Below are 94,728 nucleotides of genomic sequence, written 5' to 3' on the forward strand. Positions count from 1 at the left end.
GGGCCGAGGCCCGCCGGGAGGCGCAGCGTCGCTTGGCGGCCCAACGCGAGGTCGTACGCCGGGCGGCGATGGGCCTGGACGGGGCCAACGACCTCCCGTCCGCCGCCTCGGGTGGCGGGCGGCGGGCGGGAGGCTCGGTGTCGTACCGCCGCTCCGGGGGACTGCGCGGGCGGGCGTACGAGGCTGGCCGAGGCTCCCACTCCGCCTGACCACCCTCCGCCCTTTCTCGTTGATCATGAAGTTATTGCGCGGAATCGGCGGTATTTTGGGCGATAACTCCATGATCAACAGGGAGGGGTGGGGCGGGTGGGTGCGGGGGTGGATTCGCGATGGCGGGGACAGACCTGTTAGCCTTGTCGCCGGCTCACAACGAAGTTCCAGTGGTGGGCCAAGGGGCTGTGGCGCAGACCGGTAGCGCACCTCGTTCGCATCGAGGGGGTCAGGGGTTCAAATCCCCTCAGCTCCACCATCACCACCGTTGACCAGCGGAAACGCTGGAAGAAGATCCACAAGTACAGGCTCAGTACAAATCAGTTCGGATCTTGGTTCGTTGCGGCCTGTTGCCGTCTGACCGTCGCGGCTTGAAGTGCCGCTGACGGTGCTTCGGCGACGGTTCTTCTTTCAGCCACCAATGCACGTACGTCTCCAGCGTGATCCGCAGGCTGGAGTGACGTAGGGCGTTCTGTACGTCGGTGGGGTCGGCCCTCATCGGTGGGCACCCGCTTCGGAGCCCACGAGAAGCCCCGCAGGATCGCGGACAGCCGTACCGCCTTACACGGGTCATCGGAAATGACCTTGTCGGCTACAGCAGCGTTCTGCCGCTCGCCGACGTGCGGATACAGGTGATGCCGTGACCAACGTCGTGGCGGGCACTACGGGGCGGCGGGTCTCTCGACAGTTCGATGGGCCCAGCTCCTAACTGGGCTGGTTCCGTAGCTGCCTGTGGAGCTGGCCAGCGGTATTGACCACCGCAACGAAGCCGAACACCTTGATCTGATCAACGTCGAAACTGCCCGTGACGATCGGCGGTGGCGCGTAGGCATAGATCTGGCTGGCGTCCAACTGAAGCCCGCGCCGGTGGTGTGCGGCCATGGCGAGGGTGGCCAGGAGGTACCTGTCCTGGCCACCCTCGGTGTCCAGTTCGGCAGTCAGGTCGGCGCGGGAGTTCCATCCCCGTACGAGGTGCCCTTCGAAGGTGTCGAGGAACCACCACGCCCCGTCCGCAGACTCAAGGAACACATTGCCAAACAGCGAGGTAAACCGCGGAGCCTTGCCAGCGAGATCCAGCCAGGCCCATGACTCCAGTGCCCGAGCGTACTGCTGCTCACTGAACTGCTTGGTGAGTTCCACCGCACCATTGGATCATGTACCCGCTCAGGCTTCCCCGGCCGTCGGATGTGGTGCCGTCCTGCTCTGCGGTTCCGCTCGGTTGCAGCGCCGTGAGCGGATGTAGGCGCCGGTGACGGCTGTCAGGCCGGTGCGGACTGGAGGGTGTCTGCGACTGGGTGGCGTGCGGCGGCCATCGCGGGGAGGGCGGTGAGCGCGGCGATGGCGAGTAGGACTCCGAGTGCCATGGCGAGCAGCCAGGAGGCGGGTGCGTACTGCTGATCGCCATTGCTGAATAAAAGATATAGCCCGATGCCGATAGGGATTCCGGCGGCAACGCCGGGTACGGCGGGTAGCAGCTGTGCTACCGCCAGGCCCGTGGCGGCCTGTCCGGGCGTCGCGCCGAGCGCGCGGGCGACGGCCAGCGGTTGCCGGGTGTCGAGGACCGCGGCCCAGGTGCTCACGATGGTGTTGAGAAGCGCGACGACGCACGCCACGACGGCGACGAGGAGGATGGCCTGGATGGTTCGCTCATCGCGGCGGTCGGGAAGCGTCGAGTGGCCGAGCGGTACCGGGGTGTGATCCTGCGCCTGTGCCATGAGTACGGCGGCGAGTGTGGCTGTGCTGACCAGGGTATTTGCCGTGACGAGTCGGGCGCGGTGCGGCCGGCGTGCGTTGATGCGTATCCCGATCAGTAGGGCGGTGGGTAGTCGGCGGGACAGCCAGATGGCCCACCGTCGGCGGCGCGGTGGCGTGGCGGCGTCGGCCAGCGTGTGGATGGTGCTGGTGGCGGCGGCGCGTACCACCGGTACCAGGGTTGCCGCGACGGCGATACCGAGGGCGAGAGCGGTGGCGGCGGCCACCACGCGCAGCGGTGGGTGGGCGCCGACGGATCCGATGAGTCCGGCGGTCGGGCCGAACAGCAGCGGTGCGGCAAGCCAGCCGGCGGCCAGACCGATACCGGCGGCAGCGAGCCCGACCACCAGGTACTCGGCGAGGTGGACGGCGGCGATCATGGCGGGCCCGGCGCCGACGGCCTTGAGTAGCCCCACCCGGCGTCGCTGGCCGATGATCCGGCCCGCGACGATACCGGCGACGCCGGTCAGCGCGAGGATCGTCAGTAGCCAGCTGCCGACCAGCAGGGCCTCCTGTGCCTTCTTGTTCAGCCGGCCGTTGACGTCTGCGATCTGCTGCCAGGTTCTGATGTGCCAGCCCCGGAACTTGGGGTTCCTGCGCTCCGGGCCGAAGACCGAGATGTCGGCCTGCGGGTCGGCCAGTTTCAGGTTCAGGGTGTACGTCAGCGGCTGAGTGCCGGCGAGCGTGGCGATGTCGCTGCGGTCGACCCAGACCAGGCCGCCCGCCTCGTGCAGGATGCTGCTTGGTATGTGCCACGCGACGTACGGGTACGCGGGCCTGGCGGCGGTTACCGCGGTCCCGGCCACCTGCATCGGATGGCCGTCGATGCTGACCGTGTCGCCGGTGTGCACACCGAGGGCGTCGGCGAAGGCGCGCTCGATGACCACGCCGCCGGGGCGTACCCAGGTGCCGTCGGTCACCGCCGGACGGTCGAGCGCGGCCGGGGTGGCATCCCGGCCCTCGACGACGACCCGGACGGTCAGGTCGCGGACGGTCAGCATCTTGAAAAGGAGGGGGTAGGGTCCGCTGTGGCCGGTGACGCCGGGTGCGGCCGTCAGCGGTGAGAGCGCGGCCAGCGCCTCCGGGCCGGTGCTGCCCGGCTCTATCACCAGGTCCGGGCCTGCGGTGGCGGCCCGGGTCTGCTGGTACGGACGGGTGACGAGCTCGTTGAGGGCGAGGCTGAGGGTCAGCGTCGCGGTCGCGGTGGTGATGGCGACCAGCAGCAGTACGGTTTCGGTCCGGCGTCGGCGCAGGTCCCGGACCAGCAGCCGGCAGACGAGCAGCAGACGGCCGTTCATGTCAGCACCGCCCGTCGTAGACGGTGCCAGTGCCAGTGCCAGTGCCGGTGCTAGTGGCGGCGGTGGCGGCGGTGGCGAGCAGGCTGTCGTCGGCGAACGCCCCGTCGCGCATGGCGATCACCCGGTCGGCGACCGCCGCGATGCGGGCGTCGTGGGTTACCACCACCAGCGTCTGTTCCCTGGTGCGCAACTCCTCGAACAGCCGCAGCACGTCCAGGGTGGCGGCGCTGTCCAGGTTGCCGGTGGGTTCGTCGGCCAGTACGACCAGCGGCTCGTTGCTCAGTGCGCGGGCGATGGCGACACGTTGGCGCTGGCCGCCGGAGAGCGCCGAAGGCAGGTGCGCGGCGCGGTCGGCCAGCCCGACCTGCTCCAGCAGGTGCAGGGCGCGTCGGCGGGCCCGGCCGGGCGACTGACCGGCCAGCAGCGCGGCCATCTCGACGTTCTCCACGGCGGTGAGTTCGTCCATGAGGTGGAAGGACTGGAACACGAGGCCGATATGGTGGCGCCGCAGCCGGGCCAGGGCCCGTTCGCTCATCGTGTCGATCCGCTGGTCGGCCAGCCACACCTGTCCGTCGGTCGGGCGTTGCAGTCCGCCGAGCAGGTGCAGCAGGGTGGACTTGCCACAGCCGCTGGGGCCCATGATCGCTAGCGTCTGCCCGTGGGGTACGTCCAGATCGACCTCGTCGACCGCGCGCACCAGCGTGTTGTTCCAGCCGTACCGCTTGGTCAGCCCGCGCGCCCGCAGCGCCATCGAGGTCATGCCTCCGCCTTCTGTCCAGTCCGATCACGCCCGGTCCACATGCGCTCGCATGCCTCCAGCCACTCCAGGTCGGCCCGCAGCCGCAGCACCACGCCCTCCAGCAGCACCCCGGCAATCGGATCCACCGACCGGTCCAGCGCCGCGCGCTGGTTGTCGCGTAGCCGGCGCAGCACCTCGCGCCGCTGCGCGTCGATCAGCGCGACGGGATCAGCAAGCCGGCCGGCTGCGGCAGCCACCAGCTTCAGGTGAAACTCCGTAAGGTCCGGCTTCGGCCAGCTCACCTCGGTCAGCCAGCCGGCGACCCGGTGCTGTCCGGCCGGGGTCAGTGCGTAGATCCGGCGGTCGGGCCGGTCCGGCAGGCCCTCGGCCCGCTCCGAGGTCACCAGCCCAGCCTTCGCCAGTCGGGCCAAAACCACGTAGATCTGCCCGGCGTTCATCGCGTCGCCGACCGGGCCCAGCGCGTCACGCATCCGGCTGCGCAGTTCGTACCCATGCGCAGGCTCCTTCGCCAGCATGGCCAGCACCACATCCTGCACCCGGGCACACCCCTTTGGACAGACGGACCGCTATTAGATAACCGTTAGCCATGGTGCTGTCAAATCCGCCGGCGGGCGCGGAGGGTACGGCCAGTTGCCTATCCGATGCATCAGTCGCGGGCCGCCGACGTCGCGGACAGGATCACGTCTCCGCTGCTGATTCGCGCCGTGGGGCAGGACGTCACGCCAATCGCCGATGTCGAATAGTTCGCGGAGCGGGTTCGCGAGCATGGCGGGGATGCGCCGATGGCCACCTATCCGGACGCGCCGCACAGCTTCTGCGACCGTACTTTCGGTTAGCGCCGCGCCGACATCGACGACTCTGGCGCGCCAGATGCTCGATTTTGTCGAAAACCATCCTGACGCAAATTGCTGTCCCACGCGAAGCCGTGGGTCGCGGGTTCGGACAGAATCAAATATACACTTATCGATTCCCAAGTTTCGGCGCCACTCCGCTGTGCAACCAGTTTCCCTGGGAGGCGGTACGCGTCCGACGGATGTGCTGGTCGCGCCCCTGCGAGGGGCGATCGTCGTCACTTTGCGCAACGGGTTCGCTCCGCGCATCCGATTATGTAGCGTCGCGGTGGCCGATAGTCACATGGCAATAGACGATATTTCCGAATTGGACAAGAGCAAGTCCAGATTGAAGCGTCGAGCGATTCGCGACAACCCGGTCGGAGGGTTGACGGAACTCGTTTGTATACGCAATATCGACAGCAAGATTATCAGGCGGGTGTCGCATCGCGGTGCCCTCAGCCAGTACGAATCCCACCTTCGGAGGTAATCCTTGCTCACCCGTAAAAGGGTGTGGGGGGTTGGTGGAGCCGTCAGCGGTCTTCTGCTCGCCCTCTCCCTGGTAGTAGTGACACCCGCCGCGCAGGCGGCGGTGGCGAACCCGATCGGTCCGCCTGACCGCATCATGATTCCGGTGTCCGATGTGACCGCCGCCGTGGCCGAGTACGCCGCCGCGACCGGCAACCAGTTCGGCACCGTCAAGATGACCAAGACGTCGATAAAGCTAGAGGACGGCCGTACCCGTCATGTCGTCCTACGGCACGCGGTCTCGCTGCGGGGCGGCCCGCACGTGGAGTTGGTCCAGGCGAGCCCGCCCATCGGGCCGTGGGCCGTCGCGCCGACCTCGTCGGTGCTCTCCTACACCGTGCCCGACCTCGCGCGGACCCCGAAGTCGACCAAGCTTGCCCGGGCTGGCTTCCGGAAGATCGCCAGCAACGAGGATGTCTCGTTCTGGCGTGGCATCGGCGGCCTCACCATTCGGCTCATCGAGTCCGACGCGGTGGCGCGTCCAGGTGCCGCAGGCCCGGCACCGGCGGCATCGGACCTTGGGCCGATCATGTCGCTGACCCTGTCACCGTGCGCTCCGGACGCGTTCGTCGCCACACTTTCGACGTTGCTCGGCGTCGCCTGGGACATGCGGGTGTTCCCCATGCCGTACGTGTTCGCGGACGGAACCTCGCAGGTCCTTGACATCATCGCCTACACCTCGGTGAGCGGCCCGCTGTACCTGGCGGTGGAGACGCCGCACCACGCTCCGCTGCTGCCCCGCTACGCCTGCTCCGACAGGGTGACGCCGATCCACTACGGGTACCCTACGCTTGATGTTGCTAGCGTGGAGCGGCAGTTCGTCGCTGGCGGGATGTCGCTGGTCGGCCGTGTTCCCGGCATGGTCGGCTACTACGAGACCCCGTCCGGAATCCTTATCGAGGCCTTCAACGCCAGCCTGGCCGGCTGAGCTGAGTAACTGCTCAGGCCCCCTCTGGTAACTGCTCAGGCCCCCTCTGTAGAGAGGGCCTGAGCAGTGTCGGGGTAGGGGATCCGTCAGTGGACACCTATCGCCCGGCGTACGTCTTGAACCGGCGTAGCCGCAGCGAGTTGCTGACCACGAACACCGAGGAGAAGGCCATGGCGGCGCCAGCGATCATCGGGTTGAGCAGGCCGGTCGCGGCCAGCGGCAGGGCGGCCACGTTGTAGGCGAACGCCCAGAACAGGTTGCCCTTGATGGTGCGCAGGGTGGCCCGGGACAACCGGATGGCGTCGACGGCGGCGTTGAGGTCACCCCGGACCAGGGTGAGGTCGCTGGCCTCGATGGCGACGTCGGTGCCGGTGCCCATCGCCAGACCGAGGTCGGCCTGGGCGAGTGCGGCGGCGTCGTTGACCCCGTCACCGATCATCGCCACGACCTTGCCCTCGCCCTGGAGCCGCTTGACCACGTCGACCTTGTCGGCCGGCATGACCTCGGCGATCACCTCGTCGATACCGACCTCGGCCGCGACGGTCCGGGCGACGGTGGTGTTGTCACCGGTGAGCAGTACCGGGGTCAGGCCGAGGGCCCGCAGGCCCGCGATGGCCTGTCGGCTGGTCGGCTTGACCACGTCGGCCACCACGAACGCCCCCCGGGCCGTACCGTCCCAGCCGGCGTAGACCACCGTACGACCGGTGACCTCGGCGGCTGCGGCGGCGCGTTCCACCTCGACGGGCAGGGTGAGCCCACTTTCGTGGAGGAGCCGGGCCCGACCGACGGTGACGGTGTGGCCGTCCACGGTGCCGGTGACGCCGAGTCCTTCGACGTTGGCGAACCCGGTCACGGCGGGCAGCGTCCCGGTACGGTCGGCGGCGCCGGCCGCGATGGCCTGGGCGATGGGGTGCTCGGACGCGGCCTCCAGCGCCCCGGCGAGGCGGAGCAGCTCGTCGGTGTCCTGCCCATCGGCGGTGATGGTGTCGACCAGCGTCATCTTGCCGGTGGTGACGGTGCCGGTCTTGTCCAGCACCACGGTGTCGATCTTCTTGGTCGACTCCAGGGTCTCCGGACCCTTGATCAGGATGCCGAGCTGGGCGCCCCGACCGGTGCCGACGAGCAGTGCGGTCGGCGTGGCCAGGCCGAGGGCGCAGGGGCAGGCGATGATCAGTACGGCCACCGCTGCGGTGAACGCCGCGGTGATGCCGTTGCCGGTGCCGATCCAGTAGCCGAGGGTCGCCACGGCGAGGGCGATGACGATGGGTACGAACACCCCGGAGATCCGGTCGGCCAGCCGCTGCACCTGCGCCTTGCCGGTCTGCGCCTGCTCGACCAGGGTTGCCATCTGGGCGAGCTGGGTGTCGGCACCGATACGGGTGGCGCGGACGATGAGCCGGCCGCCGGCGTTCACGGTCGCGCCGACCACCTGGTCGCCGGGGCCGACCTCGACCGGCACCGACTCGCCGGTGAGCATGCTGGTGTCGACGGCGGAGGTGCCCTCCTCGATGATGCCGTCGGTGGCGACCTTCTCGCCCGGACGTACGACGAACCGGTCACCGACGGTGAGGTCGCCCACGGGGATGCGGGTCTCGACACCGTTGCGCAGGACCGCGACGTCCTTCGCGCCGAGTTCCAGCAGGGCACGCAGGGCCGCGCCGGCCCGGCGCTTGGAGCGGGCCTCGAAGTAGCGGCCGGCGAGGATGAACAGGGTGACCCCGGCGGCGGCTTCGAGGTAGATGTTGCCGGCACCGTCGGTGCGGGTGATGTCCAGGGTGAACGGGTGGGTCATGCCGGGGGTGCCGGCGGTGCCGAAGAACAGCGCCCACAGCGACCAGCCGAACGCGGCGATGGTGCCGACCGACACCAGGGTGTCCATGGTGGCCGCGCCGTGCCGGAGGTTGGTCCAGGCGGCCTTGTGGAACGGCAGTCCGCCGTAGACGACGACCGGGGCGGCCAGGGTCAGTGACAGCCACTGCCAGTATTCGAACTGCCACGCGGGCACCATGGCCAGGGCGATCACCGGTACGGTGAGCACCAGCGACACCCACAGCCGGGTACGCAGTCCGCGCAGCTCGTCGGCGGGCTCGCCGGCCTCGGCCTCGGAGCCCTGACCGGGAGCGGCGCCCGCTGGTTTGGGCGGTGGGGGCAGCTTCGCGGTGTAACCGGTCTTCTCCACCGTGGCGATCAGTTCCTCGGCGGTGACGGTGTCGTCGAAGGTGACCTTCGCCTTCTCGGTGGCGTAGTTGACCGTGGCGGTCACCCCGTCGAGCCGGTTGAGCTTCTTTTCGATCCGGGAGGCGCAGGAGGCGCAGGTCATGCCACCGATCGCCAACTCGATCTGGTTCGGAGCCGTCTGCAACGGCCTGGTGACTGATGACATGGGACTCTCCTGCTCAGTTGTGCGAGTGTCCGGACGAGGCCGGAGTCGGGGCCGGTGTGGTGGCCGTTTCGGTGGGGCTGGCCGGGGTCCCGGTCGGCCCGGCGGTGAGGGTGAATTCGGCGGTGCGTACGACGCCGCCGTGCTGGAAGTCCAGGAACAGCCGGTAGGTGCCGGTCGAGGGCACCTCGGCGTAGAAGGTCACCGACGGACCGGGCTGGGTCTTTCCGTCCCCCGGCTCCCCGTCGGGGTGGACGTGCAGGTACGCCAGGTCACCGTCGCGCAGGGCGACCAGGTGTCCGTACGCGCCGAGGTAGGGCTGTAGGTCGGTGACCGGTGCCCCGCCCCGGTTGACGTTCAAGGTCAACTTGCTGGTCCGGCCGGGGGTCAGCACTCCGTCGAGCGTGACGGTGTAGTCGTCCACGGTTGCCGTGGCCGACGTGGCGGGAAGCGCCCGGGGAGCGAAGACGCCCGGTACGGCGACGTCGACGCCGAGCGTGAGTGCCTCCCCGCCGGTGGGCTTGAAGTCGGCGAACGCCCGCCAACTCCCCGGTTCACCCAACGGTGAGGTGACCCGCCATGTTCCGTCAGCGGCCAGGTCGGGGTGCACGTGCCGGAAGCCGGAGAGGTCCCGACGGGCCACGATCAGATGCATCCGCTTCTCGTGTTCGACGTCGAAGGCGGTGACGGGCTGCCCGTCCGGACCGATGATCCGGAAGGCGAACTCCCCGTCCGCTCCGGTGACCGGGGTGAAGGTGTAGCCGCGGTCGGACACCAGGAGCCCGCCAGGCGTGAGCCCGCCATTGGCGGTGGTGTCGGATTTCGTCTGCTCGTCGTGGCCGCCGCTGTGTCCACCGGTGCTGGTGTTGTGACCCGGTTCGGCGGGGGTGCCGGGGCCGACCACGCGGCCGGCCCCGAACGCTCCACCGAACACCACCACGAGCCCGAGCCCGAATGCGCCCAGTTTCGTCGCCGTGTTCATCGCGTTTACCTCATTTGTGGTTGTTGCGAAATTTCTGTCAGGGGGTGACGAGTTCGTAGCCGGCCTCGTCGACTGCTGCGGCGACCGCCGCCCGGTCGAGAGTCTCGGCGCTGGTGACGGTGACCTCGCCCGAGCTCAGATCGACCTTTACGTCGCTGACGCCGGGGATGGCGCCAACCTCCGTGCTGACCGAGTTCACGCAGTGCCCACAGGTCATTCCCTTGACCAGATACTTCTCGGTGACCATGACCGACTCCTTTCCTCGGCTCTCACTATATACCCCTGGGGGGTACCGGTACGGCGGGGTGTGCGGTATTTCTCGTGCCGTCGGGTGTTCGGGCCGGGGTCGTGACCCGAACACCCACCCGGCCCGGTTCACACCTTGACGGTTCTTTCCGGCTGCTCCACCGGGGCGGGCTTCGGCGTACGCAGGGTGAACGTCGCCAGGATCGCGCCGCCCAGGGCGACGACCGCCGCGCCGATGAACGCCGCCGAGAAACCGTCGGTCAGCGCGGGCAGGTCACCGATCCGGTCCGCGCCCTGTGACGTGGCGATCGCGGTCATCGCGGCCAGACCGAGCGCGGAGCCCACCTGGTAGGTGGTGTTGACGATGCCGGAGGCCAGTCCGCCCTGCTCCGGCTTGACCCCGCCGATCGCCGCCATGGTGGCCGGGATGAACACCAGGGACATGCCGACCGCCGACACCAACGAGCCGGGGAGGACGTCGACCAGGAACGTCCCGTCCTGATCGACGGTGGCCAGCATGCCCAGCCCCAGGGCGAGTACGGCCAGGCCGGAGACGATCAGCGGCTTGGTGCCGTACCGGTTGATCAGACGTCCGGTGACGCCCACCATCAGGATCATCATGAACGCGGTCATCGGCACCAACGCGGCACCGCTGGCGAACGCCCCGAAGCCAAGTACCTGCTGGACATAGAGGTTGAGGAAGTACCACATCGGGATCCACGCCGCGCCCAGCAGGGTCATGGCGAGGTTGGCTCCCGCCAGATTGGGCGTACGCCACACCCGCAACGGCATCAGCGGGTTACCGGCGAGCCGTTGCACGACCACGAACCCGGCCAGCAGGACCAGCGCTCCAGCCAACTGGAGTAGCGTGCCGGCCGAGCCCCAACCCCGCTCGGGGGCCTGCACGATCGCGTACACCGCCAACGCCAGACCACCGGTCACCGAGATCGCACCGATCACGTCCAGGCCGCCGCGACGCCCCGGTACCGCCGGCAGCACCGCAGGCACCATCGCCAACGTCAGCAGGCCGATCGGTACGTAGATCACGAACACCCAGGGCCAGCTCAGCCACTCGGTGATCACGCCGCCCAGGAACACGCCGGCCGTACCGCCGGCCGGGGCTGCCGCACCGTAGATGGCTAGCGCCTTCGGCAGTTCCTTGGGCTGTCCGGCGAACAGCACCATCAACAGCGTCATCGCGGCGGGTGCGATCAGTGCGGCACCGACGCCCTGCACCGCCCGGCCGGCAACCTCCGTGCCGGCGTTGCGGGCCACCGCCGCCAGCACCGAACCGGCGATCAGGATCGCCCAACCGATGGTGAACACCCGACGGGCGCCCCACAGGTCGGACAGTCGGCCGCCCAGCAGCAACAAACCGCCGAACGCCACCGCATAGGCGTTGAACACCCACTGCAACGACTCGGGGCTGAACCCGAGTGCGTCCTGCATATCCGGTAACGCGACCGCGATGATCGACGTGTCCATGATGACCATGAACTGGGCGGTAGCGAGCACCAGCAGTGCCCACCAGCGCCGAGGATCCGCAGACATGACAAGCCATCCCGTTCCGGTCCCGGCGCGCCCTGGCGCCGGGACCTAGTCAGCAACCACTGATGTGGTCAGGAATTCGTGATCTGGTAACCGGCGCCCACGACGGCGGCGTGGACATCGGCGTCGCTGGCGGTGCCGGCGACCGTGATCCGACCTGCGGTGAGGTCGACGGTGACGTCAGTGACGCCCGACACGGCGCGTACCGCCGTGCTGACGCGGGTCGCGCACGGCTGGCAGGTCATGCCGCTGACGAGGTAGTCGCGTCCCTCGGTGGCGGGGGTCTCGACGGTCTGGGTTTCGTTGCTGGCGCAGCCGCACATGACAGTCTCCTTATACCGGTACCCCGTAGGGGTATTTGACGCAGAGGAACGTACCATACCCCCGGGGGGTTGGGTACCATTGCGGGTATGACAACACCTACGGATAAGCCGACCCGGGGCTACACAGCCAGCAAGGATCAACTGCTCGCGCGGCTGCGGCGCGTCGAGGGGCAGGTCCGGGGGATCGAGCGCATGGTCGAGGACGACCGCTACTGCATCGACGTACTAACGCAGATTTCCGCGATCCAGGCCGCCCTGGACAAGGTGGCGCTCGGGCTGCTCGACGGCCATGCCCGGCACTGCATGCACGAGGCTGCGGCCGGTGGGCGGGCGGACGAGGTGGCGACCGAGATGATGGCCGCCGTCGGGCGGTTGATGAAGCGCGGCTGAGTCGACTCGGCCCGGTGGAACGAAGCGGCCCCGCCCGGGCCGCTTCGTCCATCCGTCCACGTGTTGCGCTGTCGCGTCACTTCTCCATGTCGACAGCCGTCAGATCCCTAGCGGACGCCGACGACCGCGGCGTCGCGTGCGCCGCGCCAGATCAGGCCGGCCTCGGCGTAACCCGCTGCCCGCAGGGTGTCGATGTGCCACGATGCGGGTTTGTCCGTTTCGCTGGAGTGTTCGCCGGAGAAGACCTGACGGCGTTCCGCCATCAGCGGGCCGAGCGTCTCGTCCCTGTCGACGTGCTCCCACCAGGCCTGCCAGGACAGTGCCGCCCCGGCGGCGTACCGCGCCTCGCGGCGGGTCCGCTCCCGGAGACCGAATTTCTCGCTGAGGCCCGGCAGTCCCTCGTCCGGCATGTGGTCGACGTTGACGAACACCCCGCCGGGCCGCAACGCCTCCCGGATCTCCGCGTAGAGGGCGCTGAGTCGGTCGGGCGCCAGCCAGTGCAGGGCCGTCGCGGTCAGTACCGCGTCGTAGCCGTCGCGGGGGAGGGCCTCCACCCACTGCGGCGTACGCAGATCTGCGGTGACCACCGTGGTGCGCTCGTCCAGGGTGGCCCGAGCGATGGTCAGCAGCACCGGGTCGACGTCGACCAGGGTGGTGTTGGCGTGCGGAAAGCGGCGCAGCGTCCGTAGCGAGATGGAGCCGGTCCCGCCGGCCAGGTCGAGAACAGCGGGAGCCGGTGAGTCAGTGGTCGCGGCGACGGTGTCGAGCAATGCGGTGAAACGCTCCTCCCGGTCGGGAAGGTACGCCTCCTGCTGGCGGTCCCAGCTCTCCTGCCAGGCAGCCGCGTCGAGTTCAGTGTAAGGACTCATGGGGATTACGCTAATTACTGTCCGATTGCCTGTCGAGACTTGACAATCCAGCGTGGGGGAACGGCGGCGACGGTCGTCGGGGTCGACGACCGTCATCGGCTGAGCGCGTTGAGCGGTGCTGCCGGCCCGAACCGTGCCGACAGGCCGAGCCGTGCCGCCGGGCCGAGCCGTGCCGCCGGGCCGAGCGATGTCGCCGGGCCGAGCCGGAGGTCGGCTCGGTCACCTTCCCGGGAGGGGTGCCTAGCGTCCCACTCCGGTCGGACCGGGACCCGCCGTACGGGGCGCATCGGCCAGCACCAGGAATCGCAACGCCCGGATCGTGCTCAGCCAGCGGACAAGATGGGTGGCCAGCGGCGTCAGGATGATCACCGTGGCCGCCGTGACGGTGCCGCCGAGCACGATCCCGGCGAGTACGTCGTGCGGATAGTGCACGCCAGCCACGACCCGCAGCGCGCCGGCCACCGCAGCCAGGGGCAGGGTCAGCAGGGCGAAGCGCGGGGCCACCAGGGCCAGGCCGACCGCCAGCCCGGCGGCGATGACCGAATGGTTGCTCGGAAACGACCAGTCCCCGACGCTGGGGCAGGCGACGGCGATCTCGACCCCGGGAAGGGCGCGACAGGGCCGTTCCTCGTTCACCGCCACTTTGATCACTTCGCTGATCAGGTAGGCGGTCGTCATGCCGGCACCCACCAGGACAGTGCCGGCCACGATCTGTGCGCCGCGTCGCCGGCCGGTCCACCAGATGGCGACCAGCATCAGGACGAGCAGCACCACCGTGCCCTCGGTGGCCAGTTCGACGAAGGTGTGCAGCCAGGAGGGCCCTTCCTCGGCCAGGTCCGTGACCAGGCGGTAGGTGGCAGCGGACGTACCCGACGTGACCTCGATCGGATTGGCGCCGCCCGCACCGTCCGGAATGAGGCCGATCACCGACCCGATGCCCGCGACCAGCAGTGCCAGGGACACCAGTACCCGTCCCAGGCTCGGCCACTTCTGGGCAGGTTGTTGGCCCACCAAATCGATGTTCTGCATCGAGTCCGATTTAACACGCTTCGCCATCAGGCGAGAGTACGGGGGGTGGTCGGACGAACAAATGCGCCAAAGGTAGGCCGCCGACCCTGACGAACGTCAGGGTCGGCGGCATCCGTACGGGTGGTCGGTGACCCGGCACGGGCGGATCGTGGCAGGTCCCGACAGGACTCCGTTACTGCTGGGTGGGGGCCAGCCGCACCCGGCGCAGCAGCTGTGCGTTCAGCGCCACCACGATGGTGGAGGCGGACATCAGCACAGCCCCGGCGGCCGGGCTGAGCGCGACACCGGCCCAGGCCAGCACACCGGCAGCCAGCGGGAGCGCAACCACGTTGTAGCCGGCGGCCCACGCCAGGTTCTGGATCATCTTCCGGTACGAGGCCTTGGAGAGCCGGATGATCCCGGTGACGCCACGCGGATCGGAGGAGGCCAGCACCACCCCGGCGGACTCGATGGCCACGTCCGTACCGGCACCGATCGCGATCCCCACGTCGGCGCGGGCCAGGGCGGGGGCGTCGTTGACCCCGTCACCGACCATCGCCACGGTGAGGCCGCGACGTTGCAGTTCGGCGACCGCCTCGTCCTTGTCGGCCGGCAGGACCTCGGCGAAGACCTCGTCGACACCGGGCTGGAAGCCCAGTTCGGCGGCGACCGCCTCGGCCACCGGCCGCGCGTCACCGGTGATCATCACGATCTTCTTGACCCCCTGCTGCCGCAACTGCTCGATGGCCTGCCGGGCTTCGGGGCGTACCTCGTCCTCCAGGGCGAGTGCACCGAGCACCTGGGGCGATGCGGTGCTGTCGAGGCGTACCAGGTGCAGCACCGCAGCCCCCCGGGCCGACCACTGTTCGGTCGTCCGGACCAGTTCGTCCGGCACCTGGACCTTGAACTCGTTCAGCAGGGCCGGGCCGCCGATGGCGTAGCTGGCCCCGTCGATGTCGGCCTGGACGCCGCGGCCGGTCAGCGACCGGAAGTTGGCCGCCGTGGCCGGCTGGCCCCGCTTGACGGCGGCGGCCACGATCGCCCGAGCCAACGGGTGTTCGCTGTCCGCCTCGACACCGCCGGCCAGCCGGAGCACCTCGTCCTCACTCGATCCGGGCACCGCCGCGACCGCCGTCACGGTGTGGGCGCCCTTGGTCAGGGTGCCGGTCTTGTCGAACAGCACCGCGTCGACCGTACGCATCCGCTCCAGCGCCAACCGGTCCTTGACCAGGATGCCGGCCTTGGCCGCCGTCGCCGTCGACAACGAGATCACCAGGGGAATCGCCAGGCCGAGGGCGTGCGGGCACGCGATCACGAGTACGGTCACCGTCCGTACCACGGCTTCGTCGATGTTGCCGAACGCCCACCAGGCAGCGAAGGTGACCACGGCGGTGGCGGTGGCGATGTAGAACAGCATCGCGGCGAACCGGTCGGCCAGGACCTGGGCCCGGCCACTGGACTGTTGGGCCTGCGCCACCAGGCGTTGGATACCGGCCAGCGCGGTGTCCTCGCCGACCGCGTCGATCTGGACCCGGATCGCGGAGTCGGTGGCCACCGTGCCGGCGACCACCCGGTCACCCACGCCTCGACCGACCGGCCGGGACTCTCCGGTGATCATCGATTCGTCGAGTTCGGCCGTACCGTCGACGACCCGGCCGTCGGCGGGCACCCGGGCGCCCGGCCGGACCAGCACCACGTCGTCCACCCGAAGGTCACCGATCGAAACCCGCTGTACGCCCCCATCCGGGGTGACCCGTTCGGCATCGTCGGGCAGCAGGGCGGCCAGGGCAGCGAGCGCGCCCTGGGCCTGACCGATGGCCTTCATCTCCTGCCAGTGGCCGAGGAGCATGATGGTGACCAGTGCAGCCAGTTCCCACCAGAAGTCCAGGTTGAACGCGCCCAGGCTGGTGGCCAGCGAGGCGACGTAGGCGACCGTGATCGCCATCGCGATCAGCAGCATCATGCCCGGGGCCCGGTCCCGGACCTCCCGTACCCCGCCGACCAGGAACGGCCAGCCTCCGTAGAGGAACACCACGGTGCCCAGCACCGGACCGATCAGACCGATCCCGGGAAAGTCGAGCGAGTAGCCGAACCAGTCCATGATCATGTGGCTGGTGACCACGATCGGTACGGTCAGGGCCAGGCTCAGCCAGAACTTGCGTCGGAAGATCTCCGGGTCGTGCCCGGCATGCTTGTCGTGTCCACCGTGTCCACCGTGACCAACATGTCCACCGTGGCCCTGGTGGTTCTCGTGTCCGCCGTGACTCTCGTGCCCACCGTGTCCGTGGTGGTCTTCGTGTCCGGTGTGGGAGCCGTGTCCGCCGTGCTGCTGCATCTCAGATCTCCTCCTTGCCCGGAGAACGTTATACCCCCAGGGGGTATTTTCCAAACACTTTCTGAAAAGATCGTTCTGACGGTCGTGGGAATCCCTGGTCGATCAAGCTGCGCGCGGCCCCGGGTGCGCCCTTCCCGGCCGTCGGCTCGGCCCGGTCGTCTAGCATTTCGGGCATGACGGTCACCCGCCACGGCCTGGCCCGCCGCGTCTGCGGCTCGGTCGGCTGGCGGTTGACGCGGTGGGGTGTGCTGCTGGCGACGCTGGTCGGTCTGGTGGTGATGCATCAGCTGGCCGGAGCCCCCGACCTCGGTTCAGCGGCACACGCGACGGTGCAGCAGGAAGCCGCCGGGCACGGGCCCATGACGGCCGTTCCGCCAGCCGGGGACGGGCACTGTGGGCGGCCGGATGGCGAGTGCCCGGACGGCAACGGGGACGACAACAGACACGGGCACGCCGGCCAGGTCTGCCAGTTCACCGCACCGGCCAGCTCCACCGGGCCGGTGCTGCTGCTGACGGCGGTGCCTGGCGTCCCACCTACGGTTCAGTCGGCGGTCTCACCCCGTACCGCGATGCAGCAGGCGGCGGGCGGGTCCGGCTGCGGTCCACCAACGCTGAGTGAGCTGTCCGTCTTCCGGATATAGGCCGACTCCTTGCCGGCATACGCGCTCGCGTCGTCGCGAGGGCGTACGCCACAGCGCTCGTACCCCGATTCGAGGCAGTCAAGGAGCCGAATTCTCATGCGTAACCTTCCGACGATCCGTCGTGCCACCGGCGTGGTGGCCGCTGCCGTAGCGGCCCTGGCCTTCGCGGCCGGATGCAGCGACGACTCGCACAACGGCGGACACGACGCCGGGGCGGCCAGCCCCACGGCCAGCAGCACGTCCGTTCAGCCCGGTGTCGAGCACAACCAGGCCGACATCGCCTTCGCGCAGGGCATGATCCCGCACCACCAGCAGGCCGTCGAGATGGCGGACCTGGCCGAGACCCGAGCGGGTGCCGGGGTCAAGGCGCTCGCCGCCAAGATCAAGCAGGCGCAGGCGCCGGAGATCCAGCAGATGACGGACTGGCTGAACCAGTGGGGCGCGCCGCTACCGTCGGCCGGTGGTCACGGTTCGCACGGCAGCGGCCACGAGGGGATGGCCGGGATGATGACCGAGCAGGAGATGACCGAACTCAAGGCGTCGACCGGTGCCAAGTTCGACCGGATGTTCCTGGAGATGATGATCCGCCACCACGAGGGCGCGGTGCAGATGGCGACCACCGAGCAGCAGCAGGGCCAGAACCCGGCCGCGAAGAAGCTGGCCGGCGAGATCATCGGTGCCCAGAACAGTGAGATCCAGGAGATGCGGGCGATGCTGGCCAAGATCTAGGCCAGCCAGCCACCCGACGCGCGGCCAGCCGGCTTCGCGTCGGGTGGCCCCCGTCCGGTCCGACCGCCACCGGTCCGGGGCGCCTCGTCGAGCCGAAGTCAGTCCGTCCGGATCGTGAGCCGGAGGTCGATGCCGGCGTACGCGCCGAGGCGGGCACCTTCCACCTCGATCCTGTCTGTCGGCACCGGCCCGGACTCGGTGAAGAGCATGACGTCGAGCGCATCGCCCTCGATGTCCCAGGTGCCGACCACCCGGCCCCGGTGCACCACCACCGGGGAGATCCAGCCGGCCGCCCGGCTGACCGCGCCCCGCCGTCCGGCCGGGATGACCCGGGTGTCGCTCGTCCCGGGGCCGAGCACGTAGTGGTCGAAGGCGGGGAGCAGACGTACCCCGTCGAACGGTTCGGCGTCGACGATGGCGTCGACGTCGGTCGCCCGTGCGTACGCCGGCTGGCCGTCCACCTCGACGCGTACCAGGGTGCCGTCGGCGACCAGACCAGCGAACCAGCCCTTCAGGGTCGCCTTCTTCGTGGCCCCGCGAAGGAGCCACTGGTCGAAGACCTCGGGGGTGGCCGGGCCGTACGCGCCGAGATAGCTGGGAATGACGGTCTGTGCCGCCACCTCGGGGGCGGGTAGGGCGGGCCACCCGTCCAGCCAGGTGTCGGGTCGGGTGAAGGTGACCCGACCGCCCTCGCTCGGCCCGTTGACCAGCAGGCCCTGCCAGGCCAGTGGCTTGAGTACGGTGCCCCAGCCGGAGCCGAGATGCGCGCCGAGCGTCCGGTCACCGGTGCGGTCGACGATCTCGGCGGTCAACTGCTCACGGGTGAGGACGCGGCCGTCGAGTGCCTTGGCCGCCGCCTCGGCGATGGCGTCGAGCTGTGCGGTGGTGACGAAGGTGCGCTGCCAGGAACCCTTCTCCCAGCTCCGCGCCGCAGCCAGCAGGGACAGGTAGGCGGGGGCGTCCGCCACGGTGAGCAGGTGCAGGGTGCCCCGCATCGCCCAGGTCTTGACCAGCCTGCGATCCGCCAGTGCCGGTGCCACCGCTCCCGGACGGGGGACCGGCTGTCGGGCCGCGACCGCCCGCTCGGCCGCCGACGGCACCTGGGCCTGGAGACCACAGAGCCGTCGTACGACCAGCGCGGTGTCGACCTCCGCCGCCCGGTCGAGGTACTGCCGGCGCATTCGCCAGGCCAGCACGTTGTCCGAGGTCAGTTGGATGTCACGGCTCTGCTCTTGGGGCACGTACCAGACTCTAGGAGTCGGGGCCGACAGCGTGGGCCAGGGTGTCCACGGCGTCGGCCGAGGCCAGTCGGCTGACGCTGACGGGCTGGAGCCGTTCGGCAACCTTGAGGCGGAGCTGGGCGGCGTCCGGATGCCCCAACTCGTCGAAGATCGCCAGGGCCTCGTGCCAGGTGAGCTGGGCGGCGTCGACGTCGTCGGCCGCCCACTGGGTGTCGCCGAGGTTGGCCAGCACCTCCGCCTCGCTGTACCGGTCGCCGAGACTGCGATGCAGGTCGAGTGCCTTCAGGTAGCAGTGTGTCGCCTGTTCGTGCTGGCCGAGTTCGTGGTGGACGTAGCCGAGGCTGTCCCAGGTGAGCGCGGCACCGTGCCGGTCACCGGTCTCCCCGTGCAGCATCAGGGCCTGTTGGCACGAGTCGAGTGCCGACTGGTGCTCACCGACCCGGGCCAGGAACCAGCCGAGGTTGTTCAGGGCCTTGGCCTGCCCGACCTGGTAGTCGATGGCCCGGTAGAGGTCCAGTGCCTGGCGCGTCTGGTCGATCGCCTCCTGCGGTTGGCCCTGCCGGGAGAGCACCCAGCTCAGCCCGATGTGTGTGTGCGCCTCGCCCAGCCGGTCACCCGACTCGCGGTACAGGTCCAGATCACGCTGATAGTGCCGGTACGCATCCTGGAGCCGGCCCAGCCAGGTGCAGGCGATGGCGATGCCCCGGTGCGCCTGGGCCTGACCGAGCGGGTCGGCCCGCCGTTGTGCGGCATCCAACGCCGTACGCTGCACAGCAGCGAGATCGTGCCAGTGTCCACGGCGGTCCAGGTAGGTGACGAGGGCAGCGGCCAACTGCCAGGCATGTCCGTCGAAGCCGCTCCTGGCGGCCTGCTCGACCGCAGCCAGTAGCACGTCCTGTTCGACGGCGAACCAGTCCAGTGCCCGGGAGTAGCCGGTCGGCCCGTCGGTGGCGGCGCCCGGTTGCGCCTCGCTCACCGTGATCGGATGGGCCAGCCGGTACGGGTCGAGCAACTGGTCCGCAGCCTGGCTGACGTGCAGGTAGTGGTCGAGGAGACGATGCCGGGCCGCCTGCCGCTCGGGTTCGTCGTCGACCTCCTCGCACAGCTCGGCGGCATAGCTGCGCAGCAGGTCATGCTGGTTGTAGCGGCCGGGGAGGTGTTCGGTGAGCAGGTGCGCCCGGGTGAGGGCGGCCAGCAACGGTCGTACCCGGGAGGGTGGCACACCCGCCAGGCTGGCCGCGGCAGCGACGGCGAGATCCGGGCCGGGATGCAGGCCCAGCAGCCGGAACAGTCGGGCGGCTGCGTCGTCGAGCGCCCGGTAGGACCAGGAGAAGACCGCCCGTACGTCGGTTGCCGGATCACCCGCGTCCAGCGCCGCCAGCCGGCCGCCCTGGGCGTCCGCCAGCTCGGCCGCCAGCGTGGCCAGCGGAAAGTCGGGTTGGGTGGCGGCCCGCGCGGCCACCACGGCCAGGGCCAGCGGGAGACGCGCACACCGCTCGACGATCTCGTCGACGGCGGGGCGTTGCGCCGCGACCCGTCCCCGACCGAGTCGACGGGCCAGCAGTTCCCTGGACTCCGTCGTGGACAGCAGGTCCAGGGTGAGCGGTCGCGCCCCCTCGGCGGCGACCAGGCCGGTGAGCCGGTTACGGCTGGTCACCACGACCAGGCATCCTGACGCCCCCGGCAACAGCGGGCGGACCTGCTCCGGATCGTGGGCATTGTCCAGCAGCACCAGCATCCGCCGCCCGGCCAGCAGGGTGCGATAGAGCGCGGCCTGGCCGGACACGTCGGCCGGTATCCGCTGCGCTGGTACGTGCAGCGCCTCCAGGAAGCCACGCAACGCCTCGCCCGGCGTCACCAACCGGTCGTCGATGTCGAAGCCCCGGAGGTTGACATAGAGCTGCCCGTCGGGGAAGCGGTGGGCCACCCGGTGTGCCCAGTGCACCGCCAGCGCCGTCTTGCCGACGCCGGCCGTACCGCCGATCGCGGAGATCACCACCGCCGTGCCGTGCTGGCCGTCGTGCCCGTCGGCTGGTACCAGCAGGTCCAGTTCCCGAAGCGTCGCTTCGCGGCCGGTGAAGCCGGCGACGTTGGTGGGCAGTTGGGCCGGTACGGCCGCCGGTGCCGGAGCGGCGTCCGACACGGTCTCGGCCGCCGGTGCCTCGATCAGCTCGTTGCGCAGTACCTTCAGGTGGGCCCCGGCCAGTTCAGCGCCCGGTTCCACCCCCAGTTCCTCGATCAGTCTGCCCCTGGTCTCGGTGTACAGGCGCAGGGCGCGTGCCTGCTGCCCGACGCCGGCCAACGCCAGCATGTACTGGGCCACCAGTTGTTCCCGCAGCGGATGCTCGGCCACCAGCGGCTCCAGCGTCCGGATCACCACATCGGAATGACCGAGGGCCAACTCGACCGCGGCGAGTTGCTGATGGGCGGCAAGGTGCTGCTCGGCGAGTCCTGCCGCGGCGGCCTCGACGAACGCAGCCGCCGCTCCGGCCAGTGCGGGGCCACGCCACAGTGCCAGCCCGGCCCGCAGGAGGTCGGCTGCCGTCGACAGCTGTCCGGCGTCGCTGGCGACCCGCGCCTGTCCCACCGCTCGGGTGAATTCGGCCAGGTCGAGGTCACCGTCGCCGACGGCAAGCCGGTAACCACCGGCGTGGCTCACCAGGGCGTCGGCCAGCTCGGTGCCGCGTAGGGCCGCGCGGATCTGGGATACGCAGACCTGTACCTGGGTACGGGCACTGGCCGGTGGCTCGTCCGCCCAGAGGGCGTCGACCAGTTGCTGGGCGGGTACCAGCCGATTGGCGTTGAGCAGCAGCAATGCCAGGACCGCACGTTGCTGCGGACGGCGAATGCCCAGTACCCGTCCGCCTGCGGTCACCTCGATCGGCCCGAGGAGTCGCCACCTCATAGCCACCCCATGCAACGTGATCAACCGATGTAATCCTAGGGTCGCAGTCGCCCGGGTAGCTGTGGCCAAGCGGTCGGATAGTGGACGCCTGGCCCGGTCCCACACCGGTCGGCCTGCCACGCACTGCGGCGGGCCGGCTCTCCCGTCGGCGTCGCCGCCCCTCCGGTCCGATCCGCGCTCGTTCTGTCGTACCCGACGGTTACCGTGCCGTTGCCGGTCATGCTGCCGTTGGGCAGTCGTAGCCCGTTCGTCATGGCAGGTGTCGCGGTACGGACGAGAACGCCGATCTCGGAGGCAACGGAGATGACCTCTTCCACGTCCCAGGCCGGGCTGGACCGGCTGCGGGCGGCGATGGCCGCCCGGGTCGCCAAGCGGGAACTGCCCGGCATGGTGCTGCTCGTCGCCCGTGGCGACGACGTGTGGGTCGAGCCGATCGGGCTGAAGAGCTTCGACAGCGACGATCCGATGCGCCGGGACACGATCTTCCGGATCGCCTCGATGACGAAGCCGGTCCTCGCCGCCGCGACGATGATGCTGGTCGAAGAGGGAAGACTGACCTTGGACGAGCCGGTCGACCGGCTGCTTCCGGAGTTGGCCGACCGCAGGGTGCTCCGCAGGATCGACGGTCCGCTCGACGACACGGTTCCGGCCGTCCGGCCGATCACGGTCGACGACCTGCTGACGTTCCGCATGGGCTACGGCGTCGTGGTCGAACCGAGCCTGGACCCGCCATATCCGGTGATCAACAGGGCCGGCGAGTTGCAGTTGACCATGGCGGAGCCGGACCCGCGTACCCCGCACGACCCGGACGAGTGGATCGCTCGGTTCGCGACCCTGCCCCTGATGTACCAGCCCGGTGAACGGTGGCTCTACAACACGGGCTCGCTCGTGTTGGGGGTTCTGGTCGCCCGTGCGGCGGGGCAGTCGCTGCCGGACCTCTTCCGGTCCCGCATCTTCGAGCCGCTCGGCATGACGGAGACGGGCTTCGCCCTGCCCACGGAGGACACCGACCGCCTACCGGGCTACTACATGACGAACGAGGAGACCGGAAAGGTGGAGTTGCGGGGGGTCTCCGACCCGGGCGAGTGGGCTGAGCCACCGACGTTCCCTTCTGGTGCCGCGGGTCTCGTCTCTACCGTCGACGACTACCTGGCGTTCGCTCGGCTGCTGCTCGACAAGGGGCTGTACCAGGGCAGACGGCTTCTGTCGGAGCGGTCGGTCGACCTGATGACGACCAACCACCTGACGCCTGAGCAGGTGACCGGCGGCGGTTTCGTGCTCGACGGGTACGGCTGGGGCCTCGGGATGAGCGTCGCCATCGCACCGGACGAGGTGTCGTCCGTACCGGGGCGCTACGGCTGGGACGGTGGCTACGGCACGTCGTGGTTCAACGACCCGGCCCGGCAGATGATCGCGATCGCCATGACGCAGAACAGCGACTTCCTGTTCGGCGGTGGGTTGGCCGAGTTCCGGAAGCTGGTCTGCGCGTAGCCACCGACCAGGGCGACGTGGTGGGTGGATGCATCGTTTCGCTCCACAGCTGGTCCGGACCTGCCGTCGGCTCAGCGGTGGGCCGTACGCAACCTTCCGGGACGGGCGTTCTTGCAGCTCAGCATGGCGCGGTCGGCTTCGTCGAAGGCCATCCGTACGTCGCCTCCGGCCGACAGTCGCGCCCACCCGACCGTGATGCCGACCGGTGTGCCGGGCACGAAACTCTCCCAGTCCTCGCCGGCCACCGCAGCGACCATCCTCCGGCCGAGTTCGATGGCCTCGTCCAGGGTCGTGTCCGGAAGTACGAGGGCGAACTCGTCCCCGCCGACCCGGGCCAGCAGGTCCCGCCGACGGACCATCCGACTCATCACCCCGGCGACGCGCTGCAACACGATGTCCCCGGTGAGGTGACCGTGCACGCTGTTGACGTTGTGGAAACCGTCGAGGTCGACCACTCCCACCGCGGCCTGGCCGACCATGGGGGCTGACCGGGCGTACCGGTCGAAGTGACGACGGTTCGGCAGTCCGGTCAGCGCATCGGTGTTCGCCTCGTCGGCGTAGCGTGCCGCTGTCTGCCGGAGTTCGTCGTGGTCGAGGCGTATCCCGACCGCGTCGACGAAGAGTTGGCGGGCCCGGTCGGACACCTCTGCCGTGGCCGCGAACGCCGTACGGTCGGCCTCGTGCGCCGCCCGGTGGTCACCGGCTGCGGTGTACGCCAGCGCCCGCAGTCGGTACGGCTCACCCACCCCGATCAGGCGGGCGTCCACGTCGACCGTGTCGAGCTGGGCCAGTGCGCGGTCCGGTCGGCCGCTGGCGATCGCCTGACACACGTCCCCGAACGCCAGTAGCAGACAGGTTTCGGGGGTTTCCTCGATCTCGTCCCGACCGGTGAGTCCGACGACCGGCCGGGTGACGTCACCGAGCGCCGCCAGTCGGACCTCCGCGTACCAGCTGTAGATCCGCAGGGCCGGTGGCAGGGTGTCCGGTCCGTAGCGGCGGGCGAGATCCGCGGCTTCGTGGGCGACCGCCGACAGCACGGACCGGGCCTGGGCGGTCCGGCCACAGTGGTCCAGGTACACCGCGTGGCGTACCTGTATCTCGGGTTTCACGATGTTCGGGAGGAACAGGCCCAGCCGGCCGGCGCTGGCCAGTGCCTGGGTGCGCAGCGTGTCCGCCCGTTCGTGGAAGCCGACCAGTGAGTGGACGAACGCGAGGTCGTTGTACGCGTCGACCAGGTCGACGGTGTCGGGTAGCCCGGGGTGGAGGGCACGCGCCCCCTGGACGAGATGGGCTGCGCACCGGTCGAGGGAGTTCTCGACGAACGGGATGAACGCCGCCAGTGCGTGCATCTGCGCCTCGGACACCGGGTCGCCGTATCGTCTTACGGCCTGGTCGGCCGCGTCGATCACCGCGGCACTCTCCCGGATCCGCCCCATGTTGAGCAGGGCCGCAGCCTTCTGGAGCAGTGCGTACGCCGCGACGCGTAGGTCGCTGCTGGCGGCCACCGCGTCGGCACGGGCCGCCGCCTCGGCGTTACGGCCGGCTCGCAGCAGCATCCGTAGTTCCTCGGTGCCGTCCGAACCCATCGTGCTATTTCATCTCATGGATACGGCGTTGCCGGCCTTCCGGCACTGTTTGACATGAAGTCGAGACGCTCGGCCGGTATCAGCCATGTCGATCATGAAGTTGCTCGTGCCGTACGTCCGGGTTTTGGGTGGATGGCCGCTTGTTCTTTCGGGCTGGAAGCTCTGGTGTCGATCGACGTGGGAGCGCTACCATTCACTTTCCTCGGCCCGGTTTCGGCGCCGATGCTCGGATGACTCATCCGTGCTTACGTGGATTCTTCCAAAATGTCTGTTCTGCTTAACGGTGCTCCGGCTGGAAATCTGACCAGGGGCGACCCGTTGTGCAGGTGATCCAGGGGTGGTTAAGCTCATCGTGCGCGCCCCAATCGCCCGCTTCCCCCGTGGCAGGCGATCGGGGCGCGCATCTTTGTGTCGGCTGCCCGTTGGTACGGGTCAGATCCACCGTCCGCCGAGCCACATCCGCGCCGACCAGTCGACGTACGGGATGGGCTGACCGACGTAGATCGGATAGAAGTACGCGAAACACATCGCGACCAGCAGCACGTACGCCCCGGCGAAGATCGAGCCGATCATCCGTCGATCCAGGCCGGTCTCGGTGCCGACGGTCGACCCGGTCGGTGCCGACCCGTTGGCCGACGGAACCGGTGACATGATCGCGCCGAGCACGTAGACCACCGCCAGCACCAGGAACGGCAGGGCGGGCGCGGCGTAGAAGTAGAACATCGTCCGGCTGTCGAGGGCGTAGTAGAACCAGGGCAGCAGCCCGGCGGCGACGGGGAGCAGGATGGCCGCAGCCCGCCAGTCCCGACGCGCGACCCCCAGCCAGATCACGGCCACCAGCGCGGGCAGGAACGACCACCACAGCAGCGGGGTGCCGAGCAGCAGGACCTCCGCCGCGCAGCTCTCGGCCCCGCACGGGCCGGAACTCGACCAGTAGAAGGCCACCGGCCGTCCGAGCAGTAGCCACTGCCAGGGCCAGGACTGGTAGACGTGACTGGTGGTCAGTCCGGTGTGAAAGTTGAGGGCGGCCTTGTGGTACTCGTACAGGTTCTTCAGCGGATCGATGAGCGGAACCTCGTCGGCCCGCCAGTTGCGGAAGTAACCGCCCTCGGTGAACAGCCAACCCGACCAGGTCGCGACGTAGGTCACGACCAACAACCCGCCGCAGAGCGCCAACCAGCCGACCTCGTCGAGCAGCGTGTCCCGCCACGGGCGGCGTACGCCCACGGACCTGCGCGTACCGGCCTCCCAGAAGAGCACCAGTACCGCGAACACGAGCACGAAGGCGAGCGCGCTCCACTTGACGGCCGTACCACAGCCGAGCAGCACCGCCGCCAGTAGCCGCCACCACGGCACACCCTGTAGCGAGAAGCCCGGCCGGCCGGCCCGACCGGGCCGACTCGGGTCGAGGCCCGACTCGATGGCCCGTAGCCACCGGCGGCGACGGGCATCCCGGTCCAGCACCAGGGCGCCGAACGCGGCCAGCATGAAGAACAGCAGGAAGATGTCGAGCAGTGCGGTGCGGGACAGCACCAGGTGGAACCCGTCCAGGGCCATCAGCAGGCCGGCTGCGCAGCCGAGCACGGTCGACTGGAACAGTCGACGGCCGATCCGGACCAGCAGCAGTACGGACAGCGTGCCGACCAGGGCGGCGGAGATCCGCCAGCCGAACTCGTTGTAGCCGAAGGTCCACTCGCCGAGGGCGATCATCCACTTGCCCAGGGGCGGGTGCACCACGTACGCGGCGGTGTTGTTCTTCTCGTCCCACTCGAAGCCCCGGGTGAGCAGGTTGTGGGCGTCGGTGGCGTAGTAGATCTCGTCGAAGATCTTGCCCTTGGGCTCGTCCAGCCCGACCAGCCGGACGATGGCGGCGATGGCCACGACCACGGCGGTGGCGATCCACGAGTTCACGTCGAGCCGGGTGTCGAACGGGGCCAGTCGGCGTCTGATGATCGCCGGGACACCGCCGGAGGGCTGCCGACCGGGACGGTCTCCGCCCGGCAGGCTGCCGGGCGGCACGGCGGACTGGCCGGCTGGTGCGCCGCCGGGTGGATTGTCCGATCTGGCCGAGGTGGTCTCCGGGTGGCCCGGGTTACCGGTCTGCGCTGTCGACGCCAGGGTCACCCCGTGATCGTAGGCTGCGTAGGGGAGAAGCGGAGTCCACCACGGACCCGTTTCAAGCAAGGATCGTCGATGAGGGAGCCAATCTGTGGGTGATATATCCGACTCTGGTCGGTTAATCCTGCTCGGAGCGCCGCTTGGCAACCCTGCCGACGCCTCTCCCCGGCTGCGCGAGGCTCTCGCCACCGCAGACATCGTCGCGGCCGAGGACACCCGGCGACTGGCCCGGTTGGCCAGGGACCTGGACGTCACCATCCCGGGTCGGATCGTCTCCTACTTCGAGGGCAACGAGGAACGCCGTACCCCTGATCTTGCCACCGCGATCCGGGACGGTGCGGTCGTCGCGCTGGTCACCGACGGCGGCATGCCCAGCGTCTCGGACCCCGGCTACCGGCTGGTCCGGGCCACCCTCGACGCGGGTGCGCCGGTCACGGCGGCACCCGGACCCAGCGCCGTCACCACGGCCCTGGCCCTGTCCGGACTGCCCTGTGACCGGTTCTGCTTCGAGGGCTTCCTGCCCCGGTCCGGTGGTGCCCGTCGGACCCGGCTGCGGTCACTGGCCACCGAGGAGCGCACCCTGGTCTTCTTCGAGGCCCCACACCGGGTTACCGGTACCCTCGCCGACCTGGCCGCGACGTTCGGGGCCGACCGCCCGGCGGCGGTGTGCCGGGAGCTGACCAAGACCTACGAGGAGGTGCTGCGCCAACCCCTCGGCGAACTGGCGCAGTGGGCCGCGACGGGCGAACCGCGCGGTGAGATCACCCTGGTCGTGGCCGGTGCGCCGCCGGCCAGCGAACGGCCCCGCCCGGCCGACGACGAGTTGCGGGCCGCCGTGGCCGAGCGGGAATCCGCCGGTACGTCCCGACGGGACGCCATCACCGCCGTCGCCGACGAGTACGGCCTACGCCGCCGGGACGTGTACACCGTGATCCACAGCTGATGGCCACCAGCGCGGCAAGCGGTCCGGCCAGCGCCCACCGGACGGGTCGCAGCGGGTTGCGGCCGGTTCCGACGCCGGCGGATCGTCGACGGTTCAGGCGGCTGCGGCGATGAAACCGACGGTGATGATCAGCGGCCCGGCCAGCCCGACCAGTACCGCGACCAGGCGGGCCCTCGGCTCCGGCAGACGCAGCGCCCCGGTCGACCAGACGATCCCGCCAGCACAGAGCAGGACCAGCATCAGCCCCAGCAGCCAACGCAGGTGCCCGAGGACCGCGCCGCCCTCGGCGTAGGCCATCCGGGCGTCGGCGTCGAGCATGCGCGCCGTGACCCTCGAACCGGCCTGTCGACTGCCCGGACCGACCCCGGCCAGGGCTACGTCCACGACGGTGAACGCCGCGTTCGCGGCAACGAAGGTGCCCCGGCAGCGAAGCTTGACCCCGTTGCCGGTGCAGCCGGTCACGACGACGGTGCCGTACTCGCCCCGGCCGACCGCCAGCCAGAGCGGCTCGGCGCTCACCCAGGCGAAGAAACTGGTCAGGAGGGTCAGCGACAGCAGACCGGCCAGTCCGGTGACCGCGTGCCGGGGTGGTCTGGGGGGCCGGGGCGACCTGTCCGTACGCCGGCCGGGTTCGCGCCGGAACCGGAGCCAGCCGAATCGCGCCTTCGGGTCCTTCCGTACCGGTGTTCCGTCCCAGTGGACCTCTTCGATCGGTAGCCAGAAGGCCGGCTCGTCGGCGGGTGTCTGTTCCGGCGTCGCCGCCCGTAACAGGCGGCGTTCACCCTGTCCCCGAAGGCCCTCGTCATGGCCGGGGCCGGTGCCCCGGATCGGGACCGGCGACTCCGGCGGAACCCGTACCGGGACCCGCTGAGGGACCGCGCCGAGCGGCGCGCCGGTGGTGGGCTCGATGAGGGAGACCAGGTCATCGGATTGCCCGGCGCCCGGTTGGTGGTCTGTCGGTGGCCCAGTCACATCGCCCATTTGACAACGAGTGACTGTTCCGATGCGGTAGAACGCGGTGCGTGTCGGTGGTAAATCGGGCAAAGAGTGCGGAGGTGGCGGGCCGGGTCGGATGCGGCGGCAGGGCTGCGGCCGGTGGCGCTATCCGTTCGCGGTCGCCAGCCGTCGGTCATTAGGCTTGACGACCATGAGTCACGTTCTTGCTGCGGTCGCCTGGCCGTACGCCAACGGCCCGCGCCACATCGGCCACGTCTCCGGCTTCGGAGTTCCCTCCGACGTGTTCAGCCGGTACATGCGGATGGCGGGACATGACGTGCTCATGGTCTCCGGCACCGACGAGCACGGCACCCCGATCCAGGTGCAGGCCGACAACGAGGGGGTCAGCCCGCGTGAGCTGGCGGACCGCTACAACCGGATCATCGTCGAGGACCTGCACGGCCTGGGCCTGTCGTACGACCTGTTCACCCGTACCACCACCGGCAACCACTACGCCGTGGTACAGGAGATCTTCGAGACGATGTACCGCAACGGCTACATCGTGCCCAGGGTCACCATGGGCGCCATCTCGCCGTCGACCGGCCGTACGCTGCCCGACCGCTACATCGAGGGCACCTGCCCGATCTGCGGGTACGACAGTGCCCGGGGCGACCAGTGCGACAACTGCGGTAACCAGTTGGACCCGATCGACCTGGTCAATCCCCGTTCCAAGATCAACGGTGAGACGCCCAAGTTCGTCGAGACCGAACACTTCTTCCTCGACCTGCCCGCGTTCGCCGAGGCGTTGGCGAAGTGGCTGGACACCCGGGAGGGCTGGCGGCCCAACGTACTGCGCTTCTCCCGGAACCTGCTCGACGACCTGCAACCCCGGGCCATCACCCGCGACCTGGAATGGGGTGTGCCGATCCCGCTGGAGGGCTGGCGCGACCGGTCCGACAAGCGGATCTACGTCTGGTTCGACGCGGTCATCGGCTACCTGTCCGCCTCCATCGAGTGGGCCCGCCGCTCCGGCGACCCGGAGGCGTGGCGGAAGTGGTGGTCGGCCGACGGCGAGGGGAAGGACGCGCTCGGCTACTACTTTATGGGCAAGGACAACATCGTCTTCCACTCGGTGATCTGGCCGGCGCTGCTGCTCGGCTACTCCGGCGCCGGTGACCGAGACGGCCAGCCGGGCAACCTCGGCCCGCTCAACCTGCCCACCGAGGTGGTGTCGAGTGAGTTCCTGACCATGGAGGGGCGGAAGTTCTCCTCCTCCCGCCGGGTGGTCATCTACGTCCGCGACTTCCTGGAGCGCTACGACGCCGACGCGCTGCGCTACTTCATCGCGGTCGCCGGGCCGGAGAGCAACGACACCGACTTCACCTGGGCGGAGTTCCTGCGCCGCAACAACGACGAGTTGGTTGCCGGCTGGGGCAACCTGGTCAACCGGTCGATCTCGATGGCGGCGAAGAACTTCGGCGGCATCCCGCCGATCGACGCCGCCGGGCTGACCGAGGCGGACGAGGCGCTGCTGGCCGTCGCCCGGGCCGGGTTCGCAACCGTCGGCGACCTGATCGGCAAGCACCGGCAGAAGCAGGCGATCGGCGAGGCGATGCGGGTGGTGGCCGAGGCGAACAGGTACCTCTCCGACCAGGCACCGTGGAAGCTCAAGGGCGACGAGGAGAAGCCCCGGATGGGCACCATCCTGCACGTCGCGTTGCAGGTGGTCAGCGACGCCAACACGCTGCTCACCCCGTTCCTGCCACACTCGGCACAGAAGATCCACGAACTGCTCGGTGGCACCGGCGTACACGCCCCGATGCCGTCGATCGTGGAGGTCGAGGACCTGGACGGCGGCCCGTCGTACCCGGTGCTGACCGGTGACTACTCCGTCGGCGCGCGATGGGAGTCGGTCCCGATCGAGGCGGGCCGGCCGTTGGCGGCCCCGAAGCCGGTCTTCCGCAAGCTCGACCCGTCGATCGTGGACGAGGAGTTGGCCCGGCTCAGCGGCTGACCCACGGCGCACGGAGACGTGCTGCCAGTTGCAACGAAAGGGCGCATCTCCCCGGTGGACATCCGGGGAGATGCGCCGTCGTTTCGCCGCCGTCGAGGGCTGGCGGACTCAGAGCAGAGACATGTGTACGTGGTCCGTATGGTTACTCGGCCCGCTGTACGACTTCCAGCCGGTCGCCGGGAACCAGATCTGCCGATTCCAGATCACGTAGTAGATGCCGAGCCGGTCGGAGTTACGGACCAGGAACGCGGCAAGGTTGCTGCCGTACGTCAGCTCGTCCTTGGTGTTCCAGGGTGAGAAGCCCGACTTCTGCAGCGACCAGTCACAGGCACGGCCCTTGGGGTGCTCGTACGGCCCACCTGGACGGTAACAACCGACGAACCGGTTGAAGCCGGCCCGCTTCGTCTCCTTGTAGGCGTGCAGGGTGCGCGGGGTGACACAGCCGCTGGTGGTCGGGTCCTCCTGACTGCACGACTCGTTCGGCCACTCGCCATTGGCCGTACGCGGTGCGGCCTTCGCCACCGGTGAGGTGGCGCTGACGTAGCCGCCGCCGGTCACGCTCATGCCACCGACCAGCGCGAGTGCCTTCTCGGCGTCCTTCTTCTGCTTCGCCATGATGGCGACCTGCTTGCTCTGCTCCACGATCTCGGCGTCGAGCGCGGCCTTGGCCCGGGCGGCCACGTCCCGTGCCGCGTTGAGTTGGGAGAGCTTCCGGTTGTTCAGTCGGCTTATCTCGTCGAGGCGGGTCGCCCGGTCGACGAACGAGTCCGGCGAGGTGCTGTTCAGCAGTACGGCCAGCGTGCCGACCTTGCCCTGCCGGTAGGCCTCGGCTGCGATCTGTGCGACCTGCGGGGTCAGCAGGTCGAGTTGCTCCTGGGCCTTCTGCAGTTCGGAAGCGAGGGTCTTCTCCCGTTTCTTCGACTGGTCCAGCCTGGCCTTTGCCTGCATGTAGCCCCGGCCGGTGGTTTCAAGGACGTCGCGTAGCAGTGGCGTCTCGGTCTCGTTCGGCGCTTGTTCGTCGGGTTCCGCCCAGGCCGGGCTGGCGGGCGCCGTCAGGGCCAGGGAGGCCAGTAGAGCCAAGGCAAATGTCAGCCAACCGCGCAGGGGTGCGGTCAAGATACCTTCCTTCCGTTGGCCGCCGATCGGGTTAGCTGACGGGTTCGGGGCGGAAGTGGCCCCTACCGCTGCTGCGGATTCACCCCATGGACGCGGGTCCCCGATTCGCCCCGTACGGCGATTAGGCGGCAGCCTCGCCGGCACCCCGAATCCGTGCCTTCTGGCGATGACCGCCCGCGAGCCTACCTGACCGCCGCGCTGGCAATCTATTTAACCGATGCCGGAAAACGCATTGTGCGGAAGCCCATTCCACTACCGTCTCGCTCTGTGTCGGCTTGTTGACGCATCGGCGTCCCGCAATGCTGCCTGTTGTGCGGAGCGGATTCGCAATGTTGACAATCCGTATTCGCCGGGAGGTAATCGACACGCAGCGTAGGCATTGTCGTGGCGGCACCCGGAGCGGGGTCTGCGGGAAATTCGCCGTCGGTCTGGTCAGAACCGGGTCCCCATCCGGTCGGAACCGGCCCGGGTCCGCCGGGAACTGCACCGGGTCCGGTGGGCGGTGCAGTTGGATATGTGATGCTGACGGTGATGAGCGATCAAGCCGAGTCTCGCCGCCAACGTGCAGCGCGCCGGGCGGGGGAGTTTCCATCCGCGCCCGAGCCGCTGCCCCGCCCGGTGATAGACAGTCACACCCATCTGGACATCACCGTTGCCGAGGCGGGGGTGGCCGGGCCGCCCGTCGGACCCGGCGATCCGGTCGAGGCGATGATCGAGGTGGCCGCCGGGGTCGGCGTCGACCGGCTGGTCCAGGTCGGCGTCGATGTGGCGTCGTCCCGGTGGGGGGTCGAGGTGGCCCGGCAGTACGCGGCCGTGGTCGCCACCGTCGCGCTGCACCCGAACGAGGCACCCAGGCTCGACGACCTCGACGAGGCACTGCGACAGATCGAGTCGCTGGCCGCCGAGGACCGGGTCCGGGGCATCGGCGAGACCGGGATGGACTTCTTCCGTACCGGGGAGGAGGGGCGCGCAGCGCAGGAGACCAGTTTCCGCGCGCACATCGCCATCGCCAAGCGGTACGGCAAACCACTGGTGATCCACGACCGGGACGCGCACGCCGACGTACTGCGGGTACTCGACGAGGAGGGGGCCCCGCAGACCGTCGTGATGCACTGCTTCTCCGGCGACGCCGAATTCGCCGCCGAATGCGTACGCCGCGGTTACGTACTCAGCTTTGCCGGCACGGTGACCTTCGCCAGCGCCACTGCGCTACGGGAGGCGGCCAGGGTGACCCCACCGGACCAGCTACTGGTGGAGACCGACGCGCCCTATCTCACCCCGACGCCACATCGGGGGCGGCCCAATGCCTCGTACCTGATTCCGCTGACCGTACGGTCGCTGGCCGAGACGACCGGTGCGGACGTGGCCGAGCTGTGTACGGCTATCTCGGCCACTGGCGAGCGGGTCTTCGGTCCATGGTGACGCCACAAGGGTCGGGAAGGGACCCTTCACCCGCGGAGAACGACGACCGGAAGGGGTCCCTCCTTCCTCCGCTGCTGGGTCCGGCCGAGATCCGGGAGTTGGCGGCCCGGCTGGGCGTGACCCCGACGAAGAAGTTCGGTCAGAACTTCGTGCACGACCCGAACACGGTGCGCCGGATAGCCAACGCGGCCGGGCTTGCCCCGGACGACGTCGCGCTGGAGGTGGGCCCGGGACTCGGCTCGCTCACCCTGGCGTTGCTGCCGATCGCCGCGCACGTACACGTGGTGGAGATCGACCCGGTGCTGGCCGGTGCGCTGCCGGCGACCGCCGCCGCGCACGCCGGACCCGGTGCCGTCGACCGACTGACCGTCCATCAGGCCGACGCGTTGCGGGTCGGCGCCGCTGATCTGGCCGACCCCGCGCCGACGGCGCTGGTGGCGAACCTGCCCTACAACGTCGCCGTACCGGTGGTGTTGCACCTGCTGGCCGAGCTGCCCAGTCTGCGGCACGGTCTGGTGATGGTGCAGAAGGAGGTCGCGGACCGGTTGACCGCCGGACCCGGCTCCAAGATCTACGGCATTCCGTCGGTCAAGCTCGCCTGGTACGCCACCGCCCGCAGCGCCGGCCGGGTGCCGCCGAACGTCTTCTGGCCGGTACCCAACGTCGACTCCGGTCTGGTCGCCTTCACCCGGCGCGAGCCGCCCCGGACGGACGTACCGCGTTCGCGGGTCTTCGCCGTGGTCGATGCCGCGTTCGCACAGCGGCGCAAGACCCTGCGCGCCGCGCTGGCCGGCTGGGCCGGGGGCGCGGATCGGGCCGCTACGGCGCTCGTCGCGGCCGGTGTCGATCCCGGTGCCCGTGGTGAGTCGCTCACCGTCGAGCAGTTCGCCGCTATCGCCGCGTCGGCTCCATCGGGTACGCGGGCCGCCGAGTAGTCTGACGCCGTGCCCATGACGAGGTGTACGCCGTGACGGCGCAGCCGGTGGCCCCCGCCGTTCACGAGTCGGTGGACGGGCGCCACGAACCGGCCGAGGAACTGATTCCGGGGTCTCCGGTCGGCTTCCGGCCTCGGGCCCGGGGCACTGCCTCGTGACCGAGGCATGGCGGCCGGACGACGATGACGACCACCAGCGACGGGGAGCGGCCGGCCCGGTCAAGGTCCGCGTACCCGCCAAGATCAATCTGCACCTCGGTGTCGGCCCGGTACGCCCCGACGGCTACCACGAGCTGAGCACCGTCTACCATGCGATCTCCATCTACGACGAGTTGACCGCCCGGCGCGGCGACACCCTCACCCTGACCATGGAGGGTGAGGGCACCGGCGAGTTGGCCCTCGACGAGTCGAACCTGGTGATCCGGGCGGCCCGGGCCCTGGCCGCGTACGCCAGGGTGCCCGCCCACGCCCGGCTGCACCTGCGCAAACAGATCCCGCTGGCCGGCGGGCTGGCCGGGGGCAGCGCCGACGCCGCCGCCACGTTGGTCGCCTGCGACACCCTCTGGGGCACCGAGCTGTCCCGCGACGAACTCGCCGGGATCGCGGCCGGCATCGGCTCGGACGTGCCGTTCCTGATCTACGGTGGCACGGCGCTCGGCACCGGCCGGGGTGAGGCGGTCAGCCCCGTGCTGGCCCGCCCGACCTCCTGGTACTGGGTGGTGGCGGTCGCCGACGGTGGCCTCTCCACCCCGGCGGTCTACCGGGAACTCGACCGGCTGCGTGCCGACCGGGCCGCGCCGGAGCCGCTGGGCAGCCCGGACAGCCTGCTGGCCGCACTCCGGCAGCGGGATCCCGGGGTGCTGGCCAAGGCACTCGGCAACGATCTCCAGGCGGCCTCGCTCTCCCTGCGGCCGGCCCTGAGCGCGACGCTCGCGGCTGGCGAGGCAGCGGGTGCGCTGGCCGGCATCGTCTCCGGGTCCGGACCGACGTGTGTCTTCCTCGCCGCCGACGGGGCGCACGCCAGCCGGATCGCCGCCGAGCTGTCCGCCTCGGGCGTCTGCCGGGCCGCCCACACCGCGTACGGCCCGGTCGCCGGGGCTCGGGTGGTCTGAGCGGTTGGCTGCCGGGCGGTCTGACCGGTAGTTCGGGGGACGTTCCGCGTACCCTTGTTGAATTCAGGCGTCCTCCCGTGCCGGTGTCGCTGGGCGACACCGCGTCGATCATGATGGTCGGCCCAGCGCGGTGTGGGGACGCCTCGACCATGGGAGGTGTGAGTAGTGGCCAACATCGTCAACCTGGACCGGGTGTCCAAGGGCTACGGCGCGGTGGGGCAGCTGCTCACCGATGTCTCCCTCGGGCTCGACGACGCCGACCGGATCGGCGTGGTCGGGCTCAACGGGGCCGGCAAGTCCACCCTGCTACGGCTGCTGACCCGCGCGGAGGAGCCGGACAACGGCCGGGTGACCCACCGGCGGGACCTTCGGGTCGCCGCCCTGCCGCAGACGCTCGACCTCGACCCCGAGGCGACCGTACGGGACGTGGTGCTGGGTACCGCCTGGCTGGACGAAGGGTTCGGCGCCGAGCACGAGTGGGCCGGTGACGCGGGCGTACGGTCCATCCTCGATGGGCTGGGCATGCCGTACCTCGGCCTGGACCAGCCGGTCGGACCGATGTCCGGCGGTGAACGGCGGCGGGTGGCCCTCGCCGCGCTGCTGGTGCGCGCGGCGGACCTGCTCATCCTGGACGAGCCGACCAACCATCTCGACGTGGCCGGTGTCGACTGGCTGGCCCGGCACCTGGTCGGTCGACGTGGTGCGCTCGTGGTCGTCACCCACGACCGGTGGTTCCTGGACGCGGTCTGCACCACCACCTGGGAGGTCGCCGACCAGGCGGTACGGGCCTACGAGGGTGGCTTCGCCGCCTGGACGCTGGCCCGGGCGGAACGGGAACGGGTCGCTGCCGCCACCGAGGCCCGCCGGCAGAACCTGCTTCGCAAGGAGATCGCCTGGCTGCGGCGTGGCCCGCCGGCGCGTACCTCCAAGCCGAGGTTCCGGATCGAGGCGGCGAACGCCCTGATCGCGGACGTGCCGCCGCCGCGCGACACCGTGTCGCTGCAACGTCTGGCCACCGCCCGGCTCGGCAAGCAGGTGTACGACCTGGAGAACGTCACCCTGAACGCCGGCCCGAAGGTGATCCTCAAGGACCTCACCTGGCAGGTCGGTCCCGGTGACCGGGTCGCCATCCTCGGTGCCAACGGTGCCGGCAAGACGACCCTGCTCCGGATGCTGGCCGGGGTCACCGAGCCGGACCAGGGGCGGCTGACCACCGGGTCGACCGTCCGACCCGCCTTCCTCTCGCAGGAACTGGCCGAGTTGCCCCGCGAGCTGCGGGTCCTCGAAGCGGTGGAGGAGGTCGCCCGACGCATCGTCCTCGGTGACCGGGAGATGGCCGCCGCCCAGTTCGCCGAGACGTTCGGCTTCGACGACCGCCGGCTGTGGACCCCGGTGTCGGACCTGTCCGGTGGCGAGCGGCGACGCCTGCAACTTCTCCGTCTGTTGGCCGCCGAACCCAACGTGCTGCTCTTCGACGAGCCGACCAACGACCTGGACACCGACACCCTGGCGGCACTGGAGGACCTGCTCGACTCCTGGCCCGGCACGGTGATCGTGGCCAGCCACGACCGGTACCTGATCGAACGGGTGACCGACGTGGTCTACGGGATGTTCGGCGACGGTCGCCTGGTCCATCTCCCCGGTGGCATCGACGAATACCTTGCCCGCGCCGCCACCACCCCCCAGGGGCCCCGTGATCAGGGGCCAGCTCCGCGTGTCGACGGCGGGTCGCAGACCGGGTCCCCTGAGCATGCGGATCATGGCCTCTCCGGCGGGGAGCTGCGGGCGGCTCGGAAGGAACTGACCCGCCTCGAACGGCAGATCGGCAAGCTGGAGCAGCGGGAGGCGGAGCTGCACGACCAACTCGCCACCCATGCCACCGACTACGTCAAGGTCGCCGAACTGGATGGCCAACTCCGGGCCGTACGGGCGGAGCGGGAGCAGGTCGAGGAGACCTGGCTGGCGCTGGCGGAGCGGGTCCCGACGGCCTGACCGGAGGAGGGGCTGACCGGAGGACGGGGAGTCGGACACGGCGTGCCGAGCGTCGTGACGAGTAGGACAACCGTCACGACAAAGTACGACAAGCCTGGCGACAGGTGCGACAGCGGGCACCCGGGTCGGGGGTGTCCGGCGTCACCCTGACCCGGTGCGGGACAATCTGGGCCGACCCCTCATCAGTACGGCCCTGGAGACTCGCAAACCATGGCACACAACCCCGTCAACCACCCCGCACGGCCTGTCTACCGGGCGATCGGTGGGCTCACCGGTCTCTACCTGGCAGGCTTCGGCGTACTCGGTGTCATCGAGAACAGCGGTGCCGAGTTCTTCGCTCAGAATGACACCCTGGTCCTCGGCCAGGGGGCGAATCTGGGATATTCCATCATCTCGGCGGTCGTCGGGATCCTGGTCCTGGTCGGCACCGCCATCGGACGCAACATCGACACGGTCATCAACAAGTTGCTTGGCTACGGCTTCATGGTCCTCGGCCTCGCCTCGCTGGCCGTGATGCGGACCGATGCCAACTTCCTCGACTTCTCGATGTCGACCGCCATCGTGTCCATGGTCATCGGGATGGTCCTGCTGATGGCCGGCATGTACGGCAAGATCGGTACGGAGGAAGAGGTTCGCGCCTGGCAGGAGGCCCGGCTGCTCCTCTGATCATCCACTGATTTCCGTTCGCCAGGCACCCTCCCGCGTTCTGGGTGACAATCCGGAAGGAAAGTCGCCCACGCGCAGGAGGAGCCATGGCGCACATCCCGGTCAACCATCCCGCGCGGACGCTCTACCGGATCTTCGCCGCGCTGATCGGGCTCTACATCCTGATCTTCGGAGTGGTCGGGGTGATTCAGACCTGGGGTGAGCCGCTGTTCGACCGGGGCGACACGTGGGTGCTCGGGCTGCGGACGAACCTCGCCTTTGCTCTGGTGTCCGTGGTGTTCGGGGCCATCGTCCTGGTTGGCGCGGCACACCGGGGCAACCTGGGGCACTTCCTGAATCTCGGCATCGGTGTGGTCTTCATGGTCACCGCCATAGCGATGATGGCCGTGCTGCAGACCGACGCCAACTTCCTGAACTTCTCCATGTCGACGGTCATCGTGTCGATGATCTTCGGGCTGCTGGTGCTGGCCACCGGCCTCTACGACAAGGTCGGCCCGGCTGCGGACGCCGAGGCGGAACAGACGTACCGGCAGAGGGCGATCAACAATCCAGAAGCGGGTCGCCGCCGTTAGATCCCGGCGGACCACGAGCGACGGTCGGCCGCCCGGTGGTCGTGACAGTGGCTCGGTGGTGGGTGATGGCTGGCCGGTCAGCGACCCCGGCGGGTGATCAGGGTCGGCTTTGCGTCGAGGTGGGACAGCCCGTTCCAGGAGAGGTTGACCAGGTGGGCGGCGACGGTCTCCTTGCGGGGTTTGCGCACCTCCAGCCACCATCGACCGGTCAGGGCCACCATGCCCACCAGCGCCTGTGAGTACAGTTCGGCCAGCTTCGGGTCGTAGCCCCGGCTCTTGAACTCCGCGCCCAGGATGTGCTCGACCTGGTGTGCCACGTCGTTCATCACGCTGCTGAAGTTGCCGGTCGCCGACATCACCGGCGACTCGCGTACCAGCACCCGGAACCCGTTGGTCTCCTCCTCGATGTAACCGAGCAGGGCCAGCGCCGCCTGTTCCAGCAGTTCGCGGGGGTGGCCGGCGGTCAGCGCCGTGGTGATCCGATCGAGCAGTGCCCGGACCTCGCGGTCCACCACGACCGCGTAGAGCCCTTCCTTGCCACCGAAGTGCTCGTAGACCACCGGCTTCGACACCTTGGCCCGAGCCGCCACCTCCTCTATGGAGGTGGCGTCGAACCCGCGTTCGGCGAAGATCTGTCGGCCGATGACGATCAACTGTTCCCGGCGTTGGGCAGCTGACATCCGTACCCGGGAACTGGGCTTGGCGGACGCCGTCGTCGGTGCCGGCGCCCGCCTGCGCCCGACACCACCATTCGTGTTCGGGCTCTCTGCCACACCGTCACCCTGCTGGCGTCCCATGACGCCGTGCCGTCTAGTCCTGTCCTGCCTGATGGTGCCCTCGCCATGCTCGGTCACTTGACCATCCTGCCAGGCACGGGCGACAGTCAGGACATCCGCTGCTGCGGCGCCTACCGCGATGAGTCGGTTTTCACCAGTTTCGCGGCAATCCGTTCCGGCTTCGGCCAGCGGACGTCAGTTGCCAGCCCCAGCTTCTCGAACAGCCAGATGACCCGGGCGGAGATGTCGATCTGCCCACGCAGTACGCCGTGCCGGGCGCTCGTCGGGTCCGAGTGGTGCAGGTTGTGCCAGCTCTCGCCGAAGGACACGATCGCCAGCGGCCAGAAGTTCGACGCCTTGTCGCCCTGTCGTACCTCGAAGGGGCGCTCGCCGTAGACGTGGCACACCGAGTTGACCGACCAGGTGACGTGGTGCAGCAGCGCGATACGCACCAGGCCGGCCCAGAAGAAGGCGGTCAGGGCGCCCTGCCAGGACCAGGTGACCAGCCCGCCGATGACGGCCGGGGCGAGCGCCGAGACGATGACCAGCACCGGGAAGAGTCGGTCGACCCGGCTGATGTCCTTGTCGGCCAGCAGGTCCGGGGCGAACCGCTGACGGTTGGTCAGTTCGCGGCGGAACAACCAGCCCATGTGGGCGTGGAACAGTCCCCTGGTCAGTCCCCAGAAGCTGCCCCCGAAGCGCCACGGCGAGTGCGGATCGCCCTCCACGTCGGAGAACGCGTGGTGCCGCCGGTGATCGGCGACCCACTGGGTGACACTGCCCTCGATCGCCAGCGACCCGGCCACCGCCAGGGTCACCCGCAGCCACCGCCTGGTCTTGAACGAGCCGTGGGTGAAGTAGCGGTGGAAGCCGACGGTGATGCCGAGCCCGGCGACGACGTACCAGACCAGGGCGATGGCCACGTCCGTCCAGCTCAGCCAGCCACCCCAGGCCACCGGCACGGCGGCGATCAGGGCCAGGAACGGGATGACCACGAACGACCAGAGCGCGATCAGGATCCCGGGGGACTGGGCCCCCTCGGTCAGCGGCTTGGGGCCGTTCTTGGCGGGCGCGTCAGGCGGTTCGAGTACGGCAGTGGTCGACATGGCACCTCGCAGCAAGGGTGGGGAAAGATCAGGAACTTACGCCTACGTCACCGTAACTTACGGCACCGTAGTTTGCTACGGGGCAGTAGCTGTCAATTGGCTGGCAGGCATCGAGGGATTTTGTCGTGCTGTCGGGTCGACTCGCTGGTCATGACCGATTCGTCGGCGGTCGGAGGCGGTCCGGGCGGATCTGTCCCCCGCGGGCCGGGGCGGCGTTGAACGGGGCGGCGTCGCATACCGGGTTCTCCGTAATGCCGGTGTCGGGTTAGGCTCCAGGTAGCAACGATCGGCCGTGGTGTAATTGGCAACACGGCGCCCTTTGGAGGCGCTTTTTCAGGTTCGAGTCCTGACGGCCGAGCTTGACCTCCGGGTCTGAATCCAACCCACCTTTGGTCTGATTCGAGCCTTTGGTCCGATTCAACGCTCATCCAGGGGGAACGGGCGACTCGCCCGTGGCACGCGGCTAGCATGAGGCCGCAGACTGCCAGCCATCCCGACGGGAGCTTGCCCGTGACCCAGCCCCGCCCCCGTACCGTGGTCGTCCTTGCCGCCGGCGAGGGCAAGCGGATGAAGTCGGCGCTACCAAAGGTGCTGCACCCGCTGCTCGGGCGCACCCTCGTCGGTCATGTCCTGGCCGCTGCTGCGCCGCTGGCTGCGGACCGCACGCTGGTCGTGGTCGGCCACGGCGCCGACCAGGTCGTAGCCCACCTGGCCGAGGTGTCCCCCGACGCCGACGCGGTCCGGCAGACCGAACAGCGCGGGACCGGCCACGCGGTACGCATCGCCCTCGACGCCACCCCTGAACTGACCGGCACCGTCGTCGTGCTCAACGGGGACGTGCCGTTGCTCCGGGCCGAGACGGTCGGGGCGCTGGTCGAGTCGCACGAGACGAGCGGCGCGGCGGCGACCGTCCTGGCTGCCGAGGTGGACGAACCCACCGGCCTGGGACGAATCGTCCGCGACCCCGACGGGAGGCTGGAACAGATCGTCGAGGAGCGCGACGCCAGCCCCGCCCAGCGGTCGATCCGGGAGATCAACGCTGGCATCTACGCCTTCGACGCGGCCCTGCTACGGGACGCGCTGGGCAAGCTCTCCACCAACAACGACCAGGGCGAGGAGTACCTCACCGACGTCTTCGGACAGCTCGTCGCCGCCGGTGAGCCGGTGGCCGTACACGTGGCCCGGGAGGCGGCCGAGACGCTCGGCTGCAACGATCGGGTCGAGCTGGCCGCACTGCGTCGACGGCTTCGCGACCGGGTCAACGAGAGCTGGATGCGAACCGGTGTCACCCTGCTCGACCCGGCGACCACCTGGATAGACGTCACCGTGACGCTCGACCGGGATGCGGTGGTGGACCAGAACACCCAGCTGCGCGGCTCGACGGTGATCGGAGCGGAGGCGACCGTCGGCCCGGACGTCACATTGATCGACACCACGGTCGGCGCGGGCGCGGTCGTGCTGCGCAGCCACGCGGTGGGCGCGGAGATCGGTCCGCAGGCCAGCGTCGGTCCCTACGCCTACCTTCGCCCGGCGGCCAGACTGGCGGAGAAGTCAAAGGTCGGCACGTTCGTCGAGGTCAAGAACTCCGAGGTCGGTCCGGGCGCGAAGGTGCCGCATCTGTCGTACGTCGGCGACGCCACGATCGGCGCGCGGGCGAACATCGGTGCGGCGACGATCTTCGTGAACTACGACGGGGTGGCCAAGCACCACACGACGGTGGGGGAGGCGGCCTTCGTCGGCTGCGACACCAACCTGATCGCTCCGGTCGAGGTGGGAGCCGGTGCGTACATCGCGGCCGGCAGCGCCATCACCCAGGACGTACCCCCGGGTGCGCTCGGTGTCACCCGGGCCCAGCAGCGCAACATCGAGGGTTGGGTGGCCCGGCGGCGGGCGGGTACGAGGTCGGCGGAGGCGGCCGAAGCAGCCCTCGCCCGGCAGGAGGCGGAGCTTGCCCGGCAGGAGGCAGTCAGCGCAAGTCAAGGTGAGGCACTCCACGGACGTGGAGACACGGCCGGATACGGGTCGGGCTCGGGAGATACTGCAACCGAATAGTCCCAGGTCCCCAGCCGGGAACCACCGATCAACGGGAGCAGACGAGCCGATGGGCAGCATCGTCGCAGAAAACCGCAAAAGCCTGATGCTCTTCTCGGGGCGGGGCTTTCCGGACCTGGCCCAGGAGATCGGCGAGGTGCTCGGCGTCGCGCCGACGCCGGCCGACGCGTACGAGTTCGCCAACGGCGAGATCTTCGTACGGTTCAAGGATTCGGTACGCGGCTCGGACGCGTTCGTGGTGCAGTCGGTCACGCACGGCGTCAACAAGTGGGTCATGGAGACCCTGATCATGATCGACGCACTGAAGCGTGGCTCGGCCAAGCGGATCACGGTCGTCCTGCCGTTCTACCCGTACGCCCGGCAGGACAAGAAGCACCGGGGCCGGGAGCCGATCTCGGCGCGGCTGGTGGCGGACCTGCTCAAGACCGCCGGAGCCAACCGGATCCTCACCGTCGACCTGCACACCGCCCAGATCCAGGGGTTCTTCGACGGGCCGGTCGACCACCTGTTCGCGATGGACATCCTGGCCGAGTACGTCGAGCGCCGGTACGCGGGCCGTCCGATGACGGTGGTGGCCCCGGACTCCGGCCGGGTACGGGTGGCCGAGCGGTGGACCGACCGGCTCGGCGGCTGCCCGCTGGCGTTCATCCACAAGACCCGGGACCCGCTCAAGCCCAACCAGGTGGTGGCCAACCGGGTCGTCGGTGACGTGGAAGGTCGGGTCTGCCTGATCGTCGACGACATGATCGACACGGGTGGGACCATCTGCAAGGCGGCGGAGATCCTGCACGAGGCGGGTGCGGCGGACGTGGTGGTGGCCTCGACCCACGCCCTGCTCTCCGACCCGGCCACCGAGCGGTTGAAGAACAGCCAGATCAGCGAGGTGATCGTCACCAACACGCTGCCGCTGCCGGCCGAGAAGCAACTCGACAAGATCACCGTACTCTCGATCGCGCCACTGCTGGCGCGGGCGATCCGTGAGGTGTTCGACGACGGTTCGGTGACCACCCTCTTCGGCGGTCTCAGCTGACGCGTGCGCCCGGCCCGGGCTGACGGCACCGGGCCGGGTGGACCGGCATCGTGCCCGTTCCGGGCGGCGCCCCGCCGCCCGGAACAGAGCCGGCGGTCCGCCCGGTAGGCGTAACGCGGGCCGGTCCGCCCGGTAGGCGTCGCGGCCGGCACGCCCGGTAGGCGCAACGCGGCAGGTGCGCATAATGCGACTCCACGGGCATAACTGGACGAAAGTTCGCGGATGTCGGCGGGGCGGTGTCGTGCTGCGGGGGTACCCGGTGCGAGTGACAGTGGGGTGTTGGTCGGCGGGAGGGGCAGCGAAGCGGTAAAGGCGTGCTGAGCGGGTACCGGCGAAAGCCCCAGGCAGGCCTCGGGTAGACTAGTGCGGTTGCCATGGCGAGGGTGCCCTGCGGGCCGCTGAAGAAGTGCCGCACGGAGGCACCGTCATCGACACGGTGCTCTGGGCAGAGTTCGAGACGTTAGCGCCCCAGCGAGCCCCCCGCCTCAGCACCGCCAGCCGACGTTCCGCCGTAGCGACCGTATCAGGAGTTTTGTCGTGTCCGAGGTAAAGATCAGCGCCGAGCCCCGTACCGAGTTCGGCAAGGGTGGTGCCCGTCGTACCCGTCGGGCCGGCAAGGTGCCCGCCGTCCTGTATGGCCACGGCGAGAAGCCCAAGCACATCGCGCTGCCGGCGCGTGAGTTCGCGGCCGCCATTCGGCACGGTGGTGCCAACCAGCTCTTCGCGATCGAGATCAGCGACGGCACCCAGGCGCTCGCCCTGCCGAAGGCGATCCAGCGGGACCCGATCAAGGACACCTTCGAGCACGTCGACCTGCTGCTCGTCCGCCGTGGCGAGAAGGTCGCCGTCGAGGTGCCGGTGCAGCTCGTCGGCGAGGCGGCCACGGACACGCTGATCGTGCACGAGCACGCCAGCCTTGCCGTGAGCGCCGAGGCGACGAAGGTGCCGGACCACCTGGAGGCCTCGATCGAGGGCATGGAGGCCGGCTCGCAGGTCACCGCCGCAGACGTCAAGCTGCCGGCCGGTGTCGAGCTGACCGCCGACCCGGAGCTGATCGTCGCCGCTGTCACCGCCGCCCCGACCGCCGAGCAGCTCGCCGCTACGCTGCCCGAGGTCGAGGAGGAGCCGGTCGAGGCTGAAGAGGGTGTTGAGGGCGAAGAGGGTGCTGCCGAGGGTGAGACCGCCGAGACGGCGGAAGAGGCTGCGGAGCAGCGCGCCGAGGCCTGACCGACTACGTTCTTCGACAGGCGCTTCCGAACCATCGGAGGCGCCTGTCCAGGTTTCTGCCAGGTAGTTCAGCCGGGTGAAACTCTCGCGAGGATGTGAATGGTGACGGACGAAACGCATCCGTGGCTGGTGGTGGGGCTCGGCAACCCCGGCAAGGAGTACGCCGGTAACCGGCACAACGTCGGCTTCATGGTGGCCGATCTGCTGGCCGCCCGGCTCGGCGGCAAGTTCGGCCGGCACCGTCGGGCGGTCGCCGAGGTGACCGAGGGGCGGCTCGGCTTCGGCGGTCCGAAGCTGGTGCTGGCGAAGCCGCTGACGTACATGAACCTGTCGGGCGGTCCGGTGGCTGCGCTGGCGCAGTTCTTCAAGGTCCCGCCCGGGCAGGTGATCGCGGTCCACGACGAGTTGGACATCGGCTACGGCCAGCTACGGGCGAAGTGTGGCGGCGGCGAAGGCGGGCACAACGGACTACGTTCGATGTCCAAGTCGCTGGGGACGAAGGACTATCTACGGGTGCGGTTCGGCATCGGGCGACCGCCGGGCCGGCAGGATCCGGCCGACTACGTACTCTCCGACTTCTCTTCGGCGGAGCGCAAGGAACTGGAGTTTCTCGTCGACCGGGCGGCGGACGTGGTGGAGGCGATCGTCACTCGCGGCCTGGAGTGGACGCAGAACGCCTATCACAGCAGCTGAGCTGCTCCGATTCCGCCCCGGACGGGGTCGGGTGACCGCTGTGTCACCGCTGGCCGGCCGGTAGTCTTCCGTCAGATGTGGACCGGTTTGTCGGTCGCGGGCGGACGCCCTCACCGGTCGGTCCGGCGAGGAGGCAGGAAGTGGGCGCAATTCGTACCGGTGGGGTGGCCGTACGGCTGCCAGGAGGCCGGTGATGGTCAACCCGCCGGTGAGCGATGCGGCATTCGCCAGATGGCTGGCGGTTCGCGCGGGGCAGGCGCTGCTGACCGTCCGCGAGGAGATGGGGTACGCCGATCCCGGGGCGCTCAAGGCGGCCGGGGACAAGGTCTCGCACGACGTGCTGCGTACCGAGCTGGCCCGGTGGCGGCCGGCGGACGCGGTGCTGTCCGAGGAGGACGAGGGGTCCCGGCTGGCCTGGGCTGCCGAACTCGGGGCCGGCGCGGTCCGACGTCTCTCCGCCGACCGGGTGTGGATCGTCGACCCGCTCGACGGGACGAGAGAGTTCGCCGAGGAGGGCCGGGCGGACTGGGCGGTGCACGTCGCGCTCTGGCAACGGTCGGAGTCGAGCGGGCACGGGGTGGTCGCCGGCGCGGTGGCGCTGCCGGCCCAGCACCGGGTGCTGGCCACCGATGTCGTGCCGCCGTATCCGGTTCCGGTACGGGATGAACTGGACGGCCTGGGCGGTGTGATCCGGCTGGCGGCCAGCCGGAGCCGTCCACCGGTCTTCCTGACCGATCTCGCCGACGAGATCGGTGCGCTGCTGGTGCCGATGGGGTCGGCCGGGGCGAAGATCGCGGCGGTGATCGACGGCGAGGTCGACGCGTACGTGCATGCGGGTGGCCAGTACGAGTGGGACTCGGCGGCACCGGTCGCTGTGGCGACGGCCACGGGCCTGCATGCTTCCCGGATCGACGGATCCGCGCTGGAATACAACGGAGCCGATCCTCGGCTGCCGGACCTGTTGGTGTGTCGTACGCACCTCACCTCTCGGCTGCTTGCGGCGCTGCGCCGCCATTCGGGGTAGTCTGACGACGTCCACCCGACTTAACCAACCGGAAAGGTCTGGAATCGCATGGGTGAGCGGAGCCGACCTGGCAGCACGAGCAGGCGTTGCGTACGGAACCGAGCTGGTGGAACAGCGCGGCGTCGAACCGGTTGGGCGTCATGAGCACGCCAGCGGCCTACCGGGTCTCCCACCTGGATGCCCTCGAAGCCGAGAGCATCTTCGTGATGCGGGAGGTGGTGGCCGAGCTTGAACGGCCAGCCCTGCTCTTCTCCGGTGGCAAGGACTCGATCGTCATGCTTCGGCTGGCGCAGAAGGCATTCGCGCCAGCCAGCATCCCGTTCCCGGTGATGCACGTCGACACCGGGCACAACTTTCCCGAGGTGCTGGAGTACCGCGACCGGCGGGTGGCGGAACTCGGTCTGAACCTGGTGGTGGCCAGCGTCCCCGAGGCGCTGGCCAGCGGTCTGGTCCAGGAGCCGCCGGACGGAACCCGAAACCGGATCCAGACACCGGTGCTGCTGGCGGCGGTGGAGACGTACCGTTTCGACGCCCTGTTCGGCGGTGCCCGCCGGGACGAGGAGAAGGCCCGGGCCAAGGAACGGGTGTTCAGCTTCCGGGACGACTTCGGTCAGTGGGACCCCAAGAACCAGCGTCCGGAGCTGTGGGCGCTCTACAACGGCCGGCACCACCCGGGCGAGTCGATCCGGGTCTTCCCGCTCTCCAACTGGACCGAGCTCGACGTCTGGCACTACATCGCCCGTGAGGAACTGCCCCTACCGTCGATCTACTACGCCCATGAGCGTGAGGTGGTCGAGCGGGACGGGATGCTGTACGCGGTCAACGAGTTCCTGCCCGCCCGGGCCGGCGAGGAGATCGTCAAGGCGCGGGTCCGTTACCGGACCGTCGGGGACGCCTCGTGCACGGCGGCGGTGCGGTCCGACGCCGACACCGTGGCAAAGGTGATCGAGGAGGTCGCGGCCACCCGGATCACCGAACGTGGTGCGACCAGGGGCGACGACCGGGTCAGCGAGGCCGCCATGGAAGACCGCAAGCGGGAGGGTTACTTCTGATGACGGCTGCGACGAACACGCCCCCGGCCGGGCTGGACAAGCCCACGGCTGCGACGGACATGCCCACGGCCGCGACGGCTGCGGGCCCGGGCGGACGGGCGATGGACCTGCTCCGGTTCGCCACCGCCGGCAGCGTCGACGACGGCAAGTCGACGTTGATCGGTCGGCTGCTCTACGACACCAAGTCGCTCTTCAACGACCAGCTCGCGGCGGTCGAGGCGGTCAGCGCCGCCCGGGGTGACGAGTACACCAACCTGGCGCTGCTCACCGACGGTCTGCGGGCCGAGCGGGAGCAGGGCATCACCATCGACGTGGCCTACCGCTACTTCGCCACCCCCCGGCGGAAGTTCATCATCGCCGACACCCCGGGGCACATCCAGTACACCCGGAACATGGTGACCGGGGCGTCCACCGCCGACCTGGCGCTGATCCTGGTCGACGCCCGTAAGGGGCTGGTGGAGCAGTCCCGCCGGCACGCGTTCCTCTGCTCGCTGCTGCGGGTGCCGCACCTCGTCCTCTGCGTCAACAAGATGGACCTGGTCGACTGGTCGCAGGAGGTGTTCGAGCAGATCGCCGACGAGTTCACCGCGTTCGCCGCCAAGCTGGACGTACCGGACCTGACCGTCGTGCCGATCTCCGCGCTGCGCGGCGACAACATCGTCAGCCGGTCGGAGAACATGCCCTGGTACGAGGGCCCGTCGCTGCTGCACCACCTGGAGCACGTGCACATCGCCTCGGACCGCAACCTGGTCGACGTACGGTTTCCGGTCCAGTACGTCATCCGGCCCCAGTCGACCACGGTCACCGACTACCGGGGCTACGCCGGTCAGGTCGCCTCCGGTGTACTCAAGCCCGGCGACGAGGTGATGGTGCTGCCGTCCGGTTTCACCAGTCGGATCGCCTCGATCGAGACCGCCGACGGGCCGGTCGAGCAGGCCTTCCCGCCGATGTCGGTGACCGTACGACTGACCGACGAGATCGACATCTCCCGTGGCGACCTGATCTGCCGACCGAACAACGCCCCGGCGGCCGCCCAGGACATCGAGGCGATGATCTGCTGGATGGACGAGACCCGACCACTGCGAATCGGGGCGAAGTACGCCATCAAGCACACCACCCGGTCGGCGCGGGCGGTCGTACGTGGGCTGCACTACCGGCTCGACGTCAACTCGTTGCACCGTGACGAGGCGGCTGCCGAGTTGACGCTCAACGAGATCGGTCGGGTACGACTGCGTACGACCGTTCCGCTGCTGGCGGACGAGTACCGGCGCAACCGTACGACCGGCGGCTTCATCCTCATCGACGAGGCGACCAACCGTACGGTCGGCGCTGGGATGATCGTCGACGCCAGCTGAACCCATCTCTGCGCCGCCGACACCCGAGTTGGTCCCTGATCACGGGGATCCTGGAGAGTCAGAGGCGGGTGGCGCCCGGGCCGGGAAGTGCGGTGAACGAGACAGGTGGCGTGAACCCGTGGGCAGCACAGGCATCGGCCACCGAGGCGGCCACCCGCTCGGCGGCGTCCGCGTCGACCAGGGCGAGTACGCAGCCACCGAAGCCGCCCCCGGTCATCCGGGCACCGTACGCCCCGGCGGCCAGCGCCGCCTCGACCGCCGTGTCCACCTCGGGCACCGTGATCTCGAAGTCGTCCCGCATCGAGGCATGCGAGGCGGTCAACAGCGGCCCGATCCTGGTGGGCTGACCGGCGCGGAGCAGCTTGACCGTATCCAGCACCCGCTGGTTCTCGGTGACCACGTGCCGTACCCGGCGGCGTAGCAACGGATCGGTGAGCCGGGCGAGCGCCGGATCCAACGAAGCCGCGTCGGACAGGACGTCCCGCAGGGCGGGCACGCCCAGCGCGCCGGCCGCCGTCTCACAGGCGGTACGCCGGGCCGCGTACTCGCCGGTGACGTGCCGGTGCGGTGCCCGGGTGTCGGTCACCAGAATGGCCAGACCGGCGCTGGCCAGGTCGAACGGGATGTGTTCGACGGCCAGCGAGCGACAGTCCAGGAAGAGCGCGTGACCGGCCCGGCAGCGGATCGACGCCGACTGGTCCATGATCCCGCAGGGAATGCCGGCGTAACCGTTCTCCGCCCGCTGGGCCAGTCCGGGGCGCTCGTCGATCGGCAGGTCCAGCCCGCCGAGGTCCACCAGCGCGGTCAGCACCGCGGACTCCAGCGCGGCCGACGAGGAGAGCCCCGCTCCCAGCGGTACGTCGGAGGCGATGGCCAGCCGCGCCCCCGGCACCCGGAAACCGGCCTCGACCAGTGCCCAGACCACCCCGGCCACGTACGCGCCCCAGCCGGTGACCCGGCTGGGCAGGCCCGCCCCGGTAGCGGTGATCTCGGCAGCGGTGCCCCCCGCTGCGGTGATCTCGGCAGCGGCGAACGAGATCCGCTCACCCGACTGCTCCGACCACACCGACCACTCCTGGCCGGTGTTCGGTGCCGCCGCGACCACGGTGCGCTGGGGCAGGGCGAAGGGCAGTACGAAACCGTCGTTGTAGTCGGTGTGCTCGCCGATCAGGTTGACCCGGCCCGGGGCGGCCCACCGGCCGGCCGGCTGGTGGCCGTACTCGGAAAGGAAACCGGCGGTGGCGCGGGCCGCGACCGGTCCGGTCATGCGGCGGGCTCGCCGATGATCTGCGACCGGTAGAACGCCCAGGCGTCACCGACCATCTCGTGCAGCGCAGGCTTGGCCGGTGTCCAGCCCAGCTCCGTGTGGGCGCGGGTTGCGGAGGCCACCAGGACGGCCGGATCGCCCTCGCGGCGGGGTGCCGGCTCCACCGGCACCGGGTGGCCGGTCACCTCGCGGATCACGTCGACCACCTGCTGGTTGGAGAAGCCGTTGCCGTTGCCGAGGTTGTAGATCCGGTGTTCGCCGGGCACCGCCGCCTCCAGGGCCAGCAGGTGGGCCCGGGCCAGGTCCTCGACGTGGATGTAGTCGCGTACGCAGGTGCCGTCGACGGTCGGATAGTCCACGCCCATCATCTGCAGCTTCGCCCGGCGGCCGGCGGCCACCTCCAGCGCGATCGGGATCAGATGGCTTTCCGGGTCGTGACGTTCGCCGAGGGCGACGCCGTTTCGCAGGTACGCGCCGGCCACGTTGAAGTAGCGCAGGGACACCGAGGCCAGCTTGTAGGCGGTCGACTCGGAGGTCAGCGCCATGTCCACGGCCAGCTTCGTGGCGCCGTAGGTGCTGGTGGGTGTCTTGCCGGCGGTCTCCGGGATGGGTAGCTCGGTGGGATTGCCGTACACGGCCGCGGTGGAGGAGAAGACGAACCGGCGTACCCCGGCGGAGCGGGCAGCGTTGATCAGCGCCAGTGAGCCGACGGTGTTGTTGTCCCAGTAGAGCTCCGGCCGGACCATCGACTCACCGGCCGAGATCAGCGCGGCAAGGTGCAGTACGGCGTCGAAGCCGGCGTCCGCGGTGAGCACCTGGGCCGCGTCATGGACCCGTGCCTGGACGAACGTCGCCTCCGGGGCCAGCGCCTCGGCGTGACCGGTGCTCAGGTCGTCGAGGACGACGACCTCGTGCCCGGCGTCGAGCAGCATCCGGGTGACGACACTACCGATGTAGCCGGCGCCGCCGGTGACGAGGAGCTTCACGGTCGTCCTCTCGGTCAGTGCCTCCGGGGGATCCCGTCGGCGCTTTTTCGACCATTATCAAGCAACCCGACCGGGTCCCGGGCGGCCATGCAGCCCGCATCCGGCGACGGCGGTGTCTACCATCTACTGACATGCGGGAGTCTGGCAGTACCGGGCCCCGGCGTCGATCGCCGGGGCGTCCTCTGCGACAACCCGGGCCGGTGGCCCGGGGCGCGGCTCGGCTCGTCGTACGGAGCGCGGACGCGGCCACCCGACTGGTGACCGCCCTGCTCGGCGCGAGCCCCATCGCCGGACGTGAGCGGATCAGTGAGGCGGAGCTGCGGGACCTGGTTGCCGCGAACACCCTGCTCGATCCGGTGGAACGACGGATCATCGACGAGGTGCTGGTCGCCGGGGCGAGCCTGGTACGCGAGGTGATGATGCCCCGTACCGAGGTGGTGTTCCTCGACGTGCGGCTGACCCTGAAGGAGGCGGCCCAGATCGCCCGGGCGGAGACGCACACCCGGTATCCGGTGGTCGACGGCACGCCCGACGACGTGGTCGGCTTCGTGCATCTGCGTGACGTGCTGCTCCGGCCGGACGACGACGGACTCACCACCGTCCGGGAGATCACCCGGGAGGTGAAGTCGCTGCCCGGCAGCAAGCGGGTGCTGGCCGCGCTGACCGAGATGCGTCGGGAGCGGCACCATCTGGCGGTGGTGGTCGACGAATACGGCGGTACGGCTGGGATCGTGACCCTCGAAGACCTGATCGAGGAGTTGGTCGGCGAGATCCACGACGAGTACGACGACGCCGTTTCGGACCCGGTGGGCGGGGGACTGCCCTCGGTCGTGGACGGCCGGCTCAACCTCTCCGACTTCGCCGAGCGGGCCGGCTTCTCGCTACCGGCCGGCCCGTACGAGACGGTCGGCGGCTTCGTCATGGCCGCCCTGGGCCGGTTGCCGGCCAGCGGCGACGAGGTCTACGTGCTGGGTGACGAGGTGCGGGTGCTGGGTGGCCCGGTGGACCCGACGGACCCCGGGATGGCGTCGTCGGCCCCGGTCGTCGGCGGGTCGGCTCCGCTGCCGGGTGACGCCTTGCTGCCGGGTGACGCCTCGTTGCGGGTGTCGGTCGGCCCGCAGCCGCCGGTGACGGCCGATCCGCCGGTGCCGGTGCTGACGGGGGCACAGCCATCGCCGGTCGGCAGCCCGATGGACGGGCGTGATCCCGGTGCCGGTTGGGTGCTGCGGGTGTTGAGTCTGGACGGCCGCCGGGTGGCCCGGGTCGGTATCTCACCAGCCCAACTCCCGGAACAGAGAAGGAGCCCTTCCGTGCCACCGGCCGCAGTCGAGGAGGGGCGGCCGGCCTGACAGTTGGCTGATCAGGCTGTCGACAGATGACCGGCCAGCCGGTGCGGCTACTTCTCGCGGATACGGGGTCGTTACACGGCGCACCGGAGCTGCTGTCAGAATTGCCGGCATGTCCGACGCTCCTGCCCGGCCCCGGGTGCTCTCCGGCATCCAGCCCACCGCCGACTCGTTCCACCTGGGCAACTACCTGGGCGCGGTGCGCAACTGGGTGACGATGCAGGAGACGCACGACACCTTCTACTGCGTGGTCGACCTGCACGCGATCACCGCTGGTCACGACCCGGTGGTGTTGCGACGGCGTACCCGGGTGGCGGCTGCCCAGCTGCTGGCCGTCGGATTGGACCCGGAGAAGTGCACACTCTTCGTCCAGTCGCAGGTGCCTGAGCACGCCCAGTTGGCCTGGGTGTTGAGCTGCCTCACCGGCTTCGGCGAGGCCAGCCGGATGACCCAGTTCAAGGACAAGTCCGCCAGGCAGGGCGCGGAACGGGCCAGCGTCGGACTGTTCACCTACCCGATCCTGCAGGCCGCCGACATCCTTCTCTACCAGGCGGACGCGGTGCCGGTCGGTGAGGACCAGCGTCAGCACCTGGAGCTGACCCGGGACCTGGCCCAGCGCTTCAACACGCTGTTCGGTGCGACCTTCACCGTGCCGGAGGCGTACATCGTCCGGGACACCGCGAAGATCACCGACCTACAGGACCCGACCAGCAAGATGTCCAAGTCTGCGTCCTCCCCGGCGGGCATCATCGAGCTGCTGGACGACCCGGCCCGGTCAGCCAAGAAGATCAAGTCGGCGGTCACCGACACCGGACGCGAGATCCTCTTCGATCCGGAGCAGAAGCCGGGCCTGTCGAACCTGCTGAAGATCTACTCGGCACTCAGCGGACGTACGATCGACGAGCTGGTCGAGGCGTACGTCGGCAAGGGCTACGGCGACCTCAAGAAGGACCTGGCCGGGGTGTTGGCGGACTTCGTCCGGCCGATCCGGGAACGGACCACCGGGTTCCTCGACGATCCGGCGCAGTTGGACAAGCTGCTGTCGATCGGTGCGGAGAAGGCCCGCGCCGTCGCCTCGACCACCCTGCGGGCCACGTACGACCGGATCGGTTTCCTCGCGGAGGCGAGGAACGGTTGACGCGGTCTCGCGGAGGCGGGGAACGGTTGACGCGGTCTCGCGGAGGCGGGGAACGGTCTCGCGGTCTCGCGGAGGCGCGGAACGGTCTCGCGGTCTCGCGGAGGCGCGGAACGGCTGGTGCGGCCCTGCGGAGGCGGGGAACGGCCGGTGCGGATTCCGGCAACCGGCGGCATCGACCGTGCCTAGTGGCCGGTGGAACGGTTAGCGTGGGTTGTCGACGGGCAACAATCGGTGGGGTGATCGGAAGGTGGATCGCACGGACGGGTCGCCGGGGGTCGAGAGCGCGATGACGCAGATCGGCATCGCGGTGGACATTCCCGAACCGTGGGGCGAGTTCCTGACTCGTCGCCGGGCAGCGGCGGGCGATCCACGGGCTGCCGACGTACCAGCGCATCTGACGCTGCTCGGGCCGACCGAGATCCCACCGGACAGTCTGCCCGAGGTGGAGGAACATCTCACCGCAGTGGCGGCCAAGCACCTGCCGTACACCCTGCACCTGCGTGGCACCGGCACCTTCCGTCCGGTGACCGAGGTGGTCTTCGTCGCGGTCGCGGCCGGTATCAGCGAATGCGAGAGGCTGGCTACGGCGATCGGCTCGCTGCCCGTACTGCGGCGGGAGCACCGCTTTCCCTACCACCCCCATGTCACGGTCGCCCAGGACGTGGCACCGGAGGCGCTGGACCGGGTGTACGACGAACTCGCCGGGTTCTCCGCGTTGTTCGAGGTGACGGCGTTCACCCTGTTCTCGCACAGTGGACAGGCCCGCTGGCAGCCTCGGCGCGACTTCCTACTTGGTGAATGACACGCTGCTGACCATCAGAGAGGATGGCGGCGTGAATGCGTTCGGCCGGGCGGCGTCCGGTCTTGTCGACCGACTGGCGGCGGCCCGCCGACGGTCTCCGGCCTTCGACCACTTCTGGCGGGCGCTGGGACGCTACAGCGAGGTCCTGGGTGGGCGGCTGGCTGCGGCGATCGCCTACTACGGCTTTTTCGCGGTATTCGCGCTCGGCCTGGTGGCGTACTCGATCTTCGGGGTGATCCTGGAGGATGCCGACGAGATCAGCTTTGCGGTCTCGGACTTCCTCAACCAGAACCTGCCGTTCCTCGAACCGGAGCAGATCCAGGAGAGCAGCGGCAAGGTCGGGGTCGTCGGCCTGATCCTGCTGGTGGTTACCGGGGTGGGCTGGGTGGAGGCGATCCGGTCGTCCCAGCGGTTGGTCTACGACATGGTGCAGCAGCCGGGCAACCCGTTGATCCGGTGGCTGGTCGACGCTGCGGTGCTGGTCGGTGTCTTCCTGCTGCTGGGTCTGTCGTTGGCGGCGATCGACACGCTGGAGTCGTTGCTGCGTTGGCTGCTCAGTAGTACCGGATCGATCGGGGTGATGGTCACCAGTTGGCTGTTGAGCATCCTGGTCAACGTGGTGCTGGCCACGGCGCTGCTGGTCGCGGTGCCCCGGCTCCGGATGACCGTACGGCGACTGCTGCCGTCGGTCCTGCTGGTCGCGCTCGGTATCACCCTGCTCAATACGGTCGGCCGCTTCTTCGTCGTACGGACCGAACGGAACCCGGCGTACGCGGTGGTGGCCGGTGCAGTCGGCCTGCTGCTCTACCTGTACCTGCTCAACCAGCTGTTGATTTTCGGCGCGGCGTTGGCGGCGACCAGTCGGCACGGCCGGGTCGTCGACCTGTCGACGGGCCGCCGACCCGCGCCACCGCTCGATACCGACGCGACCGAGCGGTGAGATCAGTCCTGACGCCAGCAAAAGGTGGCAATTGGGGTAATTGTTACTGATCGCCGGGGTCTGCCGGCAATGATTACTGCGTGGGCGCACTCGTGACGTTGGAGCTGCCGGAAGGCTCGCCGCTGCTGGAACTGCCGTGGATCATCACCTTCGGTCCGATCGGTGAGGACGACGAGTGGGAGCCGGTGGTCTGCGGGCCGTACGAGCGGCCACACGCCTTGGCGCTGGCCGAGTCCGTGGTCGCCGACGAGGAGTTGATGGCGGTCGTCGAACCGTTGCTACCTGCCGTGTCGGCCGACGAGATCCGGGGCGAGATCGTATCGGCCCGGACTGCCGCCGAGGACGAGTTGGCGCGGGTGGAGACCGCCGACCTCTACGGTGACTTCGAGGACACCCTCGACGAGGAGCTCGAAGCGGCGGGCGAGGAGGTCTCCGGCCCGGTGACCCTGCCGCCGAGCGAGCAGGAGCTGCGGGCCGGGTTCGCCCGGATCGCCGCCCGGCTGCCGGTACCAGAGGGATGATCACGCGCCGTGCCGGAGGGATGACCACGCGCCGTGCCGGAGGGATGATCACGCGCCGTGCCGGAGGGATGAACCACGCGGCGTGGTGATCCGGCCCGGCCGGCCCAGCCGCCCGTCGGCCCGGAATCCGGCCCAGCCGCCCGTCGGCGCGGAGCACAACGAACGGCCGGGCAGTTGCGGATTACCCGAGTTGTGGCCGTTCGAACCATGCCGCCGCGTCGACCGGCAACATCGGCTCCCCGTCCTGTTGGCCCAGTGGCGCACTGGCGACGATCGAGTTGCCGTACCCGGCGACCTGGATCGGAGCGTCGCTGAAGTTGACCACGCACACCAACTCCGGTGATCCGGGAGCGTCCGCCGTCCGGGTGAAGGCCAGCACGCCGGGCTCGGCTGGCAACCAGGTCAGGCTGCCCGTACCGGTGTCTTCGATGGTCAGTGCCGGATGTGCCCGGCGGATGTGCAGCGCCGCGCGGTACAGCTCCAGCGTCGAGGCAGGGTCGCCGGTCTGGGCGGCCACCGACAGCTTCGCCCAGGTCGTGGGGGCGGGCAGCCAGGACGACTCGCACCCCTGCGGGCCGAAGCCGTACGGGGGCAGATCGCCACTCCAGGGCAGCGGCACCCGGCAGCCGTCCCGGGTCTGGCCGGTCCGCAGGAAGGCCGGGTCCTGACGCAGCTCGTCGGGAAGGTCGAGCACCTCCGGCAGGCCGAGTTCCTCGCCCTGGTAGAGGTAGGCGCAACCGGGCAGGGCCAGCATCAGCAGGGCGGCGGCCCGGGCCCGGCGCAGCCCGACCGGCCCGTCGCCGTACCGGGTGACGTGCCGCGGCTTGTCGTGGTTGGACAGCACCCAGGTGGTCGGCGCGCCCACGATGGTGGACTCGGCCAGCGCGGTGTCGATGACCTTGTGGAACGAGTCGGCCGACCAGGTGGCGTCCAGGAAGTCGAAGCTGAAGGCCTGGTGCAGCTCGTCCGGGCCGATGTAGCGGGCCAGCCGTTGCGGGGTCTCGGCCCATGCCTCGGCGACGGCCATCCGACCGCCCGGGTAGCTGTCCAGGATCGGCCGCCAGGCGCGGTAGATGTCGTGCACCTCGTCCTGGTCGAAGTAGGGCAGCCGACCGCGGCCGAGCAGCGCGATCTGGGGTGACCCGTCAGCGGAGGTACGACCGACGTCCGGCAGCCCCTCCGCCTTGATCATGCCGTGCGCCACGTCGATCCGGAACCCGTCCACGCCCCGGTCCAGCCAGAACCGCAGGATGTCCTCGAACTCGGTGCGTACCTCCGGGTTGCGCCAGTTGAGGTCGGGCTGGGCCGGGTCGAACAGGTGCAGGTACCACTGTCCGTCCGGTACCCGGGTCCAGGCCGGGCCGCCGAAGATGGACTCCCAGTCGTTGGGGGGCAGTTCGCCGTTCTCGCCCCGACCGTCGCGGAACAGGTAGCGCTCACGTTCGACCGAGCCGGGTGCGGCGGCCAGCGCCTCGACGAACCACGGGTGCGCGTCGGAGGTGTGGTTCGGCACGATGTCCACGATGATCCGCAGGCCCAGCGTGTGCGCGGTGCCGATCATCGCGTCGAAGTCGGCGAGGTTGCCGAAGATCGGGTCGATGTCCCGGTAGTCGGCCACGTCGTACCCGCCGTCGACCATGGGCGACCGGTAGAACGGGGTCAGCCAGAGCGCGTCCACCCCGAGGTCACGCAGGTACGGCAGGCGGTCCCGGATGCCGTTCAGGTCACCGCTGCCGTCCCCGTCGGAGTCGGCGAAGCTGCGTACGTACACCTGGTAGACGACCGCCGACCGCCACCAGTTGGCATCGGTGTCGGACGGTGGCGCAGTGCTGGCGGTGCTCATGGTTGCCTTCCCCGTTCTGCTGGGACCGGAATCGACGGGCCGGAATCGGACGCCAGAGCAGAATGCCGGGGCTGCTTTGCAAGAGTCAAGCATTCCTTGCGCAAGAAATTTCGGAACCTAGGCGGGTACGGCGACCGAGGTCGGTCTCGCGTCCGAATCCGGCCCGCTGACCGCTCCGGTCGCCGGCCGGGTGGGTGCGATGGCGGTGGATCCCCGGACGACCAGTTCGGGCCGGAAGACGTACTCGGAATGGGGGGCACCGTGGCCGTGGATCTCGTCGACCAGCGCCCGTACGGCCGCTACCGCCATCGATGTCACCGGCTGCCGCATCGTGGTCAGCGGCGGGTCGGTGAAGGCGATCAGCGGTGAGTCGTCGTAGCCGACCACGGAGAGGTCGGCCGGCACCGACAGCCCCCGGTGCCGGGCGGCCCGGATGGCGCCGAGTGCCATCAGATCGGAGCCGCAGACCAGGCCGGTCACACCCCGGTCGAGCAGTCGGCCGGCAGCTGCCTCGCCACCCTCCACACCGAACAGGGACAGCTCGGTCAACTCGTCGAGTTCCGCGTCGTCGATGCCGACCAGCCGGCGCATCGCGGCCGTGTAACCAGCGAGTTTGCGCTGTACGGGGATGAACCGGGAGGGGCCGGTGATCAAACCGATCCGCCGGTGTCCCAACGCGACCAGGTGTGCCACGGCCAACTCGCCGGACTCCCGGTCGTCGCAGGAGACGAACGGGGCCGGGATGCCGGGCACGTATCCGTTGATCATCACGATCGGCAGCGGTCGGGCCAGCAGGGTGCGGTAGCGCTCGTGGTCCGCGGTGGTGTCGGCGTGCAGACCCGAGACGAAGACGATGCCGGAGACCTGTCGATCGAGCAGCATCTCCACGTACTCGTCCTCGGTCACCCCGCCGGGCGTCTGGGTGCAGAGCACCGGGGTGTAGCCGGCCTGGGCCAACGTCGACTCGATGGTCTGGGCGAAGGCCGGGAAGATCGGGTTGTCCAGTTCCGGCACCACCAACCCGACCAGTCCGGCACTGCGTTTGCGCAGCCGGGCCGGCCGCTCGTAGCCGAGGACATCGAGCGCGGTCAGCACAGCCTGGCGGGTCTCCGGAGCCACCCCGGGCCGGTCGTTGAGCACCCGCGACACCGTCGCCTCGCTGACCTGAGCCTGTTGGGCGATGTCGGACAGTCGTGCACGCATGGCGGAACCTTAACCCAGAAGCAACTTCTTACGCAGGGTCCCTGCAAGGTCTTCCAAATCTTGAAACCTCTTGCTAGCGTCCCGGAAACATCCGGGAGTGCTGGCGCGGGTTTCCGGCGTCGGTTGGCAAGAACATCCAAAGATCTCTGGTTGAGCCGTCCCGGCGGCCGCCACGACGACGGGAGTATCGATGCGCATCCGTACTGCGGGTGTCGTCGCCGGGCTTGCCCTGGTGCTGGCCGCCTCCGGCTGCGGCGGAGGCGACGAGCCGGCCGCCAAGAACTCGGCCAAGGCCGACGGCGGCAAGCTGGTGATCTGGGCCGACGACAAGCGTTCCGCCACCCTGAAACCGTTCGCTGAGAAGTTCGGCCAGGCCAACGGCGTGACCGTCGAGGTACAGGCGGTCTCCAAGGACCTCCAGACCAACTTCGTCACCGCCTCCCAGCAGGGCAGTGGCCCGGACGTTGTGGTCGGCGCGCACGACTGGATCGGCAACCTGGTGCAGAACGGCGCGATCGAGCCGGTGCAGCTCTCCGCCGCGCAGAAGGGCGGGTTCAACGAGATCGCCATCAAGGCCACCACGTTCAACGGGCAGCTCTACGGCGTCCCGTACGCGATGGAGAACGTGGCCCTGATCCGCAACACCGAGCTGGCCCCCGAGGCGCCGAAGACGATCGAGGACCTCGTCGCGGCCGGCAAGAAGCTCCAGGCGGAGAAGAAGGTCAGCGAGATCCTGTGCGTCCAGGTGGGGCAGAACGGGGATTCCTACCACGTCTACCCGTTCTACACCTCCGGCGGTGGCTACCTCTTCGGCACCACGGCCAACGGTGACTACGACCCCAAGGACCTGGGCGTCGGCAAGCCCGGGTCGATCGCTGCCTTCGAGAAGATCAAGGCGCTGGGCGAGAAGGGCGCGGGCGCGTTCAAGCGGTCGATCACCGGAGAGAACTACAGCGCCACCTTCACCAGCAAGAAGTGCGCCTACATGATCTCCGGGCCATGGGCGATCACCGACGTCAAGAAGGCCAACATCAAGTACGACATCTCGCCGGTTCCGGGCTTCGCCGGGGGTAAGGAAGCCCAGCCGTTCGTCGGCGTGCAGGCGTTCTACGTGGCGGCCAAGGGCAAGAACAAGGCGCTGGCCCAGGAGTTCGTGGCCAACTACACCACCCAGCCGGATCTCGCGGTGGCGCTCTACAACGCCGAGCCCCGTCCGCCGGCGCTGACGGCCGCTCTCGACCAGGTCAAGGGCAACGACCCGGACCTGGCCAAGTTCCTGGAGGCCGGCAAGAACGGGCACGTCCTTCCGGCCATCCCCGCGATGGCCGCCATCTGGGACCCGTTCGGCAAGGCGGAGGCGGCGATCGTCGGTGGTGCCGACGTGACCGCCACCATCAGCGCTGCCGCCAAGGCCATCTCGAGTCAGATCAAGTAGCGGCAGCGCGAGCTTAGCGAGCCGATGCCATGAGTACGCAGGTTGCCGGTGAGGGGTCCGGAAACGGGACCCCCCACCGGGGACCGGCCCACCGACGCCGGTCCGAACACGACAACGCAACCGTCGACGAATTCGACAGCGCAGCCGAGGTGGGCAGCGGGTCCGGCGACGGCCGCAGGTCCGGACGGGGGCGGTCCGGTGGTGCCCGTCCGGTCACGACCGCCGATCGTCCGGTGACCATCGGCGGCCTGGTCGCCAAGGTGGTACTCCTGGGCCTGACCGCCGGTATCGCGATCTGGGCCGCCGTACCACTGGTCGAGGCGGACGCCTGGATCGGGCTGGCCGTGCTGACCGTCGGCACGGCAGGTCTGCTCTACCTCTACCTGACCCGCCGGCACATACCCGCGAAGTACCTCGTCCCGGGCACCCTCTTCCTGCTGGCCTTCCAGGTCTTCCCGGTGCTCTACACGGCCAGTACGGCGTTCACCAACTTCGGCGACGGGCACCGGGGCAGCAAGCAGGACGCCATCGTCGCCATCCAGACGTCGTCGGTGACCCAGGTGCCGGGCTCCACCGAGTACGCCCTGTCGGTCGCCACGGTCGGCGACCCGGCCACCGGCCCGCTGGTCTTCCTGGTCACCGACCCGGTCACCGGGGCCGTATCGGCCGGCGACGCACGCGGGCTGCGCCAACTCGCCGCCGCCGACGTGACCGTCGGTGTGGGCGGAAAGGTCACCGCCGCCACCGGCTACACCCTGCTCAACTTCGGCCAGGTGAACGCCCGCAGCCAGGAGGTCACCGACTTCGCGGTACCCACCGCGCAGGGGGCGATCCGGTCCAGCGGTCTGTCCCGCGCCTACGAGGGCAAGGCCATGCGGGCGTACGACGCCGACTGCGACTGCGTACGCGACACCGTCAGCGGCAGGACCTGGACGGCGGACGAGGACCTCGGCGCGTTCGTGGCCGCCGACGGGGAGCGACTGATCCAGGGCTGGCAGGTAAACGTCGGATTCAGCAACTTCGCCCGACTGGTCACCGATGCCGGCATCTCCGGCCCGTTCCTCAGCACCCTGGTCTGGAACCTGGCCTTCGCCGTCGCCTCGACCGGCGGCACCTTCGTGCTCGGACTGCTCTGCGCCCTGGCCCTGCACTCGCCCCGGGTACGGGGACGCAACGTCTACCGGGTGCTGCTGATCCTGCCGTACGCCATGCCGGCCTTCGCCATGTTGCTGATCTGGCGGGACATGTTCAACACCGACTTCGGCCTGATCAACAACCTGTTCGGGTTGAACGTGGACTGGTTCGGGCAGAAGTGGTCGGCCCGGCTGGCGGTGATCGGTGTGCAGCTGTGGCTGGGCTACCCGTACATGTTCCTGGTCGCCACCGGTGCGTTGCAGGCCATCCCCCGGGAGTTGACCGAGGCCAGCTCGATCGACGGCGCCTCCCCGTGGCAGTCGTTCCGCCGGGTCACCCTGCCGTTGCTGCTGGTCGCGCTCTCACCGTTGCTGATCTCGTCGTTCGCCTACAACTTCAACAACTTCAACGCGATCCACCTGACCGCCGAGGGCGGTCCGTTCCCGGCCGACAACCCGAGCGTGGGGGCGACCGACCTGCTCATCACCTATACCTACCGGCTGGCCTTCGGCGCGGCCGGCGCCCAGTACGGCTTCGCGGCGGCAGTCTCGATCTTCATCTTCACCCTGGTCGCGATCATCTCCGCGGTCAGCTTCCGGCGTACCCGGCAACAGGAGGAGGTGTACGCATGAGCACCGTCGACTCGTCACGGACCCGGCGTGGTCGGTGGCTGACCCGGGTCGGCTGGCGGCATCTGGTGGGGCTGCTGGCCGTGGCGTTCTCGCTCTTCCCGATCGTGTTCGTCGTCTCCGCCGCGATCAATCCGTTGGGCACGCTCTCCTCGACCGAGCTGCTGCCGACCGGGGCGTCGCTGGACAACTTCGCCAACCTCTTCGGCGACACCGAGTTCGGCCGCTGGTTCCTCAACTCGGTGCTTATCGCCGGGCTGGCGTCGGCGGCGTCGGTGTTCCTGTCCGCGCTGGCCGCGTACGCCTTCTCCCGGATGCGGTTCCGGGGCCGGCGGGTGGGTCTGCTCGCCCTGCTGCTGATCCAGATGTTCCCGCAGTTCCTGGCGATCGTGGCGATCTTCCTGATCTTCACGAAGGTCACCGACCTCTGGCCGGGAATCGGCTTCAACACCCCGTGGGGTCTGATGCTGCTCTATCTCGGGACCGCGCTGGGCGTGAACACCTGGCTGATGAAGGGGTTCTACGACACGTTGCCCCGGGAACTCGACGAGTCGGCCACGATGGACGGGGCGAGCCATGTCCAGGTGTTCTTCCGGATCATGTTGCCGCTGGTGTCACCGATCCTGGCGGTCACCGGCCTGCTGGCCTTCATCAGCACGATCAACGAGTTCCTGATCGCCAACGTCTTCCTCACCGACACCGGGAGCAAGACGCTTGCCGTCGGCATGTACGGACTGGTGGCCGGCGAACGGAACAACAACTTCGGCATCTTCGCCGCCGGCACGCTACTGACCGCGGTCCCGACCGTGCTGGTCTTCCAGTTCCTACAGCGCTACATCGTTTCCGGACTGACCGCTGGTGCGGTCAAGGGGTGAAAGCGGAGGGGTGGTCCAGGTGGGTCTGCCACAACCTGAGTGGTCGAGCCCGAGTGTCCGGCAGGCCGGGTGGTCGAGCCCGAGTGTCCGGCAGGCCGGGTGGTCGAGCCTGATGGCGCACCATGACGGGTCGGCGCTCTACGTGCCGGAACAGGCACCGGCACTCGGTGAGACGGTGTCGGTCTTCGTTCGGGTGCCGGCGGCGGTACCGGTGCGCCGGATGTTCGTCCGGACCACACCGGACGGAGAGCCGAGGTTCGCCCCGGCACAGGTGGACCGACGCGTTGGTGGCGAGGTCTGGTGGCGGGCCGAGGTCGAGGTCCGCAACCCGGTCAGCAACTACCGGTTCCTGCTCGACCAGCCGGACGGCAACCGCTGGCTGACCGCGCTCGGTGTGGTCGCCCACGACGTGCCGGACAGCACCGACTTCAAACTGGTGGCCTACGAGCCACCGCCGGGTTGGGCCGCCGACGCGGTGATCTACCAGATCTTCCCGGACCGGTTCGCCCGATCGGCCGCAGCCGTCGACCGTCAGCCGCCGGACTGGGCCATCCCGTGCGACTGGGAACGTACGCCGGTGATCGGTCGCGGGCCGGAGACCCCGTACCAGTTCTATGGCGGTGACCTGGACGGCATCACCGAGCGGCTGGACCACCTGGACCGGTTGGGCGTCAACACCGTCTACCTGACCCCGGTCTTCCCGGCCCGGTCCAACCACCGGTACGACGCGGCCAGCTTCGACCGGATCGACCCGCTGCTCGGTGGGGACGCCGCGTTCGCCCGGCTGGCGGACGCGGTGCACGACCGGGGCTGGCGGCTGCTCGGCGACATCACCAGCAACCACACCGGTGACGGACACGAGTGGTTCGCCGCCGCGTCGTCCGATGTGGACGCAATCGAGCGTGAGTTGTACTACTTCGACCCGGTGACCGGGGACTACGAGTCGTGGAACGGGATCAAGTCGCTGCCCAAGCTCAACTGGGGCAGCGCCGAACTGCGACGCCGGTTCCTGGACGGTCCCGACTCGGTGCTGGCGCGCTGGCTGCTGCCACCGTACGGACTGGACGGCTGGCGGGTGGACGTGGCCAACATGACGGGCCGGCGGGGCGTCGACGCGTACACCCACGAGGTGGCGGCGCTGTTGCGGGCGGCGGTGGCCGGCACCCGCGCCGACGGGCTGATCGTCGCCGAGCACGGGCACGACTACACCCGTGACCTGGACGCCGACGGCTGGCACGGGACGATGAACTACCCCGGCTTCACCGATCCGGTGTGGAGTTGGCTGGTCGGCGACGGGGTGGAACTGCCCAACTTCCTGGGCGTGCCGGGTGGCGTACGACGTCGCGACGGTGCCGCCGTGCTGGCCGCCATCCGCGGGTTCAGCTCGCTGGTGTCCTGGCGGTCGTACACCCACTCGTGGCAGCTACTCGGTTCGCACGACTCGGCCCGGGTCCGTAGCGTCGTCGGGGATGCCGACCGGCAGGAGGTGGCCGCCGGGCTGCTCTGCACCATGCCCGGCACCCCGATGATCTTCGCTGGGGACGAGTTGGGGCTGACCGGCACCAACGGCGAGGGGTCGCGTACGCCGATGCCCTGGCACGCGCCGGAGAGCTGGGACACCGATACCTTCGCCCGCTACCAGCGACTGATCGCGCTGCGGCGGGCCGAGCCGGCGCTGCGGCACGGCGGGCTGCGCTGGGCGTACGTCGACGCGGACACCCTGGTCTTCCTCCGTGAGGCGGCGGTCGGGTCGGTGCTGGTGCTGGCCCGGCGGGCGGCGGGGCTGCCGGTGACGTTGTCCGGGCTGCCGGCGGCGTCGGCGCAGAACGTGTACGGCGGTGCGGCCGACCTGCGTACGGATGGTTCGGGTGCGGTGACCCTGCCCGGTGACGGCCCGACCTTCCAGGTGTGGCGACTCGGCGAGTGAGTGCGGTGTACCGGCGGATGGCGTGCGTCAGCCTGTGACGTGCGTCAGCCCGTGAGGCATGGCGGCCTGTGGCGTGCGTCCGCCTGTGACGTGCGTCCGCCCGTGAGGCGTGGCGGCCTGTGACGTGCGTCCGCCCGTGAGGCGTGGCGGCGGGACCGGTCAGGAGCGGACCGGTCCCGCCGCCGACGACAGCAGTGCCCGGACCCCTGCCAGGTAGGTCTCCTTGTCCGGGCCGGCAGCGAGGATGCGTTGCAGGACATAGCCGGGGATCATCCCGAAGAGGGCGGCCCCGACCGCCTCCGGGTCGGCGTCGGCAGGTAGCTCGCCGGCCGCCTGGGCCCGCTGGGCGAGCACCGCGAACCGGCCCCGGAAACCGCCGTACATCCGGCCGACGAATTGGGCCAGTGCGGGGTCGCGGAGCGACTCGGCCCAGACCTGGATGGCGATGCGGAGCACCCCGTCCGGGCCGGACTGGGCGTCGACGAAGGTGAGGGCCCGGTCCATCGCCTCGACCAACGGTAGTGGGGGCTCGTGCGTGGTCAGGTCGTCGAAGACCTGTTCCGCGCTGCCGATGACCGCCTCGGCGATCGCGGCGATCAGGTCGTTCTTGCTCTTGAAGTAGCGGTAGACGGCGCCGACCGAGAGACCCGCCTCGCTGATCACGTCCTGCATCGACGTGACATGGAAGCCGTTACGCAGGAAGCAGCGCTGTGCCGCGTCGAGGATCTGACGGCGGCGGGCGGCGAGGTGTTCGTCGGAGACGCGTGGCACGCCCCACAGCCTAAAACGAACGCTCGTTCCTTGACGCGGTGTCGAGCCGGGAGGACGCTGGGCACATAAAGAGAACGAGCATTCGTTTTATTGGGGAGTGAAGATGATCCAGCGACTAGCCCGGGTCCGGTCGCCGCTGACTCTGGCGCTCCTGGTGGCCGCCGCCGTGGTGTTTGTGCAGGCGCTGCTCGTACCCCTGTTCGCCGGGCCGGCGGTCAACCAGGCCCCACGGGACCTGCCGGTGGTCGTCGCTGGACCGCCGCAGGCCACCGCCGGGCTGACGCAGCAGTTGGCGGCAAGGCAGCCGGGCGCCTTCGAGATCCGGACCGTGCCCGACGCGGCATCAGCCGAGCAGGCACTACGCGACCGCGAGGCGTACGCCGCCTTCGTCGTCGGGGCCGACGGCCTGACGCTGTACACCGCCTCGGCCGCCAGCCCGACCGTGGCTGCCCTGCTCACCCAGGCCATGACCGAGTCGCCCACCGGAACGCCGGTACGGGTGGTCGACGTGGTGCCCGGTGACCCGGACGACCCACGGGGGGCTGGCTTCGGGTCCGGCTTCCTGCCCCTCGCACTGACCAGCGTGCTGGTCGGGGTGGCGCTGACGTTGCTGAACCTTGGTCGGGCCGCCCGGCTGACCGGGCTGCTGGCCTACGGCGTCCTGGCCGGACTCGCCGGTGCTGCCGTACTGCACGGCTGGCTCGGCGTGCTGTCCGGGTCGTACCTGCTCAACGCCGCCGCGCTCGGGCTGTTCACGCTCGCGGTGTCGGCGACCGTGGGCGGGCTCGGTACGGCACTCGGCCCGGCCGGCCTCGGTGTGGGAGCCCTGCTGGTGTTCCTGGTTGGCAACGCGCTCTCCGGGGTCGCCTCGGCGCCGGAGATGCTGCCCCAGCCGTGGGGAACCCTCGGTCAGTGGCTGCCGATCGGGGCGGGCGGCACACTGCTCCGCTCGACGGCGTTCTTCGATGGTGCCGGAGCCGTCGCCCCCGCCCTCATCCTGGCCGGTTACGCGGTCGTCGGCCTGCTCCTCACGCTGGTTAGGAAGGACCGTTCGTCATCGGATCCCGCCGTGAAAGGGGCCCTTCCTAACTGAAATGCAGGGCGTTCGGCCCTAGCGGAGCGCACATCTACTACGATGCGTCGTTGACGTGACGATAGGGGAGGATGCTCTGCATGGAAGCTCTGCGACTTGTACTGCTCTACGTGCACCTGATCGGCTTTGCGTTGCTGCTGGGCGGCACGATTGCTCAATTCGTCGCCGGCCGGCTACGGATCAACAGTGCGATGCTCTGGGGTGCGGTCATCCAGGTGCTCTCCGGCATCGGGTTGGCCGCACCGCTACGCGACGGGAACGAGCCCTCGCCGGCGAAGCTGGCCACCAAGTTGGTGCTGGCGCTGGCGATCTTCGTGATGGTGTTCTTCTCGCGTAAGCGCGAGACGGTCAACCGGGGACATTTCCTGGCCATCGCCGGGTTGACCCTGGTCGCTGCGGCCGTGGCGGTTTTCTGGCGATAAATCACCGGGCTGGTAAATGTGGGAGAAGTCCGACTTCCCGCAGTAAGTGACGTTTCTCCGGCCGGATAGTGACCTCCGGCACGCGAAGAGTTACGTGTGGGTAACAGGCATTCAACAGTCGTGCACGATTGTCGGCCGGCGGGTGGGCGTGGGCGTACGCTCCCGTCCGTAATGTGGGATGCCGGTGGGCGTGCGCAGACCGGTATTGGGCTGCCACCGCGACGTGGGCGGTGTGCAATGGGAAGGAGACCGTCTTGCGCTCTGCGCGTGGGATGCGGGTCGTCTCGGTATTCGCGGTGGGCGGGCTCGCGCTGAGCATCGCCGCCTGTGGCGAGGCTCCGAAGGATGACAACGGCGGCGGCGACACCGCAGCCAAGAAGTACACCGCCTGCATGGTGACCGACGTCGGTGGCATCGACGACAAGTCGTTCAACACCTCGGCCTGGCAGGGCCTGAAGGCCGCCGAGGCCCAGGACAAGAACATCGAGGCCAAGTACGTCGCGTCCAAGGCCGAGGCCGACTACGAGCCGAACCTGACCCAGTACGTCAACCAGAAGTGCGACTTCATCCTGGCCGTCGGTGGCCTGATGGGCACCGCCACCTCGAAGATCGCCAAGGCGAACCCGAACCAGCAGTTCGGTCTCGTGGACGCGAAGGTCCCCGAGAGCAACGTCTTCCCGATGGAGTTCGACACCGCGCAGGCGGCCTTCCTGGCCGGCTACCTCGCGGCCGGCATGACGAAGACCGGCAAGGTCGGCACCTACGGTGGCATGAAGATCCCGCCGGTGACCATCTTCATGGATGGTTTCTCCGACGGCATCGACCACTACAACAAGACCAAGGGCAAGAACGTCCAGCTGCTCGGCTGGAACAAGGCCACCCAGAACGGTGCCTTCTCCGGCTTCGAGAAGCAGGACGAGGGTAAGAAGCAGAGCGACACGCTGGTTGCCCAGGGCGCCGACATCGTCATGCCGGTCGCCGGTGGCGCCGGTCTCGGCACCACCGCCGCCGCGCAGGCCTCCAACGGCAAGTACTCGGCCATCTGGGTGGACGTCGACGGCTGCCAGAGCACGCCGAACTGCCCGGCCCTGCTGACCACCGTGGCCAAGAACATCTCGGACGCGGTGCGCGACGCCGTGCTCAAGGCGGCCAAGGGCGAGAAGCTCACCGCCGACCAGGGCACCATCGGCACGCTGGCCAACAACGGCGTCTCGATCGCCCCGTACCACGACTTCGACAGCAAGGTCCCGGCCGAGCTGAAGGCCGAGATCGACAAGATCAAGGCCGACATCATCGCCGGCACGATCACCGTCACCTCCCAGGCCCAGCCGAAGAAGTGATTCCCGGCCGGTTGACCCCGTGACATTTCGGGGCCAACCGGCTGATCAGGCAACACACCGGTACGACAGTCCGGCCGTCCCGTTCTCCCTGGTGACTTTCTTGGGAGCCGGGACGGCCGACCCGTACCACCCTCTTCCCATCCGGCCCGGTCTGATGGTCTGATGGTCCGCTCGGCTGGCAGCTAGGCTGCACCATCGCCCGTACTCCAGGAGGTTGCGCTGAGACTCGAACTGCGCGGCATCACCAAACGGTTCGGTGACCTGGTCGCCAACGACCACATCGACCTGACGGTTGAGCCTGGAGAGATTCACGCCCTGCTCGGTGAGAACGGCGCGGGCAAGTCGACCTTGATGAACGTGCTGTACGGCCTGCTCCAGCCCGACGAGGGCGAGATCCTGGTCGACGGACAGCCGCTGCGGATCAAGGGACCGAGCGACGCCATCGCCGCCGGGATCGGGATGGTGCACCAGCACTTCATGCTGGTGCCGGTGCTGACCGTGGCGGAGAACGTCATGCTCGGCGCGGAGCAGGTGCGTGGCGGGTTCCTGGGCGTCCTCGACCGGCGGCGGGCCCGTCGCGACGTGGCCGAGGTCTCCGCCCGCTACAACCTGAAGGTCGACCCGGATGCGGTGATCGAGGACCTGCCGGTCGGCGTCCAGCAGCGGGTCGAGATCGTCAAGGCGCTGACCCGGGACGTCGACCTGCTCATCCTGGACGAGCCGACCGCCGTACTGACGCCGCAGGAGACCGAGGAACTCCTCGCGGTCATGCGGTCGCTCAAGGAGTCCGGCAAGTCGATCGTGTTCATCACGCACAAGCTCAAGGAAGTCAAGGCGATCGCCGACCGGATCACGGTGATCCGGCGGGGTCGTACGGTGGGCACCGCCAGCCCGCAGGCCAGCGAGGACGAGTTGGCCGCGCTGATGGTCGGCCGTACGGTGCAGTTGCTGGTGGAGAAGGAACCGGCTCAGCCCGGTGAGCCGGTCCTGGCGGTCGAGGGACTCGTCGTCGACGACGACCGGAGCTACCGGGCGGTCGACGGGGTCGACCTCACCGTGCACGCCGGCGAGGTGCTCGGCATCGCCGGGGTGCAGGGGAACGGCCAGACCGAGCTGATCGAGGCGATCATGGGTCTGCGCCCGGTGCTGGCTGGCTCGGTGACCCTGGCCGGGCAACGGATCGACGGCTGGTCGACCAAGAAGGTGTTGCGGGCCGGCGTGGGCTACGTGCCCGAGGACCGCAGCGTCGACGGGGTGGTCAAGGAGTTCAGCGTCGCGGAGAACCTGGTGCTGGACATCTACGACCAGCCGCCGTTCGCCGCCGGTCTCGCCCTCAAGCCCGATGCCATCGCTGGTTCGGCCAGGGAGCGGATCGCCCAGTTCGACATCCGCACCTCCTCCGCCGACTCACCGGTCAGCACCCTTTCCGGTGGCAACCAGCAGAAGGTGATCGTGGCGCGGGAGCTGTCCCGCCCGCTCAAGCTCTTCGTGGCCGCTCAGCCCACCCGGGGCGTCGACGTCGGCTCGATCGAGTTCATCCACAAGCAGATCATCCGTGAGCGGGACATCGGCACCGCAGTGCTGCTGGTCTCCAGCGAGTTGGACGAGGTGATCGGTCTGGCCGACCGGATCGCGGTCATGTACCGGGGACGGATCCTCGGCATCGTCGGACCGGACACCCCACGTGAGGAGATCGGCCTGATGATGGCCGGGATCACCGCCCAGCCCGCCACCCCGACCACCGGCGACCCTGGCAGCAGCGAGGAAACGTCATGAGCAACGTCAACCCCGAAGCCGACTCCCCGTCGCCGGACAAGGACCCGGCCACCGAGTCGGTACGAGCCGACCAGGCGGTCGCGGGTGCCGAGGACGCCGTCGCGAAGCGGGGCGGGAAGTCGACCGAGCCGGGCGGGAAGTCGGCCGAGCCGGGCGGGAAGCCAGCTGAACCGGCTGACGGGGCGTCCTTCGCCCAGCATTTCCTGAGCAGCCTGTGGGCGGCGAACACCTTCACCGTCACCGTGCTGGCGTTGGTGCTGGCGATCGCGATCGGTGGCGTACTGATCATCATCTCCGACCCGGACGTGCTGGCCACCTACGGCTATATCACCGCGCGGCCGTCGGACGCGCTCAGCTCCAGCTGGGCCGTGGTCAGCGACGCCTATGCCAACCTGTTCAAGGGTGCGGTGTTCGACCCAGAGGCGGTCAGCGGCTGGCTCAACGGGACGAACGACTGGAAGCCGGTCTTCGCGCCGATCTCCGAGACGCTCACCTACACCACGCCGCTGGTCTTCACCGGCCTGTCGGTGGCGTTGGCCTTCCGTGGCGGCCTGTTCAACATCGGTGCCCAGGGCCAGGCGATCATCGGTGTGATCCTCGGCGCGCTGGCCGGCTTCCTGCTGCCGCTGCCGCCCGTGGTGCACCTGATCGTCGCGCTGCTGGCCGGCGCGGCCGGCGGTGCCCTCTGGGGGTTCATCCCCGGCATCCTGAAGGCCCGCACCGGGGCCCACGAGGTGATCAACACGATCATGCTCAACTACGTGGGCATCTACTTCCTGGCCTGGATCATCCTGCAGAACGGGGTGAAGGAGCCCACCCGTACCGACGCGATCAGCCGGTCGGTGGACTCGTCCGCGCAGTTGCCCCGCCTGCTCGGCGAGGACCTGCGGGTGCACTCCGGAATCGTGCTGGCGGTCCTGGCCACCGGGTTCGTCGCCTGGCTGCTCAACCGGTCGACCTTCGGCTTCGAGTTGCGGGCGGTGGGTGCGAACCCGGATGCGGCCCGTACCGCTGGCATCAGCGTCGCCCGGACGTACACCCTGATCATGGTGGTGGCCGGCGCGCTGGCCGGTCTCGGCGGTGCCAACATGGTGCTCGGCAGTACGGCCAGCGCGCTCACGCCGCTGGTGGTCGCCGAGATCGGGTTCAACGGGATTCTGGTGGCGCTGCTCGGACGGGTCAAGCCGTGGGGTGTCGCGTTGGCCGCGTTGCTCTTCGGTGCGTTGCAGGCCGGCGGTAACCGGATGCAGTCGTACGCGGGTGTCTCGCTCGAACTGGTCACCGTGCTCCAGGCACTGATCGTCATCTTCATCGCCGCCCCCGCCCTGGTGAAGGCGATCTTCCGGCTCCGCGCCGCGCGGGCCGCCCGGTTGCAGACGAGCCTGGCGAAGGGTTGGTGAACGACATGTCCACCATGGCTGTCGAGGATGTCGCGGTCACCCAGGTAAACCAGGGGTACTGGACCAGGGGCCGTAAGACGGGCGTCGTGCTGGCGGCGCTCGGGGTGCTGGCAGCGGTGTTGTTCGGGACGCTGGCCACCAGCCAGCAGGCGCGTTTCGTCTTCAGCGAGGATGCGTCCGGCGCCGCCGTGGAGATCGGCGGTACGGTCGGCGCGATCATCTTCGGGTTGGTCGCGACGGCCGTCGGTGTGGCCCTGCTGGTCGGCCTTCCGGAGCGCTGGTTCGGTCCGCTGGTGGCCGTCGGGGTCTTCGGGTTCGTGCTCTCCTTCCTCTGCTGGCAGGTGTCGACCGCTCCGGCCGGGCAGAACTTCATGCCGATGGTCAACATCGTCCGGGGCACCTTCATCCTGGCGCTGCCGCTGATCTTCGGGGCGCTCGCCGGGGTGCTCTGCGAACGTTCCGGCATCGTCAACGTGGCCATCGAGGGCCAGTTGCTGATGGGGGCCTTCTCCGGTGCGCTCTTCGGCACACTCAGCGGGAACGTCTGGGTGGGTCTGGTCGCCGCCGCCGTCGGTGGTGCCTTCATCTCGCTGCTGCTGGCGGTCTTCAGCATCCGCTACCTGGTCGACCAGGTGGTCATGGGCATCGTGCTGAACCTGTTCGCGGTGGGCGTGACCGGCTTCCTCTACGAGCGGTTGATGCAGACCGACACCGCCAAGTACAACCAGCCGCCCCGGTTCAGCAACTGGGAGATCCCGCTGCTGTCGGACATCCCGGTGCTCGGTCCAGCGCTGTTCCGGAGCAACATTTTCCTCTACCTGGCGCTGATCCTGGTGTTCGTCATCCACGTCGCGCTGTTCCGTACCCGGTGGGGTCTGCGTACCCGGTCGGTGGGCGAGCACCCCACCGCCGCGGACACCCTCGGTGTGAAGGTGCTCCGGCTGCGCTACCGCAACGTGCTGCTGGCCGGAGTGGTCGCCGGTATCGGTGGTGCGTCCTACACCCTGGCGCTGTTCACGTTCACCAAGAACATGATCGGTGGCAAGGGGTTCATCGCCCTCGCTGCGATGATCTTCGGGCGGTGGAGCCCCACCGGTGCGTTGCTGGCCGCGCTCTTCTTCGGGTTCGCCGACCAGCTCGGCACCTACCTGGGCGCGATCGACAGCGTCATTCCCAGCCAGTTCCTCGCGATGCTGCCGTACCTGGCGACGATCCTGGCGGTGGCCGGACTCGTCGGCAAGGTGCGGGCACCGGCGGCGGACGGCAAGCCCTACATCAAGGGCTGATGGAAGGCGGGGGCGACGGGTGTCTCGCCGATGACATTCGAGGGCTCTGGCTCCGGTTCGGGGCGGTGACCAGGGCCGGGGTGCTGCGCCTGCCCGACCAGACGGAACGCTGCCTGAAGGTGGGACACGGCAGTGTTGAGGTGGTGGAGCAGTTCTGTCTCCGTTCGGTTGCTGCCAGCGACGTCGCCGGGGCCGAGGGTGACAGGATTGGTCTGCGACGATTGTCTGTGGTCGGTGGAAACGGGTAGGGACATGGGCTGGTCCAGTGCCTGAAGTATCTCGAGTTCGCGGGCTTGGGCGTCCGGCCCTGGTCCGGCCCCCATCTCCGTCATCAGCAGATCAGCGTAGGTTCGGTACGCAGCCAACGCCTCCGACTGCCGACCACTGTGCATGAGCGCGTCGGTCAGCAGCATCATGTAGCTTTCGCGTAGCGGGTGGAGCCGGGTCAGTGAGCGTAGCTCCGCGATGGCTTCATCGTGTCGACCAGTTTGGATCTCAAGTTGGATCAGCTGTTCGGTCGCACGCATTCGCATCTCATCCAGGCGGTTCGCGTATGCGCGTAGTTCGACCGGCTCCAGGCCGTCCAGGGCAGGTCCCGACCAGAGGTTGAGCGCGCGGCGCAGGGTCTCCTTGGCCGCCTCGGGCCTGTTGCCCGCAACCAGCTCGGTGGCGACCGCGACCTCTCCTTCGAAGCGCCTCGCGTCGACTGTGTACGGATTGGCGTTGAGACGGTAGCCAAGCCCCCAGCGGGTGATCGAGATGTCGTCGGGGGTACGGGCGAGTCGGCGGCGCAGCAGCGAGACGCAGTTCTGGACCTGCTCCCGTGCGGTCATCGGTGGGGAGGACTCCCAGATGGCGTCGATCAGCCGGTCGAGGGACACGGTCTTGTTGACGTTCGCGGCGAGCATGGCTGCTATGAGGGTGACCCGGCGGCCACCGCAGCCAGGTGTGTTTTCCAGATGCGGCGTACCCAGGATGCGAAATCGCATGGCCTCCCCCGTCTTCCTGGAGCCTCAGACCGAGATCATCCTGCGGTCTATGTGACTTCGTGTCAAGATCTAGTTACCTAAGGCTAGGTCGCCTGGGTGGCTGGCCGGGGAGAGTGCGATTGAGACCGGCGGCGGTGCCGTCCAGTGGTGCGGCGGGTCCCTCGTCCGCCGCCCCGTTGCTGAGGTGGCCAGGAAGTTATTTCGGCGATGGTCGATTGATGATGGGTCGCCATAACGTTTCGCGTCGAAGCGACATCCCGACGTCCGGTTGGGAAGGAAGGACTGAAGATGCGGAACTCAATCACTCGTAGGGTCGCCCGGCTGGCGCTCGCGCTCGTTGCGGTCACCGGGCTCTCCATGACCGTCACGCCGGCCGCGCCGGCAGCAGCCGCTTGCGGATCGACGGTCTTTGCCAAGTACAACACCCTGAACGGGTCGATAGTCGGCGGCTGGAAGCTGATGCAGAACAGCGCCTGCACCGAGCGGTGGGGACAGATAGTGGTCGACTACGCGCCCGACCCGACCGGCCTGCCGTACGCGGTCATGGTTGAGCGTCAGATCAAGACCCCGTACGGCTACTACACGGACGTGGCCTACACGAAGGTGTCGGGTATCGGTGCTGAGGGCACCTGGAACACGACTCATACGCCGAACAGTTCGGGGGAGAACGACAAGCACCGGATCTGCTGGGGCTGGGGAAACCACAGCGGAAACCCCCCGTCGACCTGGTCCGGCTGTAGCGACTGGTACTTCGGATAGCAGGGGGGAGGGAACGGCCGACAGAGTCCTGTCGGCCGTTCCCTGCTGTCGTGCGGTGACGCGTTCCAATGGACCCGATGTAGAACAGCCGCCGTAATGCGGCAGAATCACGAACATGCAGGTCGACTGGGTACGGCTGCGGGCCGCTGCCACCGAGGCGATGCGCCATGCGTACGCCCCGTACTCGAATTTTCCGGTAGGTGCCGCCGGGCTGGTCGACGACGGCCGGATCGTGGTCGGCTGCAACGTGGAGAACGCGGCGTACGGCGTGGTGCTCTGCGCCGAGTGCGGTGTCGTGTCGGCGCTGCACGCCAGCGGAGGTGGCCGGCTGGTCGCGCTCTCCTGCGTCGGCGCGACGGGTGAGCCGTTGATGCCCTGCGGCCGGTGCCGGCAACTGCTCTGGGAGCACGGTGGCCCGGACTGTCTGGTCGAGGCGGAGCCGGCGCCGCTGCGGATGACCGAGTTGCTGCCGCACGCCTTCGGTCTGGCGGACCTTGAGGCGATCGTGGCCAACCAACCGGTGCCCACGGTGCCGGAGCGGCTGGCCGCCTGGCGGGGGCGGGGCACGGTCTTCGTGCACCCCGACGTGACGGCTGGACAGCAGGTGTGGACCGCCTACTGGGAGCGGTCCGGCGGTGACGGCGGTGCCGAGCCGGGGGTCCTGGAGGAGGGACCGAACTGGGGCGACGCTGACGAGGCCGTGGAATGGGGGCTCGCCCGTACGCCCCGGGTGGTGGTCGTGGACGCCGACGGGACGATGTTCTGGGCCGGTGAGGGCGAGCCGCCCACGGAGATCCCGGACCGCTGGCCTAGTTGAGCCCTGGTGTTGGGAAGGGCCCCTTGCTATCGCTTCGGTAGAGGTTGCGGCCCTTCCTGACCCCCGAACGCTGTGGACGGCTCGGCACACGCGGGCCAGGAAAGGACGAACGTGAGTGGGTTCGCTGCGGTTGACGTGATCCGGGCCAAGCGCGACGGGGGCGTGCTCTCCGACGCGCAGATCGACTGGGTGGTCGACGCGTACACCCGGGGACAGGTCGCCGACGAGCAGATGTCGGCGTTGGCCATGGCGATCCTGTTGCGGGGCATGACCGGTCCGGAGATTGCCCGGTGGACCGCTGCGATGATCGCCAGTGGAGAGCGGCTGGACCTGTCCAGGGTGGCCCGACCGACCGTCGACAAGCACTCGACCGGTGGTGTCGGTGACAAGATCACTCTCCCGCTCACGCCGCTCGTGGCCGCCTGCGGTGCCGCCGTACCGCAGCTGTCCGGGCGCGGTCTCGGGCACACCGGCGGCACGCTGGACAAGCTCGAGTCGATTCCCGGCTGGCGGGCCCGGCTGACCAACGACGAGTTCATCGGGCAACTGCACGACATCGGCGCGGTGATCTGCGCCGCCGGTGAGGGGCTGGCCCCCGCCGACCGAAAGCTGTACGCCCTGCGTGACGTCACCGGCACCGTCGAGGCGATCCCGTTGATCGCCAGCTCGATCATGAGCAAGAAGATCGCCGAGGGTACGGGTGCGCTGGTACTGGACGTGAAGGTCGGCTCCGGTGCCTTCATGGCAGCGGTCGACGACGCCCGGGAACTCGCCCGCACCATGGTCGAACTCGGTACGGCCCACGGGGTGCGTACCGTCGCCCTGCTCACCGACATGTCGACCCCGCTCGGTCTCACCGTGGGCAACGCGGTGGAGGTGGCCGAGTCGGTCGAGGTGCTGGCCGGTGGCGGCCCGGCCGACGTGGTGGAACTGACCCTGGCCCTGGCCCGGGAGATGCTGGTCGTGGCCGGTCTGCCCGACGTCGACCCGGCAGCGGCGCTGCGTGACGGGCGCGCGATGGACTCCTGGCGGGCGATGATCCGGGCCCAGGGTGGTGACCCGGACGCTCCGTTGCCGACCGCCAACGAGACCGAGGTGGTACGCGCCGACCGCGACGGGTTCGTCGACACCATGGACGCGTACGCGATCGGGATCGCCGCCTGGCGGCTCGGCGCGGGCCGGGCCCGCAAGGAGGACCCGGTCAGCGCGGCGGCGGGTGTGGTGCTGCACAGGAAGCCCGGTGACGCGGTTCGAGCCGGTGAACCGCTGCTCGAACTCCGGGCCGACGACCCGACCCGGATTCCGGCGGCCCGGGCGGACGCCGAGCGGGCGGTGAGCGTCTCCGCCGCGCCGCCACGCCGTACGCCGTTGGTCATCGAACGGATCGCCTGAGCCCATGACGACGCCGGTACGACCAGCAGGGATCATGAAGCGGTGACCGTACCCGCACCCGACCCTCGGGCCGTTCGTGTGGCGAACCTCGAGCAGATGAACCGCCTCGGGTTGCCGCTGCCACCGGCCGAGTATCCACTCGTCTGGGAGCCGGGCGACGAGGTGGAACTGCGGTCGACCAGCGAGCTTGAGGCGCGGACCGCCGTACTGCACCTGATCATGGCGCGGTGTTTCGGCATGACGCCGGACACCGCCATGAGTTGGCTGCTGGCCTCCCATCTGGTGGAGACGGTCACGCCACCCGAGTGGGAGTTCGTCACCGCCGGGAAGGGCGACCACCGGTCGTTCGTGTTGCACCACGACGCGCTCTTCGCGCTGTGCTGGGTGCTCGGTCTGACCCGGCAACTCGACCCGACGGCGCCGAGTGACCAGCGTCTGCTGGGTGTGCTGCCCAACCTGACGGCGGGGGAGACGTTCGTCGACTGGCGTTCGCGCATCCTGGCCGCACCGCGTGACCCGGCGGAGGTCGCTGCCCTGCTCGACTTCCACTACTGCCTGGACTGGGGCTACCTGGAGGCGGAGCGGCTGGGAGCGCCACTGCCCGGTCTGATCGACGCGAACGCGATCGGCCAACGCCGGTGGGCGCTGGAGTGGGCGGTCGTCTTCCGGGGGCCGTACCACGACCCGCCCGGCGGCTGGGAAGAGGTCGACCTGTCCACCTGAGCCGGCAGGGGTCGGCCCCCTGACAGTCCTTCGGCAGGACAGCCCCGGCAGGACAGCCCTTAGCAGGTCGCCCCGCAGTCGATTGATCGGCTCAGCGTGGCCGGTAGACCGCCAGTCGTACGGATGCGGTGACGGTGACCGGCTCCGGCAGCGCGGCGATCCGGTCGGCCAGCCGTCCCGGGTCGGTGTGCCACGCGCTGGGCCCCATTCCGACCAGTGTGTGTACCTCCTGTCGGGTCAGGCGCAGTTCGCCCCCGTGGGCGCTCTCGCGGACCGGTTCGAAGTGCTGACCGAGGCTGCCGGCGACCCGATCGGCCTTGTCCGGGTCGACCCGCAGCAGGTCGAGTTGCCCGACCAGTTCGGTGAGGTGGTCGGCGGCCGGGGTGACCACCAGCAGAGCGCCGTCGGGACGTAGTACCCGCCGGAACTCCGGCCCGTTGCGGGGCGCGAAGACGTTGAGCAGGACGGCCACCGAGGCGTCGGCCAGGGGCAGCGGACGCCAGGTGTCGGCCAGGGCGGCGCTGGCGCGTGGATGGGCACGTGCGGCCCGCCGCAGTGCCGGCTTCGAGACGTCCAGCGCCAGGCCGACGGCCGCCGGCAGGGCATCGAGTACGGCGGCCAGGTGCCGGCCGGTGCCGGCTCCGGCGTCGACCACCAGCGGTGCGTACGGCGTCCGCCCGGCCGGGGTCATGTCGTCCGGGGTGGAGTGGGCAGCCCCGACCTGGGCCGTCGCCTCCTCGGCGAGTGCTGCCTCGGCGAGTGCTGCCGAGATCAGGTCGTAGTGTCCGGCGGTGAGGAACTCCTCGCGGGCGGTGACCATCTCCACGCTGTCCCCGGCATGTGGGGCGCGGCCGGTCAGCAGGTTGACGTAGCCCTGTCTGGCCACGTCGAAACTGTGTCCGCGCGGGCAGCGCACCCCGGGCGTGGCCTCGTTGGCGGTCAGCCCGAGGCCGCAGACCGGGCACCTCAGGTGCCGGAGGACGTCGATGTTCGTCATGCGGGACTGCTCTCGCTGGTCAGGTGGTCGATGACGCGCTCGCTGAGCGCGCCCAGTGCCGCGATCTCCTCGGTGGTCAGTAGGTCGATCAGGTGTCGTCGGACGGCGGCGACGTGGCCCGGGGCGGCGGTTTCGATCGCCTGCAGGCCGGCCTCGGTGAGGACGACGACGGAGCCGCGGGCGTCCGTCGCGCACTCCTCCCGGGTCACCAGGCCCCGCTGCTGCATCCGGGTGATGTGGTGGGACAGCCGACTATTGGACCACAGCATCCGGGCGGCGAGTTCGGTCAACCGTAACCGGTGGTCGGCCGTCTCGGAGAGGTCGGAGAGCACGTCGTAGTCCGCCTCCGACAGGCCGGCGTCGCGGGTGAGATCGCGGCTGAGTTGGAGATCGAGCAGCCGGCGCATCCGGCGGTAGCCCCGCCAGGCGCGCGCCTCGTCCCTGTCGAGCCAGCGCGGTTCGTCCATGCTGCCAACCTACCTCGTTGTTGACACGTCATCTAATCCTCCCTAGTGTTGGTGACACGTCAACTAACGGGATGGTTGTTGCCTCATGAGACTCGCCGTACGCCTGTTCAACCTGCATCTCGGGCTCGTGCTCTTCGGAGTGAGCATGGCCCTGATGATTCGCGCCCAGTTGGGACTGGCGTCCTGGGACGTCTTCCATCAGGGGCTCGCCGAGCGGACCGGGCTGCCCTTCGGTTGGCTCGTCATCGGGGTCGGCGCACTGGTGCTCCTGCTGTGGATACCGCTGCGTCAACGCCCGGGCGTCGGCACGGTCAGCAACGTGATCGTGGTCGGACTGACCGTCGACCTCGTACTTCCCCTGTTGCCCCAGCCGGGGCACCTCGCCGTCCGGGTCGGACTGCTGATCGCCGCGATCCTGCTCAACGGGGTGGCGACCGGCCTCTACATCGGTGCCCGGCTCGGGCCGGGCCCACGGGACGGGCTCATGACCGGCCTGGCCGCCCGAGGCCATTCGATCCGGGTGATGCGTACCGCCGTCGAGTTGGCCGTCCTGGCGGTCGGCTGGCTGCTCGGCGGCACCGTCGGCGTGGGGACCGTGCTGTACGCGGTCGCCATCGGGCCGTTGGCGCACTACTTCATCCCCAAGCTCACCGTCCCCGCCCCGGTCCAGGACCGACCGGAGCCCGCGTCCGTAGAGGAAGCACCGGAACCATGCACCGCCTGAACGTCATCGTCGAGGTGGTCACCACCCTGAAGATGATGCCGGTCGACGAGGCGGTGACCGTCTTCTCCGCGAGGCGCTCGACTCCGACGGCCAGCTGACCCGGACCGAGGCGTTGGAGGCGTCGGCCGACCGGATGCTCGACGAACTGCGACGACTCGCCCCGGCCTTCGCCTCGGTCCGGATGTCGGCTGCCCACTAATGTCGAGGGATGGCCGCAATCGGATACGAAGAAATTGTCGGGGCCCCGAAGGTCCTGCTGCACGACCACCTTGATGGCGGGCTACGTCCGGCGACGATCATCGAGTTGGCCGAGGGGGTCGGGCATCCGCTGCCCAGCACCGACCCGGCCGAACTCGGCCGGTGGTTCGTCGACGCCGCGAACTCGGGTTCGCTGGAGCGATACCTGGAGACGTTCGCGCACACCGTCGCGGTCATGCAGACGCCCGAGGGTTTGCGCCGGGTGGCCCGGGAGTGCGCGTTGGACCTGGCCGCCGACGGGGTCGTCTACGCGGAGGTCCGGTTCGCCCCGGAACAACACCTGGAACGTGGCCTGACCCTGGACGAGGTGGTCGACGCGGTGCAGGCCGGGTTCGCCGAAGGCGTCGCCCTGGCTGCGCAGGCCGGGCAGACGATCCGGGTCGGCACCCTGCTCACCGCCATGCGACACGCTGCCCGTTCGCAGGAGATCGCCGAACTCGCCGTACGGTATCGGGACCACGGGGTGGTGGGCTTCGACATCGCCGGGGCGGAGGCCGGGTTCCCACCCACCCGCCACCTGGACGCCTTCGAGTACCTGCAGCGGGAGAACTTCCACTTCACCATCCACGCGGGTGAGGGCTTCGGGCTGCCGTCGATCTGGCAGGCGATCCAGTGGTGTGGTGCCGACCGCCTCGGGCACGGCGTACGGATCGTCGACGACATCACACCCGGTGACCGTCCGGTGCTCGGGCGGCTGGCCGCGTACGTCCGGGACAAGCGCATCCCACTGGAGTTGTGCCCGTCGTCCAACGTGCAGACGGGGGCTGCGACGTCCATTGCGGAGCACCCCATAGGCCTGCTCCGTGACCTGCGGTTCCGGGTCACGGTCAACACCGACAACCGGCTGATGAGCGGCACCTCGATGTCGCGGGAGATGGCACTGCTGGTCGAGGCGTTCGACTATGGCTGGGCGGAACTGCAATGGTTCACGATCAATGCGATGAAGAGCGCCTTCATTCCGTTCGACGAGCGGTTGGCCATCATCAACGATGTGATCAAGCCGGGGTACGCCAAGCTGCTGCCCTGATCCGACCGCTACCTCGCCCCGGCGCGGGCGGCGAGCAGTCCGGCGACCTGCCGGACTATCTCGTCGCCGCGTGCCGGGCGGCAACCGAGTCCTACCTGCCGTCGTAGCACCGCCGGCTCGGAGCGGACCAGGGCCAGCCCACGCCGGACGAGTACGACGGGCGACTTGCGTCGCTCGGACAGGTCGCGCACGAGTCGCCGGATGAACGTCATGGCGCGCCGACGCCGCAGTGCGTACGCCCCGACGAGCAGTCCAAGTCGCCGACACTCCGCTACGATCTCGGCGGCGAATATCCCTTCGGCAACGAAAATCGGCGAACCATTCAGATCGAGTGTGTGGCTGCCTACCCGGCGGTCTGCGCCGATTGCGTAAACCGGCACTTCGGCCTTGCCGTCGCGAACTAGTCGCGCAATCGTCTCCACTGCGGCAGCCGAGTCCCATGCCTGGGGCGACTCCCAGTCCACTGAATCGGCTAAAAGCGGAAGAGTGGGATCATTTCCTTCTTTATAGAAATCGTCGAGGCAAAGCACGGGAAGCCCCGTACGGCGCGCGATATAGGATTTTCCGGACCCGGATGGGCCGGCGAGGAGGACGACTCCGAGGGGGCGTTCCATCACTTTGGGTGACTCCGGGTTCGGGAATTGCTGTCAAACCGCCCCAGCATCCCACCAGGCCTCAGGTGAGGTGCAACCTGGTCTTTCTCTTTCCTCTACGGCGTGATGGAATCTCGGAGGTCCGATCCACCTGGGTCGGAAGCGCAACGGTGCCCTGGACACAAACCGACGGGTGCCGAAACGGGAAGGCGGTGACGTGAGTAAGCGGCCGAAGGCTAATAAGTCCTTTCTGGCACGTCTCCGTCGGCCCTTCGGGCGACCCCGCGACATGCCGATCTGGTCGAAGCTCGGTCTGATCTTGGTCGTGCCGACCATTGCCACGGCAGTGGTGGGTACGAGCGGGCTCATGGACCACTTCGACACGTACAACGACGCCGACCGGGCCGGCACCCTGGCCAACCTGTCGGAAGTGTCGGGTGAGTTGGTCAATCACCTACAGGATGAGCGCGCCGCTGCCGTACTGCTGCTCGGTGCGACCGATCCGGCGGCCAAGCAGCGATACCGCGACGCCTACGACAACATGTACGACAAGGTCGACCAGGCGGCGGTGCCCTACTCCACCCAGCGGGGTGCGCTCGACGAACTGCCGGCCAGCTTCAACTACCTGCTCAACCGGATCGACCTGAGCCTCACCGAGCTCCCGGCGACCCGTAGCCAGGTGACCAACGCCAAGGTAAAGATCACCGACGTCGTCCAGGCGTACGAGACGTTGATCGTGGACCTGCTCGACATGCGCGACTCGGCGGCGCAGTTGGCCGCCAATCCGGCGCTGGGTGACCGGATGCGGGCGGCGGCGGCCCTTGCCCGGGCCAAGGAGTTCCTGTCGATGCGGCGCATCGTGGTGCACCGTGCGCTCATCCAGGGCACGCTGACGCCGTCGCTGCGGACCGAGTACATCGGTACCGAGATGGGCCAGCAACAGGCGGTGCAGAACTTCAAGTCGGTGGCGACCGGCGTCGAGCAGCAGCTGTACGACCAGACCGTCTCCGGCTCCGACCAACGTGAGGCCGACAGCTACAGCGGCTGGGTACGGAGCAAGAACACCGAGACCATGCAGTTCGCCCCATTCAATGCCGACGAGTGGGATGCGGCGATGGTCCGCAACGCCAAGTTGTTCCGTACCGTCGAAGTCGAGATCGATTCGGACGTGGTCGACCAGGCCACCAAGGTGCGCGACGAAGTGCAGCGGCAGGTCCTGATCGAGACCGGCATCCTCATCGGCATGCTGCTGCTGGCCATCGTGCTGGCCTTCCTCATTGCCCGCTCGATGGCCCGATCACTGCGCGAGCTGCGGGTCGGTGCGTTCAACATCGCCCAGCACGGTCTGCCGCACGCGGTCGCCCGCCTGCGTGACCCGCAGTTGACGGCCCAGATGTCCCCGGTCCAGCTGGCGAACCAGATCGCCGAGCCGATGCCGGTACGCAGCAAGGACGAATTCGGTCAGGTCACCGAGGCGTTCAACGCGGTTCACCTGGAGGCCGTGCGTACCGCCGCCGAGCAGGCCGCGCTACGTTCGTCCGTGGCGACGATGTTCGTCAACCTGGCCCGCCGCTCGCAGATCCTGGTCGACCGGCTGATCGGCCACCTCGACCGGCTCGAGCGCGGCGAGGAGGATCCGGACCGGCTGGCCGAACTGTTCCAGTTGGACCACCTGGCCACCCGGATGCGGCGCAACGACGAGAACCTGCTGGTGCTGGCCGGAGCGGACTCCACCCGGGTGCAGCGTCAGCCCGCCGCGCTGATCGACGTGCTACGGGCCGCCCAGTCCGAGGTCGAGCACTACACGCGGATCGAGTTCGGGATGGTCGACCGGGACCTCGAGGTCTCCGCGCACGCCGTGAACGACCTGGTCCACCTCGTCGCCGAACTCTTCGACAACGCCACCGCCTTCTCGCCGCCCGACTCGCAGGTGATGGTCGAGGCCCGCCGGGTCGGCGACCGCGCCTCGCTCTACGTCGAGGACCGCGGCATCGGAATGTCCGCCGAGCAACTCCGTGAGCTCAACGAGCGGCTGGCCAAGCCGCCGATGGTGGACGTGGCCGTCTCCCGGATGATGGGGCTGGTCGTGGTCGCCCGGCTGGCTTCCCGCCACGGCGTCGAGGTCGAGCTGCGGCCGGGAACGGAGCGGGGCACCGTCGCCGACGTCACGCTGCCGACCTCGGTGCTCGTACCGCGTGGGTTGTCCGGTCGGGTCCAGCAGCCGGGCACCTTCCCCGCGCCGCTGCCGCCGACACCGCGTACGGCCGCTGCTCCGCTGGCCCTGGAGGGCGGGCCGTTCGCGGCCGGGTCGCGAACGGGTGACCAGGGTGACCGGCCGACGTTCCCGAGCCCCCAGCCGGCTGAGCACAGGACACTCAACGGCAGCGCGCCGCAGGAACAGGGCCCGCCACCCCGCAACGTCCCGGCCTGGTCCGACCTGACCGGGGTGAAGCTCAACTGGAGCGGCGCGGAGGCGTTCGTTCCGAAACCCTCGGATGGGCGTTCGGCCGAGCCCCTACCCCAGCGCCAGGCCAACGCCGATGCGGCGGCCAGCGGAGATGGGCACGGCACCGCCGTTCCACGGCAGATCCCGATCAATCCGGAGGCCTGGCGGGGCCCGGGCATGACCGATTCCGGGGCCCCGTTGCCGGTCCCGCCGGTCACCTCCGCACCGCCGGTGCCACCGGTGTCGTCGGCACCGCCGGTCGTGTCCGCGCCACCGTTCCCGGGACCATCGGTGTCCCCGGTCGTGTCCGCACCACCGGTCGTCTCGGCTCCACCCCGGATCGGACCGCCCACTCCGCCCGGCGTGACGCCGCCGGCCTGGCCGCCGGTCACCGTGCCGGAGCGGGACCTGCCAGCGCCAGCGGTGCCGGAGCGACTGGCCGCTGCGCTCGATCTGACCGCCGAGATGCCGCGAGTGCCACGCTCACCTGCGGATGTGTCGGCGGCGAACCGGGCGGCGGTGGCGGATCACGGCGGACGTTTCGCCGATGAGACCATGGAACTGCCGATCTTCCGGGAACTGGAGTCGGCCTGGTTCCGGACCCGGCGGCCGGGGCCAGAGGAGAGTAGTGGCACGATGCCATCGGCGCCCGCTGGCGGGTCGGCGGTGGACGTGTCGACCGCCAGGTTCGTCGTGGCGGACCCTGCCCGCGCCGGAGGGCTGAACACGTCGACAGGGACAACAGGTAATGCGGCGATGGCAAATGATCCGACGTCCGCGGGACAGTCCCGCGGTCCGGAGGCGACGGTGACCCACCACGGGGATCCAGCGGGCTTCAACGACGGTTCGACCCCACGATGGGGCGAGTCGTCGACAGGCCGCTGGCAGACAGCAGCTGACGATGGCTGGCGAGCAGCCAGTGCGGCATCCGATGTTCCGGTTACTGAGACCACTCAGACCGGACTACCCAAGCGGGTGCCGATGGCGCAGCTGGTGCCGGGTGGGGTGGAGAAACCGGTCGTCGCGGTGCAGCGACGCAGTCCCGAGGCGGTTCGCGGTCTATTGTCGGCTTATCACCGAGGGGTTCAGCGCGGTCGTGCTCAACCCACGGATGATCACTTGACCGCCCCGGAGGCGACTCCGGGCGGGCAGTCCTCGCAGTCTGGCTCGGGCCCACGGCCATGAGCAGGCAGAAGGAGCATGAAGGATGACATCTACGCAGGATCTTGGTTGGCTACTCGCCAACTTTGCCGATCGTGTGCCCGGGGTCGCTCATGCGATTGCGGTCTCCGCGGATGGCCTGCTCCTCGCGTCGTCACGAGACCTTCCCCGCGACCGAGCTGACCAGCTCGCCGCTATCGCGTCCGGGCTGGTGAGCCTGACACAGGGTGCAGCACGCTGCTTCGAGGGTGGAGCGGTGTTGCAGACTGTCGTCGAGATGGACAATGGTTTCCTGTTCCTCATGTCCATCTCGGATGGTTCGTCGTTCGCTGTGCTGGCCGCCCGCAGTTCCGATGTCGGTCAGGTCGGATACGAGATGGCGTTGCTCGTCGACCGGGTGGGTGACGCGTTGACGCCGGCGCCGCGTGCGGCCATGGGCATGCGACCCTGATCCGTACCCGGTGGACGTTCCGCCGAACGGGTGGATGACAGCAACAGAGACGATGACTTTCCGGACAGGTCGAGCTGCCGGCAGGTACGAAGGAGGTGAACGGCGTTGGCCGATATCGACGAGCCTACTGGTGCCTTAGTCCGGCCGTACGCCGTCACCCGAGGCCGTACCCGGCCCCGGCTCGACATTGCCCTGGAGGCGCTCGTCGAGACCACGGCACGTGGCCGCTCCGCTGGAAACGGCGTCGGCGGCCATGGCCGGGAGCACCAATACATCGCCGCGCTGTGTGACGGAAGGTTGCAGTCGTTAGCCGAGATCGCGGCGCGAATGCACCTTCCGCTCGGAGTGGCCCGGGTCATCATCGCCGACATGGCCGCTGATGGCCTCGTCGCGGTGTACGAACCGACATCCCTGGAAGACACGAACGACGCGGTGGGCACTGAACTGCTGGAGAGGGTGCTGAGTGGACTTCGCAGGCTCTGACATGTCGCAGCGTCCGACAGTGAGTCGCGTTACATCGGCGAAGATTGTCATCGCCGGTGGGTTCGGCGTTGGCAAGACGACACTGGTTGGCTCGGTCTCGGAAATCACGCCGTTGACCACTGAGGCGATCATGACGTCGGCTGGCGCGGACGTGGACGATACGCGACAGGTGCCGGGTAAGACGACCACAACTGTTGCTATGGACTTCGGCCGGATCTCGATCGACCGAGATCTGATCCTCTACCTGTTCGGAACACCGGGCCAGACCCGCTTCTGGTTCATGTGGGACGAGCTGGTTCGAGGGGCGATCGGGGCCGTCGTCCTCGTCGATACGCGCCGGTTGGCCGACTGCTTCGCGGCGATCGACTTCTTCGAACACCGGCGGCTGCCGTACCTCGTGGCGATCAACTGCTTCGACGGCATGCAGTACCACGATCCACAGGACGTGCGTGACGCGCTTGCCATCTCCAGCGAGGTCCCGGTCGTCGCCTGCGACGCCCGTAACCGGGAGTCGACCAAGCACGTACTGATTTCGCTGGTGGAGTACGTACTCACCATGCGTCGGTCCCGTGCGGTGACGACAGCCTGACAGACGTTTGCTGACCGCCCGGCGGGGTTACCCCGTCGGGCGGTTCACGTGTTACCCGGTCGACCCGCTGTCGCGGCCTCCGCCGGGTCGACGTCCCGGTGGAGGTGGATCGGGACCGTTGATCGACGTCCCGGTGGATCGGTGGATCGCTGGGTCGACGTCCCGGTGGATCGGTGGATCGGGCCAGGCGCCGGAGACGTCAGCGGGCCGCCTCGGCGAGGGACGGTTCCGGTTCGGGCGTGGTGCTGGTAAGCCGGCGGACCCCCGGAACGGCTGCCGTACCCAGGCAGGCGACGGCGACGATGACCGCAGCCACGACGAGAGGCACCTCCGGCGACCAGACCGTGGCCGCCAACGGGGCGAGGGCGTACCCGATCGGTGTCGCGGCCAGGGACAGCAGCCAGTCGTACGAGGTGACCCGGGCGAGGGTGTGCGGTGGGAACTCCGCCTGCACCACGGTCTGCCAAACGGGGCTGAGGAAGCCGAGCGCCGTCAACGCGACGCCGTAGGCGGCGATGACCGCCGCTGCCGGAGCGGCGATCGCCAGCAGGGCCAGCGGGAGAGCGTACGTCGCCAGCGCCAGGTTGGTCACGAGGATGGGGCGTTTCGGGCGGATCCGGCCAGCCAGCAGCGAGCCGGCCAGCAGCCCGACCGCGCCAGCCTGGAGCAGCAACACCCAGACCTGCTCGCCGCCCAGCTTGTTGATCGCTATGGCCGGCCCGAGGGTGAGCAGTACCGCCGCCACCCCGTTCCAGGCGGCGTGGGCGAGCAGGCTCGTCCAGTACCAGTCCCGGGACCAGACCTCGGTCCACCCCTCGACCAGGTCGGCGCGGAGGGAACGCCGCTCGATCGGCGTACGGCGTATCCGGATCAGCGAAAGCAGCCCGGCGCTGACGGCGAAGGACACACCATCGAGGATGAAGGCCCAGCCGGGGCCGGCGGCCCAGATCAGTACGCCAGCCAGGGCCGGCCCACCCAGGCGGGTGACACTCGAAGCGACGCCCAGGGCGGAGTTCGCCTGCTGTCTGGCCGGACCGGTCACGGTGCCGGCGACCAGTGGAGAACTCGTTGGCATGGCGAACGCGGATGCGGTGCCGGTGACGGCGGAGGCGACCGCGATGTGGGCCAACGCCGGAGCGCCGCTGAGGAGTTCCACGCCGACGAGGAGTTGCGCGGCACACCGTACGAGGTCGGTGACGAGTGCCACCCGGCGAGCGTCGAACCGGTCGGCCACCACCCCGCCCAGCGGCAGGAGCAGCAACCTGGGCACCGTCGCACAGGCAAGTACGAGGGCCAGTGCGGAGGTTGATCCGGTGGCCCTCAGCACGGCGAGTGCCAGTGCGGCCGGGATGACGGCGTCGCCGAGGGCGGAGAGCGTACGGCCCAGGAACAGCAGCCGGAAGGAGCGGAGCCGGAGTGGGTGTGTCACTGGCTACCTTCCGGAGTCCCGCCTCGACCGCGAGACACGGTGGGCACAGGGCCGATGTTCCGGTGCATCCCGTCGGTGGGCGGTACGGGGTGCACCGCCCACCGAAGTTCGCCAGCGACCTCGGTCAGGACCGGTAGCCGGCGGAGCGGTACTCGTACTCGCGGCTGTCTTCGCGTTCGTTGTGGTCCCGGCTGAAGTCCCACCCGCCGGCGGCTTCCCGACCCGGACGTCCACCGACGGCGAAACCGCCGATCTCCTGCCCACGGCGCCAGCCCCGGAAGTAGCCCGTGGTGTTCTCGGCGATCCGGGCCGGGTCGCGGACGATCCGTAGTGGACGCTCGTCGCGCAGCGGCGAGCCGGGCACCAGGTTGGCCTTCGGCACCCGCTTCGGCAGGCCAGCGGCGGTTTCGGCGCCGACAGCCGGCTTCGCCGCCTGCTCCGCCGCCTGCCAGCCGCTGTCCGCCGTCGACGACCAGTCCAGATCGGAGTCTTCGGGCTGGCCGGTGAACCATGCGGACCGAGCCGCCGCGAAGATCAACAAATCGCCGTCGCCCTCGTCGGCGACCGGTGGCCTGCTCGACTCGGGTGCCGGGCGTTCGGCCCGGGGAGCCCGGGTCGGGTCGAGGCCGGTGCCCTCCGGTTCGACCAGGCGCAGCGGTGGACCGTCGATGGACAGACCCGCCGGAGGATGCGCCTCGCCGGGTGCCTGCTCGGCCGCAGCCGGATCGATGAGGCGTAGCGCGGGTGGTTCCAGCGGAAGGTCGTCGGCCAGCCAGGGCGGCCTGATCCGACCGTCGTTGGCACCGGGATCGGTCGGTGCGTCGATGCCGTTGGCCGCCCGTTCGCTGCGGGGATAGGGCGGGGTCGAGCCGGGCTCGTCGTCGGCCGGCTCCACCAGCGGCCAGTTGGCCCGGGAACCGGGCGGGGCCGGTTCCGGCTCGGGCCGGGACGCCGGCATCGGCAGGGTGAAGTCCGTCGCGCTGAAGCCGCCGCCCGGCGTGGTGGACGGGTCCTTGGTGTTGGGCCGGGGCGGAATCGCCGTGAGGCGCTGCCGTTCGGCCCGGGCGTTGTTGATTGCGGCGGTGGTCAGGGTCGCGCGGAAGGGCTCCCCCGCGTCGGCTGGTGGGACCCCACCCCGCTTGGCCGCCGGGGCGATCGGCGTGATTCCCGGTGGCGGTGGTGGGGGAGCCGAGACCGGGCGGTTCGTCGGCTGGTCCAGCCGGCTGGTCCCGAGCGGTGGTACGGGCACCGCATCCGGTGTACGGCTCATCGGTGGTGCCGAGATCGGCTGGCCCGGAGTGGACAGTGCCGCAGCGGGCGCGACCGGTGGTGGTGCCACCGGCGGGGGCGTCATCGGCGTGGGTGCGACCGGTGGCGGTGCCAACGGCTGGGGGGCCACCGGGAACGGCCGCTCGTCCACCGGCTCGGGCCGACTGCGCCGCCCACCGGACGACAGTGGTTCGCGCTGCGGCAGGCGGCTGGGGAGCGGGCCGGTGTCGGACGGCGAGGGGACCGAGGACAGCGGGAGCGGGGCGGGCGAGTCGGGCTCGGCTCCCCGTCGACTGCGCCGGGGCATGGTCGCCGTCGGTGCACCCACCCGGGTGTCCAGTGTCGCCACGAGCGCGTCGCAGGCTGCGTCGCAGGCCCGTACCGCAGCGACGGCCTGGCGTACCGTCTCGGCGACGGCGGACGTGAGGGCCTTGTTCACCATGCCCCGCTGCGGGGTCTCGGCGATGGCGATCCGCAGCGCGGTAACGGCATCGTTGATGGCCGCTGGGTCGGCGATGCCATCGGCGGTGAGGTGGGCGGCGATGGCATCGGCCGCAACCGACGTGTCCCGGCCACGCGGTCCGCCGTCGGCCAGCATCCCCGGTTCGGGTAGCGCGTCGAGCACGGCCAGCGACACCGGTTCGGCCGGATCGGGGTAGGCCCGCAGCGCCGCCGGATAGAGCTCACGGAGAACTTCCCGCAGGGCGACGGCGGCTGCGTGCCGGCCGCTGGCCAGCGCGGCGTGGGCCGCCAGGACCGGCTTGTAGCCGGCGAAGTCGTGGGGCGCAGGGAGGGCCATCGCGGAGAGCGCACCGGCCTGCAGCGCGCGGGCCAGGCCCACCGCCCGACGCTGTACGGCTGGGGCCTGCATCTCCTCCAGCGACTCGTCGTCGGCGAACCGTTCGGCGAAATCGTCGACCGAGTCGTCGTCAGCGATGGCCAGGGGACGACCACCCGCGCTCAGCAGCGAGGTGACCACGTGGTCGTCGCTGTCAGCGGCGATCGCCGCACCGCTCGGCCCGCCCGACCGCTCGACGAGCAACGCACCGAGCCGGGCGTAGCCCGCCGGGTCGTCACTGATCTCGCAGACATGGAGCAGCCGGCCTGCGTCGTCGACCACAGCGGACGTCAGCACCGACGCGGCCGAAGCCGGTCGGGCAGCCGAATCCGCCGAGGCAAGACCGCAGTACACCCGCACGAGCGCCACGGCGTCGTCCTCCTCCCCGGGACCCAAGTCGTCGTTGTGACTGATGCTCCCTGGTGAGGGTCAGTCGCGCCAGTCCACGGCGGCAGAGATCTTGCCGATAATCGTGCGCCAGCCAAGACTCGCCGTTTGTGCCCCGATTTTCTTCAGTCGGCGACGTCCCATGAACCCGCCGAGGCCGCCCTTGACTGTTGATCGCAACGCCTCGTCGAGATCATCAAGGCTAGACCCGGACGACAGCATGTCCAAAACGGAGGGCATCCGCAGCGCGTACGCAAGATCGCGAGCCGCCTCGCCCGCCTCGATGAGCAGCGTCGGGTCCCAGGTGTCGTGTCCGCCACGCAGATTCTCGACGACGAGGTCGAGTTCGTAGGAGTCCTCGTCCAGCGGGGCGATGTCGGCCGGCTGGACCCGATCGGCCAGCTCGTCCCAGCTGTCCAGTTGGGCCAGGTCGTGAGGGGCACCGGAGCGGATGAAGCTGACCAGTCCTTCGGCGCTCTTGAAGAGCAGCAGCTTGCCCCGGTGGCTGAGAAAGACCGGGACCTCCTCGGCCTCCTCCGCCTCTTCCTCTTCGGCCTCGGGCTCTTCCTCCTCGGCGAGGTCCTCGTCGGTGAGGTCCTCGTCGTCCGTCCGGTCCCGGTCGCGGGTCCGACGGCCGGCGCGGGACTCCTTCTCCTCCTCTTCGAGTGCGGCGGCGAACTCCTCGTCGAGGATGACGACTTCCTCGTCGTCCTCCGTCGCAGCCGCCCTGGCCAGGAACGGGTCGTCCTGGTCGCGGTCGCTGACGTCGGTAGGGGTCAGCTCGGTGGAGAGCCGGTAGGCCCGGAGGGTGTAGCCGGCACCGGCCGGGAGGGCGATCTCCACCGGATCGATGCGGACCTCCTCCCAGAGGGAGCGGTCGCCGCTGGCTCCCGGCTCGTCGGAGTCGGCCTCGTCGAGGTCGGTATCCGTGTCGTCGAGGTCGGTATCCGTGTCGTCGAGGTCGGTATCCGTGTCGTCGGGGTCGGCTGGCCCGGTGGTTTCGTCGAGCTTCGCGTCGGGCTCGTCGGCTTCGGGGCGCTGAGACGGCTGGCGGGCCACGCTGACCTCCGTGTGTGCAATCAGGTTTGCGGCACTCGATCCGACATGTACTGCCGCATGGGTGACTCTGCGCACATACCCTAGTCGGCTACCCCGTGAGTCCGATGCCCGCACCCCGTTGGAGATCCGGGTATCTATTAGTAGTCTTACTACTTATGAAGGCGCAGGCGCTGCACGGTCACCTCGACGCGCTCCTGCTGGCGGTGCTCGAGGGGGGCGCCCAGCATGGTTACGCGATCATCGAGGCACTCAAGGAACGCAGCGGCGGCACGCTCAACCTGCCCACCGGCACCGTCTATCCGGCACTGCGCCGCCTGGAGCGGGCCGGATACGTGGAGAGTGCCTGGAGCACGGTCAACGGCCGGGAACGGCGCACCTACCAACTCACCGGCGCGGGCCACCGGGCGCTCAGCGGTGAGCGTACGAGCTGGCAGGAGTTCAGTTCGACGGTCAGTCGGTTCCTCGGCGCGGACGCCCCACCACAGGCCCCCGCCTAGCCACCGCGTCGGTCGGAGCCGGTCCCACACGGTGTGATGGTGCGGCAGCCCGGCCACAGGGGCAGGATCAGCGCGTGGTGACCAGACAGGACCGGGCGGCGGTGGCCAGCCAGGCGTAGGCGGCGAACATCACAGCCCCGCCGATGAGCATCGGGGGCCAGGTGATCGCGACGCGCCACTGGCCCAGCGACCACCCGTACACGGCGATCGCACAGAGACAGTTGACCACGAGCGCCCCGGTCAGGACCCGACCCAGAACCCGGACCAGCCGTTCCGGGGCGGAACGAGCACGCCGGGCCTGCCAGGTCAGCCACAGGACGCTGATGATCGACGCCAGTCCGGAGACACCCCAGGCCCAGTTCAGGGCTTCCGAGAGCAGCAGATACCCCGCTGTCGGTGCGGAACCGGACCACGGCGCGCCCTGCCACATCAGGTCCGCTGTGGAGGCCAGCAGGATCCACACGAGGAAGATCCGTAGGGACAGGGTCCGGAGCGCGTTGGCGGACAGTTCCGCCTGGTAGGCGGCGGCCAGGGTGGGTACCGAGCCGAACTCGGTCACCGCCTGTTGCTCCGCGTCCGTCGGCGACAGCCCGTCGGCCCGGTAACCCTCCGCCGAATCGAGCAGGCTGTGCCGGGCCTCGGTCAGCAGATCGCGCTTGACCCGGCCAGGGCCGCGCAGCGCGCGGTCGAGACTGTGCACGTACGCGTCGATCATCGTGGCCTCGGTCCCGCGCATGGGTTCCAGGCTGCCATGTCGGCCGTCGGTTGGATCTCCGGAATCACCCTGTCGGCGACCCTGAGTCGGTTCAGGGTGCCGGTGCCGACAGCTCAGGGTCGGGGCCGGTAACGGGGGCATAGCCAGTCCGGGCAGTGCCAGCCCGGGGAACGTCGGTCCGGGGCAGTGCCAGTCAGCGGGGCGGCAGCACGGTCACGGGGTCAGCGCCAGATACCCGCGCTCGGCAGCCTCCTGGAGCAGCCACTGGTCCCGGTACCAGCCGGGCGTGCTGATCAGTTCGTCATGCCGGCCCTGCTGAATGATCCGTCCGGCGTCCAGTACGACGACCTCGTCGTACTGGTCCAGACCGGCCAGCCGGTGCGTGACCAGGATCACCGCCTGTTCGCGACTGGCGGCGGCGGTGGCCGAGGCCAGCACCCGGTCGGCCGCCGCCGGGTCGAGTCCCTCGGTCGGTTCGTCGAGCACCAACACCGCAGGCGCGGCGAGTACCGCCCGGGCGAGGGCGAGCCGCTGCCGCTGCCCCCCGGACAACTGGCCACCCTCCTCGCCGACGATGGTGTCCCACCCCAGCGGCTGCTGCCGTACCCAGTCCAGCAGGCCGGCGGCCGAGGCCGCCGCAGTCAGGTCGTCCTCGGTGGCATCGGCCCGGCCGAGCATCAGGTTCTCCCGTACCGAGGCGTGGAAGACGTGTGCCTCCGCCAACAGCCCGCCGACGGCGCGGGGAAGCTGCTCAGCCGGGTACGCGGACAGGTCCGTGCCGTCCAGGGTCACCCGACCGCCGTCCGGCGGGACGGTGCCAGTGAGTACGCCCAGCAGGGTGCTCTTGCCGGCACCACTCGGCCCGACGACGGCCAGTCGCCGGCCGGCCGGAAGATCGAGGCTCACCCGGTCGAGGGCCGGCGGTGCCCCGGCCCGGTACCGCACGGTCACCTCGTCGAGACGGCAGTCGATCGGGCCGACGGTCAGCGCCGGTGCCGGACGCCCAGCGACGGCCGGACCACCGGTCACCGGCTCGGCCGAACCGGCTACGGGTGTCCCAGCCGTGGGTACGGAGACCGTGGGATCGTCCGGGAGCAGGGCGGCCACCCGACGCAGGCCGGCCCGTAGCTGGGTCCACTGCCGGGCGGAGCCGACCAGGGCCAGGGTGGCCTCCACCGCGGTCAGCGTGCCGACCCCCAGCACCCCGACGAGCACGCCGTTCACCCCGGCGGCCAGGGCGACTGTGATTACCGCCGCGCTGGTCAGCCCGGATACCAGCACACCGGCACCGTCCACGGCCCAGCCGGCGGCGGTCAACCGCCGTTCCAGCCGGGCCAACTCGCGTGCCCGGGCGTCGGCCCGGGCGAGCGCGGTCCGGGTGGCTCCGAAGGCGGCCAGGTCGGC

Annotated in this window: 79 protein-coding genes, 2 tRNA genes, 3 pseudogenes and 1 riboswitch; of the genes and pseudogenes, 50 read left to right on the forward strand and 34 right to left on the reverse strand. The window is 69.4% G+C overall.

Annotated elements, in window-relative coordinates; all coding sequences use genetic code 11:
• Both ACFQ4H_RS18255 and ACFQ4H_RS18260 read left to right on the forward strand, forming a co-directional pair.
• A pseudogene (locus ACFQ4H_RS18255) lies at window positions 1–209 on the forward strand (hypothetical protein); the annotation flags it as partial.
• Between the two features lie 183 nt (window positions 210–392).
• Window positions 393–469 (forward strand) — tRNA-Ala (locus ACFQ4H_RS18260).
• 446 nt (window positions 470–915) lie between these two features.
• Here ACFQ4H_RS18260 and ACFQ4H_RS18265 read toward each other — a convergent pair.
• The 4 genes from ACFQ4H_RS18265 to ACFQ4H_RS18280 all read right to left on the reverse strand — a co-directional run bounded on the left by ACFQ4H_RS18265 (window position 916) and on the right by ACFQ4H_RS18280 (window position 4,556).
• Window positions 916–1,350, reverse strand: coding sequence for a hypothetical protein (locus ACFQ4H_RS18265; RefSeq protein ID WP_377572192.1), 435 nt, complete (start codon window positions 1,348–1,350; stop codon window positions 916–918).
• Window positions 1,351–1,469: 119 nt separating this feature from the next.
• Window positions 1,470–3,260, reverse strand: coding sequence for an FtsX-like permease family protein (locus ACFQ4H_RS18270; protein WP_377572193.1), 1,791 nt, complete (start codon window positions 3,258–3,260; stop codon window positions 1,470–1,472).
• Window position 3,261: 1 nt separating this feature from the next.
• On the reverse strand, window positions 3,262–4,020 hold the full coding sequence (locus ACFQ4H_RS18275) for an ABC transporter ATP-binding protein (RefSeq protein WP_377572194.1): 759 nt from the start codon (window positions 4,018–4,020) through the stop codon (window positions 3,262–3,264).
• The gene (locus tag ACFQ4H_RS18280; protein WP_377572195.1) at window positions 4,017–4,556 is read right to left on the reverse strand and encodes a PadR family transcriptional regulator; all 540 of its coding nucleotides are present in this window, start codon (window positions 4,554–4,556) and stop codon (window positions 4,017–4,019) included. The genes ACFQ4H_RS18275 and ACFQ4H_RS18280 overlap by 4 nt, the downstream gene beginning before the upstream one ends.
• 928 nt (window positions 4,557–5,484) lie before the next feature.
• On the opposite strand from ACFQ4H_RS18280, the gene ACFQ4H_RS18285 reads away from it, so the two are divergent.
• A complete protein-coding gene (locus ACFQ4H_RS18285) occupies window positions 5,485–6,306 on the forward strand; it encodes a hypothetical protein (RefSeq protein ID WP_377572196.1) in 822 nt (273 codons plus the stop codon).
• A 97-nt stretch (window positions 6,307–6,403) separates the two neighbouring features.
• On the opposite strand, the gene ACFQ4H_RS18290 is transcribed toward ACFQ4H_RS18285, so the two are convergent.
• The 5 genes from ACFQ4H_RS18290 to ACFQ4H_RS18310 form a co-directional block, all read right to left on the reverse strand.
• Complete coding sequence (locus tag ACFQ4H_RS18290; protein ID WP_377572197.1) at window positions 6,404–8,689, reverse strand: heavy metal translocating P-type ATPase; 2,286 nt, start codon at window positions 8,687–8,689, stop codon at window positions 6,404–6,406.
• A 13-nt stretch (window positions 8,690–8,702) separates the two neighbouring features.
• Window positions 8,703–9,668: a hypothetical protein gene (locus ACFQ4H_RS18295; RefSeq protein ID WP_377572198.1), complete on the reverse strand. Its 966-nt coding sequence runs from the start codon at window positions 9,666–9,668 to the stop codon at window positions 8,703–8,705.
• A gap of 37 nt (window positions 9,669–9,705) precedes the next feature.
• Window positions 9,706–9,915 (reverse strand): heavy-metal-associated domain-containing protein, encoded by a 210-nt coding sequence (locus ACFQ4H_RS18300; protein WP_377572199.1) that lies wholly within the window; start codon window positions 9,913–9,915, stop codon window positions 9,706–9,708.
• A gap of 128 nt (window positions 9,916–10,043) precedes the next feature.
• Window positions 10,044–11,465 (reverse strand): MFS transporter, encoded by a 1,422-nt coding sequence (locus ACFQ4H_RS18305; protein WP_377572200.1) that lies wholly within the window; start codon window positions 11,463–11,465, stop codon window positions 10,044–10,046.
• Between the two features lie 68 nt (window positions 11,466–11,533).
• Window positions 11,534–11,785, reverse strand: coding sequence for a heavy-metal-associated domain-containing protein (locus ACFQ4H_RS18310; protein WP_377572201.1), 252 nt, complete (start codon window positions 11,783–11,785; stop codon window positions 11,534–11,536).
• An 87-nt stretch (window positions 11,786–11,872) separates the two neighbouring features.
• Between ACFQ4H_RS18310 and ACFQ4H_RS18315 the strand changes: the two genes are divergently transcribed.
• Window positions 11,873–12,175, forward strand: coding sequence for a metal-sensitive transcriptional regulator (locus tag ACFQ4H_RS18315; protein WP_377572202.1), 303 nt, complete (start codon window positions 11,873–11,875; stop codon window positions 12,173–12,175).
• A 107-nt stretch (window positions 12,176–12,282) separates the two neighbouring features.
• Here the strand turns inward: ACFQ4H_RS18315 and ACFQ4H_RS18320 are convergent, their stop codons facing one another.
• From ACFQ4H_RS18320 to ACFQ4H_RS18330, 3 genes are all read right to left on the reverse strand, one after another.
• Window positions 12,283–13,044: a class I SAM-dependent methyltransferase gene (locus ACFQ4H_RS18320; protein ID WP_377572203.1), complete on the reverse strand. Its 762-nt coding sequence runs from the start codon at window positions 13,042–13,044 to the stop codon at window positions 12,283–12,285.
• 240 nt (window positions 13,045–13,284) lie between these two features.
• On the reverse strand, window positions 13,285–14,100 hold the full coding sequence (locus tag ACFQ4H_RS18325; RefSeq protein ID WP_377572204.1) for a phosphatase PAP2 family protein: 816 nt from the start codon (window positions 14,098–14,100) through the stop codon (window positions 13,285–13,287).
• 145 nt (window positions 14,101–14,245) lie between these two features.
• On the reverse strand, window positions 14,246–16,387 hold the full coding sequence (locus tag ACFQ4H_RS18330; protein ID WP_377572205.1) for a heavy metal translocating P-type ATPase: 2,142 nt from the start codon (window positions 16,385–16,387) through the stop codon (window positions 14,246–14,248).
• Window positions 16,388–16,560: 173 nt separating this feature from the next.
• On the opposite strand from ACFQ4H_RS18330, the gene ACFQ4H_RS18335 reads away from it, so the two are divergent.
• Window positions 16,561–17,028, forward strand: coding sequence for a DUF6153 family protein (locus ACFQ4H_RS18335; RefSeq protein WP_377572206.1), 468 nt, complete (start codon window positions 16,561–16,563; stop codon window positions 17,026–17,028).
• A 96-nt stretch (window positions 17,029–17,124) separates the two neighbouring features.
• A complete protein-coding gene (locus ACFQ4H_RS18340) occupies window positions 17,125–17,757 on the forward strand; it encodes a DUF305 domain-containing protein (protein ID WP_377572207.1) in 633 nt (210 codons plus the stop codon).
• Between the two features lie 98 nt (window positions 17,758–17,855).
• Here the strand turns inward: ACFQ4H_RS18340 and ACFQ4H_RS18345 are convergent, their stop codons facing one another.
• Complete coding sequence (locus ACFQ4H_RS18345) at window positions 17,856–18,998, reverse strand: winged helix DNA-binding domain-containing protein (RefSeq protein ID WP_377572208.1); 1,143 nt, start codon at window positions 18,996–18,998, stop codon at window positions 17,856–17,858.
• A gap of 10 nt (window positions 18,999–19,008) precedes the next feature.
• On the reverse strand, window positions 19,009–21,903 hold the full coding sequence (locus tag ACFQ4H_RS18350) for an AfsR/SARP family transcriptional regulator (RefSeq protein WP_377572209.1): 2,895 nt from the start codon (window positions 21,901–21,903) through the stop codon (window positions 19,009–19,011).
• Between the two features lie 303 nt (window positions 21,904–22,206).
• On the opposite strand from ACFQ4H_RS18350, the gene ACFQ4H_RS18355 reads away from it, so the two are divergent.
• Window positions 22,207–23,394, forward strand: a complete 1,188-nt coding sequence (locus tag ACFQ4H_RS18355; RefSeq protein WP_377572210.1) for a serine hydrolase domain-containing protein — start codon at window positions 22,207–22,209, stop codon at window positions 23,392–23,394.
• Between the two features lie 71 nt (window positions 23,395–23,465).
• Here the strand turns inward: ACFQ4H_RS18355 and ACFQ4H_RS18360 are convergent, their stop codons facing one another.
• Window positions 23,466–24,980: a GGDEF domain-containing protein gene (locus tag ACFQ4H_RS18360; RefSeq protein WP_377572211.1), complete on the reverse strand. Its 1,515-nt coding sequence runs from the start codon at window positions 24,978–24,980 to the stop codon at window positions 23,466–23,468.
• 432 nt (window positions 24,981–25,412) lie between these two features.
• Window positions 25,413–26,999: a dolichyl-phosphate-mannose--protein mannosyltransferase gene (locus ACFQ4H_RS18365; RefSeq protein WP_377572261.1), complete on the reverse strand. Its 1,587-nt coding sequence runs from the start codon at window positions 26,997–26,999 to the stop codon at window positions 25,413–25,415.
• A gap of 199 nt (window positions 27,000–27,198) precedes the next feature.
• Here ACFQ4H_RS18365 and rsmI point away from each other — a divergent pair, with 199 nt between their 5' ends.
• On the forward strand, window positions 27,199–28,041 hold the full coding sequence (gene rsmI / locus ACFQ4H_RS18370; protein WP_377572262.1) for a 16S rRNA (cytidine(1402)-2'-O)-methyltransferase: 843 nt from the start codon (window positions 27,199–27,201) through the stop codon (window positions 28,039–28,041).
• A gap of 93 nt (window positions 28,042–28,134) precedes the next feature.
• Here rsmI and ACFQ4H_RS18375 read toward each other — a convergent pair whose 3' ends face one another.
• Complete coding sequence (locus ACFQ4H_RS18375) at window positions 28,135–29,022, reverse strand: hypothetical protein (RefSeq protein WP_377572212.1); 888 nt, start codon at window positions 29,020–29,022, stop codon at window positions 28,135–28,137.
• A 166-nt stretch (window positions 29,023–29,188) separates the two neighbouring features.
• Between ACFQ4H_RS18375 and metG the strand changes: the two genes are divergently transcribed.
• Window positions 29,189–30,991, forward strand: coding sequence for a methionine--tRNA ligase (gene metG / locus ACFQ4H_RS18380; protein ID WP_377572213.1), 1,803 nt, complete (start codon window positions 29,189–29,191; stop codon window positions 30,989–30,991).
• A 108-nt stretch (window positions 30,992–31,099) separates the two neighbouring features.
• On the opposite strand, the gene ACFQ4H_RS18385 is transcribed toward metG, so the two are convergent.
• Window positions 31,100–32,107 (reverse strand): coiled-coil domain-containing protein, encoded by a 1,008-nt coding sequence (locus tag ACFQ4H_RS18385; RefSeq protein WP_377572214.1) that lies wholly within the window; start codon window positions 32,105–32,107, stop codon window positions 31,100–31,102.
• 4 nt (window positions 32,108–32,111) lie between these two features.
• Window positions 32,112–32,245: riboswitch (cyclic di-AMP (ydaO/yuaA leader) on the reverse strand.
• A 381-nt stretch (window positions 32,246–32,626) separates the two neighbouring features.
• On the opposite strand from ACFQ4H_RS18385, the gene ACFQ4H_RS18390 reads away from it, so the two are divergent.
• The 6 genes from ACFQ4H_RS18390 to ACFQ4H_RS18415 all read left to right on the forward strand — a co-directional run bounded on the left by ACFQ4H_RS18390 (window position 32,627) and on the right by ACFQ4H_RS18415 (window position 38,805).
• Entirely contained in the window at window positions 32,627–33,529 is a 903-nt protein-coding gene (locus tag ACFQ4H_RS18390) for a TatD family hydrolase (RefSeq protein ID WP_377572215.1), read from the forward strand.
• On the forward strand, window positions 33,523–34,464 hold the full coding sequence (gene rsmA / locus ACFQ4H_RS18395; RefSeq protein WP_377572216.1) for a 16S rRNA (adenine(1518)-N(6)/adenine(1519)-N(6))-dimethyltransferase RsmA: 942 nt from the start codon (window positions 33,523–33,525) through the stop codon (window positions 34,462–34,464). The genes ACFQ4H_RS18390 and rsmA overlap by 7 nt, the downstream gene beginning before the upstream one ends.
• A gap of 154 nt (window positions 34,465–34,618) precedes the next feature.
• Complete coding sequence (locus ACFQ4H_RS18400; protein WP_377572217.1) at window positions 34,619–35,575, forward strand: 4-(cytidine 5'-diphospho)-2-C-methyl-D-erythritol kinase; 957 nt, start codon at window positions 34,619–34,621, stop codon at window positions 35,573–35,575.
• Between the two features lie 165 nt (window positions 35,576–35,740).
• Window positions 35,741–37,567 carry an ABC-F family ATP-binding cassette domain-containing protein gene (locus ACFQ4H_RS18405; protein WP_377572218.1) on the forward strand — a complete coding sequence of 609 codons (1,827 nt, stop codon included), beginning with the start codon at window positions 35,741–35,743 and terminating at the stop codon, window positions 37,565–37,567.
• 210 nt (window positions 37,568–37,777) lie between these two features.
• A complete protein-coding gene (locus ACFQ4H_RS18410; RefSeq protein WP_377572219.1) occupies window positions 37,778–38,233 on the forward strand; it encodes a DUF4383 domain-containing protein in 456 nt (151 codons plus the stop codon).
• A gap of 86 nt (window positions 38,234–38,319) precedes the next feature.
• A complete protein-coding gene (locus tag ACFQ4H_RS18415) occupies window positions 38,320–38,805 on the forward strand; it encodes a DUF4383 domain-containing protein (protein WP_377572220.1) in 486 nt (161 codons plus the stop codon).
• A gap of 77 nt (window positions 38,806–38,882) precedes the next feature.
• Here ACFQ4H_RS18415 and ACFQ4H_RS18420 read toward each other — a convergent pair whose 3' ends face one another.
• The gene (locus ACFQ4H_RS18420; RefSeq protein ID WP_377572221.1) at window positions 38,883–39,602 is read right to left on the reverse strand and encodes a TetR family transcriptional regulator; all 720 of its coding nucleotides are present in this window, start codon (window positions 39,600–39,602) and stop codon (window positions 38,883–38,885) included.
• Between the two features lie 110 nt (window positions 39,603–39,712).
• Entirely contained in the window at window positions 39,713–40,687 is a 975-nt protein-coding gene (locus ACFQ4H_RS18425) for an acyl-CoA desaturase (protein WP_377572222.1), read from the reverse strand.
• Between the two features lie 286 nt (window positions 40,688–40,973).
• Here ACFQ4H_RS18425 and ACFQ4H_RS18430 point away from each other — a divergent pair.
• The 8 genes from ACFQ4H_RS18430 to cysN all read left to right on the forward strand — a co-directional run bounded on the left by ACFQ4H_RS18430 (window position 40,974) and on the right by cysN (window position 49,120).
• Window positions 40,974–41,045 (forward strand) — tRNA-Gln (locus ACFQ4H_RS18430).
• Between the two features lie 110 nt (window positions 41,046–41,155).
• A complete protein-coding gene (glmU, locus tag ACFQ4H_RS18435) occupies window positions 41,156–42,739 on the forward strand; it encodes a bifunctional UDP-N-acetylglucosamine diphosphorylase/glucosamine-1-phosphate N-acetyltransferase GlmU (RefSeq protein WP_377572223.1) in 1,584 nt (527 codons plus the stop codon).
• 49 nt (window positions 42,740–42,788) lie between these two features.
• Complete coding sequence (locus ACFQ4H_RS18440) at window positions 42,789–43,769, forward strand: ribose-phosphate diphosphokinase (protein WP_377572224.1); 981 nt, start codon at window positions 42,789–42,791, stop codon at window positions 43,767–43,769.
• Between the two features lie 537 nt (window positions 43,770–44,306).
• Window positions 44,307–44,996 (forward strand): 50S ribosomal protein L25/general stress protein Ctc, encoded by a 690-nt coding sequence (locus ACFQ4H_RS18445; RefSeq protein ID WP_377572225.1) that lies wholly within the window; start codon window positions 44,307–44,309, stop codon window positions 44,994–44,996.
• A 102-nt stretch (window positions 44,997–45,098) separates the two neighbouring features.
• The gene (gene pth, locus ACFQ4H_RS18450; RefSeq protein WP_377572263.1) at window positions 45,099–45,689 is read left to right on the forward strand and encodes an aminoacyl-tRNA hydrolase; all 591 of its coding nucleotides are present in this window, start codon (window positions 45,099–45,101) and stop codon (window positions 45,687–45,689) included.
• A 193-nt stretch (window positions 45,690–45,882) separates the two neighbouring features.
• Complete coding sequence (locus ACFQ4H_RS18455; protein ID WP_377572226.1) at window positions 45,883–46,713, forward strand: inositol monophosphatase family protein; 831 nt, start codon at window positions 45,883–45,885, stop codon at window positions 46,711–46,713.
• Between the two features lie 140 nt (window positions 46,714–46,853).
• Window positions 46,854–47,765, forward strand: coding sequence for a sulfate adenylyltransferase subunit CysD (gene cysD, locus ACFQ4H_RS18460; protein ID WP_377572227.1), 912 nt, complete (start codon window positions 46,854–46,856; stop codon window positions 47,763–47,765).
• Window positions 47,766–47,824: 59 nt separating this feature from the next.
• Window positions 47,825–49,120 carry a sulfate adenylyltransferase subunit CysN gene (gene cysN, locus ACFQ4H_RS18465; protein ID WP_377572264.1) on the forward strand — a complete coding sequence of 432 codons (1,296 nt, stop codon included), beginning with the start codon at window positions 47,825–47,827 and terminating at the stop codon, window positions 49,118–49,120.
• Between the two features lie 58 nt (window positions 49,121–49,178).
• Here cysN and galK read toward each other — a convergent pair whose 3' ends face one another.
• Window positions 49,179–50,387, reverse strand: coding sequence for a galactokinase (galK, locus tag ACFQ4H_RS18470; protein ID WP_377572228.1), 1,209 nt, complete (start codon window positions 50,385–50,387; stop codon window positions 49,179–49,181).
• Window positions 50,384–51,373 carry a UDP-glucose 4-epimerase GalE gene (galE, locus tag ACFQ4H_RS18475; RefSeq protein WP_377572229.1) on the reverse strand — a complete coding sequence of 330 codons (990 nt, stop codon included), beginning with the start codon at window positions 51,371–51,373 and terminating at the stop codon, window positions 50,384–50,386. Before galE ends, galK begins: the two co-directional genes overlap by 4 nt.
• A 131-nt stretch (window positions 51,374–51,504) precedes the next feature.
• Between galE and ACFQ4H_RS18480 the strand changes: the two are divergent.
• The 6 genes and pseudogenes from ACFQ4H_RS18480 to ACFQ4H_RS18500 all read left to right on the forward strand — a co-directional run bounded on the left by ACFQ4H_RS18480 (window position 51,505) and on the right by ACFQ4H_RS18500 (window position 56,120).
• A pseudogene (locus ACFQ4H_RS18480) lies at window positions 51,505–52,504 on the forward strand (hemolysin family protein).
• Window positions 52,501–52,722 (forward strand): hypothetical protein, encoded by a 222-nt coding sequence (locus ACFQ4H_RS34930; protein WP_449289026.1) that lies wholly within the window; start codon window positions 52,501–52,503, stop codon window positions 52,720–52,722. Before ACFQ4H_RS18480 ends, ACFQ4H_RS34930 begins: the two are co-directional and overlap by 4 nt.
• A gap of 109 nt (window positions 52,723–52,831) precedes the next feature.
• The gene (gene trpS / locus ACFQ4H_RS18485; protein WP_377572230.1) at window positions 52,832–53,857 is read left to right on the forward strand and encodes a tryptophan--tRNA ligase; all 1,026 of its coding nucleotides are present in this window, start codon (window positions 52,832–52,834) and stop codon (window positions 53,855–53,857) included.
• 286 nt (window positions 53,858–54,143) lie between these two features.
• A complete protein-coding gene (locus tag ACFQ4H_RS18490; RefSeq protein ID WP_377572265.1) occupies window positions 54,144–54,659 on the forward strand; it encodes a 2'-5' RNA ligase family protein in 516 nt (171 codons plus the stop codon).
• A gap of 31 nt (window positions 54,660–54,690) precedes the next feature.
• Window positions 54,691–55,599 carry a YihY/virulence factor BrkB family protein gene (locus tag ACFQ4H_RS18495; protein ID WP_377572231.1) on the forward strand — a complete coding sequence of 303 codons (909 nt, stop codon included), beginning with the start codon at window positions 54,691–54,693 and terminating at the stop codon, window positions 55,597–55,599.
• An 80-nt stretch (window positions 55,600–55,679) separates the two neighbouring features.
• A complete protein-coding gene (locus ACFQ4H_RS18500; protein ID WP_377572232.1) occupies window positions 55,680–56,120 on the forward strand; it encodes a hypothetical protein in 441 nt (146 codons plus the stop codon).
• 181 nt (window positions 56,121–56,301) lie between these two features.
• On the opposite strand, the gene ACFQ4H_RS18505 is transcribed toward ACFQ4H_RS18500, so the two are convergent.
• Window positions 56,302–57,963, reverse strand: a complete 1,662-nt coding sequence (locus ACFQ4H_RS18505) for a glycoside hydrolase family 13 protein (RefSeq protein ID WP_377572233.1) — start codon at window positions 57,961–57,963, stop codon at window positions 56,302–56,304.
• Between the two features lie 117 nt (window positions 57,964–58,080).
• The gene (locus ACFQ4H_RS18510) at window positions 58,081–59,166 is read right to left on the reverse strand and encodes a LacI family DNA-binding transcriptional regulator (RefSeq protein ID WP_377572234.1); all 1,086 of its coding nucleotides are present in this window, start codon (window positions 59,164–59,166) and stop codon (window positions 58,081–58,083) included.
• A 190-nt stretch (window positions 59,167–59,356) separates the two neighbouring features.
• Here ACFQ4H_RS18510 and ACFQ4H_RS18515 point away from each other — a divergent pair, with 190 nt between their 5' ends.
• The 4 genes from ACFQ4H_RS18515 to ACFQ4H_RS18530 all read left to right on the forward strand — a co-directional run bounded on the left by ACFQ4H_RS18515 (window position 59,357) and on the right by ACFQ4H_RS18530 (window position 65,166).
• The gene (locus ACFQ4H_RS18515) at window positions 59,357–60,601 is read left to right on the forward strand and encodes a sugar ABC transporter substrate-binding protein (RefSeq protein WP_377572235.1); all 1,245 of its coding nucleotides are present in this window, start codon (window positions 59,357–59,359) and stop codon (window positions 60,599–60,601) included.
• A gap of 29 nt (window positions 60,602–60,630) precedes the next feature.
• A complete protein-coding gene (locus ACFQ4H_RS18520; RefSeq protein WP_377572236.1) occupies window positions 60,631–62,367 on the forward strand; it encodes an ABC transporter permease subunit in 1,737 nt (578 codons plus the stop codon).
• Window positions 62,364–63,239, forward strand: coding sequence for a sugar ABC transporter permease (locus tag ACFQ4H_RS18525; protein ID WP_377572237.1), 876 nt, complete (start codon window positions 62,364–62,366; stop codon window positions 63,237–63,239). Before ACFQ4H_RS18520 ends, ACFQ4H_RS18525 begins: the two co-directional genes overlap by 4 nt.
• A gap of 112 nt (window positions 63,240–63,351) precedes the next feature.
• On the forward strand, window positions 63,352–65,166 hold the full coding sequence (locus tag ACFQ4H_RS18530) for a glycoside hydrolase family 13 protein (RefSeq protein WP_377572238.1): 1,815 nt from the start codon (window positions 63,352–63,354) through the stop codon (window positions 65,164–65,166).
• 159 nt (window positions 65,167–65,325) lie between these two features.
• Here the strand turns inward: ACFQ4H_RS18530 and ACFQ4H_RS18535 are convergent, their stop codons facing one another.
• Window positions 65,326–65,937 carry a TetR/AcrR family transcriptional regulator gene (locus tag ACFQ4H_RS18535; protein ID WP_377572239.1) on the reverse strand — a complete coding sequence of 204 codons (612 nt, stop codon included), beginning with the start codon at window positions 65,935–65,937 and terminating at the stop codon, window positions 65,326–65,328.
• Window positions 65,938–66,040: 103 nt separating this feature from the next.
• Between ACFQ4H_RS18535 and ACFQ4H_RS18540 the strand changes: the two genes are divergently transcribed.
• The 6 genes from ACFQ4H_RS18540 (at window position 66,041) to ACFQ4H_RS18565 (ending at window position 73,254) form a co-directional block, all read left to right on the forward strand.
• Window positions 66,041–67,030 (forward strand): hypothetical protein, encoded by a 990-nt coding sequence (locus tag ACFQ4H_RS18540; protein ID WP_377572240.1) that lies wholly within the window; start codon window positions 66,041–66,043, stop codon window positions 67,028–67,030.
• A gap of 80 nt (window positions 67,031–67,110) precedes the next feature.
• The gene (locus ACFQ4H_RS18545; RefSeq protein ID WP_377572241.1) at window positions 67,111–67,452 is read left to right on the forward strand and encodes a hypothetical protein; all 342 of its coding nucleotides are present in this window, start codon (window positions 67,111–67,113) and stop codon (window positions 67,450–67,452) included.
• A 272-nt stretch (window positions 67,453–67,724) separates the two neighbouring features.
• Complete coding sequence (locus ACFQ4H_RS18550; protein ID WP_377572266.1) at window positions 67,725–68,792, forward strand: BMP family lipoprotein; 1,068 nt, start codon at window positions 67,725–67,727, stop codon at window positions 68,790–68,792.
• Between the two features lie 279 nt (window positions 68,793–69,071).
• Window positions 69,072–70,568 (forward strand): ABC transporter ATP-binding protein, encoded by a 1,497-nt coding sequence (locus tag ACFQ4H_RS18555; RefSeq protein WP_377572267.1) that lies wholly within the window; start codon window positions 69,072–69,074, stop codon window positions 70,566–70,568.
• On the forward strand, window positions 70,565–71,968 hold the full coding sequence (locus tag ACFQ4H_RS18560) for an ABC transporter permease (protein WP_377572242.1): 1,404 nt from the start codon (window positions 70,565–70,567) through the stop codon (window positions 71,966–71,968). Before ACFQ4H_RS18555 ends, ACFQ4H_RS18560 begins: the two co-directional genes overlap by 4 nt.
• Window positions 71,969–71,973: 5 nt before the next feature.
• A complete protein-coding gene (locus tag ACFQ4H_RS18565; protein WP_377572243.1) occupies window positions 71,974–73,254 on the forward strand; it encodes an ABC transporter permease in 1,281 nt (426 codons plus the stop codon).
• Here the strand turns inward: ACFQ4H_RS18565 and ACFQ4H_RS18570 are convergent.
• Window positions 73,239–74,243, reverse strand: coding sequence for an AfsR/SARP family transcriptional regulator (locus tag ACFQ4H_RS18570; protein ID WP_377572244.1), 1,005 nt, complete (start codon window positions 74,241–74,243; stop codon window positions 73,239–73,241). The genes ACFQ4H_RS18565 and ACFQ4H_RS18570 overlap by 16 nt on opposite strands.
• Before the next feature lie 288 nt (window positions 74,244–74,531).
• On the opposite strand from ACFQ4H_RS18570, the gene ACFQ4H_RS18575 reads away from it, so the two are divergent.
• The 4 genes from ACFQ4H_RS18575 (at window position 74,532) to ACFQ4H_RS18590 (ending at window position 77,934) form a co-directional block, all read left to right on the forward strand.
• Window positions 74,532–75,002 (forward strand): hypothetical protein, encoded by a 471-nt coding sequence (locus tag ACFQ4H_RS18575; protein WP_377572245.1) that lies wholly within the window; start codon window positions 74,532–74,534, stop codon window positions 75,000–75,002.
• 115 nt (window positions 75,003–75,117) lie between these two features.
• Window positions 75,118–75,819: a cytidine deaminase gene (locus ACFQ4H_RS18580; protein WP_377572246.1), complete on the forward strand. Its 702-nt coding sequence runs from the start codon at window positions 75,118–75,120 to the stop codon at window positions 75,817–75,819.
• A gap of 111 nt (window positions 75,820–75,930) precedes the next feature.
• A complete protein-coding gene (locus ACFQ4H_RS18585) occupies window positions 75,931–77,211 on the forward strand; it encodes a thymidine phosphorylase (protein ID WP_377572247.1) in 1,281 nt (426 codons plus the stop codon).
• Window positions 77,212–77,307: 96 nt separating this feature from the next.
• Window positions 77,308–77,934 (forward strand): DUF4272 domain-containing protein, encoded by a 627-nt coding sequence (locus ACFQ4H_RS18590; RefSeq protein ID WP_377572268.1) that lies wholly within the window; start codon window positions 77,308–77,310, stop codon window positions 77,932–77,934.
• Between the two features lie 91 nt (window positions 77,935–78,025).
• Here the strand turns inward: ACFQ4H_RS18590 and ACFQ4H_RS18595 are convergent, their stop codons facing one another.
• Window positions 78,026–78,931, reverse strand: a complete 906-nt coding sequence (locus tag ACFQ4H_RS18595) for a putative RNA methyltransferase (protein WP_377572248.1) — start codon at window positions 78,929–78,931, stop codon at window positions 78,026–78,028.
• Complete coding sequence (locus ACFQ4H_RS18600) at window positions 78,928–79,398, reverse strand: MarR family winged helix-turn-helix transcriptional regulator (protein ID WP_377572249.1); 471 nt, start codon at window positions 79,396–79,398, stop codon at window positions 78,928–78,930. The genes ACFQ4H_RS18595 and ACFQ4H_RS18600 overlap by 4 nt, the downstream gene beginning before the upstream one ends.
• A gap of 85 nt (window positions 79,399–79,483) precedes the next feature.
• Between ACFQ4H_RS18600 and yczE the strand changes: the two genes are divergently transcribed.
• Both yczE and ACFQ4H_RS18610 read left to right on the forward strand, forming a co-directional pair.
• Entirely contained in the window at window positions 79,484–80,122 is a 639-nt protein-coding gene (gene yczE, locus ACFQ4H_RS18605) for a membrane protein YczE (protein ID WP_377572250.1), read from the forward strand.
• 208 nt (window positions 80,123–80,330) lie between these two features.
• Window positions 80,331–81,407: an adenosine deaminase gene (locus tag ACFQ4H_RS18610; RefSeq protein WP_377572251.1), complete on the forward strand. Its 1,077-nt coding sequence runs from the start codon at window positions 80,331–80,333 to the stop codon at window positions 81,405–81,407.
• 8 nt (window positions 81,408–81,415) lie between these two features.
• On the opposite strand, the gene ACFQ4H_RS18615 is transcribed toward ACFQ4H_RS18610, so the two are convergent.
• Window positions 81,416–81,619 carry a hypothetical protein gene (locus tag ACFQ4H_RS18615; protein WP_377572252.1) on the reverse strand — a complete coding sequence of 68 codons (204 nt, stop codon included), beginning with the start codon at window positions 81,617–81,619 and terminating at the stop codon, window positions 81,416–81,418.
• A gap of 598 nt (window positions 81,620–82,217) precedes the next feature.
• Here ACFQ4H_RS18615 and ACFQ4H_RS18620 point away from each other — a divergent pair.
• The 4 genes and pseudogenes from ACFQ4H_RS18620 to ACFQ4H_RS18635 all read left to right on the forward strand — a co-directional run bounded on the left by ACFQ4H_RS18620 (window position 82,218) and on the right by ACFQ4H_RS18635 (window position 87,130).
• Window positions 82,218–85,657: pseudogene (locus ACFQ4H_RS18620) on the forward strand (sensor histidine kinase).
• A complete protein-coding gene (locus ACFQ4H_RS18625) occupies window positions 85,654–86,058 on the forward strand; it encodes a roadblock/LC7 domain-containing protein (RefSeq protein WP_377572253.1) in 405 nt (134 codons plus the stop codon). Before ACFQ4H_RS18620 ends, ACFQ4H_RS18625 begins: the two are co-directional and overlap by 4 nt.
• A 105-nt stretch (window positions 86,059–86,163) precedes the next feature.
• The gene (locus ACFQ4H_RS18630) at window positions 86,164–86,541 is read left to right on the forward strand and encodes a DUF742 domain-containing protein (protein ID WP_377572254.1); all 378 of its coding nucleotides are present in this window, start codon (window positions 86,164–86,166) and stop codon (window positions 86,539–86,541) included.
• Window position 86,542: 1 nt separating this feature from the next.
• Complete coding sequence (locus ACFQ4H_RS18635) at window positions 86,543–87,130, forward strand: GTP-binding protein (RefSeq protein WP_377572255.1); 588 nt, start codon at window positions 86,543–86,545, stop codon at window positions 87,128–87,130.
• Window positions 87,131–87,329: 199 nt separating this feature from the next.
• Here the strand turns inward: ACFQ4H_RS18635 and ACFQ4H_RS18640 are convergent, their stop codons facing one another.
• From ACFQ4H_RS18640 to ACFQ4H_RS18650, 3 genes are all read right to left on the reverse strand, one after another.
• Window positions 87,330–88,559 carry an MFS transporter gene (locus ACFQ4H_RS18640; protein ID WP_377572256.1) on the reverse strand — a complete coding sequence of 410 codons (1,230 nt, stop codon included), beginning with the start codon at window positions 88,557–88,559 and terminating at the stop codon, window positions 87,330–87,332.
• 124 nt (window positions 88,560–88,683) lie between these two features.
• Complete coding sequence (locus ACFQ4H_RS18645) at window positions 88,684–91,035, reverse strand: transposase (protein WP_377572257.1); 2,352 nt, start codon at window positions 91,033–91,035, stop codon at window positions 88,684–88,686.
• 60 nt (window positions 91,036–91,095) lie between these two features.
• Window positions 91,096–92,136 (reverse strand): DNA primase, encoded by a 1,041-nt coding sequence (locus tag ACFQ4H_RS18650; protein WP_377572269.1) that lies wholly within the window; start codon window positions 92,134–92,136, stop codon window positions 91,096–91,098.
• 131 nt (window positions 92,137–92,267) lie between these two features.
• Here ACFQ4H_RS18650 and ACFQ4H_RS18655 point away from each other — a divergent pair, with 131 nt between their 5' ends.
• On the forward strand, window positions 92,268–92,609 hold the full coding sequence (locus ACFQ4H_RS18655) for a PadR family transcriptional regulator (RefSeq protein ID WP_377572258.1): 342 nt from the start codon (window positions 92,268–92,270) through the stop codon (window positions 92,607–92,609).
• A gap of 67 nt (window positions 92,610–92,676) precedes the next feature.
• On the opposite strand, the gene ACFQ4H_RS18660 is transcribed toward ACFQ4H_RS18655, so the two are convergent.
• Entirely contained in the window at window positions 92,677–93,345 is a 669-nt protein-coding gene (locus ACFQ4H_RS18660) for a permease prefix domain 1-containing protein (RefSeq protein WP_377572259.1), read from the reverse strand.
• A gap of 192 nt (window positions 93,346–93,537) precedes the next feature.
• On the reverse strand, window positions 93,538–94,728 hold a 1,191-nt coding region (locus ACFQ4H_RS18665; protein WP_377572260.1), incomplete at its 5' end, for an amino acid ABC transporter ATP-binding/permease protein.

This window comes from Micromonospora sonneratiae (assembly GCF_042679305.1).
Lineage (GTDB): Bacteria > Actinomycetota > Actinomycetes > Mycobacteriales > Micromonosporaceae > Micromonospora_H > Micromonospora_H sonneratiae.

What these genes read in the sequence shown, in the direction of transcription:
- ACFQ4H_RS18270 (WP_377572193.1), bottom strand. Translation starts at nt 3,260, where the DNA reads ATGAACGGCCGTCTGCTGCTCGTCTGCCGGCTGCTGGTCCGGGACCTG.
- ACFQ4H_RS18275 (WP_377572194.1), bottom strand. Translation starts at nt 4,020, where the DNA reads ATGACCTCGATGGCGCTGCGGGCGCGCGGGCTGACCAAGCGGTACGGC.
- ACFQ4H_RS18290 (WP_377572197.1), bottom strand. Translation starts at nt 8,689, where the DNA reads ATGTCATCAGTCACCAGGCCGTTGCAGACGGCTCCGAACCAGATCGAG.
- ACFQ4H_RS18295 (WP_377572198.1), bottom strand. Translation starts at nt 9,668, where the DNA reads ATGAACACGGCGACGAAACTGGGCGCATTCGGGCTCGGGCTCGTGGTG.
- ACFQ4H_RS18300 (WP_377572199.1), bottom strand. Translation starts at nt 9,915, where the DNA reads ATGGTCACCGAGAAGTATCTGGTCAAGGGAATGACCTGTGGGCACTGC.
- ACFQ4H_RS18305 (WP_377572200.1), bottom strand. Translation starts at nt 11,465, where the DNA reads ATGTCTGCGGATCCTCGGCGCTGGTGGGCACTGCTGGTGCTCGCTACC.
- ACFQ4H_RS18310 (WP_377572201.1), bottom strand. Translation starts at nt 11,785, where the DNA reads ATGTGCGGCTGCGCCAGCAACGAAACCCAGACCGTCGAGACCCCCGCC.
- ACFQ4H_RS18315 (WP_377572202.1), top strand. Translation starts at nt 11,873, where the DNA reads ATGACAACACCTACGGATAAGCCGACCCGGGGCTACACAGCCAGCAAG.
- ACFQ4H_RS18320 (WP_377572203.1), bottom strand. Translation starts at nt 13,044, where the DNA reads ATGAGTCCTTACACTGAACTCGACGCGGCTGCCTGGCAGGAGAGCTGG.
- ACFQ4H_RS18325 (WP_377572204.1), bottom strand. Translation starts at nt 14,100, where the DNA reads ATGGCGAAGCGTGTTAAATCGGACTCGATGCAGAACATCGATTTGGTG.
- ACFQ4H_RS18330 (WP_377572205.1), bottom strand. Translation starts at nt 16,387, where the DNA reads ATGCAGCAGCACGGCGGACACGGCTCCCACACCGGACACGAAGACCAC.
- ACFQ4H_RS18335 (WP_377572206.1), top strand. Translation starts at nt 16,561, where the DNA reads ATGACGGTCACCCGCCACGGCCTGGCCCGCCGCGTCTGCGGCTCGGTC.
- ACFQ4H_RS18340 (WP_377572207.1), top strand. Translation starts at nt 17,125, where the DNA reads ATGCGTAACCTTCCGACGATCCGTCGTGCCACCGGCGTGGTGGCCGCT.
- ACFQ4H_RS18350 (WP_377572209.1), bottom strand. Translation starts at nt 21,903, where the DNA reads ATGAGGTGGCGACTCCTCGGGCCGATCGAGGTGACCGCAGGCGGACGG.
- ACFQ4H_RS18355 (WP_377572210.1), top strand. Translation starts at nt 22,207, where the DNA reads ATGACCTCTTCCACGTCCCAGGCCGGGCTGGACCGGCTGCGGGCGGCG.
- ACFQ4H_RS18360 (WP_377572211.1), bottom strand. Translation starts at nt 24,980, where the DNA reads ATGGGTTCGGACGGCACCGAGGAACTACGGATGCTGCTGCGAGCCGGC.
- ACFQ4H_RS18375 (WP_377572212.1), bottom strand. Translation starts at nt 29,022, where the DNA reads ATGGGCGATGTGACTGGGCCACCGACAGACCACCAACCGGGCGCCGGG.
- metG (WP_377572213.1), top strand. Translation starts at nt 29,189, where the DNA reads ATGAGTCACGTTCTTGCTGCGGTCGCCTGGCCGTACGCCAACGGCCCG.
- ACFQ4H_RS18390 (WP_377572215.1), top strand. Translation starts at nt 32,627, where the DNA reads ATGCTGACGGTGATGAGCGATCAAGCCGAGTCTCGCCGCCAACGTGCA.
- rsmA (WP_377572216.1), top strand. Translation starts at nt 33,523, where the DNA reads ATGGTGACGCCACAAGGGTCGGGAAGGGACCCTTCACCCGCGGAGAAC.
- ACFQ4H_RS18410 (WP_377572219.1), top strand. Translation starts at nt 37,778, where the DNA reads ATGGCACACAACCCCGTCAACCACCCCGCACGGCCTGTCTACCGGGCG.
- ACFQ4H_RS18415 (WP_377572220.1), top strand. Translation starts at nt 38,320, where the DNA reads ATGGCGCACATCCCGGTCAACCATCCCGCGCGGACGCTCTACCGGATC.
- ACFQ4H_RS18420 (WP_377572221.1), bottom strand. Translation starts at nt 39,602, where the DNA reads ATGGGACGCCAGCAGGGTGACGGTGTGGCAGAGAGCCCGAACACGAAT.
- ACFQ4H_RS18425 (WP_377572222.1), bottom strand. Translation starts at nt 40,687, where the DNA reads ATGTCGACCACTGCCGTACTCGAACCGCCTGACGCGCCCGCCAAGAAC.
- glmU (WP_377572223.1), top strand. Translation starts at nt 41,156, where the DNA reads ATGAGGCCGCAGACTGCCAGCCATCCCGACGGGAGCTTGCCCGTGACC.
- ACFQ4H_RS18440 (WP_377572224.1), top strand. Translation starts at nt 42,789, where the DNA reads ATGGGCAGCATCGTCGCAGAAAACCGCAAAAGCCTGATGCTCTTCTCG.
- ACFQ4H_RS18455 (WP_377572226.1), top strand. Translation starts at nt 45,883, where the DNA reads ATGGTCAACCCGCCGGTGAGCGATGCGGCATTCGCCAGATGGCTGGCG.
- cysD (WP_377572227.1), top strand. Translation starts at nt 46,854, where the DNA reads ATGAGCACGCCAGCGGCCTACCGGGTCTCCCACCTGGATGCCCTCGAA.
- cysN (WP_377572264.1), top strand. Translation starts at nt 47,825, where the DNA reads ATGCCCACGGCCGCGACGGCTGCGGGCCCGGGCGGACGGGCGATGGAC.
- galK (WP_377572228.1), bottom strand. Translation starts at nt 50,387, where the DNA reads ATGACCGGACCGGTCGCGGCCCGCGCCACCGCCGGTTTCCTTTCCGAG.
- trpS (WP_377572230.1), top strand. Translation starts at nt 52,832, where the DNA reads ATGTCCGACGCTCCTGCCCGGCCCCGGGTGCTCTCCGGCATCCAGCCC.
- ACFQ4H_RS18490 (WP_377572265.1), top strand. Translation starts at nt 54,144, where the DNA reads ATGACGCAGATCGGCATCGCGGTGGACATTCCCGAACCGTGGGGCGAG.
- ACFQ4H_RS18505 (WP_377572233.1), bottom strand. Translation starts at nt 57,963, where the DNA reads ATGAGCACCGCCAGCACTGCGCCACCGTCCGACACCGATGCCAACTGG.
- ACFQ4H_RS18510 (WP_377572234.1), bottom strand. Translation starts at nt 59,166, where the DNA reads ATGCGTGCACGACTGTCCGACATCGCCCAACAGGCTCAGGTCAGCGAG.
- ACFQ4H_RS18515 (WP_377572235.1), top strand. Translation starts at nt 59,357, where the DNA reads ATGCGCATCCGTACTGCGGGTGTCGTCGCCGGGCTTGCCCTGGTGCTG.
- ACFQ4H_RS18520 (WP_377572236.1), top strand. Translation starts at nt 60,631, where the DNA reads ATGAGTACGCAGGTTGCCGGTGAGGGGTCCGGAAACGGGACCCCCCAC.
- ACFQ4H_RS18525 (WP_377572237.1), top strand. Translation starts at nt 62,364, where the DNA reads ATGAGCACCGTCGACTCGTCACGGACCCGGCGTGGTCGGTGGCTGACC.
- ACFQ4H_RS18530 (WP_377572238.1), top strand. Translation starts at nt 63,352, where the DNA reads ATGGCGCACCATGACGGGTCGGCGCTCTACGTGCCGGAACAGGCACCG.
- ACFQ4H_RS18540 (WP_377572240.1), top strand. Translation starts at nt 66,041, where the DNA reads ATGATCCAGCGACTAGCCCGGGTCCGGTCGCCGCTGACTCTGGCGCTC.
- ACFQ4H_RS18545 (WP_377572241.1), top strand. Translation starts at nt 67,111, where the DNA reads ATGGAAGCTCTGCGACTTGTACTGCTCTACGTGCACCTGATCGGCTTT.
- ACFQ4H_RS18550 (WP_377572266.1), top strand. Translation starts at nt 67,725, where the DNA reads ATGCGGGTCGTCTCGGTATTCGCGGTGGGCGGGCTCGCGCTGAGCATC.
- ACFQ4H_RS18560 (WP_377572242.1), top strand. Translation starts at nt 70,565, where the DNA reads ATGAGCAACGTCAACCCCGAAGCCGACTCCCCGTCGCCGGACAAGGAC.
- ACFQ4H_RS18565 (WP_377572243.1), top strand. Translation starts at nt 71,974, where the DNA reads ATGTCCACCATGGCTGTCGAGGATGTCGCGGTCACCCAGGTAAACCAG.
- ACFQ4H_RS18570 (WP_377572244.1), bottom strand. Translation starts at nt 74,243, where the DNA reads ATGCGATTTCGCATCCTGGGTACGCCGCATCTGGAAAACACACCTGGC.
- ACFQ4H_RS18575 (WP_377572245.1), top strand. Translation starts at nt 74,532, where the DNA reads ATGCGGAACTCAATCACTCGTAGGGTCGCCCGGCTGGCGCTCGCGCTC.
- ACFQ4H_RS18580 (WP_377572246.1), top strand. Translation starts at nt 75,118, where the DNA reads ATGCAGGTCGACTGGGTACGGCTGCGGGCCGCTGCCACCGAGGCGATG.
- ACFQ4H_RS18590 (WP_377572268.1), top strand. Translation starts at nt 77,308, where the DNA reads ATGAACCGCCTCGGGTTGCCGCTGCCACCGGCCGAGTATCCACTCGTC.
- ACFQ4H_RS18595 (WP_377572248.1), bottom strand. Translation starts at nt 78,931, where the DNA reads ATGACGAACATCGACGTCCTCCGGCACCTGAGGTGCCCGGTCTGCGGC.
- ACFQ4H_RS18600 (WP_377572249.1), bottom strand. Translation starts at nt 79,398, where the DNA reads ATGGACGAACCGCGCTGGCTCGACAGGGACGAGGCGCGCGCCTGGCGG.
- yczE (WP_377572250.1), top strand. Translation starts at nt 79,484, where the DNA reads ATGAGACTCGCCGTACGCCTGTTCAACCTGCATCTCGGGCTCGTGCTC.
- ACFQ4H_RS18610 (WP_377572251.1), top strand. Translation starts at nt 80,331, where the DNA reads ATGGCCGCAATCGGATACGAAGAAATTGTCGGGGCCCCGAAGGTCCTG.
- ACFQ4H_RS18615 (WP_377572252.1), bottom strand. Translation starts at nt 81,619, where the DNA reads ATGACGTTCATCCGGCGACTCGTGCGCGACCTGTCCGAGCGACGCAAG.
- ACFQ4H_RS18625 (WP_377572253.1), top strand. Translation starts at nt 85,654, where the DNA reads ATGACATCTACGCAGGATCTTGGTTGGCTACTCGCCAACTTTGCCGAT.
- ACFQ4H_RS18635 (WP_377572255.1), top strand. Translation starts at nt 86,543, where the DNA reads ATGTCGCAGCGTCCGACAGTGAGTCGCGTTACATCGGCGAAGATTGTC.
- ACFQ4H_RS18655 (WP_377572258.1), top strand. Translation starts at nt 92,268, where the DNA reads ATGAAGGCGCAGGCGCTGCACGGTCACCTCGACGCGCTCCTGCTGGCG.
- ACFQ4H_RS18660 (WP_377572259.1), bottom strand. Translation starts at nt 93,345, where the DNA reads ATGCGCGGGACCGAGGCCACGATGATCGACGCGTACGTGCACAGTCTC.